The 113,779-nt window shown below is 62.5% G+C and carries 105 protein-coding genes and 1 other RNA gene (1 of these 106 cut by a window edge); 50 read left to right on the forward strand and 56 right to left on the reverse strand.

Going from position 1 to position 113,779, the window contains the following annotated elements; genetic code table 11:
* Nucleotides 1-87: 87 nt before the first annotated feature.
* From OQE62_RS01025 to OQE62_RS01045, 5 genes are all read right to left on the reverse strand, one after another.
* Nucleotides 88-405 carry a Nif3-like dinuclear metal center hexameric protein gene (locus OQE62_RS01025; protein WP_265720123.1) on the reverse strand — a complete coding sequence of 106 codons (318 nt, stop codon included), beginning with the start codon at nucleotides 403-405 and terminating at the stop codon, nucleotides 88-90.
* 88 nt (nucleotides 406-493) lie between these two features.
* Nucleotides 494-1,348, reverse strand: a complete 855-nt coding sequence (trxA, locus tag OQE62_RS01030) for a thioredoxin (protein WP_265720124.1) — start codon at nucleotides 1,346-1,348, stop codon at nucleotides 494-496.
* Between the two features lie 25 nt (nucleotides 1,349-1,373).
* The gene (locus tag OQE62_RS01035) at nucleotides 1,374-1,754 is read right to left on the reverse strand and encodes an MmcQ/YjbR family DNA-binding protein (RefSeq protein ID WP_265720125.1); all 381 of its coding nucleotides are present in this window, start codon (nucleotides 1,752-1,754) and stop codon (nucleotides 1,374-1,376) included.
* A 6-nt stretch (nucleotides 1,755-1,760) separates the two neighbouring features.
* A complete protein-coding gene (locus OQE62_RS01040) occupies nucleotides 1,761-3,122 on the reverse strand; it encodes a hypothetical protein (protein WP_265720126.1) in 1,362 nt (453 codons plus the stop codon).
* A gap of 116 nt (nucleotides 3,123-3,238) precedes the next feature.
* Nucleotides 3,239-3,445 (reverse strand): hypothetical protein, encoded by a 207-nt coding sequence (locus tag OQE62_RS01045; protein ID WP_265720127.1) that lies wholly within the window; start codon nucleotides 3,443-3,445, stop codon nucleotides 3,239-3,241.
* A 119-nt stretch (nucleotides 3,446-3,564) separates the two neighbouring features.
* Here OQE62_RS01045 and OQE62_RS01050 point away from each other — a divergent pair, with 119 nt between their 5' ends.
* The gene (locus OQE62_RS01050) at nucleotides 3,565-4,461 is read left to right on the forward strand and encodes a LysR substrate-binding domain-containing protein (RefSeq protein WP_265720128.1); all 897 of its coding nucleotides are present in this window, start codon (nucleotides 3,565-3,567) and stop codon (nucleotides 4,459-4,461) included.
* Nucleotides 4,462-4,466: 5 nt separating this feature from the next.
* Here the strand turns inward: OQE62_RS01050 and OQE62_RS01055 are convergent, their stop codons facing one another.
* On the reverse strand, nucleotides 4,467-5,357 hold the full coding sequence (locus OQE62_RS01055; protein ID WP_265720129.1) for a LysR family transcriptional regulator: 891 nt from the start codon (nucleotides 5,355-5,357) through the stop codon (nucleotides 4,467-4,469).
* A 45-nt stretch (nucleotides 5,358-5,402) separates the two neighbouring features.
* Between OQE62_RS01055 and OQE62_RS01060 the strand changes: the two genes are divergently transcribed.
* The 3 genes from OQE62_RS01060 (at nucleotide 5,403) to OQE62_RS01070 (ending at nucleotide 7,604) form a co-directional block, all read left to right on the forward strand.
* Nucleotides 5,403-6,143, forward strand: coding sequence for a Mut7-C RNAse domain-containing protein (locus OQE62_RS01060; protein WP_265720130.1), 741 nt, complete (start codon nucleotides 5,403-5,405; stop codon nucleotides 6,141-6,143).
* A 326-nt stretch (nucleotides 6,144-6,469) separates the two neighbouring features.
* Nucleotides 6,470-6,832 carry an MbcA/ParS/Xre antitoxin family protein gene (locus tag OQE62_RS01065; protein ID WP_265720131.1) on the forward strand — a complete coding sequence of 121 codons (363 nt, stop codon included), beginning with the start codon at nucleotides 6,470-6,472 and terminating at the stop codon, nucleotides 6,830-6,832.
* Between the two features lie 28 nt (nucleotides 6,833-6,860).
* On the forward strand, nucleotides 6,861-7,604 hold the full coding sequence (locus OQE62_RS01070; protein ID WP_265720132.1) for an RES family NAD+ phosphorylase: 744 nt from the start codon (nucleotides 6,861-6,863) through the stop codon (nucleotides 7,602-7,604).
* Nucleotides 7,605-7,642: 38 nt separating this feature from the next.
* Here OQE62_RS01070 and nhaA read toward each other — a convergent pair whose 3' ends face one another.
* A complete protein-coding gene (gene nhaA / locus OQE62_RS01075) occupies nucleotides 7,643-9,088 on the reverse strand; it encodes a Na+/H+ antiporter NhaA (RefSeq protein ID WP_265720133.1) in 1,446 nt (481 codons plus the stop codon).
* Between the two features lie 94 nt (nucleotides 9,089-9,182).
* Here nhaA and OQE62_RS01080 point away from each other — a divergent pair, with 94 nt between their 5' ends.
* Nucleotides 9,183-9,938, forward strand: coding sequence for a TlyA family RNA methyltransferase (locus tag OQE62_RS01080; RefSeq protein ID WP_265720134.1), 756 nt, complete (start codon nucleotides 9,183-9,185; stop codon nucleotides 9,936-9,938).
* A 153-nt stretch (nucleotides 9,939-10,091) separates the two neighbouring features.
* On the opposite strand, the gene OQE62_RS01085 is transcribed toward OQE62_RS01080, so the two are convergent.
* The 3 genes from OQE62_RS01085 to OQE62_RS01095 all read right to left on the reverse strand — a co-directional run bounded on the left by OQE62_RS01085 (nucleotide 10,092) and on the right by OQE62_RS01095 (nucleotide 12,316).
* Entirely contained in the window at nucleotides 10,092-10,313 is a 222-nt protein-coding gene (locus OQE62_RS01085) for a DUF1272 domain-containing protein (protein WP_265720135.1), read from the reverse strand.
* A gap of 112 nt (nucleotides 10,314-10,425) precedes the next feature.
* The gene (locus OQE62_RS01090) at nucleotides 10,426-10,770 is read right to left on the reverse strand and encodes a 4a-hydroxytetrahydrobiopterin dehydratase (RefSeq protein WP_265720136.1); all 345 of its coding nucleotides are present in this window, start codon (nucleotides 10,768-10,770) and stop codon (nucleotides 10,426-10,428) included.
* Nucleotides 10,771-11,125: 355 nt separating this feature from the next.
* Entirely contained in the window at nucleotides 11,126-12,316 is a 1,191-nt protein-coding gene (locus OQE62_RS01095; protein ID WP_265720137.1) for an acetyl-CoA C-acyltransferase, read from the reverse strand.
* Between the two features lie 246 nt (nucleotides 12,317-12,562).
* On the opposite strand from OQE62_RS01095, the gene OQE62_RS01100 reads away from it, so the two are divergent.
* Both OQE62_RS01100 and OQE62_RS01105 read left to right on the forward strand, forming a co-directional pair.
* Nucleotides 12,563-13,159: a LemA family protein gene (locus tag OQE62_RS01100; RefSeq protein ID WP_265720138.1), complete on the forward strand. Its 597-nt coding sequence runs from the start codon at nucleotides 12,563-12,565 to the stop codon at nucleotides 13,157-13,159.
* 182 nt (nucleotides 13,160-13,341) lie between these two features.
* Complete coding sequence (locus OQE62_RS01105; RefSeq protein WP_265720139.1) at nucleotides 13,342-15,330, forward strand: M48 family metallopeptidase; 1,989 nt, start codon at nucleotides 13,342-13,344, stop codon at nucleotides 15,328-15,330.
* Nucleotides 15,331-15,344: 14 nt separating this feature from the next.
* Here OQE62_RS01105 and OQE62_RS01110 read toward each other — a convergent pair whose 3' ends face one another.
* The 9 genes from OQE62_RS01110 to zapE form a co-directional block, all read right to left on the reverse strand.
* A complete protein-coding gene (locus OQE62_RS01110; protein WP_265720140.1) occupies nucleotides 15,345-15,959 on the reverse strand; it encodes a Yip1 family protein in 615 nt (204 codons plus the stop codon).
* Between the two features lie 143 nt (nucleotides 15,960-16,102).
* Nucleotides 16,103-17,308, reverse strand: a complete 1,206-nt coding sequence (locus OQE62_RS01115) for a GGDEF domain-containing protein (RefSeq protein WP_265720141.1) — start codon at nucleotides 17,306-17,308, stop codon at nucleotides 16,103-16,105.
* 103 nt (nucleotides 17,309-17,411) lie between these two features.
* Nucleotides 17,412-17,807, reverse strand: coding sequence for a ClpXP protease specificity-enhancing factor (locus OQE62_RS01120; RefSeq protein ID WP_265720321.1), 396 nt, complete (start codon nucleotides 17,805-17,807; stop codon nucleotides 17,412-17,414).
* Nucleotides 17,808-17,926: 119 nt separating this feature from the next.
* Entirely contained in the window at nucleotides 17,927-18,553 is a 627-nt protein-coding gene (locus tag OQE62_RS01125; protein ID WP_265720142.1) for a glutathione S-transferase N-terminal domain-containing protein, read from the reverse strand.
* A gap of 184 nt (nucleotides 18,554-18,737) precedes the next feature.
* Nucleotides 18,738-21,008: a ubiquinol-cytochrome c reductase gene (locus OQE62_RS01130; RefSeq protein ID WP_265720143.1), complete on the reverse strand. Its 2,271-nt coding sequence runs from the start codon at nucleotides 21,006-21,008 to the stop codon at nucleotides 18,738-18,740.
* Complete coding sequence (gene petA / locus OQE62_RS01135; RefSeq protein ID WP_265720144.1) at nucleotides 21,005-21,604, reverse strand: ubiquinol-cytochrome c reductase iron-sulfur subunit; 600 nt, start codon at nucleotides 21,602-21,604, stop codon at nucleotides 21,005-21,007. The genes OQE62_RS01130 and petA overlap by 4 nt, the downstream gene beginning before the upstream one ends.
* Nucleotides 21,605-21,976: 372 nt before the next feature.
* Nucleotides 21,977-22,369, reverse strand: a complete 393-nt coding sequence (gene rpsI / locus OQE62_RS01140; RefSeq protein ID WP_265720145.1) for a 30S ribosomal protein S9 — start codon at nucleotides 22,367-22,369, stop codon at nucleotides 21,977-21,979.
* 14 nt (nucleotides 22,370-22,383) lie between these two features.
* On the reverse strand, nucleotides 22,384-22,812 hold the full coding sequence (gene rplM / locus OQE62_RS01145; protein ID WP_265720146.1) for a 50S ribosomal protein L13: 429 nt from the start codon (nucleotides 22,810-22,812) through the stop codon (nucleotides 22,384-22,386).
* 598 nt (nucleotides 22,813-23,410) lie between these two features.
* Nucleotides 23,411-24,535 carry a cell division protein ZapE gene (zapE, locus tag OQE62_RS01150; protein WP_265720147.1) on the reverse strand — a complete coding sequence of 375 codons (1,125 nt, stop codon included), beginning with the start codon at nucleotides 24,533-24,535 and terminating at the stop codon, nucleotides 23,411-23,413.
* A 164-nt stretch (nucleotides 24,536-24,699) separates the two neighbouring features.
* On the opposite strand from zapE, the gene OQE62_RS01155 reads away from it, so the two are divergent.
* Entirely contained in the window at nucleotides 24,700-25,143 is a 444-nt protein-coding gene (locus OQE62_RS01155) for a YhcB family protein (RefSeq protein WP_265720148.1), read from the forward strand.
* Between the two features lie 66 nt (nucleotides 25,144-25,209).
* Here the strand turns inward: OQE62_RS01155 and sat are convergent, their stop codons facing one another.
* Nucleotides 25,210-26,400 carry a sulfate adenylyltransferase gene (gene sat / locus OQE62_RS01160; protein ID WP_265720149.1) on the reverse strand — a complete coding sequence of 397 codons (1,191 nt, stop codon included), beginning with the start codon at nucleotides 26,398-26,400 and terminating at the stop codon, nucleotides 25,210-25,212.
* Nucleotides 26,401-26,673: 273 nt separating this feature from the next.
* Between sat and OQE62_RS01165 the strand changes: the two genes are divergently transcribed.
* On the forward strand, nucleotides 26,674-27,765 hold the full coding sequence (locus OQE62_RS01165) for a S1C family serine protease (protein WP_377535903.1): 1,092 nt from the start codon (nucleotides 26,674-26,676) through the stop codon (nucleotides 27,763-27,765).
* 152 nt (nucleotides 27,766-27,917) lie between these two features.
* On the opposite strand, the gene hisD is transcribed toward OQE62_RS01165, so the two are convergent.
* The 5 genes from hisD to OQE62_RS01190 all read right to left on the reverse strand — a co-directional run bounded on the left by hisD (nucleotide 27,918) and on the right by OQE62_RS01190 (nucleotide 32,351).
* The gene (gene hisD, locus OQE62_RS01170; RefSeq protein WP_265720151.1) at nucleotides 27,918-29,219 is read right to left on the reverse strand and encodes a histidinol dehydrogenase; all 1,302 of its coding nucleotides are present in this window, start codon (nucleotides 29,217-29,219) and stop codon (nucleotides 27,918-27,920) included.
* Between the two features lie 3 nt (nucleotides 29,220-29,222).
* Nucleotides 29,223-29,852, reverse strand: a complete 630-nt coding sequence (hisG, locus tag OQE62_RS01175) for an ATP phosphoribosyltransferase (protein WP_265720152.1) — start codon at nucleotides 29,850-29,852, stop codon at nucleotides 29,223-29,225.
* Nucleotides 29,853-30,106: 254 nt separating this feature from the next.
* Nucleotides 30,107-31,369: a UDP-N-acetylglucosamine 1-carboxyvinyltransferase gene (gene murA, locus OQE62_RS01180; protein WP_265720153.1), complete on the reverse strand. Its 1,263-nt coding sequence runs from the start codon at nucleotides 31,367-31,369 to the stop codon at nucleotides 30,107-30,109.
* A gap of 12 nt (nucleotides 31,370-31,381) precedes the next feature.
* Entirely contained in the window at nucleotides 31,382-31,612 is a 231-nt protein-coding gene (locus tag OQE62_RS01185) for a BolA family protein (RefSeq protein WP_265720154.1), read from the reverse strand.
* A gap of 124 nt (nucleotides 31,613-31,736) precedes the next feature.
* On the reverse strand, nucleotides 31,737-32,351 hold the full coding sequence (locus tag OQE62_RS01190; protein ID WP_265720155.1) for an MlaC/ttg2D family ABC transporter substrate-binding protein: 615 nt from the start codon (nucleotides 32,349-32,351) through the stop codon (nucleotides 31,737-31,739).
* 303 nt (nucleotides 32,352-32,654) lie between these two features.
* Here OQE62_RS01190 and OQE62_RS01195 point away from each other — a divergent pair, with 303 nt between their 5' ends.
* The 13 genes from OQE62_RS01195 to yjgA all read left to right on the forward strand — a co-directional run bounded on the left by OQE62_RS01195 (nucleotide 32,655) and on the right by yjgA (nucleotide 43,470).
* Nucleotides 32,655-33,620 (forward strand): calcium/sodium antiporter, encoded by a 966-nt coding sequence (locus OQE62_RS01195; protein WP_265720156.1) that lies wholly within the window; start codon nucleotides 32,655-32,657, stop codon nucleotides 33,618-33,620.
* A 54-nt stretch (nucleotides 33,621-33,674) separates the two neighbouring features.
* Nucleotides 33,675-34,646 carry a KpsF/GutQ family sugar-phosphate isomerase gene (locus tag OQE62_RS01200; RefSeq protein WP_265720157.1) on the forward strand — a complete coding sequence of 324 codons (972 nt, stop codon included), beginning with the start codon at nucleotides 33,675-33,677 and terminating at the stop codon, nucleotides 34,644-34,646.
* A gap of 110 nt (nucleotides 34,647-34,756) precedes the next feature.
* Complete coding sequence (locus OQE62_RS01205; protein WP_265720158.1) at nucleotides 34,757-35,311, forward strand: KdsC family phosphatase; 555 nt, start codon at nucleotides 34,757-34,759, stop codon at nucleotides 35,309-35,311.
* Nucleotides 35,311-35,877 (forward strand): LPS export ABC transporter periplasmic protein LptC, encoded by a 567-nt coding sequence (gene lptC, locus OQE62_RS01210; RefSeq protein WP_265720159.1) that lies wholly within the window; start codon nucleotides 35,311-35,313, stop codon nucleotides 35,875-35,877. Before OQE62_RS01205 ends, lptC begins: the two co-directional genes overlap by 1 nt.
* A complete protein-coding gene (lptA, locus tag OQE62_RS01215; RefSeq protein ID WP_265720160.1) occupies nucleotides 35,864-36,406 on the forward strand; it encodes a lipopolysaccharide transport periplasmic protein LptA in 543 nt (180 codons plus the stop codon). The genes lptC and lptA overlap by 14 nt, the downstream gene beginning before the upstream one ends.
* Before the next feature lie 194 nt (nucleotides 36,407-36,600).
* The gene (gene lptB, locus OQE62_RS01220) at nucleotides 36,601-37,326 is read left to right on the forward strand and encodes an LPS export ABC transporter ATP-binding protein (protein WP_265720161.1); all 726 of its coding nucleotides are present in this window, start codon (nucleotides 36,601-36,603) and stop codon (nucleotides 37,324-37,326) included.
* Nucleotides 37,327-37,648: 322 nt separating this feature from the next.
* Nucleotides 37,649-39,100: an RNA polymerase factor sigma-54 gene (locus OQE62_RS01225; protein ID WP_265720162.1), complete on the forward strand. Its 1,452-nt coding sequence runs from the start codon at nucleotides 37,649-37,651 to the stop codon at nucleotides 39,098-39,100.
* 252 nt (nucleotides 39,101-39,352) lie between these two features.
* Complete coding sequence (gene hpf / locus OQE62_RS01230) at nucleotides 39,353-39,643, forward strand: ribosome hibernation-promoting factor, HPF/YfiA family (protein ID WP_265720163.1); 291 nt, start codon at nucleotides 39,353-39,355, stop codon at nucleotides 39,641-39,643.
* 3 nt (nucleotides 39,644-39,646) lie between these two features.
* Nucleotides 39,647-40,108: a PTS IIA-like nitrogen regulatory protein PtsN gene (ptsN, locus tag OQE62_RS01235; RefSeq protein ID WP_265720164.1), complete on the forward strand. Its 462-nt coding sequence runs from the start codon at nucleotides 39,647-39,649 to the stop codon at nucleotides 40,106-40,108.
* Between the two features lie 114 nt (nucleotides 40,109-40,222).
* Nucleotides 40,223-41,107, forward strand: coding sequence for an RNase adapter RapZ (gene rapZ, locus OQE62_RS01240; RefSeq protein WP_265720165.1), 885 nt, complete (start codon nucleotides 40,223-40,225; stop codon nucleotides 41,105-41,107).
* Nucleotides 41,108-41,135: 28 nt separating this feature from the next.
* Nucleotides 41,136-41,405, forward strand: coding sequence for an HPr family phosphocarrier protein (locus tag OQE62_RS01245; protein WP_265720166.1), 270 nt, complete (start codon nucleotides 41,136-41,138; stop codon nucleotides 41,403-41,405).
* Nucleotides 41,406-41,573: 168 nt separating this feature from the next.
* On the forward strand, nucleotides 41,574-42,941 hold the full coding sequence (mgtE, locus tag OQE62_RS01250; RefSeq protein WP_377535448.1) for a magnesium transporter: 1,368 nt from the start codon (nucleotides 41,574-41,576) through the stop codon (nucleotides 42,939-42,941).
* A gap of 13 nt (nucleotides 42,942-42,954) precedes the next feature.
* Complete coding sequence (gene yjgA, locus OQE62_RS01255; protein ID WP_265720167.1) at nucleotides 42,955-43,470, forward strand: ribosome biogenesis factor YjgA; 516 nt, start codon at nucleotides 42,955-42,957, stop codon at nucleotides 43,468-43,470.
* A gap of 548 nt (nucleotides 43,471-44,018) precedes the next feature.
* Here the strand turns inward: yjgA and OQE62_RS01260 are convergent.
* From OQE62_RS01260 to OQE62_RS01290, 7 genes are all read right to left on the reverse strand, one after another.
* Nucleotides 44,019-44,849: a hypothetical protein gene (locus OQE62_RS01260; protein ID WP_265720168.1), complete on the reverse strand. Its 831-nt coding sequence runs from the start codon at nucleotides 44,847-44,849 to the stop codon at nucleotides 44,019-44,021.
* Between the two features lie 187 nt (nucleotides 44,850-45,036).
* On the reverse strand, nucleotides 45,037-49,224 hold the full coding sequence (locus OQE62_RS01265) for a YhdP family protein (protein WP_265720323.1): 4,188 nt from the start codon (nucleotides 49,222-49,224) through the stop codon (nucleotides 45,037-45,039).
* A gap of 75 nt (nucleotides 49,225-49,299) precedes the next feature.
* Entirely contained in the window at nucleotides 49,300-50,790 is a 1,491-nt protein-coding gene (gene rng, locus OQE62_RS01270; RefSeq protein ID WP_265720169.1) for a ribonuclease G, read from the reverse strand.
* Nucleotides 50,787-51,470 (reverse strand): Maf family protein, encoded by a 684-nt coding sequence (locus tag OQE62_RS01275; RefSeq protein WP_265720170.1) that lies wholly within the window; start codon nucleotides 51,468-51,470, stop codon nucleotides 50,787-50,789. The genes rng and OQE62_RS01275 overlap by 4 nt, the downstream gene beginning before the upstream one ends.
* Nucleotides 51,471-51,593: 123 nt before the next feature.
* Nucleotides 51,594-52,073: a rod shape-determining protein MreD gene (gene mreD, locus OQE62_RS01280; RefSeq protein ID WP_265720171.1), complete on the reverse strand. Its 480-nt coding sequence runs from the start codon at nucleotides 52,071-52,073 to the stop codon at nucleotides 51,594-51,596.
* Entirely contained in the window at nucleotides 52,060-52,944 is an 885-nt protein-coding gene (gene mreC / locus OQE62_RS01285) for a rod shape-determining protein MreC (RefSeq protein ID WP_322746555.1), read from the reverse strand. Before mreC ends, mreD begins: the two co-directional genes overlap by 14 nt.
* Before the next feature lie 441 nt (nucleotides 52,945-53,385).
* On the reverse strand, nucleotides 53,386-54,420 hold the full coding sequence (locus tag OQE62_RS01290; RefSeq protein ID WP_265720172.1) for a rod shape-determining protein: 1,035 nt from the start codon (nucleotides 54,418-54,420) through the stop codon (nucleotides 53,386-53,388).
* 351 nt (nucleotides 54,421-54,771) lie between these two features.
* Between OQE62_RS01290 and gatC the strand changes: the two genes are divergently transcribed.
* From gatC to cysZ, 5 genes are read left to right on the forward strand one after another with little or no spacing between them, the layout of a single operon-like run.
* Complete coding sequence (gatC, locus tag OQE62_RS01295; RefSeq protein WP_265720173.1) at nucleotides 54,772-55,059, forward strand: Asp-tRNA(Asn)/Glu-tRNA(Gln) amidotransferase subunit GatC; 288 nt, start codon at nucleotides 54,772-54,774, stop codon at nucleotides 55,057-55,059.
* Nucleotides 55,060-55,108: 49 nt separating this feature from the next.
* Nucleotides 55,109-56,554, forward strand: a complete 1,446-nt coding sequence (gene gatA, locus OQE62_RS01300; RefSeq protein ID WP_265720174.1) for an Asp-tRNA(Asn)/Glu-tRNA(Gln) amidotransferase subunit GatA — start codon at nucleotides 55,109-55,111, stop codon at nucleotides 56,552-56,554.
* Nucleotides 56,555-56,565: 11 nt separating this feature from the next.
* The gene (gatB, locus tag OQE62_RS01305) at nucleotides 56,566-58,029 is read left to right on the forward strand and encodes an Asp-tRNA(Asn)/Glu-tRNA(Gln) amidotransferase subunit GatB (RefSeq protein ID WP_265720175.1); all 1,464 of its coding nucleotides are present in this window, start codon (nucleotides 56,566-56,568) and stop codon (nucleotides 58,027-58,029) included.
* 45 nt (nucleotides 58,030-58,074) lie between these two features.
* On the forward strand, nucleotides 58,075-58,374 hold the full coding sequence (locus tag OQE62_RS01310; RefSeq protein WP_265720176.1) for a PA4642 family protein: 300 nt from the start codon (nucleotides 58,075-58,077) through the stop codon (nucleotides 58,372-58,374).
* A 13-nt stretch (nucleotides 58,375-58,387) separates the two neighbouring features.
* The gene (gene cysZ / locus OQE62_RS01315) at nucleotides 58,388-59,230 is read left to right on the forward strand and encodes a sulfate transporter CysZ (protein ID WP_265720177.1); all 843 of its coding nucleotides are present in this window, start codon (nucleotides 58,388-58,390) and stop codon (nucleotides 59,228-59,230) included.
* A gap of 511 nt (nucleotides 59,231-59,741) precedes the next feature.
* On the opposite strand, the gene OQE62_RS01320 is transcribed toward cysZ, so the two are convergent.
* Entirely contained in the window at nucleotides 59,742-61,250 is a 1,509-nt protein-coding gene (locus OQE62_RS01320; protein ID WP_265720178.1) for a fumarate hydratase, read from the reverse strand.
* Nucleotides 61,251-61,436: 186 nt separating this feature from the next.
* Nucleotides 61,437-62,195, reverse strand: coding sequence for a hypothetical protein (locus tag OQE62_RS01325; RefSeq protein ID WP_265720179.1), 759 nt, complete (start codon nucleotides 62,193-62,195; stop codon nucleotides 61,437-61,439).
* A gap of 319 nt (nucleotides 62,196-62,514) precedes the next feature.
* Between OQE62_RS01325 and sodB the strand changes: the two genes are divergently transcribed.
* Both sodB and OQE62_RS01335 read left to right on the forward strand, forming a co-directional pair.
* Nucleotides 62,515-63,096, forward strand: a complete 582-nt coding sequence (gene sodB / locus OQE62_RS01330) for a superoxide dismutase [Fe] (RefSeq protein WP_265720180.1) — start codon at nucleotides 62,515-62,517, stop codon at nucleotides 63,094-63,096.
* A 90-nt stretch (nucleotides 63,097-63,186) separates the two neighbouring features.
* On the forward strand, nucleotides 63,187-65,070 hold the full coding sequence (locus OQE62_RS01335) for a DUF885 domain-containing protein (RefSeq protein ID WP_265720181.1): 1,884 nt from the start codon (nucleotides 63,187-63,189) through the stop codon (nucleotides 65,068-65,070).
* Between the two features lie 218 nt (nucleotides 65,071-65,288).
* On the opposite strand, the gene OQE62_RS01340 is transcribed toward OQE62_RS01335, so the two are convergent.
* The 3 genes from OQE62_RS01340 to OQE62_RS01350 all read right to left on the reverse strand — a co-directional run bounded on the left by OQE62_RS01340 (nucleotide 65,289) and on the right by OQE62_RS01350 (nucleotide 68,218).
* Nucleotides 65,289-66,227: a universal stress protein gene (locus OQE62_RS01340; protein ID WP_265720182.1), complete on the reverse strand. Its 939-nt coding sequence runs from the start codon at nucleotides 66,225-66,227 to the stop codon at nucleotides 65,289-65,291.
* A 230-nt stretch (nucleotides 66,228-66,457) separates the two neighbouring features.
* A complete protein-coding gene (gene hda / locus OQE62_RS01345; RefSeq protein ID WP_265720183.1) occupies nucleotides 66,458-67,183 on the reverse strand; it encodes a DnaA regulatory inactivator Hda in 726 nt (241 codons plus the stop codon).
* Nucleotides 67,184-67,189: 6 nt separating this feature from the next.
* Complete coding sequence (locus tag OQE62_RS01350; RefSeq protein ID WP_377535900.1) at nucleotides 67,190-68,218, reverse strand: DUF2066 domain-containing protein; 1,029 nt, start codon at nucleotides 68,216-68,218, stop codon at nucleotides 67,190-67,192.
* A 244-nt stretch (nucleotides 68,219-68,462) separates the two neighbouring features.
* On the opposite strand from OQE62_RS01350, the gene purM reads away from it, so the two are divergent.
* The 5 genes from purM (at nucleotide 68,463) to OQE62_RS01375 (ending at nucleotide 74,363) form a co-directional block, all read left to right on the forward strand.
* Nucleotides 68,463-69,512 carry a phosphoribosylformylglycinamidine cyclo-ligase gene (gene purM, locus OQE62_RS01355; protein WP_265720185.1) on the forward strand — a complete coding sequence of 350 codons (1,050 nt, stop codon included), beginning with the start codon at nucleotides 68,463-68,465 and terminating at the stop codon, nucleotides 69,510-69,512.
* Nucleotides 69,512-70,177 (forward strand): phosphoribosylglycinamide formyltransferase, encoded by a 666-nt coding sequence (gene purN / locus OQE62_RS01360; RefSeq protein WP_265720186.1) that lies wholly within the window; start codon nucleotides 69,512-69,514, stop codon nucleotides 70,175-70,177. Before purM ends, purN begins: the two co-directional genes overlap by 1 nt.
* A gap of 270 nt (nucleotides 70,178-70,447) precedes the next feature.
* Nucleotides 70,448-71,161: a DUF3108 domain-containing protein gene (locus tag OQE62_RS01365; protein WP_265720187.1), complete on the forward strand. Its 714-nt coding sequence runs from the start codon at nucleotides 70,448-70,450 to the stop codon at nucleotides 71,159-71,161.
* A gap of 311 nt (nucleotides 71,162-71,472) precedes the next feature.
* Nucleotides 71,473-72,858 carry an outer membrane protein transport protein gene (locus OQE62_RS01370; RefSeq protein WP_265720188.1) on the forward strand — a complete coding sequence of 462 codons (1,386 nt, stop codon included), beginning with the start codon at nucleotides 71,473-71,475 and terminating at the stop codon, nucleotides 72,856-72,858.
* A 290-nt stretch (nucleotides 72,859-73,148) separates the two neighbouring features.
* Nucleotides 73,149-74,363, forward strand: a complete 1,215-nt coding sequence (locus OQE62_RS01375; protein WP_265720189.1) for an alginate export family protein — start codon at nucleotides 73,149-73,151, stop codon at nucleotides 74,361-74,363.
* A gap of 162 nt (nucleotides 74,364-74,525) precedes the next feature.
* Here OQE62_RS01375 and OQE62_RS01380 read toward each other — a convergent pair whose 3' ends face one another.
* Together OQE62_RS01380 and ffs are read right to left on the reverse strand one after the other, a co-directional pair.
* Complete coding sequence (locus OQE62_RS01380) at nucleotides 74,526-76,421, reverse strand: M2 family metallopeptidase (RefSeq protein ID WP_265720190.1); 1,896 nt, start codon at nucleotides 76,419-76,421, stop codon at nucleotides 74,526-74,528.
* 190 nt (nucleotides 76,422-76,611) lie between these two features.
* Nucleotides 76,612-76,709, reverse strand: an RNA gene (gene ffs, locus OQE62_RS01385) — signal recognition particle sRNA small type.
* A 140-nt stretch (nucleotides 76,710-76,849) separates the two neighbouring features.
* Here ffs and OQE62_RS01390 point away from each other — a divergent pair.
* Both OQE62_RS01390 and OQE62_RS01395 read left to right on the forward strand, forming a co-directional pair.
* A complete protein-coding gene (locus OQE62_RS01390; RefSeq protein ID WP_265720191.1) occupies nucleotides 76,850-77,686 on the forward strand; it encodes a 6-carboxytetrahydropterin synthase in 837 nt (278 codons plus the stop codon).
* A 13-nt stretch (nucleotides 77,687-77,699) separates the two neighbouring features.
* On the forward strand, nucleotides 77,700-78,455 hold the full coding sequence (locus OQE62_RS01395; RefSeq protein ID WP_322746553.1) for a 16S rRNA (uracil(1498)-N(3))-methyltransferase: 756 nt from the start codon (nucleotides 77,700-77,702) through the stop codon (nucleotides 78,453-78,455).
* Between the two features lie 502 nt (nucleotides 78,456-78,957).
* On the opposite strand, the gene ald is transcribed toward OQE62_RS01395, so the two are convergent.
* Nucleotides 78,958-80,103 (reverse strand): alanine dehydrogenase, encoded by a 1,146-nt coding sequence (gene ald, locus OQE62_RS01400; RefSeq protein ID WP_265720192.1) that lies wholly within the window; start codon nucleotides 80,101-80,103, stop codon nucleotides 78,958-78,960.
* 198 nt (nucleotides 80,104-80,301) lie between these two features.
* On the opposite strand from ald, the gene OQE62_RS01405 reads away from it, so the two are divergent.
* The gene (locus tag OQE62_RS01405) at nucleotides 80,302-80,787 is read left to right on the forward strand and encodes an Lrp/AsnC ligand binding domain-containing protein (protein WP_265720193.1); all 486 of its coding nucleotides are present in this window, start codon (nucleotides 80,302-80,304) and stop codon (nucleotides 80,785-80,787) included.
* Between the two features lie 42 nt (nucleotides 80,788-80,829).
* On the opposite strand, the gene OQE62_RS01410 is transcribed toward OQE62_RS01405, so the two are convergent.
* The 4 genes from OQE62_RS01410 to putP all read right to left on the reverse strand — a co-directional run bounded on the left by OQE62_RS01410 (nucleotide 80,830) and on the right by putP (nucleotide 88,381).
* On the reverse strand, nucleotides 80,830-81,294 hold the full coding sequence (locus OQE62_RS01410; protein ID WP_265720194.1) for an Mpo1 family 2-hydroxy fatty acid dioxygenase: 465 nt from the start codon (nucleotides 81,292-81,294) through the stop codon (nucleotides 80,830-80,832).
* A gap of 1,166 nt (nucleotides 81,295-82,460) precedes the next feature.
* Nucleotides 82,461-85,934: an Ig-like domain-containing protein gene (locus tag OQE62_RS01415; RefSeq protein ID WP_265720195.1), complete on the reverse strand. Its 3,474-nt coding sequence runs from the start codon at nucleotides 85,932-85,934 to the stop codon at nucleotides 82,461-82,463.
* 325 nt (nucleotides 85,935-86,259) lie between these two features.
* On the reverse strand, nucleotides 86,260-86,772 hold the full coding sequence (locus tag OQE62_RS01420; RefSeq protein ID WP_265720196.1) for an O-acetyl-ADP-ribose deacetylase: 513 nt from the start codon (nucleotides 86,770-86,772) through the stop codon (nucleotides 86,260-86,262).
* Between the two features lie 136 nt (nucleotides 86,773-86,908).
* Nucleotides 86,909-88,381 carry a sodium/proline symporter PutP gene (gene putP, locus OQE62_RS01425; RefSeq protein WP_265720197.1) on the reverse strand — a complete coding sequence of 491 codons (1,473 nt, stop codon included), beginning with the start codon at nucleotides 88,379-88,381 and terminating at the stop codon, nucleotides 86,909-86,911.
* 194 nt (nucleotides 88,382-88,575) lie between these two features.
* Between putP and OQE62_RS01430 the strand changes: the two genes are divergently transcribed.
* On the forward strand, nucleotides 88,576-89,172 hold the full coding sequence (locus OQE62_RS01430; RefSeq protein WP_265720198.1) for a hypothetical protein: 597 nt from the start codon (nucleotides 88,576-88,578) through the stop codon (nucleotides 89,170-89,172).
* Here the strand turns inward: OQE62_RS01430 and ttcA are convergent.
* Both ttcA and OQE62_RS01440 read right to left on the reverse strand, forming a co-directional pair.
* Complete coding sequence (gene ttcA / locus OQE62_RS01435; RefSeq protein WP_265720199.1) at nucleotides 89,057-89,974, reverse strand: tRNA 2-thiocytidine(32) synthetase TtcA; 918 nt, start codon at nucleotides 89,972-89,974, stop codon at nucleotides 89,057-89,059. The genes OQE62_RS01430 and ttcA overlap by 116 nt on opposite strands.
* 196 nt (nucleotides 89,975-90,170) lie before the next feature.
* A complete protein-coding gene (locus OQE62_RS01440) occupies nucleotides 90,171-90,839 on the reverse strand; it encodes an arylesterase (protein ID WP_265720200.1) in 669 nt (222 codons plus the stop codon).
* Between the two features lie 408 nt (nucleotides 90,840-91,247).
* On the opposite strand from OQE62_RS01440, the gene OQE62_RS01445 reads away from it, so the two are divergent.
* The 5 genes from OQE62_RS01445 to OQE62_RS01465 all read left to right on the forward strand — a co-directional run bounded on the left by OQE62_RS01445 (nucleotide 91,248) and on the right by OQE62_RS01465 (nucleotide 96,643).
* Nucleotides 91,248-91,979 (forward strand): ABC transporter ATP-binding protein, encoded by a 732-nt coding sequence (locus OQE62_RS01445; protein ID WP_265720201.1) that lies wholly within the window; start codon nucleotides 91,248-91,250, stop codon nucleotides 91,977-91,979.
* Nucleotides 91,979-94,438, forward strand: a complete 2,460-nt coding sequence (locus OQE62_RS01450) for an ABC transporter permease (protein WP_265720202.1) — start codon at nucleotides 91,979-91,981, stop codon at nucleotides 94,436-94,438. The genes OQE62_RS01445 and OQE62_RS01450 overlap by 1 nt, the downstream gene beginning before the upstream one ends.
* A gap of 111 nt (nucleotides 94,439-94,549) precedes the next feature.
* Nucleotides 94,550-95,818, forward strand: coding sequence for an adenosylmethionine--8-amino-7-oxononanoate transaminase (gene bioA / locus OQE62_RS01455; RefSeq protein WP_265720203.1), 1,269 nt, complete (start codon nucleotides 94,550-94,552; stop codon nucleotides 95,816-95,818).
* 104 nt (nucleotides 95,819-95,922) lie between these two features.
* Nucleotides 95,923-96,336 (forward strand): hypothetical protein, encoded by a 414-nt coding sequence (locus OQE62_RS01460; protein WP_265720204.1) that lies wholly within the window; start codon nucleotides 95,923-95,925, stop codon nucleotides 96,334-96,336.
* Nucleotides 96,337-96,376: 40 nt separating this feature from the next.
* The gene (locus OQE62_RS01465; RefSeq protein WP_265720205.1) at nucleotides 96,377-96,643 is read left to right on the forward strand and encodes a PepSY domain-containing protein; all 267 of its coding nucleotides are present in this window, start codon (nucleotides 96,377-96,379) and stop codon (nucleotides 96,641-96,643) included.
* A gap of 27 nt (nucleotides 96,644-96,670) precedes the next feature.
* Here the strand turns inward: OQE62_RS01465 and OQE62_RS01470 are convergent, their stop codons facing one another.
* On the reverse strand, nucleotides 96,671-97,171 hold the full coding sequence (locus tag OQE62_RS01470) for a MarR family winged helix-turn-helix transcriptional regulator (RefSeq protein ID WP_265720206.1): 501 nt from the start codon (nucleotides 97,169-97,171) through the stop codon (nucleotides 96,671-96,673).
* Between the two features lie 116 nt (nucleotides 97,172-97,287).
* On the opposite strand from OQE62_RS01470, the gene OQE62_RS01475 reads away from it, so the two are divergent.
* Nucleotides 97,288-98,484 (forward strand): cyanate transporter, encoded by a 1,197-nt coding sequence (locus OQE62_RS01475; RefSeq protein WP_265720207.1) that lies wholly within the window; start codon nucleotides 97,288-97,290, stop codon nucleotides 98,482-98,484.
* Between the two features lie 242 nt (nucleotides 98,485-98,726).
* Here the strand turns inward: OQE62_RS01475 and OQE62_RS01480 are convergent, their stop codons facing one another.
* Nucleotides 98,727-99,620 carry a LysR family transcriptional regulator gene (locus OQE62_RS01480; protein ID WP_265720208.1) on the reverse strand — a complete coding sequence of 298 codons (894 nt, stop codon included), beginning with the start codon at nucleotides 99,618-99,620 and terminating at the stop codon, nucleotides 98,727-98,729.
* A gap of 135 nt (nucleotides 99,621-99,755) precedes the next feature.
* Between OQE62_RS01480 and OQE62_RS01485 the strand changes: the two genes are divergently transcribed.
* Complete coding sequence (locus tag OQE62_RS01485) at nucleotides 99,756-100,700, forward strand: alpha/beta hydrolase (protein WP_265720209.1); 945 nt, start codon at nucleotides 99,756-99,758, stop codon at nucleotides 100,698-100,700.
* Between the two features lie 228 nt (nucleotides 100,701-100,928).
* Here the strand turns inward: OQE62_RS01485 and OQE62_RS01490 are convergent, their stop codons facing one another.
* Nucleotides 100,929-101,822, reverse strand: coding sequence for a S1 family peptidase (locus OQE62_RS01490; protein WP_265720210.1), 894 nt, complete (start codon nucleotides 101,820-101,822; stop codon nucleotides 100,929-100,931).
* A gap of 302 nt (nucleotides 101,823-102,124) precedes the next feature.
* On the reverse strand, nucleotides 102,125-102,532 hold the full coding sequence (locus OQE62_RS01495) for a nuclear transport factor 2 family protein (protein WP_265720211.1): 408 nt from the start codon (nucleotides 102,530-102,532) through the stop codon (nucleotides 102,125-102,127).
* A gap of 489 nt (nucleotides 102,533-103,021) precedes the next feature.
* On the opposite strand from OQE62_RS01495, the gene OQE62_RS01500 reads away from it, so the two are divergent.
* Together OQE62_RS01500 and OQE62_RS19455 are read left to right on the forward strand one after the other, a co-directional pair.
* Nucleotides 103,022-103,225 carry a phage integrase N-terminal SAM-like domain-containing protein gene (locus OQE62_RS01500; protein ID WP_377535442.1) on the forward strand — a complete coding sequence of 68 codons (204 nt, stop codon included), beginning with the start codon at nucleotides 103,022-103,024 and terminating at the stop codon, nucleotides 103,223-103,225.
* A gap of 23 nt (nucleotides 103,226-103,248) precedes the next feature.
* Nucleotides 103,249-103,332 carry a hypothetical protein gene (locus OQE62_RS19455; protein ID WP_377595649.1) on the forward strand — a complete coding sequence of 28 codons (84 nt, stop codon included), beginning with the start codon at nucleotides 103,249-103,251 and terminating at the stop codon, nucleotides 103,330-103,332.
* Nucleotides 103,333-103,401: 69 nt separating this feature from the next.
* Here the strand turns inward: OQE62_RS19455 and OQE62_RS01505 are convergent, their stop codons facing one another.
* From OQE62_RS01505 to OQE62_RS01520, 4 genes are all read right to left on the reverse strand, one after another.
* Nucleotides 103,402-103,833 (reverse strand): acyl-CoA thioesterase, encoded by a 432-nt coding sequence (locus OQE62_RS01505; RefSeq protein ID WP_265720213.1) that lies wholly within the window; start codon nucleotides 103,831-103,833, stop codon nucleotides 103,402-103,404.
* Nucleotides 103,833-104,723, reverse strand: a complete 891-nt coding sequence (locus OQE62_RS01510) for a dienelactone hydrolase family protein (protein ID WP_265720214.1) — start codon at nucleotides 104,721-104,723, stop codon at nucleotides 103,833-103,835. Before OQE62_RS01510 ends, OQE62_RS01505 begins: the two co-directional genes overlap by 1 nt.
* Before the next feature lies 1 nt (nucleotide 104,724).
* A complete protein-coding gene (locus OQE62_RS01515) occupies nucleotides 104,725-106,296 on the reverse strand; it encodes a BCCT family transporter (RefSeq protein ID WP_265720215.1) in 1,572 nt (523 codons plus the stop codon).
* A 71-nt stretch (nucleotides 106,297-106,367) separates the two neighbouring features.
* Nucleotides 106,368-108,563, reverse strand: coding sequence for a TonB-dependent receptor (locus OQE62_RS01520; protein WP_265720216.1), 2,196 nt, complete (start codon nucleotides 108,561-108,563; stop codon nucleotides 106,368-106,370).
* A 131-nt stretch (nucleotides 108,564-108,694) separates the two neighbouring features.
* On the opposite strand from OQE62_RS01520, the gene OQE62_RS01525 reads away from it, so the two are divergent.
* The 3 genes from OQE62_RS01525 to OQE62_RS01535 all read left to right on the forward strand — a co-directional run bounded on the left by OQE62_RS01525 (nucleotide 108,695) and on the right by OQE62_RS01535 (nucleotide 111,709).
* Entirely contained in the window at nucleotides 108,695-109,699 is a 1,005-nt protein-coding gene (locus tag OQE62_RS01525) for a GlxA family transcriptional regulator (protein ID WP_265720217.1), read from the forward strand.
* Between the two features lie 129 nt (nucleotides 109,700-109,828).
* Nucleotides 109,829-110,719, forward strand: coding sequence for a BKACE family enzyme (locus OQE62_RS01530; protein ID WP_265720218.1), 891 nt, complete (start codon nucleotides 109,829-109,831; stop codon nucleotides 110,717-110,719).
* Between the two features lie 9 nt (nucleotides 110,720-110,728).
* The gene (locus OQE62_RS01535) at nucleotides 110,729-111,709 is read left to right on the forward strand and encodes an L-carnitine dehydrogenase (RefSeq protein ID WP_265720219.1); all 981 of its coding nucleotides are present in this window, start codon (nucleotides 110,729-110,731) and stop codon (nucleotides 111,707-111,709) included.
* A gap of 294 nt (nucleotides 111,710-112,003) precedes the next feature.
* On the opposite strand, the gene groL is transcribed toward OQE62_RS01535, so the two are convergent.
* Together groL and OQE62_RS01545 are read right to left on the reverse strand one after the other, a co-directional pair.
* Nucleotides 112,004-113,644 (reverse strand): chaperonin GroEL, encoded by a 1,641-nt coding sequence (gene groL / locus OQE62_RS01540; protein WP_265720220.1) that lies wholly within the window; start codon nucleotides 113,642-113,644, stop codon nucleotides 112,004-112,006.
* 74 nt (nucleotides 113,645-113,718) lie between these two features.
* On the reverse strand, nucleotides 113,719-113,779 hold the end of the coding sequence (locus tag OQE62_RS01545) for a co-chaperone GroES (RefSeq protein ID WP_265720221.1). It continues 233 nt past the right edge of the window; 61 of the gene's 294 nt are visible here — the last part of the coding sequence; the start codon falls outside the window, past its right edge; it ends in the stop codon at nucleotides 113,719-113,721.

Consider the following 113,779-nt stretch of genomic DNA (forward strand, 5'->3'; position numbering starts at 1 on the left):
GGCCAGATAGCCCCTTGAGGGATGTAGGGACAGATGGTATCTACAGGCCGGGGGGGCAAAAGCATACCTGGCGCGGAGAGAGTGCAATCAATTGCAACGGTCGTCCAGCTTCCACAGATCGAACGCCGGCTCCTCGTAGGGATGCGCCTCGCGCAGCGCCGCCAGTGTGGCGTCTACCAGCTCGTCCGCGCAGACCATCTCCACCCGGTATTCATCCACCTTCTCCACTTCGCCGGTCCGGCCGATAAACGGCTGGCTACCGTCCAGTGGCCGAAACTGGCCGGTGCCCTTGAGTTGAAAACAGCAGGAATCGTAATCGCCGATACGGCCGGCACCGGCGGCGAACAGGGCCCGCTTGACCTCTTCGGTGTGGGTTTCCGGAATATAGACGCAGAGTTTGTACACAAATCCTCCGGTTCACTGTAGCGACAAGCCTGGCGTAGGTTGGGGTGGGCCCTGCAAACTCCAACAGGGCCCGCCCCGGTGAAGCGGATCAATAGAGCAGCGTCATCAACTTGCGCTGATACTGGACCGCCAGCGGATCGCCGGTACCGAGACTCTTGATGATATCCAGGTAGGCCTGCTTCGCGGCGCCGTCGGCGTAGTTGAGGTCGCTGCGCAGCACGTTCAGCAGCAGGTCCAGCGCCTCCTGCGGGCGGTGGGTCTGGCTGTACTGTACCGCCAGTTTGTAGGCGGATTCGAAATCTTCCGGGTTCTGTTCCAGCGCCTGCTGCAGGCCCTTGATCTCCGGCGATTCGGCCGCCTGCTGTTTGAGCTCCAGTTGCGACATCAACTGCTGGTAGTCGCTGTCCTGGTCCGCCAGCAGGATCTGTCCCAACACTGTCTCCGCCTCGGGCACGCGATTCTGCTCCAGCAGCACCGCCGCGAGCTGCTTGGCGATATCGGCGCGCTCGCCGGATTCATTGTAGGCCTGGCGCAACACCGGCAGGGCCTCGTCCAGTTTGCCCTCGCCCACCAGCTGTTTGCCCTGCTCGAACTTCAGGTCCCAGGGCTTGGGCAGGTACTTGTCCAGCATCTCGCGGATCTGCTTTTCCGACTGGGCGCCGGCAAAGCCATCTACCGGCTGGCCCTCTTTTAGCACCATCACCGTGGGCAGGCTGCGCACCCCCAGCTGGCCGGCCAGCATCTGTTCGGTATCCGCGTTGACCTTCGCCAGCAGGAACTGGCCGTCGTACTCCTTCGCCAGCTTTTCCAGCACCGGCATCAGTTGCTTGCACGGCTCGCACCAGTCCGCCCAAAAATCCACCACCACCGGGCGCTTCATCGACTCCTCGATCAGCACCTGCTGGGCGTTATCCTGGGTTACATCGACAATAAATTCGTTCACAACTGCTCCTGATTCCAAAATCCGCCTATCGGTAGATCGTATCCGGACCGTAGGCCAGCTCCAGCGCCTCGCGCTCCACTCTGCGCAGGCCCCTGACCACCAGCCCGTAGGATTGATCCACCATCCGCTCCACCTCGTAGTCCGGCACACTGCCATCCAGCAGGACGGTGTTCCAGTGTTTCTTGTTCATATGATAACCGGGAAGTACGCCGGTGAAGATATCCCGCAGCGCCTGGGCCTCGCCCGGGTCGCACTTTAGATTGGTGCGGGCCAGATCGTTTTCAATGCCAAGGGTCGCGAACATCCTGCCCTTGACCTTGAACACCGCCACGCCCGGTCCGAAGGGAAAGTCTTCGGCGGCCTCGGGGCGGGACAGCAGATAGTCGCGCGCTGAGTCGTAGTCCATTTTGCCTTACCAGTCGAGAGATGAGGGCAGCCGGGGCGAGGACAGCAGCTTGCCGAAACGCTGCCAGCGCTCGCCCGGCGAGGACGCGCCCCGCTCCACATAGTCCGCCACCAGCTGCTTGCCCCAGTTGTAGTTGATTACATAGGCACCGTAGGCATCCACGAAGCGCTTGCGCTGGGCGGCCTTTTCCGGGCTCTTGACGGTGTATTTCCGGAACAGCGCCACCACCTCGTCGCCGTCGATCTCACCATCGATATACTGGCGGGCAATCTCGTTGCCGGCGTAACCGAGTCTTTCAATCAACTCCAGTACCCGGTCGTATTTCTCCGCGCTCGCCGGATCCAGTCCGGCCAGCGGATAGAGCACTTCCTTTTCGAACGCGGTTTTCTCGTCGCCGGGAAAGGCGAGCTCGATACCGTAGTTGGCGCTGCCCTCGGCGATCAGGGACTGGGGGCTGAATAGCGGGTAGACGCTGTACTCCACCCAGCCGCGCTTGTCGACCAGCTCCTGTTCCAGCAGTGCGTTGTAAGTGTGGTGGCCGGGATAGCCCTCGTGGCAGCCGAGGTCGATGGCGCGGTCGATCATCACCGGCAGCCCGGTGTTGATCTGGATCAGGCTGCGGGCGCCACCCTGATACCAGTTGTAGCCGCTCCAGGGTTTGTCGGTAACGTATTCCAGCTCGAAGTGTTCACCGGCCGGCAGCCGGACATGCTGCTTCGTGCGCTCGCGGCAGGCGTCGATGGCGGCGTCGAAGACCGCCTGCATCTTGTCGTCGGGGATCACGAACTGCTTTTTGAAGGCCTGCACGCGCCGATGTAGCGGCCCGTCGCCGGGCAGCAGTTCGTCCAGTTCTGCCAGTACCGGCTCGAACTCGGTCAGTTTCTGTTGCGGCGGCCGGGTATCGTAAAGAAGCTGCACTTCGCGCTCGAAATCCGGCTCGGCGGTTCCGGCCAGTTGGCGGGCGTGGGCACGCACCGCGCGCAACTGTGTTTTCAGGTAGTGCCGGCGCAGGTTTTCGATATCGCCATGCGCGGGAATCTTCTCCGGCAGCTGTTGCATCAGCTCTTGTGCGCGCCGGGCGATATCGGCGGGGGCCGCCCCGCTCGCCGCTGCCTTCTCCTCCCACTCTGCGGGACCGTAGTAGGCATCGACATAGCTCTCGTCGTGATTGCCCAACTCCAGCACCAGTACCACATAGTCCCGCGCCAGGCGATCCATATCCACTGCCTCTTCCACCGGCGATCCGGCACCGGCCTGTGTATCGCTTTCCGGCTCCGAGGACGACTGCCGGTCGCCGCCACAAGCGCTCAAGGCGGAGATCATCGCCACTGCGGCCAGGAATTTGAGCGGCGGCTGCAAGTATTTCATACCGGTATCCCTGCTTTATGGTCATTATTGGTTCCGTCGGGACGGGCGCTTTGTGGGCCCGCAAACAGAGTGCCGGTAATCCTAGGCGAAATCGCTCCGCAGTGTAACTGTCCTGCTCAAGCCGCACCGCGGCGCGGTGGCTTATCGCCGCGCTCGACACGCCGGCGGCAGCGCAGGCGGTGGATCAGTATGCGGACCCCGTTGCCGATCGCGGTCAGCAGCCCGAGCGGGGGCATGGCCGGCATATACAGCGGCGGCTCGGGGGGACGGGGACGCAGTTTCAGATCACAGTTGCAGGCCGGGGAACGCTTGCCATCGGACATCAGTTTCTCCTCTCTCGTCGGTGCGGCCGCTTTCGTGAAAGGAAGAGTGCCCCGGCTCGATTGTTAAATACAGCGAAAATATCTACAGTGAGCTTTCAGAAAAATTGAAAGGTACAGTCATGGCCACCCTCACTCCGACAATGCCGGCCACTCCCGCCCCGCTATTGGATACCGAGCTGCTGCGCACCTTTGTCACCATCGCCGAGTGCGGGAGTTTCACCCGGGCCGCCCGCCAGGTATTCCGCACCCCCTCGGCCCTGAGCATGCAGATCAAAAGGCTGGAGGAAACCCTGGGGCGCGCCCTGTTCGTGCGCGAGGCGCGCCGGGTGAGACTGACACCGGACGGCGAAATACTGTTGGGCTACGGGCGCCGTTTGCTGAAGTTGAACGAAGAGGCAGTGGGCCGGTTCCTCTCTCCGGCGCTCGAGGGTCGGCTGCGGCTCGGAACCCCTGACGATGTGGGCACGCGTATCCTGCCCCGGGCACTCACCCAGTTCGCCCGCTCGCATCCGGCGGTGCAGGTGGATGTAGCCGTGGGCCGCAGTTCGGAGCTGACGCGACAGCTGGATGCCAACGAACTCGATGTGGCGCTGATCACTGCCGGCAACACCGACTCGACAGGGGAAGGCGGGCAATTGATCCACACAGAGCCGCTGGTCTGGGCCGCGCGCGACGGTGGTGTCGCCGCACAGCGCGAACCACTGCCCCTGGCGCTCGCCGGCCCGAATTGCGTATGGCGGGGTATGGCGCTGGCGGCCCTGGACGAGGCCGGCATCGGCTATCGGATCGCCTATACCAGCGAGCACTGCGCGGCCCAGGAGGCGGCCATATTGGCCGACCTGGCGGTAGCGCCCTTCCCCCTCAGCCTGGTGCGGGCCCCCCTGCGAAAACTGGGAGCCGACTCCGGCCTGCCGCCGCTGGGTGAATACCATATCGCACTGCGTCGGCGACGCGGTGCCGGGCAGGCGGCGGAGGCCCTGGCCGAGCATATGGCGGGAGCATTCCGGGGCGATTAGCGGGACTACCGGCCCCGCTGCAGGCGCTCGCCGATAAAACTGCAGAGGGCGCGCACCCTGCGGGTGTCGCACATATCGCGGTGGGTGAACAGCCACAGATCGGTAACCCAGTCGTTCGGCGGCAGCAGCAGCCGGCACAGTCGGTCATCGCCACCGGCCTGCCACAGACCGAGCGGCGCTATGCCGAAGCCGGCGCGGACGGCATCGGGAAACTGGTCGGCACTGCTGCAGCGCAGTGCTATCTGCCGCTCGGGCACCCAGCGGTCCACCCACTGCGCCGGCGGGTCCGCCGCCGCACCGCGGCTGAGACCGATAAAACGGTGATGATCGATGCGCTCCAGGCTGTCGAAGCTGCCCTTTTCGCGCAGGTATTCCGGGGAGGCGTAAAGACTGTAGCGCAGCGGTGTCACGCTCTGCACGACGCAGTCGGGCATATCCGGCTTGGCTCTCAAACGGATGCCGACATGGGCCTCGCCACGCCGCCGAAAAGGAAAACCGGCATCGGTATCCAGCTCCAGCTTCACGCCGGGATGGCGGCGCTGGAAACACTGCAGCAGTGGTACCACGGGACCGAGCAGGCCGGGGCCCACACCGACCACCAGGGTGCCGCTCAATTGCTCGTCGGCGCCGTGTACACTCCCTACCAATGTATTCAGCTGCGCCTGCATGGATTCCGCCGCGCGCATCAGCTTGCGCCCCGCCTCGGTGGGCACATAGCCGCGGGCATGGCGGTAGAAGAGCCGGGTGCACAGGGATTTCTCCAGCGTATCCACCCGCCGCAGCACCGTGGAGTGGGAGACGCCCAGCTGCTCCGCGGCGCCGGACAGGGTGCCGGCGCGGGCCACCGCCAGCGCATAGTGCACGTGATTCCAGTCGTTGACCTGCAAGTTGCTCATCCTCCGGTTCATTACACTATTGCTACACCGCGAGCGCACCGAAATATGCTCACCGTCTGTTTCCGTTTCTACCGCGAGCTGAACGATTTCCTGCCGCACCGATGGCGGCAGCGAACCTTCGCGCGGGACCTGCCGTTGCCCGGTTCAGTCAAGGATGCGATCGAGAGCCTCGGGGTCCCGCACACCGAGGTCGACCTGATTCTCGTTGACGGTGTCTCCGTTGATTTCGGCTACCGGCTCCGCGATGGCGATCGCGTCAGTGTCTACCCGGTGTTCGAGTCTCTCGATATCGAACCGCTGGTCCGGCTGCGGCCGGAACCGCTGCGCAATCCCCGTTTCGTATTCGACTGCCACCTGGGAAGACTGGCCCGCTACCTGCGCATGCTCGGTTTCGACACACTCTTTTACCGCCAGTGCGATGACGATACGCTGCTGGAGATATCCGTGTCGGACGGGCGCATACTGCTGTCCCGCGACCGCGGCCTGCTGAAACGGCGGCGACTGCGGCGCGGCTACTTTGTCCGCGCAACCCGGCCGCGCCGGCAAATCGCGGAAGTGGTCGAGCGGCTGCAGCTACAGGGAAAGTTCAGGCCCTTCAGCCGCTGCATCGCCTGCAACGGCCCCCTGCACCCGGTTGCCAGTCAGGGCGTGCAGCACCTGCTGCGGGAAAACACCCGGCGCTACTTCCGCCATTTCTTCCAGTGCCGGGACTGCGCGCGGGTCTACTGGAAAGGCAGCCACTACCAGCACATGGAACAGCTGGTCCGGACACTGGCCGCAGAGTGATTGCTCCCGACCGCCGGCGCGGCGCATATTGGCCTTACCAAATAAACAACAACAAAATATTAACATACCAATTAAACAATTTTACAAATTTTGGATAGGCCAATTTGCATTGCACTAGCAATCTCGCTAACCGGTGTCCGATGATCCGGGAGGACACCAATGGATTACCGGCGGCATCAATCTCTCTACTGCTGGATTGCATATCGGGAATAAATTCATTAAATTACCCATATCGATCATTGCAGTATCCCCGCTTTGGAGATATTCGAGCAGTGAATCCCGCACTGGATTACAACAGAATACCGAGGCAGCAACAGGAGCCAGCCGTGCACAAGATACAGGTCGCCCCGGAACAGGCCCTCGCCGAAGGCTTTTTCGGCGCCGCCACAGCCCTCGGGCTGGGCAACAGCGAACTGATGGCCATTCTCGGCCTGAGCCGCTCCTCCCTCGGGCGCCTGAAACAGTCGGGCGCCATCGATCCCCACTCCAAAACCGGCGAGATCGCCATGCTGGTGATCCGCATCTACCGCTCCCTGGTACCGCTGAACGGCGGCGATGCCGACAATATCCGCCACTTTATGCAGACCTATAACCGCCACCTGGGCGGCCGCCCACTGGAGCTGATCCAGCGTATCGACGGTCTGGCGCTCACCTGCAACTATCTGGACGCCCTGCGGGGCGCGGCCTGATCCGCCGGCCACAGGGAAGTTCGATTTCATGAGTATCTGGAAAGAAGCCGGCGGCGCCGACTATGTACAGCCACTGGACGGACAGTGCTGGCGCGTGGTGGAGAGCCAGCGCCAGGTGGCCACGGTGGCAATCACCAGCAGCCTGGAGAGCCAGGCGGTACTGGAGGAACTGCTGGAAACCCACAGCAAACCGCCGCTGCCACCGGCGGCGGCCGATCTCCACTACCTGCTCGGCTCACCCTTCCGCTACCCGCCGCTACTGTGGGGCTCGCGCTTCGGACGCCGGTTCGAGCCGGGCATCTTCTACGGCGCGGTCAAGCTGGACACGGCCCTGGCGGAGTGCGCCTTCTACCGTTTTGTCTACCTCTCGGGGATGGAGGCGCCGCCCCCCAATCGCATCAACGCCCAGCACACAGCTTTCACACTGCGCTACCGCTGCGAGCGGGCGGTGCTACTGCAGCAGCCACCGTTTGACGGCTATCCGTCGCTGAGCTCCCCCAGCAGCTATCGCGACAGCCAGGAGCTCGGCAGTGAACTGCGGGAAAACGCCGTGCAATTGGCCCAGTTCCGCTCGGCGCGGGACGGCAACGGCGGCATCAACGTGGCGGTGTTCGACCCGGCGGCACTGGTGAGCCGTCGCCCCGGGCGAGAGACGGGGTTTTACTCCCAGGCGACACCGGAACGGGTGGAGTTCAAGGTGGGCAGCCGCCTGTACCAGTTCAGGCGCGGCGAATTCGAGGTAGACGGGCAGCTTCCGGTGCCGCCCGGTTAGCGGCGGATTGCGGAGCGGGCCCGTAAGCGAGGGCCCGCTTACGGGGACGGCCCGTTTGAGTCTCGCGGTTCCTCCTCGAAGCTATCGTCGGCCGCGGGCACGAGCTCCTCTTCGGACATCGGCGCCCGGCTCAGCACGGTGAAGCCGGCGATGCCCGCAATGATCGATGCCAGCAGCACCCCCGCCTTGGCCTGCACCAGCAGCTCCGGCCGGCCGGCAAACGCCAGCTCCGAAATGAAGATCGACATGGTGAAACCGATCCCGCCGAGCAGCGCCACACCAATGATGTGGTGAAAACTGGCCCCCCGCGGCAGGTTGCCGAATCCCAGCTTCCAGCCGAGCCAGGTCGCCCCGACAATCCCCACCAGCTTGCCGCACACCAGCCCGCCGATTACCCCCATGGTGACCGAATTGAACACCGCATCGCGGCTGGTGAAGCTGTCGATCGGGATGCCGGCGTTCGCCAGCGCAAAAATCGGGATCACCAGAAACGCCACCGGTGTATGCAGGCGGGTCTCCATCCGTTGCAACGGCGACTGCGCCAGGTTTATGCCGTTATCCAGCGCCATGACCCGGGCGCGCAGAGCGTCGTTGGCAATGATCTTGTCGCCGGGCCGGAAGCAGCGGTCGAAGCTGCGGATGATGTCCTTGACGAAGGTGCTGAAAGCCACCGGATCGTACTTGGGCCGCGCCGGCATCGCCATGGCGGTGATCACCCCGGCCAGGGTCGCGTGCACGCCGGTGACATAGAGCCCGTACCAGAGCAGCACGCCCACAAAGATAAAGGCCGGGGAGCGGCGTACCCCCGCGGCTTTCAACAGCCACATGATGACCACAAGCGCCCCCGAAGCCATCAGCGCGATCATATTCACACTTTCGGTGTACCAGATGGCAATCACCAGGATCGCCCCCAGGTCGTCGACAATCGCCAGTGCCACCAGGAAAGTAACCACTGCCCGCGGCACGCGGTTTCCCAGCAGCGCGATACAGCCCACGGCAAAGGCGATATCCGTGGCCATCGGAATACCCCAGCCGCGCTCGCCGTCACCGCCGGCATTGAAAGCGACGTAGATCAGCGCCGGCACCACCATACCGCCAACCGCCGCCATCACCGGCAGCATCGCCTGCTTCAGGTCGGAAAGTTCCCCCACCAGGAACTCGCGCTTGAGCTCCAGGCCGACAAGGAAAAAGAAGACGGTCATCAGGCCGTCGTTGATCCAGTGGTGCAGGCTGAGGGAAAACTCCCAGTCACCGGCATTGAGGCTGATTGGCATATGCAGCAGGTGCTTGTAGCCCTCCTGCAGGGGGGAATTCGCGATAATCAGCGCCGCCACCGCACACAGCATCAGCAGAATGCCACTGCTGCTCTGGCGGTGGATAAACTCCTCGAACGGAGTGACCAACCGGCCAAAAGCGCTCTCCAGTGGCGCTTCGAATACCTTGCCCTTGCGAATCCTGAATTTGTCCAGACCGCTCTTCGCCATACCGCCTCTAAACCAGCGAACTTCTCCTGAAAGGATAGAGGTTCTGCCAGCCAGGCGTTAGCATGTCGCCGGTTTCCCTAACGAACGCCCCCGTATGACACGCCTGGATCGACTGTTGGTAGAGCGCAATCTCGCCAATTCCCGCACTCACGCCAAAAAACTGGTGGACGCGGGCCGTGTACGGCTGGGTTCCGGCGGTGACTGGGAGGTCGCCAGGAAGGCGGGCCAGTCGGTGGGCGAAGACCGGGAGTTACGCGTGACGCCCCTGCCGGAAGATTGCTATGTGTCCCGCGCGGGGCTGAAGCTGGCGGCAATCCTCGACCACACGGGCCTGGACCCGAGCGGCTGGCGCGCACTGGATGTGGGTTGCTCCACCGGCGGTTTCAGCGACTGCCTGTTACAGCGCGGCGCAGCGCTGGTGGTGGGTGTGGATGTGGGGCGCGACCAACTGGCCCCGAAATTGCGCGACCATCCCCGCATGCAACTGTTCGAGGGCATCAACGCCCGCCACCTGCGGGCGGCGCAACTTTCACCCTACGGAGATACCGGCTTCGACGCCGTGGTGATGGATGTCTCTTTCATTTCCCAGACACTGATTCTGCCGCAGCTGCCCCCCTTGCTGAAACGCGGCGGCCGGTTACTGAGCCTGGTCAAGCCGCAATTCGAAGTGGGGCCCGAGCATATCGGTAAGGGCGGCCTGGTGCGCGATGAAGCCCTCCACGCACAAGTGCGCGAAAAAATCACCGGCCTCTGCCGCGATCTGGGGCTGGCAGTGCGGGGCTATATCGACAGCCCGATCCGAGGCGGCGACGGCAACCGCGAGTTTCTGCTCTGGGCCGTGCGCGTGTAGGAGATGTCCATCCCGGAGCAGACTCCGCAATCCAATACGCTCGCCCAGCTACAACGGCCCACTAGGGCAGACTGGTATTCGCACTGTTTCAGCAGCAGCCGGCACGACGGTCGAATTTTTTCAGTTTAAACTGGCTCTCGGACGGAAACAGTTTCAGACCAGCAGCTTCTCCAGCTTGGCCTTGAAACCCTGGTCGGGTACTTCGGTAGGAGAGCGGGTGCGGGCGGGCCGCTGTACCAGTTCAGCCTGGCAGCTGGGGCAACGGTGCTCCAGCTGTTCCGCACACTGGGGACAGAAAGTATTTTCAAAAGAGCAGATGAAGGCCCGATCGGTCAGCCCCAGCGAGGCACTGCAGCGCTCGCACGTAGACTTCATTCGCAACATGGCAGCCCCGTCATTATCCGGATTCCAGACGCACTGTGCGCCGTGTACGGCGGCCCCGGTTTCCGGGACCGCCACTCGGGTCAAAGGCGGCTGCCTGGTCGGCTTATTCCGCCTCTACCCGTTGGTCGGTGCGCGCGGCCATGATGAAGTCGTTCTTGTGCAACCCACCGGCCTCGTGGCTCCACCAGGTTACGGTCACCTTGCCCCACTCGGTCAACAGCGCCGGATGGTGGCCGACTTCCTCCGCAATCGCACCCACGCGATTCGTGAACGCCAGCGCCTGCTTGAAATTGCGAAACTTGAATACGCGTTCAAGTTGCATGACACCGTCGCGGGTAACCGGCGTCCAGTCGGGAATTTCCCGCAGCAGTTCAGTCAGTTCTTCATCGCTGACCAGCGGCGCATCGGCGCGGCATGCTTCACACGCTTGTTGGGCAAGTTCAGTCATGAAAAGGTCCTCAAAAAATTTAAATTATTATCGAATTTGAGCGGGACCTCACTCTAACCGCGGCCTATGCACGAAACAAGCACGCCGCAAAGAAACGCATTTTATGTGGTTTCCGGTCCCCGTTATGGGACAGAGTGCTAAAAATGGACAGACCGTGCGCCAGGGGGGACACAAACACCGGAAAGGGCAAAAACTTCAGGCAAGAAAATTCCCCGCGCCCAATCAGGTGTATTCCCGGCAACGCCGCCGTGATCGGCGGCCTATAAAAAAACCGGCCAGTAACAAAAAAGGAGTCCAGAGGACTCCTTCTTCATTTGGCCGTGGAAGAGGCATAAGCCCCGTTTCAAAGCGCCGGTCAGACGCGCTCAATCGCCACGGCTGTCGCCTCGCCGCCACCGATGCAGAGGCTGGCAACCCCTTTTTTCAGGTCGCGCTTTTCCAGTGCCGCCAGCAGCGTCACCAGAATGCGCGCGCCGCTGGCGCCCAGCGGGTGACCCAGCGCACAGGCGCCGCCGTTGACGTTCACCTTGTCGTGGGGCAGATCCAGCTCGCGCATCGCGGACAGGGTGACCACGGCGAAGGCCTCGTTGATCTCGTACAGATCCACTTCATCGGCGGACCAGCCGGTTTTTTCCAGCAGTTTCTGCATCGCCCCCACCGGCGCGGTGGTAAACCACTCCGGCTCCTGGGCAAACTGGGTCTGGCCGCGCAGTACCGCCAGCACCTTCAGGCCGCGAGCCTTCGCTTCGCTCTCGCGCATCAGCACCACCGCGGCGGCACCGTCGGATATGGAGCTGGCGTTGGCCGCGGTGACCGTGCCATCTTTGCGGAAAGCCGGTTTGAGCTGCGGGATCTTGTCCGGGCGCGCGCTGCCCGGTCCCTCGTCAATACTGATTTCCACATCGCCCCGGCGGCTGGACACGGTCACCGGCGCAACTTCACGCTCGAAGTCACCGCTCTCGATCGCCCTGTTGGCGCGGGCCAGGGATTCGATCGCAAAGTTGTCCTGCTGCTCACGGGTAAAGCTGTACTTGTCTGCGGTGCATTCGGCAAAGGCGCCCATCAGTTTGCCGTCGTAGGCATTTTCCAGGCCGTCCAGAAACATATGGTCGAGCACCTCGCCGTGTCCCAGGCGCATGCCGCCGCGGGCCTTGGGCAGCAGATAGGGGGCATTGCTCATGCTCTCCATGCCGCCGGCGACCACCACTTTGGCATCTCCCGACAGCAGCGCATCGCGGCCCATCATCACGGTCTTCATGCCGGAGCCGCACACCTTGTTGACGGTGCTGGTGGGCGTACCGGCGGGGATATCGGCGCCCAGGGCCGCCTGGCGCGCCGGGGCCTGGCCGACACCGGCCGGCAGGACGCAGCCCATCAACACTTCGCTGACATCGGCGGGGGCCACGCCCGCATCGCCGAGTGCCGCGCCAATCGCCGCGGCGCCCAGCTCCGGGGCGCTGACGGCGGAAAGCCCCCCCTGCATGGCGCCCATGGGCGTGCGCGCCATACCGACTATCACCACCGGATCTGAAGTTACATCGCTCATACTGGCTGCTCCCAAATCTGTGCCGCGGCCTCATATCCCGGACAACGGCGAAATATTTATTGCGCCGGCATTATAACCGAAGCGATCCCTTCCGCGGCCATCCGCCTTTGGTAGGTCCACCGTGATAACTCAGGTTCCGGAGTCGAAGGTGCTTGTCGATGGCACCCCGTTGCGGTTCCGGCACTGAATCCCGCAACCCGAGGTGATAAGATCGACGCCAACAATCACAATACGGGCGAATACAATATGGAGATTTCAACCATCGTCTGGCTGATCGCCATCGCCGCACTGCTGTTCTACGTAGTGGGCATTTACAACAAACTGGTTTCCCTGAAAAATCGATATGAAAACGCCTTTGCACAGATCGAAGTGCAACTGAAACGCCGCTACGACCTGATCCCCAACCTGGTGGACACCGCCAAAGGCTACCTGAAGCACGAACGCGAGACACTGGAAGCGGTGACCAACGCCCGCAACACCGCCCTCACCGGCCTCAAACACGCCGCCGACAACCCGGGCAACCCGAACGCCATCGCCGATCTGGGGCACGCCGAGGGCGCACTGGCCAGTGCGCTGGGGCGCCTGAATGTGGTGATGGAGGCCTATCCGGACCTCAAGGCCAACCAGAACATGATGCAGCTCACCGAGGAGCTGACCAGCACCGAGAACAAGGTCGCTTTCGCCCGCCAGGCGTTCAACGACTCGGTGATGGCATACAACATCTACAAGCAGAGCTTCCCGCCGGTGTTCTTCGCCGGCTTCTTCGGCCACCGAGCCGATGGGCGACTGCTGGAGTTCGCCGACTCCGAGGCCATGCAGGCCGCACCGCGGGTCGAATTCTGAGCGGGAATCCTGCACGGGATCGGGCGGGATTGTTCCCCCACCTGCCCCCGAAACTTGAGTTCAAGGCTTCTTACAGCTGAGATTTCGGGGTTCGGCGTAGCTGGCAATGGCGCACCCCGCTCCGGCTCCCCGAAACTGCCCCCGAAACTTGAGAAACCAAGGACACACTCCGGGAATACCAAATGAACTTCTTCGAATACCAGGATCGGGCGCGCCGCAACAGCGGCCTGCTGGTGGGACTGTTCGCGCTGGCGGTGGTACTGCTGATCGGCATCACCACCCTGCTCTCCGCCGCGATGGTGGCCTGGTCCCGCGGCCAGGCGTTTTCCCCGACCAATATCGACGGGCTCCTGGGCTGGGATACCGTGGCCGCGATCGCGCTGGCCATCGCCGCAGTCATCGCCCTGGGCAGCCTCTACAAATTGCGCCAGATGGCCGCCGGCGGTCGCGCGGTGGCGGAATCCCTGGGCGGGCGCAAGATCAATGTCGCGCAGCACTCCGCCGCGGAAAAGCGCGCCCTCAATGTGGTGGAGGAAATGGCCATCGCCTCCGGCACGCCGGTGCCGGATGTGTACCTGCTCGAAGACGACGCCATCAACGCCTTCGCCGCCGGCTACCGGCCCACCGACGCGGTGATCGGCCTGACCCGCGGCTGTATCGAGACATTGAACCGCGAAGAGCTGCAGGGCGTGGTCGCACACGAATTCAGCCATATTTTCAACGGCGACATGCGCCTCAACATCCGCATTGTCGGCCTGCTGAACGGCATCCTGATCATCGGCCTGCTGGGCCACTGGCTGCTGCGCGGCAGCTACTTCGGATCCCGCGGCAACCGCAGCCGCATGGCATTCCTCGGTATTGGCGCAGGCCTGATCGCAATCGGCTATACCGGCACATTTTTCGGCAACCTGATCAAGTCCGCGGTGAGCCGCCAGCGGGAGTATCTCGCCGACGCCTCGGCCGTGCAGTTCACCCGCACCAACACCGGTATCGCCGGCGCACTGAAGAAAATCGGCGGCTACAGCGGCGGTTCGCAGCTCGCCTCCAACCGCGCGGCGGAATTCAGCCATATGTATTTCGCCAGCGGCCTGAAAAGATCCTTCGCCAACATCTTTTCCACCCATCCGCCGCTGGAGGACCGTATCGGGCGGCTGGACCCGCACTGGAACGGGCAATTTTCCCGGGTCGACCAGGGCGCCGGCATCGCCGCGAGCCCGGAACAGGATGCGCAGGTGGCGGGGATGGCCCCGACCGCGGGCGGTCCCGCAAGCTACGAAACCATCGCCGACGCGGTGGACAATCGTATCGGCCACCCCGACGAACGACAGGCGGACTACGGCCGGCAACTGCTGGCGGCCGTCCCCCCGGCACTGCAACAGGCGGCCCACGACCCCTTCGCCGCGCGGGCGCTGGTCTACCGCCTGCTGTTTTGCGAGGACCCGGACCAGCGGCAACAGCAGCGACAACTACTGCAGCGGAACGCGCACCCCGCGGTTTTCCGCGAGATGCAACGGCTGGAGCCGCAACTGGCCTCCCTGCCCGCCAATGCGCGCCTGCCGCTGATCGACCTCTGCGTACCGGCGCTCAAATCGCTGGTGCCGCAGCAGTACCAGGTATTCAAACGCAACCTGATCAAACTGTTGCGCAGCGACAATCGCGTGGAGCTGTGGGAATGGGCCCTCTACCGGGTGCTGATGCACGCCCTCGAGGGTAGGCCGGACCGGCAGCGCCTGTCGGACAAGCGCGGCGCCCAGCGGGACGCCAACGCCTTCCTGCTGGCCGCCATAGCGCACACCGGCCACCACCAGTACCTGGATGCCAAACGCGCCTACGAGGTGGGCCTGAAGTCCCTTCGGCAGGCGTTCCCGAGACAACAACAGGCCGCCACCCCGCTGCCCGCGGCTTCGGACATCACCCTGCAGCGGCTCGACAAGGCCCTGGCGATAGCGGAAAGTGCCACGCCGCTGAGCAAGCCGGCACTGCTGAAAGCCATGGCGGCCACCATGGCTCACGACGGGAAAATCGAGGCGAGGGAGATCGAGCTGTTGCGCGCCATCGCCGACAGCCTGGACTGCCCGATGCCGCCGGTTCCCGGTAATGATCGAAGATCAGAGATCGAAAGCCAGTGGACGGACCAGCCACATGGCCAGAGCGCACACTCCAGCCTTTGATACCTGTTACCCGCTCAATGCTGGTAGACGGGCCCGATCCCCACACTCCACAGGATCACCGAACCGATCATCACCGTCACCATCATCACCAGTGCCACGGTGATGACGGCGCCGGCGTACAGGAAGGCCCGCTCCCTGCTCATGTTCATCAGGATCGGAATGCCCTCGTAGATCAGGTAGACGGAGTAAATGCCGGCCAGGCCGATGACCGCCACCGCCAGCCACAGGTGCGGGTAAATCAGGACGATACTGGCGAGAAAGATGGGCGTGGTAACGAATACCGCCAGCGCCGTACCCTCGTAGTGGCGCCTGGGCTCATCGTCCTCGACGCCGTAGGATCTCGCCATCCATTTGATGAACTCGCCCAGCAGGTAGACACCGGCCACTATCGCGAAATACATCACCACCGCCAGAACAGCGGCGCTGCCCGGTGTCAGCCTTGCCAGGTGTCCGCCCAGCTCGAACCCGACCCGGGTCACGCCGATATAGCCCGCGATACAGGGAATCAGCGCCAGAATCGGCACATGGCTGAGAAACACCTGCATGGAGGAGTCCCGGTCGGCGCGGATCGCCTCCCATTCCCGGTCCGGGTGGGTAAAAATTCCGATGGTATGGCTGAGCAGGCGCACGCGGTCTCTCCTTTTACTTGCCCTGCCTAGCAGTATTGGGGCCCCGCCGGCGATTCACCAATACCGATCGGGAATAAGGCGCCATTTTGTCGTGTCGCCGGAGCGGCGCACAGGGAGTCGGACTTCCCTGTGCCCGGCCCGGCCTACACGGCGCAGACCCGGTTGCGACCGCCGCGCTTGGCCCGGTACAGCGCCCTGTCGGCGGCCCGCATGACATCGTCGGGCGACCTCGCCTTCTCGCCACTGGTAGCGACACCGACGCTCACGGTGGTCTTGATCACCTTGCCGCCGCCGTTGCCGCGCCGGCTGCGGGCCTTTGTGTCGTTCCTGCGTGAGCGGCCGGCCGAGCGCAGGCGCATCGGATAGCCGGCGATCTTCTCGCGCATCCGCTCCAGGGACCGCTGCGCGCGCTCCCGGTCGCGGCCGGGTAACACCACGACAAACTCCTCGCCACCGTAGCGGAAGGCGGGCCCGCCGCCGTAGCGCGCAATCTGCGCCGCCACCATCCGCAGCGCCTGATCGCCCACCTGGTGACCGTGGCGGTCATTGAGCTTCTTGAAATGGTCGATATCGACCACGGCAATGCTGAAATGGCGCCCGAGTGTCAGCAGGTAGCGGCTGTAGGCGCGCCGCGATGGAATTCCCGTCAGCTCGTCGCGGAACGCCAGCTCATGGGCGGTGCGCACTGCCAGCAGCAGTAACAACCCGCCGATCACCAACGCGAACAGGGGCAAGGCCTCCGACAGTGCGCCGAAGGCGGCCCCCGCAGAGAGCAACAGGACACAGGTCAACAGGGCCGCGCCCGTCTGGTCGCGGCGCCGTACCCAGGCGGGCAGCGCCAGCAACACGGCGCCGATCGACAGCAGATCGGCGGCGCTGTATTCGCGGGGTATCAATGCCGTGACAGGATTGTCGGCCAGAGTCAGCAACTCCCCGGTGAGCAGCCGGGCGCAGCATTCGCGCAGTGAAAACAGAGCCACCACCTGGGCGACCGGGATACCGACGAGCAGGATACCGAATCCGCTCAGGGGGCTCCGGTCGCGGGTCCACGACAGCGCCGCCAGGTTGAAACCGAGCAGGGCCAGCAGCAGTTCCGTCTCGGCGACGGAGCGGGTCCACTGAAGTGTATCGATGATCAGGTAGGCGGCCACTACCAGCAAGGCGGCAACGCCCGCCCGGCTGGCCTTGAAAAACACGCCCAGCGCCGCTGCACTTCCCAGCAGTGCCAGCGGCAGTTCGGGCATCGGCAGGGCGCTGAAATCGAACCACTGAAAATGCTGCGCAATCAGCACCGACAGCGGCAAAACCGGCAGCCAGGCATGGCGCAGCCACTGCATCGTAGAGTACATGGAGGAATTATTGTTCTATTGTTCCGCGCATTGAGAATGGTCAGCGCCCGGTGGCCGGTGGCGATCGGGGTCTCCCGACCAGCTCACCACCGACCGCCAGTCACTACTTCACGACTCGCAACGACGGCTTCTTGGAGGATTTCTTGCCCAGGCTGGTGGGCGGCGTCGGCTCCGGTGGCTCGGGGGTTTCCTCTGCCTCGAACACCATGCCCTGGCCGTTCTCCCGCGCGTAGATCCCAACCACTGCGCCCACCGGTACCTGGATATCCGTGGGCACACCGCCAAATCGGGCGTTGAAGCGGATGGCGTAGTTGTCCATGGTCAGCCCGGCGACGGCGGTTTCGGAGACATTGAGCACTATCTGGCCGTCTTCGTTGACATGCTGCTGGGGCACCAGCACACCGGGCAGATGGCTATCCACGAGGATATAGGGAGTGCACCGGTTGTCGGTTATCCACTCGTAAAACGCCCGCAGGATATACGGGCGGTTGGAGGTCATTTCCGGTTTACTCAAGTCACTCTCCAGTAAAGTTGCCTACGGGGGCAGGCGCGGGCCTGCCGGGTTCAATCCCCTGCCCCGACAGTCCGGCCGCACCATACATTCGCGCCGCCCTCGCCTCAGCGCATTTCCCGCTCAAGTTCGGTCAGGCTCTGCAGGAAGGCGTCGCGCGTGAAAAGGCGGTCCATATAGTCCAGCAATGGCTTGGCCTGCTTGCTCTTCGGCAGGCTGATTTCAAAATGTTCCAGGCGCCACAACAGCGGCGCCATGCAGCAGTCCACCAGCGTGAATTCCTCGTTGAAGAAATACGGCAGATCGGTGAACAGCGGTGCAATACCCACGAAACTGTCGCGCAGGTCCTTGCGGGCCGCAGCGGCGTCTTTGCCCCCGGCCTCGATCCTGTCCACCAGCGGGCACCAGTCGCGCTCGATGCGGTGCATGATCTGGCGGCTCTGCGCCCGCGCCACCGGGTAGACCGGCAGCAGCGGTGGGTGCGGGAAGCGCTCATCCAGGTACTCCATCATCACCTTGGTCTCGAACAGGACCAGGTCCCGATCCACCAGCGTCGGCAGGGAGTTGTACGGATTGAGCTCGGCCAGCTCAGCCGGCTTGTCGTCAGAATCTACGTCGATGACATCGACCGAAACCCCTTTCTCGGCGAGCACAATGCGCACACGGTGACTGTAATGATCGCGACCATCGGAAAAGAAGGTCATGGAGGAGCGCTTGTTGGTCGGCACACCCATCGTCTAACTACCTCGAACTAATCGGCCGGCAAGAGTGCCGGCCTGTGTCAATAAACGCACAAAAGCGCCGGAAGCGCTTTTGGCCAGTTTTAGCTGACCCGAAGGGTGAAGCACGTGGAAGTGCTTCACAAAAGGGCGGTGGAACAGCGCCACCCCCGGAGATTCAGCGAAATCCGCGACCGCTTCAGTGGTCCACGTCTTTCCAGTATTCGCGGTTCAGCAACCAGGCGAAGACAAAGAACACCAGGATAAACGCCAGCACGTAAAAACCGACGCGTTTGCGATCCTCCGCCATCGGCTCGGCGATGTACTCCATGAAATTCACCAGGTCGTACATCGCCTGGTCGAACTCTTCCGGCGTCATGGAACCCTTGATGTCTTTCACTTCCAGGCTGCCGCAGTCGGCGTCCATGATCGGGTTGCCCAGTTCGTCGCGCACAACGTGGCCGTGTTCGCGTTTCGGGCCGGGCGCGCACTCCGGCAGGCCCTGCAGTTCCATCAGCACATGCGGCATGGCCACGCTGGGAAACACCTTGTTGTTCACGCCGGTCGGCCGGCTGTCATCCTTGTAGAAACTGCGCAGGTAAGTGTAGAGCCATTCCGGCGAGCGCGAACGGGCCACCAGGGTCAGGTCCGGCGGCGCGGCGCCGAACCAGTCCTGGGAATCATCCGGGCGCATGGAGATTTTCATCAGGCTGCCGATCTTGTCATCGCCCAACACCAGATTCTGCATCATCAATTCGTTCGGGACCTCCAGATCCCGGGCCACCCGCTCCCAGCGGGAAAAACTGGCCCCGTGACAACCCATGCAATAGTTGACGAAGTACTTGGCGCCACGCTGCAGGGATGGTTTGTCCTGCAGGTCGATATTGATGTGGTCCAGTTGTACCCCGGTCTCGGCCCCCACCGCCTTGATCGGCAGGAAAGCCAGCAGGCCGACGATGATGATACCACCGAACAGCACCCCGAAGGTCTTGCCACCGGACGGGCTGGTGACGCGCTCCGGTTCCGGGTGCACGGCGTCGCGGCCGGTCAGCCACGGCAATGCCGCGAAGAAGGCCGTCAGCAGCAGGGCGACGATGCCGACAAAAGCACTGCCCTTATCACTAACGACAATGCGGAAAAAGGCACTGCCCTTTCCAGTAGCGTCGCCGAAGACAAGATCTATCGCCCAGTTGCTGACCGCCATCCACAGGAACATGAACGCGAACAGGCCGCTGACGATCCAGGAGGCGATCCCCTTGCGCTCCGTCGGGTTGCTCCAGATGGGCATGGTCACGAAGAAGGCGAAGTAGAACAGGGTCGCGATCTGCGCCAGGAAGTTTCGGCCCGGCGTCGGCGCCTGTACGCCCAGGTAGCCCAGGATGATGAACACCGCCGCAAACACCAGCAGTAGCGCTTTCGGCAGCACGCCCTTGTAGCGGATGGAGCGCACCGGGCTCTTGTCCAGCCACGGCAGCACGAACAGGATCGCGATCGCCGCGCCCATGGCCATCAGACCCAGGAATTTCGCCGTCAGCGGGCCGATATCGATGGTCACCGCGCGCAGGATGGCGTAGAAGGGCGTGAAGTACCAGACCGGTGCGATGTGCTCCGGGGTCTTCAGCGGGTTGGCCTCCTCGAAGTTGGCGTGTTCGAGGAAGAAACCACCCATCTCCGGGAAGAAAAACACCACCACACAGAAAATGAACAGGAACACGGCCACACCCACCAGGTCGTGCACGGTGTAATAGGGGTGGAAGGGCACGCCGTCTTTGGGGATGCCATTCTCGTCCTTGTTCTTCTTGATCTCGATGCCGTCCGGGTTGTTGGAGCCCACTTCGTGCAGCGCCAGGATATGCAGCACCACCAGCAGCACCAGTACCAGCGGCAACGCGATCACGTGCAGGGAGAAGAAACGCGTCAGGGTGATGCCGGAGATCAGGTAGTCACCGCGAATCCACTGCACCAGGTCCTCGCCGATACCGGGAATGGCCCCGAACAGCGACACGATCACCTGCGCGCCCCAGTAGGACATCTGCCCCCAGGGCAGTACATAGCCCATGAAGGCCTCGGCCATCAGCACCAGGTAGATGCACATGCCGAAGATCCACACCAATTCGCGCGGCGGCTTGTAGGAACCGTACATCAGGCCGCGGAACATGTGCAGATAGACCACCACAAAGAAGGCGGAAGCCCCGGTGGAATGCAGGTAGCGGATCAGCCAGCCCCACTCCACATCGCGCATGATGTACTCGACGGAGGCGAAAGCGCCCTCCGCAGACGGGTTGAAACTCATCACCAGCCAGATGCCAGTGAGCAGTTGGTTGACCAGTACCAGCATCGACAACACGCCGAAGAAGTACCAGACATTGAAATTCTTGGGCGCGTAATACTTGCCCATGTGCTTGTCCCAGGCCTGGTAAATCGGCAGGCGCTGATCGACCCAATCACCAAAAGCGGTTAACCAGTTCATGCGCTGCCCTCCTGATCCACGCCAATCACGATTACGTCGTTGCCGTCATAGGAATACGGCGGGACATCCATATTGGTGGGGGCCGGTACGCCCTTGTAGACGCGGCCGGCCAGGTCGTATTTGGAGCCGTGGCAGGGACAGAAGAAGCCGCCCATCCAGTCCGCACCGCCGAGATCCTCGGCGCCCACTTCCGGGCGGTACATGGGTGCGCAACCCAGGTGTGTACAGAGCCCCACCATCACGAACAGTTGCGGTTTGATGGAGCGGGTTTCGGGATCCACATAAGCGGGCTGGTTGGATTCCTCGGACATGGGATCGCGCAGCTCCGGCTCCACCTTGACCAGGTTTTCCAGCGCTTCTTCGCTCCGGCGCACCACATAGACCGGCTTGCCCCGCCACTCGACGGTGACCATCTGGCCGGGCTCGAGTTTGCTGATATTGTATTTGACCGGCGCGCCGGCGGCCTTGGCCTTGGCGCTCGGATTCCAGGATTTCACAAAAGGTACGGCGACACCGACCGCGCCGGCACCACCGACCACCGAGGTTGCGGCGGTCAGGAAGCGGCGCCGTCCTACGTTTACACCGTCATCACTCATGACGTATTTCTCCCATCACAGCGGCTCTTCATTGAAACGCGCTGACCCAAACCCAAAAACTGTACCTGCGAGACGTCCCGCCCGGCGCATTGCCGGCGAAATAAACCCCATAAATCAAGCGGATACAAATTCGCGCAATGTTAAAGAAAATGCCAAGTTGATACAAGGCAGCGACGGTGGGAACGTCGGGAATCGCGCGGCGAACTGACCACAAATTGCGCACTTCGTACGCAATTTGGCGCGCTGCTCACGAGTGGCGAGCGATCGGTGGTTAGCGGCCGGTAACTGCGGGCCAGAGCGGCGCACCGACAACCAACCACACAAAAAACCCGGCGCAGTTGGCCGGGTTTTTCGCAAGCAGCGAAGCTGCCGTTAACGCTTGGAGAACTGCGGTCTCTTGCGCGCTTTGCGCAGACCGATTTTCTTCCGCTCCACTGCACGGGCATCGCGGGTTACATAGCCCGCAGCGCGCAGCGGCTGGCGCAGCTCTTCGTCGTACTGCATCAGGGCGCGGGTCAGGCCGTGGCGGATAGCACCCGCCTGACCGAAGGAACCGCCACCTTTTACAGTGGCGTTGATGTCGAACTTGTCGACCAGCTCGGCGGATTCCAGCGGCTGACGCACGATCATGCGCGCCACGTCGCGACCGAAGTACTGGTCCAGGGGGCGACCGTTCACAGTGATCTTGCCTTCACCCTGCTCGATGAATACGCGCGCGGTGGAGGTCTTGCGGCGGCCGGTACCGTAGTATTGAGTAGTTGCCATAAGAGTTTTCCCGTTTAGATCGCCAGGTCAATCGGCTGTTGCGCCGCGTGAGGATGTTCGCTGCCTTTGTACACCTTCAACTTCCTGAACATGGCGCGACCCAGGGGACCCTTCGGCAGCATGCCTTTGACAGCGCTCTGGATGGTACGCTCGGGAGCCTTGTCGATCAGTTTTTCAAAGCTGATGGACTTGAGACCACCGGGATAGCCGGAGTGGCTGTGGTAGATCTTGTCCGTGGCTTTATTACCGGTTACACGAACCTTTTCCGCGTTGATCACAACGATGTAATCACCAGTGTCAACGTGGGGCGTGTACTCAGGTTTGTGCTTGCCGCGCAGACGGCGGGCGATCTCGACCGAGATGCGACCCAGGGTCTTGTCTGCAGCGTCAATAATATACCAGTCGCGTTTGACCGCTTCCGGCTTGGCACTGTATGTCTTCATGTTATAAAACCTGCAATGTGGCCCGCCAATCGGGCCGTCCCACAAAAGAGCGCGGATGGTACATAAGGAGTGTATGCTTTTCAAGCGGTTTTTGGGGAGCGGCAGGTGCCTGTAAGCGAGGCCAGGGGCGGCTCCGCTACCGGGGGCGCCTTGCGGGACACGCCGTGAATCCATCCCTGGAGGCTTGTCCGCGAGGTCCCTCTCGCAGACAGTCCCGCAAGGCGCCCCCGGCATCGGAGCCTTCGCATTTAACCTCGGAGTTTTGTTCCAACTGCCGATAAAAACACCACTAGTTCCAGGTAGGGTGCGCCGTGCGCACCGGTACGCCAATGGTGCGAGGCCGCCATGGATGGCGGCCATGCAGACTACGCATGGAGCAGTTGTCTGCCACGGCGCACCCTACAGGCCGAGCTCGGAAGAATACTGAAACTCGCTGCAAAGGCCCTGCTGCCGGGAGCTGTTTGCGGGACCTTATGAGACAGGGATGTCGATTAGAGCCTACAGGGACGTATTTACGGCGTGTCTCGCAAACAGCTCCCGGTAGCAGGGCCGCCCCGGAGCCAGCTCACAAGCATCCGGGAAGCGCCAAAGGGCCAACTCACTCGGACCGATGCGGCCGCGCCAGGTAGTCGTGGGACTGCATCTCCAGCAGCCGACTGACCGTCCGCTCAAATTCAAACTTCAGGTGCCTGCCGGCGTAGAGCCGGTCCACCGATACTTCCGCGGAGATCACCAGCTTGACGCAGCGGTCGTAGAACTCGTCCACCAGGTTGATAAAGCGGCGCGCCTGGGCCTCCATGCGCTCGTCGAACTGCGGCACCTCCGCCAGCAGCACCGTGTGATACTCCCGTGCCAGCTCGATATAGTCGTTCTGCGAGCGGGGGCCGTCGCACAGGTCGCTGAAGTCGAACCAGGCCACATCGTCCGCCACTTTCAGGGCGCGGAGGCGTCGCCCCTCGATATCCAGGTCGACCTTCTCCTCCACCTCGCAACCCTCCACCATCAGCCGCCGGAAGCTGCGCGCCAGGCTGGCATCGGCGTCGGCATCCAGCGGGTAGTGGTAGAGCTCCGCCATCTCCAGGGCCCGCAGCCGGTAGTCGGTGCCGCCGTCCACATTCACCACCTTCGTGTGCCGGTTCAGCAGCGCGATGGCCGGCAGGAAGCGGGCCCGCTGCAGCCCGTCCCGATAGAGCCCTTCCGGCTCGATATTGGATGTCGCCACCAGCGTCACACCGCGGCGGAAGAGCGCGTCCAGCAGGTTGGCCAGGATCATCGCATCGGTGATGTCCGACACGAAAAACTCGTCGAAACACAACACCTGCGCGCGCGCCGCAATCCGGTCCGCCACCTGCTCCAGCGGGTTTTTCTCCCCCGCCAGGCTTTTCAGCGCGCGGTGCACTTCGCGCATGAAGCGGTGGAAATGCGTGCGCTGCTTGCGCGGAAACGGCAGGGATTCGTAGAAGGCGTCCATCAGGTAGGTCTTGCCGCGTCCCACCCCGCCCCAGAAGTAGAGACCGCGCTCCGGTGCCGACGCCCTCCGCCACAACCTGGCGATCCTTTCCAGCAGCCCGCCACCCGGCTGGCGAGCCAGCAACCGCCGATACAGATCCTGCAATTCCTCCACAGCCGCGGCCTGCGCCGGATCGGCGACAAAGTCCGGGCGCTGTAGGTCGCGCTGATAACGTTCTGCGGGCGATAGTGACGGCGGGCTGACTGGCGACATGGCTGGCTGGAAAACCGACTGACTGCTGCGGAGGGCGCCACTTTACCAAAATCGCACGCCATTTTCGTCAGCACTAAACAGTGCCGACACCGGCGGCGTTGAGTATACTGTTCTCACCGTCACGGATGGCGGTGCAATATTCACTGTCCGAGGAGGAAGTATTCGTGCACTCAACATCGGTATTGATCCTGGTAGGTATTCTCGGTCTGGCGCTGGGCGCCCTGCTGGCATTCCTGGCCGTGCGCGGCCGCAACAATGTCGACCGCACCCAGGAGCTGGAATTGCGCCTGCGCGAAGCCAACAACAAGCTGGAAGATTTCCAGCTGCAGGTGAACGAACACTTCGACCAGACTTCACAGCTGGTCCACAACCTGACCGAGAGCTACCGCGAAGTTCACGAGTACCTGGCCAACAGCGCCATGCGCCTCTCCAGCCAGGATATCGGCCGCCAGATGCTGGAAGCCGGCAGCGGCAAACTGAGTGACAATGACGAAAGCCAGCAGAAAGTCACACCTCCGCGGGACTGGGCCCCCAAAGAGCCAGGCGCCAAGGGCACCCTGGACGAGGATTTCGGCCTGGATGAGGAGCCGGCAACCGCCAACAGATAACAGAGGCTGAACGAACAAAGGCCGGTGCATGCACCGGCCTTTGTTATTTGCTTCTTCAATCCTTGATCACTGGCTCTGGAAGTAGTCCATCAGGATCTGAGCCACTTCGGGGCGGGAGAACTCCGGGGGCGGTGCAATGCCGTCGCCCAGCATCTGGCGTACCTTGGTGCCGGACAGCAGGATGAAATCCTCCTTGGAGTGATCCGGCACATCGCGCATCATCACCACCTTATTCAGCTTTTTTGAGTAGGCCGTGTGATCCGCGCGGAAGATTTCGATCTCCAGCGCCCCCTCCGGCACCTTCTCGTCGAAAATGCCCTGTGCATCGAAAGCCCCGTAGTAGTCGCCCACGCCGGCGTGGTCGCGCCCCACGATCAGGTGGCTGCAGCCGCAGTTCTGGCGGAAGACCGCGTGCAGTACCGCCTCGCGCGGACCCGCGTAGAGCATGTCGAAACCGTAGCCGGTGACCATCACGGTATTGGCCGGGAAGTAGAGTTCCACCATCTTGCGGATCGACGCATCGCGCACCGGCGCGGGGATATCGCCCGGCTTCAGCTTGCCCAGCAGCATGTGGATCAGCACCCCGTCGGCGTCCACGGCATCCAGCGCCATCTTGCACAACTCCTCGTGGGCGCGGTGCATGGGGTTGCGGGTCTGGAAGGCCACCACCTTGTTCCAGCCGCGCTCGGCGAACTCGTGGCGGATTTCCACCGCGGTGCGGAAGGTGTCCGGGAAGTCGTTCTGGAAATAGCTGAAGTTCAGCACTTCTATGGGACCGGAGATCAGCTTGCGGCCAGTGGACTTGAAGGTCGATACGCCCGGGTGCTTGTCGTCCAGGGTGCCGAACACCTGCTCGGCCATGGTGTCCATCTGCTCGTCGGAGACCGTCTCGATCACCTCCACGTCCATTACCGCCAGCACCGGCTTGCCCTCGACATTCGGGTCGCGCAGGGCGATGCGGGAGGCACCCTCGATGGCGCTGGTATCCTCGACCATATTCACCACCGGCACCGGCCAGAAGAGGCCGTCTTTGGTGCGCAGGCTCTCGGCGACGCTCAGCGCATCCGCCAGGTTCATGTAGCCGTGCAGCGGGTTGAAGTAGCCCGCGCCCAGCATCACGGCATTGGCCGCCGCAGCGGAGCTGACCACGATGGACGGCAGGGACTCCGCCTCGTGCATCAACTGGTGATGTCGTTCACTGTCGTAAACAAACCGGGGCTGCAGCTCCACGCTGCCGTGCGGGCGAACCAGGGACATAGAGGTCTCCAAATACTAGTTACTGGTGGATCTCGGAATTTTGGACCCGCCATTATACGGATATGGCGCCGATGACCAACGGCAGGGGGCGTTCAGTGGCCGGCGGCGAGCGGCGGCGAGCGGCGGCCTGCTCCCGGAGCTCCGGGAGCGGCGCCCGCCACTGACCACCAACTGCCGGCCACACATGTATAATGCGCGCAAATTGAGGAGTTGCGAGTGTCACCGAAACAGATTCTGCAAGACTGGGCCGCGCCCGCGATCATTGGCCTGGCCATGGCCGGCGCCCTGCTGCTGTTCTTCCCCCAACTGCGCGGCGGATCCGACGCGCCGGGCGCGGGCGACTGGCAGGGACCGGTATCCTATGCGCGGGCAGTCAGCGTCGCGGGCCCGGCCGTGGTCAATATCTATACACGCAAGGCGGTTCCCCAGCGGCGCCACCCGCTGTTCAACGACCCGTTGTTCCGCCACCTGTTCGACAACATGAACGTGCCGCAGCGGGAGCGCATGCAGTCCAACCTGGGCTCCGGCGTTATTGTCGGCGACGATGGCTATATCCTCACCAACCACCACGTGGTGGACCAGGCGGAGGCGATCGTCGTATTGCTGGCGGACGGCCGCGAGGCCCAGGCACAACTGGTGGGCTCGGACGCCGACTTCGACCTGGCGGTACTCAAGGTCGACCTGCCCAACCTGACCGCCATCGAAGTGGGCGAACCGGAAAGGGCCCAGGTGGGCGATGTGGTCCTCGCTATCGGCAACCCCTTCGGCGTCGGCCAGACGGTAACCCAGGGCATCATCAGTGCCACCGGCCGCTACCTGGAAAACACCGACACCGGAAGCTACCTGCAGAACTTCCTGCAGACAGACGCGGCGGTAAACCCGGGCAACTCCGGCGGAGCCCTGGTGGACGCGCGCGGGCGGCTGCTCGGCGTCAACACATCGATACTGAACCAGAGCGGCTATTCCGGCGGTATCAGCTTTGCGATACCGGCCAACATCGCTTTCAAGGTGATGCAGGACATCATCGAATTCGGTCGCGTGGTACCCGGCTGGCTGGGCATCGAAGCCAGTGCCGTGACACCGCGGCTGGCACGCGCTTTCGACCTCGGCAGTAGTAACGGCGTCATCATTACCGCTATCTACGACCAGGGCCCGGCTTTCGACGCCGGCCTGAAACCCGGCGATGTCATCACCCATATCGATGGCCTGCCGATCAACGATGGCAAGCGCGGCGTCGCCGCCATGGCCACGCTGCGCCCCGGCGATACGGTCCACATTACCTTCATGCGCAAAGGCGAAACCCAGACGGTCCAGGCGACCGTATCGGAAAAGCCGCGGGCGCAAGAACGCGGCGGAACAGGGTGAGGCGCGGACGATGATGGAAAGCCGGAAAGCCTTGGTGGATACTGCACTCGCCCACTACCCGGATCTCCAGGCGATCTACCTGTTCGGCTCCCACGGTACGGAGCAACAGCGAGCCGACAGCGATGCGAATATCGCACGCTGTTTTTAAACCGCTACCCCTTTACCCGATACCGGGCCGAGCGGGCGTGCGCTTCGAGCCCCTCGCCGCGAGCCAGGTTGCCGGCGATACGGCCAAGCTTGTCGGCGCCCTGTGGCGAGCAGTAAATGATCGAACTGCGTTTCAGGAAGTCGTAGACCCCCAGCGGTGAAGAGAAACGGGCCGTGCCGCTCGTTGGCAGAACGTGGTTGGGGCCGGCGCAGTAATCGCCCAGCGCCTCGGCGGTGTAGCGCCCCAGGAAGATGGCGCCGGCGTGGCGGATCTGCGGCAGGTATTGTTCCGGCTCCTCCACCGAAACCTCCAGGTGCTCCGGCGCGATGCGGTTGCTCACCGCAATCGCCTCTTCGATCGAATCCACCCGGATCAATGCGCCCCGCTCCGCCAGCGACTGGGCGGCAATATCCCGGCGCGGCAGGTCCGCCAGCAATTTTTCCAGCGAGACGGCCACCGAATCGATAAAATCCGCATCCGGGCTCAACAGGATGGACTGGGCCTGCTGGTCGTGTTCCGCCTGGGACAGCAGGTCCATCGCAATCCAGTCCGGATCCGTCTCGCCGTCGCAGATCACCAGGATTTCCGACGGACCGGCAATCATGTCGATCGCCACGCGACCGAACACGGCGCGCTTGGCGGCGGCGACGAAGATATTGCCGGGGCCGACGATCTTGTCCACGCCCTCGATACTCTCGGTACCGTAGGCCAGCGCCGCCACCGCCTGGGCGCCGCCGATGGTATACAGCCGGTCGACGCCGGCGATGGCCGCCGCCGCCAGCACCAGGTCGTTGAGCTGGTCGTCCGGCGCCGGCACCACCATGGCGACCGAATCCACTCCCGCCACCCTGGCCGGAATCGCATTCATCAACACGGAGGACGGATAGCTGGCCTTGCCGCCGGGCACATAGATACCGACCCGCTCCATGGGCGCAATCTGCTGGCCCAGCACGGTGCCATCGGCCTCCCGGTACTGCCAGGATTCCTGCAACTGGTGGCGGTGGTAATCGCGGATGCGGGCGGCGGCGGCCTCCAGCGACTCGCGCTCCGCTGCCGGAATACGCTCCAGCGCTGCCTCCAGGTCCGCCTGCGACAGGCTGAATTCCGCCGCGCTCTGCAGATTGCGGCGATCAAAATGGTTGGTGTACTCGATCACCGCGGCGTCGCCGCGATCGCGCACCTGCCGCAGGATTTCCGCGACGGTGTCCTCCACCTGTGTATCGGCAACGGACTCCCAGGCCAACAGCTCGTCCAACTGACGGCCAAAATCCGCATCACTACTTTTCAACCGGCGCATATCGATCATTGCTTATTGCTCATTGACAACAGCGGCGAGTTTTTCGATCAGCGTGTCGATCGGCTGATACTTCATTTTCATCGACGCCTTGTTCACGATCAGTCGGCTGCTGATCTGGGAGATGGTCTCCCGCGCTTCCAGGCCGTTGGCCTTCAGGGTATTGCCGGTATCGACGATATCGACGATCTCATCGGCCAGGTCCATCAGCGGCGCCAGCTCCATGGCGCCGTAGAGCTTGATGATATCCGCCTGGCGCCCTTGGGCGGCGTAGTAACTCCTGGCGCTCTGCACAAACTTGGTCGCCACCTTGATGCGCCCGCGCGGCAGCTCCGCGCCCTTGATGCCGGCGGTCATCAGGCGACAACGGGCGATACCCAGGTCCAGCGGCTCGTAGATGCCGTCGGCGCTGTGTTCCAGCAGTGTATCCTTGCCGGCCACCCCCATATCGGCGGCGCCGTGCTGGACATAGGTGGGCACGTCCACACCTCGCAGGATCAGCAGGCGCACATCCTCGCGGTTGGTGGGGAAAATCAGTTTGCGGCTTTTGGAAATATCCTCCAGCGGCTCCAGGCCGGCAGCGGCGAGCAGCGGCAGGGTTTCCTTGAGGATTCTTCCCTTGGTCAGAGCGATGGTGATTTGCATGGTGTTTATCGTTTTACAAATTTGACGGCAAGTGCGAGGCCCCCTTTGTAAGCAGGCTACTGGGCGGCCCTGCTACCGGGGAAAGTTTGCGGGACACGCCGTGAATACATCCCTGTAGGCTTGTCGGCGAGGGTCCGGCCGCTCCACGTATTCACGGCGCCTTCGGCCCCTCTCGCCAACAGTCCCGCAAACTTTCCCCGGCATCAGGGCCTTTGCTTCTGGCTCCGATATTCTTTTCCGAGTCCCGACAAATATTATCCCGGCACCCGGCGAATATTCGCTCCAAGCTGTTGCAGCTTCTCCTCGATACACTCGTAACCGCGGTCGATATGATAGATGCGATCCACCTCGGTAGTGCCCTCGGCCACCATACCGGCGATCACCAGGCTGGCCGAGGCGCGCAGGTCCGAGGCCATCACCGGGGCGCCTTTCAGCTTCTCCACACCGGTGACAAACGCGGTGTTGCCCTCCAGCTGGATATTGGCCCCCATACGATTGAGTTCGTGTACCTGGATCAAGCGGTTCTCGAAGATGGTTTCCACCACCACACCTTTACCTTCAGCGACCGCGTTCATGGCGGTAAACTGGGACTGCATATCGGTGGGAAAGGCCGGGTAGGGATCGGTGCGAAAGCTGACCGCTTTGGGGCGATTGCCCTTCATATCCAGCTCTATCCAGTTGTCCCCGGTGGAAATATGGGCACCGGCCTCCTCGAACTTCACCATTACCGCGTCGAGAATGTCCGCGCGGGTATGGGTCAGCCGCACCTTGCCGCGCGCGGCGGCGGCGGCGGCGAGGAAGGTGCCGGTTTCGATACGGTCCGGCATCACGGAAAAGGTGCAGGGTGTCAGCCGCGACACGCCGTGCACGCGCATCGTGTCGGTACCCACACCCTCGATCTGTGCGCCCATGGCGATCAGGAACTCCGCCAGGTCGACGATCTCCGGCTCGCGCGCGGCGTTGTGCAGCACCGTGGTGCCCTCGGCCAGCACCGCGGCCATCAGCAGGTTCTCGGTGCCACCCACGGTGACCTTTTCCATCACGATATTGGCGCCTTTCAGGCGGCCGTTGGAGCGCGCGCGAATAAAGCCCTCGTCGATGGTGATCTCCGCCCCCATGGCCTCCAGGCCCTTGAGGTGAATATCCACCGGCCGGCTGCCGATGGCGCAGCCTCCGGGGAAAGAGACGTTGGCCACGCCGTGGCGGGCCAGCAGCGGGCCCAGCACCAGGATGGAGGCGCGCATCGTCTTCACCAGCTCGTAGGGCGCGGTGAGATCGTTGACCGAGCGCGGGTCTATCTCCACCCCCAGCTTCTCGTCGACCGTCACTTCACAGCCCATACACCGCAGCAGGGTGATCATGGTGGTAATGTCGTTGAGGTGCGGCAGGTTGTGGATATGCACGGGGCCATCGGCCAACAGCGCGGCGGCCAGGATCGGCAGTGCGGCGTTTTTCGCCCCGGAAATTTTCAGGGTGCCGGAGATAGGGCTCCCGCCCTCGATAATCAGTTTGTCCATTCAGTCGGGACCTTATCCGGCTTCTTCCGGGGTGAGTGTCTGCATCTGAACCGCGTGCAGTGTGCCGTCGGCAATCTTGTCACCGAGCGCCGCGTAAACCAGCTGCTGTTTTTTCAGGCGAGTCAGGCCGTTGAAGGCACTGCTCACCACAGTGACCACCAGATGACTGCCCTCGAAGGCGACATCGGCGTGGCTCTCGGGAATATGCCCCTCGATCAGGGCCTTGATTTCTTCTGGTTGCATAATAAACAGGCGGGGAGTGCGTTGACGTTAAACCCGGGTCCGTGACTCCGGGTTGACCAGCGCGCAAGTGTACTGGAAACCGGCGGGCCGCGCAGCCTCGGCGACCCGCCCCGTGTGCCGGAGATCAGCCCACCTGGTCGGCGACGTGATCCGCGGACCAGTTGGCGATCACCTTGTCGATATCGCCGTGGGTTTGCATGGACTGGGCGAACTGGCTGCGGAAGGTCTTGCCCAGGTTGACACCGTTGAGGATCACGTTGATCAGTTTCCACTGACCGGAACGGTTGCGCACCAGGGTATAGGAAACCTTGGTAATTCCCTCTTTACTGCGCACTTCCTGCAGAACATTGACCCGCTTGCCGCTCGGCGCGGAGCCCGGGTTGACCACGCGCACGTCCATATCGCCAAAGGTGGCGACGCCGCGGGCGAAAGTCGAAATCAGGTCCTGGCGGAAAGTCTCGGAAAAGCGCGCGCGCTGCGCCGCCGTGGCCTGCTTGGCGTAGCGCCCCATGACGCCACGGGCGATAAAATCGAAATCCACCACCGGCGTCAGAACCTGTTCCACCGCGCCGTAGTAGCGCTGCGGATCGGAATTCATGTGCTGGGCATTTGCGCGAATCACACCCAGAAGATCCTCGGAAACCCCTTCGATCATCGCATAGGGGTTCTCCGCGGCGCTGGCAAAAGGCGCCCAGGACGAAACCATCAGCGCACAGACAGCAACTTTGACCCACTGCATGAGGCCCTGCCGGCCCCGACTCATCAATGTGTTCACAAATCTTCTCCCATTGGCAAATCGCTCCTTGGACGCCCTTGGCGCATAAAAGTGCCACGGCGCCGCCGCTTTTCGGCTTTACACCGCGCTGGTTTCCCCCGACCTTCCGTTCAATCGATGGAGCTGACAGCGGCGGCGGCAAACTATACCATGGCCGCGCCCGGCGGTGTGGCGGTGCATCGCAAACATGCAGTGATCCGTCGCACCCGAGAGTATCGAGCGGCCCGGCGCAGTATCCGGGCTGGATTCCCTACTGAAGAGGTTAGCATGTCGGAAGTCTGGCTGGCGGCACTGGCCGCGATGGCGGGATTTGCCGGACTGGTGTGGAGCGCCGACCGCTTTGTCGCCGGCAGCGCGGCACTCGCCCGCCAGTTGGGGCTCTCCAGGCTGGTGATCGGCCTCACCATTGTCTCACTGGGCACCTCCGCACCCGAGATCATGGTCGCCATCAGCGCCGGCATGAGAGGGGCCGGCGAACTGGCGGTGGGCAATGCGCTCGGCTCCAACCTGGCCAATATCGGCCTGGTCCTCGGCGCCACCGCACTGATCGCCCCGCTGCCCGCCCAGCGCCACCTGCTCGGCCAGGAAATCCCGCTGCTGCTGGTGGTGACAGCCCTGGCCGGTTTCATGTTGCGCGATGCGCGCCTCACCCTGGTCGAGAGCCTGGTCCTGCTGGGCCTGCTGGTACCGCTGCTGTGGCTTACGGTGCACTACAAGAAGCGACACCACAGCGGGAAAGAAGACGATGTCGAAATCCGCGACTACACCCGCATCCGCGCCGCCGGCTGGTTCCTGCTGGGCCTCGCCGCCCTGCTGGCCAGCTCCGAGATCCTGGTCTGGGGCGCGCAGCGCCTGGCCGTGGCCGCTGGCGTCAGCCCGCTGGTCATCGGGCTCACGGTCGTGGCCATCGGCACCAGCCTGCCGGAGCTGGCGGCGTCGATCGCCAGCGCCCTGCGCGGCCACTACGACCTGGCCCTGGGCAATATCATCGGCTCCAATGTGTTCAATATCCTCGCGGTCATGTCCGTGCCGGGTATCATTCACACCGTGGAGATGGAAGACGCTGTCTTCTCCCGCGACTACCTCGCCATGCTCGCCCTGACGCTTCTGCTGGTGGCGGCGATTTCCGCCAGCCTCTGGCGGCGCCCCGTCGGCGCACGCCTGGGCCGGCGACTGGGAGCCCTGCTGCTGGCCTGTTACGGCGGCTACTACTGGCTGTTGTTTCACCACTGACGGCGAACTCGCGGGAATTTCTACACTCCATAAGTACCTGACAAGAGAAACTCCATGACCCAGGACCCAACTCTGCAAGCGGGCCGACGCACCGTATTGATGGAAACCGAAGCCGTCGCCGCGCTGGAAAGCCGCATCGACGATGAATTCAAGCGCGCCTGCGAACTGATCCTGCAGTGTCGCGGCCGCGCCATCGTTACCGGCATGGGGAAATCCGGCCATATCGGCCGCAAGATCGCCGCCACCCTGGCGAGCACTGGCACTCCCAGCTTCTTTGTGCACCCGGGCGAGGCCAGCCATGGCGATCTGGGCATGATCACCCGCGACGACCTGGTGATCGCCATCTCCAACTCCGGCTCCTCGGCCGAGGTACTGACCCTGCTGCCGCTACTGAAGCGCCTCGCCATCCCCATGGTCAGCATGGCCGGCAAGGCGGACTCGCCGCTGGCCCAGGCCGCCGACGCGCACCTGGACATCTCCGTGGAGACCGAGGCCTGCCCGCTGGGCCTGGCCCCCACCTCCTCCACCACCGTGACCCTGGTCATGGGCGACGCGCTGGCGGTGGCCCTGCTCGAGGCGCGCGGCTTTACCGCCGAGGACTTCGCCTTCTCGCATCCCGGCGGCGCCCTGGGCCGGCGCCTGCTGCTGAAAGTGGAAGATGTGATGCACGCCGGCAACGAACTGCCGCAGGTCCAGCCCCACACCCTGCTGTCCAAGGCGCTGCTGGAAATGACCAGCAAGGGCTTCGGCATGACCACGGTGGTCGACAGCCAGGGCACCCTGCTGGGGGTATTCACCGACGGCGACCTGCGCCGGGTAATCGACCACAAGGTGGAACTGGACAGGGCGACCATGGAAGAAGTCATGAGCCGCCGCCCCAAAACCGTCTCCGCCGATACCCTGGCCGCGGAGGCGCTGCGCATCATGGAAGACAACAAGATCACCGCGCTGGTGGTCGAGGACGAGACGCGCCACCCCATCGGCCTGCTGCATATGCACGATATACTGCGCGCCGGGGTGATTTGACGGCCGGGACTCCAGCAGGAGTGCGCCGTGCACACCATGAATCCATCGGTGCGCACGGCGCACCCTTGTATCTGTCCTTGGGCTCGAAAGGAATATCTTAAGGAAAAACTGTGACGACAAGAGAAGAACAACTGAACCGGGCCCTGCAAAAGGTCCGCTGGCTGGTACTGGACGTCGACGGCGTACTCACCGACGGCCGCCTCTTTTTCGACAACAACGGCAACGAACTGAAAACGTTCAACACCCTCGACGGACACGGCATCAAGATGCTGCAGAAATCCGGCGTGCAGGTAGCCATCGTCACCGGGCGCCGCAGCAATGTGGTGGAGCGCCGCGCCCACGACCTGGGTATCCGCCGGCTGATCCAGGGCCGCGAAGACAAATTCGCCGCGCTCGAGGAACTGCTCGGCGACGAAAGCTGCCGCCTCGGGGATATCGCCTACGTCGGCGACGACTATCCCGACCTGCTGGTAATGACCCGCATCGGCTGCCCCATCTCCGTCCCCAACGCCGTAGCGCCAGTGCGCGAACGCGCCCTGTGGATCACCGACACCCGCGGTGGCGAGGGCGCCGTGCGCGAGGTCTGCGACCGCATCATGCAGGCTCAGGGCAGCTTCGACGCCGCCCTCGCCCCCTACCTTGCCCCCGGTGAGGGAGAGCACTGATGCGCAGCTGGCTGCCAATGGTGATCGTCGTCGCGCTGATCAGCGCCGGGCTCTGGTTTGCCGAAAGCGAACCGCAACAACTGATGGGCAAGCGCCCCACACCGCAACAACAGAACCGGGCCGCCGACCTGGTGATCCGCGACGCCCGCACGCGCCATTTCAACACCGGCGGTACCCTCGCCTACCGCGTGGACGCCGAGCGCATCACCTTCTTCCAGTTTGCCCGCCGCGACCGCGCCGATCTCACCGAACCGCGTATACTCTTCTACCTGGAAGACGAACCCAGGTGGCGCACCGAATCCCGCACCGGCGTCGCACACAACAACGGCCAGCGCGTGGTACTGAAGGGCGATGTCGAGATCAACGAACTCCCGGAACCGGGCGGCATCCGCCTGGACACTCAAAGCATCACCATCAAGCCGCACCAGGAATACGCCGAGACAGACAAACTTGTTACCATTACTGCCGGCCCAAATCGCACCCAGGGCAAGGGCCTGCGCGCTCACCTGAAGGAAGACCGGGTAGAAATCCTCTCCGAGGTACAAAGTAGCTATGAAACCGACTGAATTTCTGCGGCCCCTAGCCGCAGTCATCGCCCTGGCGCTGAGCGCCCAGGCCGCCCCCCTGCCCGACGACCGCAACCAGCCGATCAAGGTGCAGGCAAAAAAACTCGAGGCCAGCCGCGGCGAAAACCTCTCCGTCTACAGTGGCAACGTCGTCATCAGCCAGGGCTCGCTGCAGATACGCGCGGACCGCGTGGAAGTGCACGGCAGCGAAGAGGGCGAAATCGACCGCGTCATCGCCACCGGCAAACCGGCGCACTTCCAGCAGCAGGTGCAACAGAGCCAGAACCCCGTCAAGGCCCGCGCCCGGCGGATCGAATTCACCGTCGCCTCGGACGAACTCCACCTCACCGGCGAGGCCCATGTCGACCGCGACGGCAACACCCTGACCGCCGAAAAGATCGACTACGACCTCGGCAGCGAACAGATGCAGGCCCAGGGGCAGTCCGGTGACGGCCGCGTGGAGATGATCTGGAAGCCGGAGAAGGGGAACGGCGAACAGCAGGCCGACGAGACAGGACAGAACCAGTAGCCCGGGACTCGAAAAGAACACCAGATCCGGATGTAAAGACCCTGCTGCCGGGAGCCGTTCGGGAAACGATTGCCGACAGGCTGTTGAGTGAACGGCTCCCGGCAGCAGGGCCGCCCGGCACCAGCTTGCCAATGGTGCGGGGCCGCCACAAAGCCAACCTCGAGTCAGGGCTCGAAACCAATTCGGAACACACTATGCCCACGCTGAAAGCGTTACATCTCGCCAAGCAGTACAAGAAGCGCAAGGTCGTACAGGACGTATCCGTCAGCGTGACCAGCGGCCAGATCGTCGGCCTGCTGGGTCCCAACGGCGCCGGCAAGACCACCTGTTTCTACATGATCGCCGGTCTGGTCCAGGCGGACGCCGGCCAGGTGATGATCGACGACGAGGACATCACCTGCCTGCCGATGCACGGCCGCGCCCGCAAGGGCATCGGCTACCTGCCGCAGGAGGCATCGGTGTTCCGCCGCCTGTCCGTGCGCGACAACATCCTCGCCATCCTCGAGACCCGCAAAGACCTGTCCCGCGCCCAGCGCAAGGCCCAGTGCCAGGAATTGCTCAACGAATTCAACATCACCCACATCGAGAACAGCCCCGGCATGGCCCTGTCCGGCGGCGAGCGGCGCCGTGTGGAGATCGCCCGCGCCCTGGCCACCGACCCGGCATTCGTACTGCTGGACGAACCCTTTGCCGGCGTCGACCCCATCTCCGTCAACGACATCAAACAGATAGTCCGCCACCTGCGCGAGCGCGGCATCGGCGTACTGATCACCGACCACAATGTGCGCGAGACCCTGGATATCTGCGAAACCGCCTATATCGTCAGCGAGGGCCATATCATCGCCTCCGGCACCCCGGCCGAGGTGCTGGACAACCAGCAGGTGCGAGAAGTCTACCTGGGGCACGAGTTTACGATCTGACGTGGACACATCTGCCAGGAGCAGATTTGAACAGCCGAAGGCTGCCCGCCAAGCGAGTGAAGTACAGGGAAGCACTTCATCAATTCGGACAGAAAATGTCCACCCCGCTCATGACCGCCAAGTCATCACCCTGAAAGCCCAGGCGCGACCCACCATTTCGGCCCTGTACGGCGCCAAGTCACGTATTCCGCATTCATCACTTCGCATTCCGCACTGACAGTCGGCACACTTATTGCTTGTAATCAGCCCGACAGAGGGTTAGCCTGCAACGTCTTTGATATGCAGACGAATCATCCGCCGAATTGGCTTTGCACCCTCTGACATGAAGCAGTCTCTCCAGTTAAAACTCGGCACACAGCTGACCATGACGCCGCAGCTGCAACAGGCCATCCGCCTGCTGCAGCTCTCCACACTGGATCTGCAACAGGAAGTACAATCGGCCCTGGACAGCAATCCCCTGCTGGAAGTGGACGGAGAAGAACAGCCGGAGCCCCCCCGGGATCGGGACACGCAAGCTGCGCAGCCGCAAGAGCAGCACACGGCCAACGGCAGCGAGCAGCCCGGCGATGGCGACTGGAGCGGGGATATCCCCAACGACCTGCCGGTGGACACACGCTGGGACGACATCTACGGCAGCGGCGGCAGCTACAGCGGCGGCGAAGCCGACGAATACACCCTCGACCAACACAACTCCAACCCGGACAGCCTGCGCGACCACCTGCGCTGGCAGCTCAACCTCAGTCCCCTGTCGCCACAAGACAGACTGATCGCCGAAAACCTGATCGACGGTATCGCCCCCAGCGGCCTGCTGGAATCCTGCCCGCTGCACCTGGCTCCGGCACTGGAGGTGGATGAGGAAGAGATCCTCGCGGTACTCAAGGTCATCCAGCAGTTCGAGCCCGCCGGCTGCGGCGCCCGCGACCTGCGCGAGTGCCTGCTGCTGCAGCTACAGCAGTTGCCGCCCGGAACACCCTGGCTGGAACAGGCACAGGTCATTGTGCAACACCACCTGGACCTGCTCGGCAAGCGCGACTTTCGCCAGTTGAGCCGCCGTACACGCCTGAACGAAGCCCAACTGGGCGAAGCCATCCGGCTGATCCGAACCCTGAATCCCCACCCCGGCGACGCTTTCGGCGGCGAGGAACCCCAGTATGTGGTGCCGGATATCATCGTCAGCCGCCGCCAGCAACGCTGGCTGGTGGAACTGAACCCGGAGACGACCCCCAAACTGCGCATCAACGGCGACTACGCATCGCTGATCAAACGCGCCGACAATTCCAGCGACAACAACTTCCTGCGCGACAACCTGCAGGAGGCGCGCTGGTTCCTGAAGAGCCTGCAGAGCCGCAACGAGACCCTGCTCAAGGTGGCCTCCTGTATCGTCGAAAAACAGCAGGGATTCTTCGAACTGGGGCCGGAGGCGATGCGCCCCATGGTACTGGCGGATATTGCCGAGACCATCGGCATGCACGAATCCACCATCTCCCGGGTCACCACCCAGAAGTACATGCTCACCCCGCGCGGCGTCTTCGAACTCAAGTACTTCTTCTCCAGCCACGTCAGTACCGACTCCGGCGAAGACGCCTCCTCCACCGCAATCCGCGCGCTGATCCGCAAGCTGGTGGACGGCGAGGAGCCGCGCAAGCCGCTGTCCGACAACAAGATCACCCGGGAGCTCGACAACCAGGGTATCAAGGTGGCGCGGCGCACCGTGGCCAAATACCGGGAATCCATGGGCATTCCCTCTTCCAGCGAGCGCAAGCGGTTGGTGTGACCGGGGACTGTGCGCGCCGGCTGGCCAATGGTGCGAGACAGCCATGAAAGCAACCCAGCCTGCCCCCAAACTCCAGTTTTTAGACCCGACATCGTCACCCGGTCATAAACCCTCAGGGCACCGGTTTCCACCAAACCGGCGACCAAACTCCAGACTTTGAGTGTATCCTTCCATTCTGGCGAACTTCCTAGTAGGGTTGCCGCCCTGACGGGGGTGCCGCCGAGACCGCATGCACCCGAAGAGGAGAAATCCATGCAGATCAATATCAGTGGCCATCACCTCGATCTGACTCCACCGATCCGCGATTATTGCGAAAGCAAGCTGGAAAAACTCTCCCGTCATTACGACAACATTACCACTGCCCAGGTAATTCTCTCCGTCGAAAAACTGGTACAGAAAGCCGAAGCCAGAGTACATATCAATGGCCACGACCTGGTCGCTGGCTCCGAAGACGAAGATATGTACGCGGCAATCGACGCTGTGTCCGACAAGCTGGATCGTCAGCTCAAGAAGCACAAAGAGAAGTTGCAGAAGCACCGATAAGTTATGACATTGGAAGCATTACTTTCTCCCCGCCTGAGCCTCTGCCATCTGGCGGGGAGCAGCAAAAAGAAGTTGCTGCTCAATATTGCCCAGGCCATTGACGAACAGTATCCACAGCTCGACGCCGATACCATTTTCAATCAGCTGATCGCCCGCGAACGGCTCGGTTCCACCGGTATCGGCGAAGGTGTGGCCATTCCCCACTGTCGCCTGCCCGGCTGCGAGGCGCCCATCGGCGTGCTCTGCACCACCGAGCCCGCAGTAGACTTCGATGCCTCCGACCGCCAGCCGGTCGACCTTCTGTTCGCCCTGCTGGTACCGGAGGATTCGGAACAGGAACACCTGGACACCCTGGCGGAAATCGCCGCCCTCTTCTCCGACAGCCGCGTACGGGAAAAACTGCGCCGTGCCGAAAGCGGCGACGAACTCTATGCACTGGCCATCGACAGTGCGGCGGCGGCCTGATCATCGGCCGGAGGTTAGTGACCGGTGGTCAGTGAATGCTGAGAGTGCAGGTTTAACACCAGTCCCTTATCATTGGCCACCAAACATTGAACACCAACTACCGATCACTCACCTATGCGCCTAGTGATTATCAGCGGCCGCTCCGGTTCCGGTAAGAGTTCCGCCCTGCAACTGCTGGAGGATGTCGGTTTCAACTGTATCGACAACCTCCCCGCCAGCCTGTTGCCGGAACTGGTCAAGCGGGTGCGCGAACAACCACCGATGGACGATACCCGGAGCGCACTGGACAGCTCACCCCAATTGGCCCTGGGCATAGACGCGCGCAACCTCTGGCAGGATGTCCAGCAGGCGCCGCGGGTGATCGAGGAACTGCGCGGCAGCGGCGTACAGTGCGATGTGATCTACCTGGACGCGCGCTCACCGGTGTTGGTACAGCGCTTTAGCGAAACCCGCCGCAAACATCCCCTCTCCGACAATCGCACCCACCTGCTGGAAGCCCTGAACCGGGAAAAGGAACTGCTTGCCCCGCTGGCCGCCATGGCCGACCTGGTGATCGATACCAGCAGCCTCAGCCTGCACCAGTTGCGCGACCTGGTGAAAACCCGGGTAGTGGGCCAGGAATCGCCGGGCATGGCGATACTCTTCCAGTCCTTCGGCTTCAAGCACGGCGTGCCGGTTGACGCCGACCTGGTGTTCGACCTGCGCTGCCTGCCCAACCCCTACTGGGTGGCGGAGCTGCGCGGCAAAACCGGCCTGGATCCGGAAGTGATCGAATACCTGCGCAGCCATCCGCAGACCGACGAGATGGAACGGGATATCGCCGGCTTCCTCGACCGCTGGCTGCCCGCCTACCAGCAGAGCAACCGCAGCTATACCTGTATTTCTATCGGCTGCACCGGCGGGCGCCACCGCTCGGTGTACATGGTCGAACAGCTCGCCGGAATCTTTGCCGACCAGTTCGACAATGTGCAGGTGCGCCACCGCGAACAACAGAAGTAGCCCCACCCAACCCGGCCGGAATGGACCCATGCAGAAGAGCCACCTCCTGATCGTCAACAAACTGGGCCTGCACGCCCGCGCCGCCAGCAAGCTCGCCCAGACCTGCGCACGCTTCTCGGCCGACATCAGGGTAAACTGCCGGGGCAAGTCCGTGGACGGCAAGAGCGTCATGGCCCTGATGTTGCTGGCCGCCGGCAAGGGCACCGAACTGGAACTGGAAGTGGACGGCAGCGACGAAGAGGCCGCGCTGGATGCCGTCAGCAAGCTGGTGGCGGATCGCTTTGGCGAATCGGAGTGACGGCGAATGATGAATGATGAATATCCGGCTAAAGGAACGGACGTTAGCCACAATCGATTTCCGACGATGCACAGAGTATGATCGCGGCCAACGGCCGCGCCTACACTGAAAATTTGGATCGCGTGTTCATCATTCAGCATTCATCACTCCGCATTTAGAGATCCCTCCGTGCCCAAGCAAGCCCCTGCCGAAATCGAGCTCCGCACCCAGAACCAGCTCAGTGAGCTGTTCGCGGCGCTGGACAGCGGTACCGGGCGCGAAGTGCGGCGCATGCTGCAGACCCTCACTCCGCAGAGTATCGCGCAACTGCTGGAGAGCTCGCCGCCGCGCATCCGCCAGGTACTGTGGAAGCTGATCGACAAAGAGGTCGAGGGCGAGGTACTGCAGGAACTCACCGACAAGGTGCGCAGCCAGATCCTCGCCACCATGGACACCGAGGAAATGGTGGCGGTGATGGAGGGGCTGGACGCCGACGACGTCGCCGACATACTCCAGGACCTGCCCGAGCGGGTCATGGGCGAAGTCCTCTCGGCGATGAAAGAGACCGACCGCTCGCGGGTAGAGAGCGTACTCGCCTACGACGAGGAGACCGCCGGCGGCCTGATGGACACGAACACCGTGTCCGTGCGACCCAACCTGACCCTGGATGTAGTGCTGCGCTACCTGCGTCGCCACGCGCAATTGCCGGAATCCACCGACAGCCTGTTCGTAGTCAACCGACGCGGGCAGTATATCGGCCTGCTGCCGCTGTCGAAGCTGCTCACCACCGATCCCGGCGTCACTGTGCGCGAGGTGGTCAACACCGACGTGGAACCGATCCCCGCGGATATGGCGGACACCGATGTGGCCAGGCTGTTCCAGAAGTACGACTGGATCACCGCGCCGGTAGTGGACGACAACAACCGCCTGCTGGGCCGCATCACCATCGACGACGTGGTGGACGTGATCCGCGAGGATGCCGACCACTCGCTGATGAGCCTCGCCGGCCTCGACGAGGAAGAGGACACCTTTGCACCGATCCCCCGCACCGCCCGACGCCGCGCCCTCTGGCTGGGCATCAACCTGCTGACCGCACTGCTCGCCTCCTGGGTGATCAGCCTCTTCCAGGGCACCCTGGACAAGGTGGTGGCGCTGGCGGTGCTGATGCCGATTGTCGCCAGCATGGGCGGCGTCGCCGGCAGCCAGACACTGACCGTGGTGATCCGCGGCATGGCCTTGGGACAGATCGGCCGCAGCAACCTGAGCTGGCTGCTGTCCCGCGAACTGGGCTCGGGGGCACTCAACGCACTGCTGTGGTCCGCGGTCATCGGCGGCGTCGCCGCCTTCTGGTTCGGCGACAGCCATATCGCCTGGATCATTGTCGCGGCGATGATGATCAATCTGGTCACGGCCGCCATCGCCGGGGCCATACTGCCGGTCCTGCTGCGGGCCCTGCGTATCGATCCGGCACTGGCCGGCGGCGTGGCCCTGACCACGGTCACCGACGTGGTAGGCTTTATGTCCTTCCTCGGCCTGGCCACCTTGTATTTTGCTTAATGTGGAATGATGAATGGACGAGTTTGACGGTTTCGACGAAGATCTGCCGAAAAGCAAGACGCAGGCAAAAAGGGAAATGCACGAGCTGCAGGAGCTGGGCAAACAGCTCACCGAATTGAGCCGCGCCCAATTCGCCGAAGTGCCACTGGACGATGACCTGCGCGAGGCGATTGAAACCCTGCACCGGATAAAATCCCACGAGGCGCGCCGCCGCCAGATGCAGTATATCGGCAAGCTGATGCGCGGCGCCGACGCCGAGGCCATCGAAAGTGCGCTGGAAAAATTCAGGGAGCGCGACCAGCAGCACCTGCGCTTCGACAGAATGGCCGAGGAGTGGCGCAAGCGGCTGCTGGAAGAGGGAAAGGCGGCCCAGAGCGACTTTTTCGACCGTTACCCGCAGGCAGACCACCAGCAACTGCGACAGTTGATCCGCAATTCGCAAAAAGAAATCAAAACTGAGAAGCCGCCCACCAATCAGCGCAAGCTGTTCCGCTTTCTGAGAGATTTTTTTATACAGGAAGCATCCTGAACCTGGCGCGAGCCCTGTACTCGGCCTTTGTGTTTGTGGCTCCCAGACGTCGATCTGGTGCTATTAAGCTGGTTCAGAGGCGGCCCTGCTGCCGGGGAAGGGTTTCGGGACACGCCGTGAATCCATCCCTGGAGGCTTGTCTGCGAGGTCCCTCTCGCAGACAGTCCCGAAACCCTTCCCCGGCAGCAGGACCTTCGCATCGACTTTAGATTTCTATCTGGCTCAGGTAGATAGCTCGATAAGACCACTGAGGTTGATGTAAAGGCCCGGCTACCGGGAGCACACAAGAGGCCNTTATCGGGCCTTGAACCAGAGCGTGAAAAGAATAGTGGAGTCGATGCGAAGGCCCTGATACCGGGAGCTACTTGTGGGACTGTCCGCGAGAGGGACCTCGCGGACAAGCCTACAGGGACGTATACACGGCGTGTCCCACAAGTAGCTCCCGGTAGCAGGGCCGCCACGGGGTTGGCTTAAAGGCACCAGATCGAGGTCTGAGTGCCACAAATAAACAGGGCGACCCCAAAGGTTCCGCCCTGCCGCTCCCCAACTTATTCAGCAGCCGTCTCAGCCTGCCACTCGAACAGGTTCATTTCGATGAAGAAGAAGGCCACCAGCCACAGGAAGGCGTCCCAGAAATCCAGGAAGCTGCCATTGACGCCCCAGTAGATGGCACATAGCAGCAGGGTGGAATACAGCAGTACCTTGACGATCTGGCCGTAGCGCATGATCTTGTCGGACAGCTCGTGACGGAGCTGCAGCCACACCTCGAACGCCAGCAGGAACACCACCACCAGCCAGGTGCCGGCGTTGATCACATCGGTCCAGGCCAGCCACCTGATCTCGCCCCAGGTCGCCGCGTCGCCGACGATCTTGGCGTCCGCCGGCCGCAGCATCTGCGCATCCCCCAGGGCCGCGCAACTCTGCGCCGTCAGTGGCACATAGTCGTCCTGCTCGAGCACCAGCTTCCAGTCACCGCTGGCCGCCAGCTCACAGGCGCTCTGCGCCATCGGCGCCAGATCGGTGAGATACACCATCTCCGCCACATAGCCGTAGAAAGAGTAAATGATGAAGACATAACAGAAAGCGGAAACGGCATTCAGCGACCACTTGACCCAGCCGCGGATCTTTTCGTCCGCGAGGACAAAGGTCTCCAGCTCGAATACCAGCAGCAACAGCACCCAGGCCAGGGTGTCGATGGAATCGTTGTAAGCCTCGATCACCTTGCCGAGCTGTACGCCGTCGGCAAAGACTGCACCGGCGGCGGCGTGATTTTCTACGAAGAAGGCGTAAACATTGTACGCCAGCAACAGGTAGACAGCGTATTTGAATACCCGGAAGAGCAAATAACGGTTGACAGGGAACCCTGCCAAAGTGGCCACCTCGGACATCTGCACGGACCTCTGTTTGATTATTGTTTTACATCTCGTACACGGTCGGGCCGACCGCAGACAGGTCTAATATCGAATAATCATTCGGTTTTTGCAATACCCGACACGGGATCGGTCGACGAAAAAACCGGAACTGGCGATCGGTTCGCAGCCGCGCCCGTCTGCCCCGGATTCGCGATCACTGCCCGCCGGCCGCCGGCGCAGCACTCGATTCCCGCTCCGGCCGACTGCCAGAGACTTCAGTCGGCGCCCGTGACTCTTCGTCTGGCGGCGGCTGCCGACGGGCCTCCGCCTCGGAACCCTGTCGCTGGGCGCCATCGCCGTCGAACAGCTTGTCGAAGCGTACCTGCGGCTCCTCCCAGTTGCCGCTGATGCGGTAACTGACACTGGCCATATTGTCCACCTGCTTCTTGAACGCCTTACTGATCAGGTAGACCCCGGCCGCCGCCGGCAGGCCACCGGCCAGCGCCGCCACCAGTGCCAGGTTGTTGCCCACCGGCAGCGTTGCCACCAGCGTCAGGTTCAGGTCCTCGCGTTTCAGATTGACCCGCCCGGCCATCTGCAGCTCACTGGTGGGCCCCTCCACCTGGATCGGCACCGCAATCAACAACCGGCCATCGCCCTCGAAATAGACTTCGCCGCTCACCCGATCGAAGGCCATGCCGTTCTGGTAAAGATCGGAGAAATCCAGCCGCAGGCGGCGTGCCCAGGTGTCGAAATTGAACAGCGACAGCAGGCGCAGCAGCGCGGAACCGGCACTGTCGGTGGCGCGCAGGAAGCGGCCGTCGCGAATGTCGATCTTCAGTTCCCCGGACAACTGGTCCGCCGCTACCTGCGCCGGCGAGCCATCCCAATGCAGCGCCGTATCGAAAATGGCCGACTCGCTCTCGATCGCCGGCTCCTGTCCCCAGGCCCGCTGTACAGCGGCCAGGTCGTCCGCCAGCAGGCGACCGATGAACTGCGAGGACTCGGTGCCCTGCTCATCGCGACGCCAGACCAGCTGCGCGCCCAAGTCATTGTCGCGACCGCGGCCCTTCACTCGCACGCCTCGCGCGGCGCCGCGAATATCGCTGATCACCAGCCGCGACGCCGACGGCTGCAGGCGGAAGGACCAGCGGCCCAAATCCTCTTCGCCGACACGCAGGCTGTCGGTACTGAAATCCACCTGCGGCAACTGGGTGAAGTCGAAACCCGCCCAGGGATCGGCGTCTGCTTCGGTCTCCCCCTCTGCCGGGGACTCGCCGGGCGGCTCGCGCGCCGGCAATTGCAGGTGGCTGAGATCCATCTGCAGCGGTTCGGCCCCGTCCATAACGCCGCTCACGGTGCCCGCTGCCATCTCGCTGTCGAACTGCAAGCGCCAGTCCGGCCCCAGGCCGCGGCCGCGAATGTGGATATGCTCGATATCCGTCGCCCCCAGCCGCAGCCGGTCGGTACTCAGGTCCAGCCTGATCGGCAACGACTTGCCGAGATCCGCGGCGGCGACACCGCCGTTGTCGTCGCTCCCATTCTTCTGCTCCCCGAAAACCTGCAGCAGCTCGCGCCAGCGCGGCAGATCGATCTGGGACAGATCGCCGGTGATCGCCAGACCCCGCTCTTGCGGCAACCCGGCCTCGGCATTGAGCGCGATAGCGGCCCGGTCCACGACACCGTCCACCTGCCAGAACTGGCCCTGCAGGTGCTCGCCGTAACTGAGATTGAACAGGCTGCCCTGCTCGCCGATCGGCACCCGCAGCACATAGCGGCTTTTTTCGTCCGCCACCTTGCCCAGCGGCGCCGGCAGGTCGACTTCGACACCCTCCAGGTCGGATGTCATTTCGAAGACGGCCGAATAGGGTTTTTCCCTGCCGGGCGCGGGAATCGTCACCAGTGCCCGATAGTCGAAGACACCGTCCAGCCAGGCCAGCTCGGGGCGGCCACTCCAGTCCTGTACCGCGTCGATGCTGTTGCTGCCGTCAATGATGACCTGGGTGTCGCGCTCTTCACCCTCGCCGATATGCTCGATACGCGCCTGCAGGCGACGCTCCCAGAGCTCGCCGTTCAATCGGGTACCAGCCAGGCCATTGTCGCTGTCGTAGTGCACGCGCCCGTTCAGGCCGTCGATATCCAGGCGCAGATTGTCGAGGCGCAGGTGGCCACCCCGCAGGTCCAGCTCGACGCTCTGGCGCTTCGGCAGCTCGGCGCCGCCCAGTGGCTGGGACAGTGTCAGGTCGCCATTGATGTGGCCGTCCAACTGCCAGTCGTCGAAGGCGCCGCCCAGCCGCTCGCGCAGCGGCGACTCGCGCAGCAGCTTCAGGCCATCCGCTGCCGGCCCCTCCAGGCGAGCGCGCACGCCCAACAGGGAGCCGTCGCCCGCGGGGCTGGGAGTCACGCCTACCTCGATATCCCGGGCATCGATATTCCACAGTTTCGCCGCCTCGGCGTTGACCAGCACATTGCGATCGTTGACCAGCAGGCGCGCGTCGACATCCCGCGCTGCCGGCCAGCCGGGGGCATAGTCCAGCGCGCCGTCGGTCACATCCGCCGTCAGCTGCACCGTCTGCCGCTCGGGATGGTCCCCCAGGGCCAGGAATTCGGGATCCTCACCCTCGCGGTAGTGGCTGCCGCGGTAGACGAAACCGGCGCGCGATACCCGGCCCGGGTTGTCGCTGCCCAGGCCGTCCGACAGCCAGCGGCGCAGATCGTCGCCGACGGTGAAAGGCACCAATTGCCCCTGGGCGGAGACGGGCGCATCGCGCAGCCCCAGCGCCAGGGTGAACTCGGCCGGGCGGGTACGGGGTATGAAGGGCAGCTGCAACAGGAACTGGCCGCTGATATCGCCCAGTTCGCCAGTCAACCTCAGCGGGCCGGAGTGGACCTCCACGGCGTTGTTTTCGCGATCCACCTGCCAGGCGACGGTACCGCCGGCGCGGGCAAATTCAAACGCATCTTCATACAGTTTGGGGAAACGGACACGGAGGCCATCGCCGCCGTCCAATTGCAGGAAACCGTCGCGACCACGCATTTCCAGGTAACCATTCAACCCCTGCACCGCGGGGGCACCGCGGTGGGCGGCGGCCGTCAGGTCGCGCAGGTTGGCGCTCAGCGCGATGTCGCCATCGGCGTCCCGGACAAACTGCACCCGCTCGAGGCGACCGGACGGCTTCAGGGCGCGCAGCCACTCGTCCGCTGGGCCTTCCAGCAGTGCCACCCGCTCCAGGATCCGGCTCCAGGCGCCCAGCTCGATACTGTCCACTGCGAGCTGCAGGCCACTCTGCGCACTGCTGCGCGCCTGCAGGTTAAGTGGCGGCACCGGCAGGTCGCGCCAGTCCAGTTGGATATTCTGCAGCGCCAGCCGCCAACTGCCGCCGGGCTGCCAGCGACCGGAGAGATCCCCGGACAGGTCCCGCAGGGGCCCGAGCAACGATGGCTCGGCTTTTTCCTCCCCGCCTTCCCCTTCGTCCGGCTTCTCCGGTCCGGCCTCTGCCGCCACCTGGGCGAGGTTGAGGCGGCCGCGCAGCCGGTAGCCGCTGTCGCTATCGCTGTGCAGCCAGAGGCTGCCGCGGGCCATCTTGCGGCCGCGCCAGTGGTATTTATCCGGCAGCGGTGTCAGTTGGTGCAGCAGCGCGATGGTGTCCGCGTCCACCAGCAGGTCGTTGAGCTGCACATAGCCGTCCAGGGAAAAGTCGTCGCGGTCGCGCGGGTTGCCGCGCCCCTCCAGCACCAGGCGCAGCGTCTCGCCCTGCCCTGGCGTCACCTGGCCGACGGCAACGCCGGGGGCGATGAAGGCGCGGGCGGTGAGGCGGTGGAAGCCGCCGGCGTTTTCCAGTTGGATCTGCGGCAGGTTCATCTCCGCGCTCTCGCCGTCGGCGAGACGCAGCCGGATACTGGCGTTGCGCACCTGGACCCTGGGGCCCAGCTGGAAGATGCGCGCCGGGTCGCCGAGACGCCCACTGGCGGCGCCTTTTTCTTCCGGCGCGGTTTCCGCCCCGGGGGGAAAGCCCTCGATATGCCAGCCGCCGTTTTCGGTGCGGCTCAGTTCGGCGGAAAAATCCCGCACCTGCAGGTTTTTCCACACCAGTTCGCGGTTCCACAGGCTGGCGAGCAGATCCAGGTGAAACAGGCCGTAGCCCATATGCACTTCGCCGCCCTCTCCCAGGCGCAGCTCGTCCAGCCGCAGCGCCACTTCCAGCGCCTGCCAGCGCAGCGACAGCCGCTCCATCTGCACCGGCACGCCCAGGCGCTCCGAGAGCCAACCGCTGATCTGCGGCCGGTAGTCCTCCACCAGCGGCGACAGCATGCGGCCGGTCTGCACCAGGATGGCGAGGCAGATGACCAGGATCACGGCCAGCAGCCAGAATTTGCGCGCGAGCCAGCGCAGTGCCCCCATCACCAGGGCCCCCCGCAGGCGCGCAGCGACGCCGTCCGCGATACCCGCGGCCGGCGATCGGCAAATTTGCAGACGTCAGACCAGAACAATGTCGTACTGCTCCTGGTTGTAGATGGGCTCCACCTGGAACTGGATCGGCCGCCCGATAAACTCCTCCAGATCGGCCACGTTGGCCGATTCCTCGTCCAGCAGCAGGTCGATCACCACCTGGCTGGCGAGCACCATGATCTTTTCGCTGTCGTAGGCCCGCGCCTCGCGAATGGTCTCGCGGAATATCTCGTAGCAGGCGGTCTCCGGGCTCTTCAGGGTGCCGCGCCCGCCGCACACCGGGCAGGGTTCGCACAGGAACTGGCCCAGGGATTCCCGTGTGCGCTTGCGGGTCATTTCCACCAGCCCCAGCTCGGACACGCCGGTAATGCTGGTCTTGGCGTGGTCCCGATCCAGCGTCTTCTCCAGGGTGCGCAGCACCTGGCGCTGGTGCTCGGTATCCTTCATATCGATGAAGTCGATGATGATGATGCCACCCAGGTTGCGCAGGCGCAGCTGGCGGGCGATGGAGGTGGCCGCCTCGAGGTTGGTCTTGAATATGGTTTCTTCGAGGTTGCGGTGGCCGACGAAGGCGCCGGTATTCACGTCGATGGTGCTCATGGCCTCGGTCTGCTCGACGATCAGGTAGCCGCCGGATTTCAGCGTGACCTTGTTGTGCAGCGCCTTGTGGATCTCCTCCTCGACACCGTAGAGATCGAACAGCGGCCGCTCGCCGGGATAGTGTTCCAGGCGCCCGGCAATCTCCGGCGCATACTTGCCGGCAAACTCCGCCGCATGGCCGTGGGCCTCGCGGGAATCGATGCGGATCTTCTCCGTGTGCGGCCGCGCCAGGTCGCGCAACGCGCGCATGAACAGCGGCAGGTCCTCGTAGATCACCGACGGTAGCGGACGCGACTTGATACGGTTTTCGAGTTCGCTCCAGAGTTTGTACAGGAAGGGGATATCGCGCAGGAGCTCGTCCTCGCTGACACCCTCAGCCACGGTGCGCAGGATGAAACCGCCGTCGCCGCTCTGTCCCTCGCCCTCCAGGGTGGCCGCGGCCTGTTCCACCAGTTCACGCAGGCGTTCGCGCTCGCCGCCGTCCTCAATGCGGTTGGAAATGCCAATATGGCGCGTCTGCGGCATATAGACCAGATAGCGGGCAGAGACCGACAGGTGCGTGGTCAGGCGGGCGCCCTTGCTGCTGATCGGGTCCTTGACCACCTGCACCACCAGCGACTGCCCCTCGCGCACCAGCGCGCGGATATCCGCCACTTCCGCCGGCTCGCGGGACTCCATGCCCTCCTCGTCCAGCGGCGCGATATCCGAGGCGTGGATAAAACCGGCCCGCTCCAGACCGATATCGACAAACGCCGCCTGCATGCCCGGCAGCACGCGCACCACCTTGCCCTTGTAGATATTGCCGACGATACCGCGGCGGGCGCTGCGTTCCAGGTAGACTTCCTGCAGCACGCCGTTCTCCACCAGCGCGACGCGGGTTTCCATGGGCGCGACGTTGATCAGCAGTTCTTCGCTCACGCTTGGTCCCTCCCGCCCGGGGCCGTTTCATCCCCGTTCAGGGCTGTTTTATCCCCGCTCAGGGCTGTCGCCTGCGTCGTCCAGTAGGGAATCGCCGCTTTCTCCAGCATCGACACCAGCGCTTCCAGCGGCAGGCCCACCACATTGCTGTAGCTACCGCTGATGGATTCCACCAGCGCCGCTCCAAAGCCCTGGATGCCGTAACCACCGGCCTTGTCGGCAGGTTCGCCGGTGCGCCAGTAGGCCTCGATCAACTGCCTGTTGAGATGACGGAAACGCACCCGGGTTTCCACCAGCTGCTCGAACTGGCGCCCGTCGCCGCGCAGGCAGACGGCAGTCAGTACCGCGTGCTCGCCGCCGGACAGGGAGTGCATCATGGATTCAAAATCGGCGAAGTCCCGCGGCTTTTCCAGCACGCGAGTACCAGCCAGTACCAGTGTGTCGGCGCCCAGGGCCCAGAGGCCATCGGCGGGCCCAGCGGCCAATTCCAGCCCGGCCGCGGCCTTGCTCCGCGCCAGGCGCGAGACATAGTCGCGAGCCCTCTCGTCCGCGCCCTGCGATTCCGGCACCGAGGGAGCACGGCTGGTAAAAGGCACACCGAGCTGCGCCAGCAGTTCCGCGCGGCGCGGCGAGCCGGAGGCCAGGAGAAGTCGACTGTGGGGGGCTGGGGTATTTGACACTGTACTGCTTATTGTTGGTTCGGGTCGGCCACCGATTATAGCGCTATCGATCGAAAAATGATCGGTCTTTACCTGCCTTTACGCTCGAATCGGGCGCCGGATTGCGACCGGCTGGTCTCCACTTTACCTGACCTGCAGTCGGCCGGCCATCAGGCCTAGCCAGGGCGCCACCCAGGGCCAGAGTAGCGCGCTGGTGATGGCGGGCCACAGGAACGTCAGGCCCGGCACCGGCTTGCCCGCCAGGCCGTGCACCCAGTTGCCCACCACCTGGTTGATGCCCACGAGGATGAATACCCACATCAGTTGCTGGGCGGGGTTGAAGGCCCGGGTGCGCTGGTAGGTGAGCAGGCTGAAATAGGCCAGCACCCCCAACGCCAGGGCGTGAGTGCCGATCGTCGCACCGGTGACCAGGTCCTCGAGTAGGCCCACCAGCCAGGCGAAACCGACACCGAGGTTCTGCGGCATCCGCGTAATCCAGAAGATTACCAGCAGCGCAGTGAAAGAGGGGCGGAACCACAACCAGTTGTGCGGCAGCGGCATCACCGCCAACAGCAGCGCCAGCAGTACCGTGACGGCGATAAACCAGCGGTTATTCGCTTCCACGGTCCCGCTCTCTCTCGATGCTGTCGGCGGCGCCGTTTTCGCTGTCGCGCTCTTCAATCACCGCCAGCACGAAGCGGCTGCGATTCATGCGACCGCGCGGCTGTACCTCGGCCTCGACGAAGGCCCGGCCCGGGTCGCGCTGCACGGAGATGACCTCACCTACCGGATAGCCGTCCGGGAAACGCCCGCCGAGGCCGGAGCTGAGCAGCAGGTCGCCCTCGCGGATATCGCTGGTATTGGCCAGGTGTCGCAGTTTGAGACGGTACAGGTCACCGGTGCCCTCAGCCACGGCACGCACACTGTTGCGCAGTACCTGTACCGGGATGGCGTGGCTGGCGTCGGTGATCAGCAGCACGCGGCTGGCGGAGTCGCCGGCCTCGATCACCTGCCCCAGCAGGCCGCTGGCATCCATGATCGGCGTACCCAGCCCGACACCGTCGTCGCGGCCCTTGTCGATCACCAGCACGTGTTCGAGCGGGTCCGGCGATACGCCGATGATCTGCGCCACCAGTACCCGTTCGTCGACGGCGTCCGCCGAGTTCATCAGTTCCTTGAGCTGGGTATTCTCGGCCTTCAAGGCGGCCAGCAGCTGGCTGCGTTGCTCCAGCAGCAGTACCTGGCGCTTGAGGCGGCCGTTTTCCTCCAGCAGCTCTTCGCGCGTGCGCAACTGCTCCCCGGCCCAGTCGCCGACGCGCTCGGGGGTGTCGGTAATCCAGTAAAAGGGAGCCACCAGCCCGGTGACGCGCTCGCGCAACGGCTGCAGCCAGTCGGTATAGATGCCGATTACAATCAGTGCCGCCGCCACCAGGCCCAGCACAAGGATGCGGGATTCCGGCGAGGGGCCGCGGGTAAATAGCGGTTTGATGGGCAGACCCCCGTCTACAGGTCAGTTCAGTGTGTTGTTGTTATCGGATTTGTGGCCCGGTGTCGACTTTGGCATCCCTCTCAGGTGCCTGTAAGCGGAGATCCGGGCGGCACTGCTGCCGGTGGCCCTTTGCGGGACACGCCGTAAATACATCCCTGTAGGCTTGTCGGCGAGGTCCCTCTCGCCAACAGTCCCGCAAAGGGCCACCGGCAGCAGTGCCTTAGCTTTGTACTTTCGCAGTTCTTTTCACACTCTTCATCCACGATCAGGGTGGGTAGAACACGAAAGTCCAATGCAAAAGCCCTGGTACCGGGATTCATTTGCGGGACTGTCTGCGAGAGGGACCTCGCGGACAAGCCCCCATGGATGGGTTCACGGCGTGTCCCGCAAATGAATCCCGGTGCCAGGGCCGTCTCGGGACCTGCTAACCAGGTACGAACCCGAGCGTCAGTTGGAAACCAGATACAACCGGCTCTTGTCCATCAAGTCCAGCGCCTGGCCGCCGCCGCGGGCGACGCAGGTGAGCGGGTCGTCGGCGACGATCACCGGCAGGCCGGATTCCTCCATCAGCAGCCGGTCCAGGTCGCGCAGCAGCGCGCCGCCGCCGGTCAGCACCATGCCGCGCTCGGCGATATCCGACGCCAGTTCGGGCGGCGACTGCTCCAGGGCGCTCTTCACGGCCTGCACGATGCCGGTCAGCGGCTCCTGCAATGCCTCGAGAATCTCGTCCGAGTTCAGGGTAAAGCTGCGCGGCACCCCTTCCGCCAGGTTGCGGCCGCGCACATCGATCTCGCGCACTTCACTGCCTGCGTAGGCGCAGCCGATCTCCTCCTTGATGCGTTCGGCAGTGGCGTCGCCGATCACACTGCCGTAGTTGCGGCGCACATAGTTGACGATGGCCTCGTCGAAGCGGTCACCGCCGATCCGCACGGAATCGGAGTAGACCACGCCGTTCAGGGAGATGATCGCGATTTCGGTGGTACCGCCGCCGATATCCACCACCATGGAACCGCTGGCATCCTCCACCTTCAGGCCGGCGCCGATGGCCGCGGCCATGGGTTCCTCGATCAGCCATACCTCGCGCGCGCCGGCACCCAGGGCGGACTCGCGGATGGCGCGGCGCTCCACCTCCGTGGACTGGCAGGGAACGCACACCAGTACCCGCGGGCTGGGGCGCATCCAGCTGTTCTCGTGCACCTTCTTTATAAAGTGCTGCAGCATCTTCTCGGTCACCTGGAAGTCGGCAATGACACCGTCCTTCAGCGGGCGTATGGCGGTGATGTTGCCGGGCGTGCGGCCGAGCATGCGCTTGGCCTCGACACCGACTGCCTCGACAATCTTCTGGCCATTGTAGTGGCGGATGGCGACGACGGAGGGTTCATCCAGGACCACGCCGCGGTCGCGGACGTAGATCAGCGTGTTGGCAGTCCCCAGGTCGATAGACAGATCACTGGAGAACATGCCCCGCAAACGTTTAAACATGGAATTCGGTTACCTTGTACTGATTTTTACAGTGCCCCGGGGCGGGCACAGTTGGCAGACTTGAGCATCGCTAAAGCTTAGTTAGTCCACACAAAATATTCTGAGTTCCGGGCCGCATTTCCGGACCCGCGGCCGGGGGCATGCATACTCCGGCCAGAATCGGCAAACTCTAACAACGGCGGGGGTTCAGGGCAAGGCGCAATAAAGGGCAGTTGCGGACCGTCCCGGCGGCCAGCATACGACAATTCTGCGGCCGCCGGTGAGAATTGCAGTCGACTGTGCTAAATTTGCGCCCCTTCCGCCTGCACGGGGCGATATTCAAATTGCCATTCAAGCTGGAGCACCTGTCCCATGGCCGTAGATGCGCAAACTGTAGAAAAACTGGCGGAGCTGGCCCGCATCGCCATCTCCGAGGAAACCGTCGAGGAAGTCAGCAGCCGGCTGGGCGATGTACTGCAGCTGGTAGACAGGCTGCAGGCCGTCAATACCGAAGGCGTGCCGCCGATGGCACACCCGCTGGACGCCGTTCAGGTGCTGCGCCCGGACGAGGTAACCGAGCCCAACCGGCGCGAGGAATTCCTCGCCCTGGCGCCCCAGTCCGAGGAAGGCCTCTACCTGGTCCCCAAAGTCATCGACTGACCGAAACATCCCTATTCAAGGAACCCACACAGAATAACGCGGGAATCCCATGCATCAGCTCACCATCGCCGAAATCATTCGCGGATTGCGGAACAGAGAGTTCTCCAGCGTCGAGATCACCCGACAACTGCTGGATCGCATCGAGCAGCGGGACGGCAACTACAACAGCTTCATCACCGTGACCGCCGAACAGGCCCTGCAGCAGGCCGGGGCCGCCGACCGGCGCCTGGCAGAAGGCGACGCACCGGCCCTGTGCGGCGTACCCATCGCCCACAAGGACATCTTCTGCACCAGCGGCGTGCGTACCAGCTGCGGCTCGAAAATGCTCGACAACTTCGTGCCCCCCTACGACGCCGCGGTAGTGGAAAACCTGCAGAAGGCCGGCGCCGTTTCCCTGGGCAAGACCAATATGGACGAGTTCGCCATGGGCTCCTCCAACGAAACCAGCTACTACGGCCCGGTGAAGAACCCCTGGGACACCGATCGCGTGTCCGGCGGCTCCTCCGGCGGTTCCGCCGCCGCTGTGGCCGCGCAACTGGTTCCCGGCGCCACTGCCACCGACACCGGCGGCTCCATCCGCCAGCCGGCGGCGCTGACCAACACCACCGGGCTCAAGCCCACCTACGGCCGCGTGTCCCGCTGGGGCATGGTGGCCTTCGCCTCCAGCCTGGACCAGGCCGGCCCCATCGCCCGCAATGCCGGGGACTGCGCCCACCTGCTGTCGGCCATGGCCGGCCCGGACCGGCGCGATTCCACCAACCTGCAGCGGGATGCCGGGGACTTTACCGCCGACCTGAACCGCTCCATCGAGGGCCTGAAGATCGGTGTGCCGAAGGAATACTTTGGCGAGGGCCTGAACGCGGACACCGCCGCGCGGGTCCAGGACGCGCTGAAAGAGTATGAAAAGCTCGGCGCCGAGCTGGTGGAGATCAGCCTGCCGCATACGGACCTGGCCGTACCCGCCTACTACGTCATCGCCCCGGCCGAGGCTTCCGCCAACCTGTCGCGCTTCGACGGCGTGCGCTACGGCCACCGCTGCGAAAACCCCGCCGACCTGCGCGATCTCTACATGCGCTCGCGCGGCGAGGGTTTCGGCGAGGAAGTCAAACGCCGCATCCTCGTCGGCACCTACGCCCTCTCCGCCGGCTACTACGACGCCTACTACAACAAGGCCCAGCAGGTTCGCCGCCTGATCAAGCGGGACTTCGTACAGGCCTTCGAGAAAGTGGATGTGATCATGGGCCCGACAGCGCCCTCCCCCGCGTTCGGGATCGGCGCCAAGGTCGCGGATCCGGTAGCCATGTATCTCGAGGACATCTACACCATCGCCACCAACCTGGCGGGCCTGCCCGGTATGTCCCTGCCCTGCGGCACGGTGAACAATCTGCCGGTGGGACTGCAGATTATCGGCAACTACCTGGATGAGGCGCGCATTTTGAACGTCGCCCACCAGTACCAGCAGGCAACCGACTGGCACAAGGCCTCCGCCGCATAAGGAGAATTCAAGTGGAATGGGAAATCGTCATCGGGCTGGAAGTGCACGTACAGCTCGCCACCAAGTCGAAACTTTTCTCCGGCGCCGGCACCCGCTTCGGCGCCCCCCCCAACACCCAGGCCTGCGCCGTGGACCTGGCCATGCCCGGCACCCTGCCGGTGCCCAATGCCGAGGCCTTCCGCTACGCCGCCATGTTCGGCCTGGCCATGAACGCAGAGATAGGCCGCCGCTCGGTATTCGAGCGTAAGAACTATTTCTACCCGGACCTGCCCAAGGGTTACCAGACCACCCAGTTGGCGGAACCGATCGTCGGTCCCGGTGAAATCGAGATTCACCTGGAAGACAACAGCAGCAGAAAGGTGCGCCTGCACCACGCGCACCTGGAAGAGGACGCCGGCAAATCACTGCATGAAGCGGTTTTCGAAAGTGGTCAGGGCATGTCCGGCATCGACCTGAACCGCGCCGGCACACCGCTGATCGAAATCGTGTCCGAACCGGATATGCGCAGCGCCGCCGAGGCGGTCGCCTACCTGAAAAAGATCCACAGCATCGTCACCTACCTGGGCATTTCCGACGGCGATATGTCCCAGGGCTCCATGCGTTGCGACGCCAACGTCTCCGTGCGTCTGAAGGGCGAGAAGGAGCTGGGCACCCGCACCGAGCTGAAGAATATCAACTCCTTCCGCTTTGTGGACAAAGCCATCAAGGTGGAGGCGGAGCGCCAGATCGATATCCTCGAGGACGGCGGCAGTATCGTGCAGGAAACCCGCCTGTACGATTCCGACAAGAACGAAACCCGCTCCATGCGTAGCAAGGAAGTGGCCAACGACTACCGCTACTTCCCCTGCCCGGACTTGCTGCCGGTGGAACTGGACGAGAATTATATCGAAACGCTGCGCAGCGACATGCCGGAACTGCCCGACGCCAAGGCCGCGCGCTTCCGCGAGCAGTATCGGCTATCCGCCTACGACGCCGACCAGTTAACCCAGGAGCTCGCCACCGCCGAGTTTTTCGAAACCGTGGCAAAACAGTCCGGCGAACCCAAGCTGGCCGCCAACTGGATGACCGGCGAACTGGCCGCACTGCTGAACCGCGAGGAAATCTCCATCGAGCAGTCCCCGGTCTCCGCAGAACATCTGGCCGGCCTGATCGCGCGGCTGAAAGACGGCACCATCTCCAGCAAGATCGCCAAGCAGGTGTTCGAGGCCATCGCCGATGGCGAGGGCGACGCCGACACGGTGATCGAAAAACGCGGCCTCAAGCAGGTCTCCGACACCGGCGCCATCGAGAAAATGGTGGACGAGGTGATCGCCAACAGCGCCAAGCAGGTTGAAAACTACCGCAACGCCGACGAATCAAAACGCCCGAAGATGATGGGCTACTTCGTCGGCCAGATCATGAAGGCATCCAAGGGCCAGGCCAATCCGCAGGTGATCAACAGAATCCTGAAGGAAAAGCTGGACGCATTGCTTTAGCGGGACCGCGGGTCCCGCTTGCCAAAAAATTACCGGATACGAATTATGACGCTCAAAAAAGACAAACAGAAAGTCCTCGGCGAAGTCTTCGACGACGACCGTATCGCCGGCTTCCTGATCGGCGAGCCACCGGAGGGCATCGAGCGCGACTACCACCTGCTGGAGCGCGCCTACCGCAGCATGAAGGCAGAAAACTTCGGGACCTTCGTGCGCATGTTTCAGGAGCAGGGCCTGGATATCGACTGCCCCGGTCCGGACGGCAAGACACTGCTCGCACGTATCCAGGGGCACCGCCAGGGTACTGAGTACGCGGCTATTCTGAAGGCCGCAGGCGCAAAAGCCTGAGCGGAGTAATCCCATGACCTCCAACCCGGTACACGGTGTCGATGCGCTGATGCGAGGCGCCCGGCTGCTGACAAGGCGGGAGCTGCGCCCGTTTATCATCATCCCGCTGCTGATCAACCTGGTGCTGTTCGTCGCGCTGACGGCGATCATGCTGACCCAGATCGACGGACTGGCGGAATACCTCGGCAGCCTGTTGGCCCACGAGCCGGTCAACACGGAAAACATGTCCTGGTGGGAATCCCTGATGGCCAGGGGCGCCGCCTGGGCCGCCAACGTTATCCAGTGGCTGGCTTGGCTGATCGCCATTTTAGTAGTGCTGTTTTTCCTGTTCGTCTACGGCTACCTGTTCGGCATCATCACCAATATCATCGCCGCGCCCTTCAACGGTTTCCTGGCGGAGAAAGTCGAGGAACTGCTCACCGGCAAGGCGCCACCGGCGGAAACCATCGGCAGCATGGTCTGGCGCACACTGGGGCGGGAGCTGCGCAAGCTGCGCTACTTTATCGGCTGGGGCCTGGTGGTGCTGGTGATTTCCCTGTTCACCAGTTGGACGGTGTTTATTCCGGCGATACTGACGGCACTCTGGGGCGCCTGGTGCATGGCGATTCAGTATGTCGACTATCCACTGGATAACCACCAGCGGCCCTTCGACGAACTGAAGAATGTGTTATTGCGGCGCAAATTCACCACGCTCGGTTTCGGCGGTGCGGTGATGCTGGCAAAGATGGTGCCGATACTGAACATTTTTGTGATGCCGGCGGCGGTGGCCGGCGGTACGGCGCTGTGGATTGAGCGGCTACGGCAGGAGGGGGATCCGGGGACGGATTCGCAATCCACTGAATTGCAAAACCGATAACCGGCGGATCCACTCCGTTCATGTAGGGGCGAACCTTGTGTTCGCCCTGTTTGTTTGTGGCACTTTGGGCGGGGGCTGTAAGAGAACTCAGAGGCGGCCCTGCTACCGGGAGCTACTTGTGGGACACGCCGTAAATCCATCCCTGGAGGCTTGTCCGCGAGGTCCCTCTCGCAGACAGTCCCACAAGTAGCTCCCGGTAGCAGGACCTTCGCATCGACTCCACTATTCTTTTCACGCCCCCCCCCGGTTCGGAGCCCAATAAAAACTCCAAAGCCGATGCGAAGGCGCTGATACCGATAGCGGTTTGCCAGACCTTATGAGACAGGGATGTCGATTAGAGCGTACAGGGACGTATTCACAGGGGGGCGCCTAGCCCGTGTCTGGCAAACCGCTATCGGTAGCAGTGCCGCCACCGAATCTGCTTAGTCGCACCAATGGAGGCCGGGTGCCACAAACAAACAGGGCGAACACAAGGTTCGCCCCTACGATAGATTGAGCAGTTCGGGGAGGGTTAAACCGCCCCCTCCTCAATCTTCGCCTTCCAGATCAACGGCCCGGTCTGGTGCACCGATTCGCCCTGGCTATCCACAGCCACGGTCACCGGCATATCCTCCACCTCGAACTCGTAGATGGCCTCCATGCCCAGTTCCGGGAAGGCCACCACTTTCGAGTCCTTGATCGCCTGGGCCACCAGGTAGGCAGAACCACCGACGGCCATCAGGTAGACAGCCTTGTTGTCGCGGATCGCCTCGATCGCCGCCGGGCCGCGCTCGGCCTTGCCAATCATGCCCAGCAGGCCGGTCTCTTCCAGCATGGTGCGGGTGAACTTGTCCATGCGGGTGGCGGTGGTGGGGCCGGCCGGGCCCACCACTTCCTCGCGCACCGGCTCCACCGGGCCCACGTAGTAGATAAAGCGGCCGGCCAGATCCACCGGCAACGTCTGGCCCTTAGCGAGAAGGTCGACCATCTTCTTGTGCGCTGCGTCGCGGCCGGTGAGCATCTTGCCGTTCAGTAGCAGGGTGTCGCCCGGCTGCCAGCTCTGCACATCCTCGCGGGTCACCTCGTCCAGGTTAACGCGGCGGGTATTGCCGCCGGCCTCGCGGGTGATCTCCGGCCAGTCTTCCAGCTTCGGTGGCGTCTGGCGCGCCGGGCCGGAGCCGTCCAGGGTGAAATGCGCGTGGCGGGTGGCGGCGCAGTTGGGGATGATGGCGACGGCCTTGTTGGCGGCGTGGCTCGGGTAATCTTTTACCTTCACATCCAGCACGGTGGTCAGACCGCCCAGGCCCTGGGCGCCGATACCCAGCTTGTTGACCCTGTCGTACAGCTCCAGGCGCAGCTCCTCGGCGCGATTGGCGGCGCCGCGCTCCTGCAGATCCTGGATATCGATCGGATCCAGCAGGGATTCCTTCGCCAGCAGCATCGCCTTCTCGGCGGTGCCGCCGATACCGATGCCCAGCATGCCCGGCGGGCACCAGCCGGCACCCATCTTCGGCACCATGTCCAACACCCAGTCGACCACCGAGTCGGACGGGTTCAGCATCGCGAACTTGCTCTTGGCCTCGCTGCCGCCGCCCTTGGCCGCCACATGCACCTCGACGGTGTTGCCCGGCACGATTTCGTAGTGGATTACCGCCGGGGTGTTGTCGCCGGTATTCTTGCGGGCGCCGTCCGGGTCCTCGAGGATGGAGGCGCGCAGCACATTGTCCGGATGCTGGTAGGCCCGGCGCACGCCCTCGTTGACCATGTCGGTCACGCCCATGTCCGCGTCCCACTGCACATTCATGCCCACTTTCAGCTTCACGGTCACGATACCGGTGTCCTGGCAGATGGGGCGGTGGCCCTGGGCGCACATGCGTGAGTTGATCAGGATCTGGGCCATGGCGTCCTTGGCCGCCGGGTTGGCCTCTTTTTCATAGGCCTTGTCCAGGGCCTGAATGAAATCCTGCGGGTGGTAATAGGAGATGAATTGCAGTGCGTCGGCGACGCTGTCGATCACGTCATCCTGGCGAATAGTGGTCATTTCCGGCTCCGATTGGCATCTCGAGGCGGGCGATTTTACACGATTTGTGGGGTTATTGGCGGGGATTGCATTTGCCGGTGCCCGATACAAAAACCGGACCCCGATTGGAACCTGCGCCAGTGACCGGGGCCACAAACAGAAAGGGCGAGCACAAGGCTCGCCCCGCTTCCTAATGACCAGCCGGTTTTACATGGACGAAGCTGTGGAGTCGCCGGACTGCAGGTTGCGGATGGCGTCGCGCAGCTGCACCAGGTCCTGGTTTACCGAACGACGGTAGGCATCGACAGACTCTATCGCCTCCTCGTTGGCGCCGACGCGGGCGGTCAGGTCCGAGCGCACGGAGGCCAGCTGGCGCTCCAGTTTCGCCAGTTTATCGGCGGTTTCGCGGCGGTTCTCGGTGCTGGATTCGCGCAGCTGCGCCAGCTGCATCTCCACCGCGCCGATCTTCTTCACGCTGTCGGACAGACCGTTGACCTTGCCGGACAGGGCCGCCACCTCCTTCTTGACCGCGGCGGCGTCCTTGGCCGCGGAAGCCGCCGCACTCTTGTTGGCGGCGATACTCTTGCGGTTGGTGTCGTAGGATACCCCCCACAGCTTGCGGATCTCGGAGGCATTCTCCTTGGCTTTGGCATTCAGCACCTCGACCGACGCGGAGGACTCCTCGTCCGACATCTCGAAACGCTTCTCCAGCTCGGCGATGCGCTGGTCCGCCTCGATCAGCTCGCCCCGCGTAGCCTGCCACTGGTTGTACAGGAAGGCCGCCGCGCCGATACCGGCCAGGGCCAGGATCAGCGCCGCCAGGGCCAGGAAGGACGAACCGCCACCGCTGCGCTCCTCCACCGGCTCCGGCGCCGCCGTGCGGGCGCTGCGGCCGATCGGCCCGGTGTCCAGTTGCGGATCGATGGGGGCGCTGCTGCCATCCAATGTGGGCTCTCTGCGTTGCATGTTTGACAATACCCGATATTTTTAACTGGTCTGCGCGCGGATTCTGCCCGCCCGCAGTGCTGTGATTGGTCGATTTCAGCGGCAGTTATACCAAAAATTGACGAAAAAGTAATCGGTTGCAGTATCAAGACTAGCAGTAGCGTCGAGCTGTCCGGACCGGATTGTCGACCGCTGGCCAGGGAAAAATGGCCCCCGCACACTTGCCATCGCGAAAATCGTCCCAACCTCAGCCAATTGAGAGGCCGCTGCGGCTTAATTCAACCCGGCGGCGCGTGTAGAATGCCCCTACCGATAACCGAGACAAAGGAAGGAAAACACCATGGCTTTCGAACTGCCCGACCTCCCCTACGCGAAGAATGCCCTGGAACCGCACATCTCCGAGGAAACCCTGGAGTATCACTACGGCAAGCACCACCAGACCTACGTAACCAAACTGAACGGTCTACTGGAAGGCACTCCCGATGCCGACAAACCCCTGGAAGAGGTGATCAAGAGCGCCTCCGGCGGTGTATTCAACAACGCCGCGCAGATCTGGAACCACACCTTCTACTGGAACTGCCTGAGCCCCAACGGCGGCGGCGAAGCCACCGGTGCCGTGGCCGAGGCCATCAACGAGGCCTTCGGTTCCTTCGACAAGTTCAAGGAAGAGTTCACCAACAGCGCAGTGAACAACTTCGGTTCCGGCTGGACCTGGCTGGTCAAGAAAGGCGACGGCTCCGTGGCCATCGTCAACACCTCCAACGCCGGCACCCCGCTGACCGAAGCGGACCAGACTCCGCTGCTGACCTGCGACGTCTGGGAGCACGCCTACTACATCGACTACCGCAACGCGCGGCCGAAGTACATGGAAGCCTTCTGGGCCCTGGTGAACTGGGACTTCGTGAACCAGAACTTCGCATAAGCGAAGTTATCCGGAAAAGCGGGCCAAGAGCCCGCTTTTTAGTTAGTACCTTACAAAAACCACAATAGAATCTTCCGGGAACACACAACCATGAAACTGAAGATGACCCTGCTGGCCGCCGCCATAAGCGCGCTGGCCGCTACCGGTTGCGAACGGAGCGAGCAATCCCAGGCTCCGGAACAGGCCGCCCAAAACAAAGCCCAACAGGCAACTGCCGCCGCCGACAGCAAACCGGCGGAGCAAACCGACCCCGAAGCCATCGCCCGCGCCAAGCAGATGTTCGAGGACTTTTTCCAGGAACACCTGGACCGCAGCCCGGAATTCAAGACCTTCCTCGGTATCAAGGAAGACTACGGCAAGTGGGGCGATATCTCCCCCGAATTCGAGAAAGAGACCCTCGAGATCAACAAACGCCAGTTGGCCGAACTAGACAAACTGGACCCGGCCAAGCTGGACGACGCCACCCGCCTGAGCCTGAAACTCTACAAACGCAACCTGGAACAGGATATCGAAGGCTACAAGTGGCGCCTGCATAGCTACCCCGTCAACCAGATGTACGCCGCCCATACCAGCGTGGCATCACTGCTGATCAACCAGCACCGTATCGACAGCACCGGGGACGCGGAAGCCTATATCGCGCGACTCAGCGCCCTGCCCGCTCACTTCGCGCAGCTGCAGGAAAACCTGGAAGCGCGCGCCGAAGCCGGCACCATCGTGCCCAAGTTCGTATTCCCCTATGTGATCAGCGACGGTGAAAACCTGATCAGCGGTGCGCCCTTTGACGACGGCGACGACAGCACCCTGCTCGCTGACTTCAAGGGCAAGGTGGAAAAGCTGGAAATCCCCGACGAACAGAAAGCCGAGCTGATCGAGCGGGCCAAAACCGCCATGCTCGAAAAGATGCAGCCGGCTTACCGGGACCTGATCGCCTACCTGAAGGAACTGGAGAAACGAGCCACCACCGACGACGGCGCCTGGAAACTGGCCGACGGCGACGACTTCTACAATTTCCGCCTGGGCGTCTACACCACCACGGACATGACAGCCGATGAGATCCACGAGACGGGTCTCAAGGAAGTGGCCCGCATTCACGACGAGATGCGCGCGATCATGGAAGAGGTGGGCTTCGAGGGCAGCCTGCAGGAATTCTTCGAATTCATGCGCACCGACGAGCAGTTCTACTATCCGAATACCGAGGAAGGCAAAAAGCAGTACCTGGCAGAAGCCACCGACATCATCAATACCATGAAGGGGCACCTGGACGAGCTGTTCATCACCAAGCCCGAGGCGGAACTGACTGTCAAGGCGGTGGAGCCCTTCCGCGAAAAATCCGCCGGCAAGGCATTTTACCAGCGCCCTGCCCCCGACGGTACACGCCCGGGCATCTACTACGCCAACCTCTACAACATGGCGGATATGCCCAAATACCAGATGGAGGCGCTGGCCTACCACGAGGGTATCCCGGGCCACCACATGCAGCTATCCATCGCCCAGGAACTGGAGGGGCTGCCCAAATTCCGCAAATACGGCGGCTACACCGCCTACACCGAGGGCTGGGGCCTTTACTCGGAACTGGTGCCGAAGGAGATCGGTTTCTACAAGGATCCCTACTCCGACTTCGGCCGCCTGGCGATGGAACTCTGGCGCGCCTGCCGCCTGGTGGTCGACACCGGCATGCACAGCAAGAAATGGACCCGCGAGGAAGCCATCGACTACCTGGTGGAAAACACCCCCAACCCGAAAGGCGACGTGGTCAAGGCGATCGAACGCTATATCGTGATGCCGGGCCAGGCTACCGCTTACAAGGTCGGCATGCTGAAGATCGTCGAGCTACGGGAAAAGGCCAGAAAAGAACTGGGCGACCAGTTCGACATCCGCGCCTTCCACGACACGGTGCTGGCCAACGGCGCCGTGCCGCTGGATGTGCTGGAGGAACTGGTGGACGAGTGGATTGCGGAGACCAAACGCAGGTAGCCGCAGTCAGTGCAACGGACTGCCACCACATTGCCGTAGGGGCACCTCCGTAGGATGGGCAAAGCGGAGCGTGCCCATCAGCGGTGGTTGATGGGCACGTCGCTGCGCTCCTTTGCCCATCCTACAAATCTATCCGACGCTCCTCCAGGCAGGAACAGTAGGATGGGCAAAGCGCAGCGTGCCCATCACAGCGCCCACTGCGACCATCCTCCCCCCCTTCAGCCGGGCTTGACCGGCGAAGTGAAGTCACTCGGCTTCAGCGCCAGCAGTGAACAGCTCACTTTCTGCAGCAGGTTTTCCGCCGTATTGCCCATAATGAAGCCGGGAATACCGGTGCGGGCCACGGTGCCCATCACCAGTATATCGAACTTTTTCTCCTCTACCAGCAGCGGGATAAACCGCTCCGGCTGGGCAATGGTGTGGTGCACTTCGATTTCACCGCCGATGCCCGCCGCGTGGATCAACGTATCCAGCTTGCCGCGGTGCTTGGAGCCCGCCTGCTCGATAATCCGGTCCAGTTCCTCGTCGGAAACATGTAAGGGCACATGATGGCGTAGATACTCGTCCACATCGTATTCCCAGCAGGAAACGACATGCAGCGTGCCGCTGCAGATATCGGCCAGGGAGCGGGACAGGCGCAGCAACCGGATGGCCAGATCGTACGCCGTGGCCTCTTCGCACTCCGGGTCCACCGCCACCAGCACGCGCATGTCCGCGCGCGAGTTCCGGATGGGCCGGCACAACCACACCGGGCAGGGACACTTGCGCAGCAACTCCATATCCATGGCCCGGAAGCCCTTGCGCTGGGTGTGCCCCTCGACATTCTTGATCACCAGGTCAACCCCCTCCCCCTGCACCCGCCGGATCACCCGCTCCGCCGGTGTGCTGCCGCAATCCACCTCAATGGTCACGGCCAGCTCGTCCTCGCCCAGGTTCAGGTTGGCCCGCGCTGCCTCCAGTTCATCGTTGACATCCTTTTTCAGTCCATCGAAATAGGCCTCGCTGTAATCGCCGAACTCCTCCGGCAGCGCCGGGCAGACCACCAGTACCCGCAGCGCAGCGCCACTGTAGCGAGCGACACTGAGCGCCTGCATGAATCCATCGCTCTCGTCGCCGACGGCGTGGCTGACAAAGAGAATGTTATGAAAATTCCGCATAAGCGATCCCCGGGAGCTATAGGCACAATCTGAAACAGCAGCCCGACAAAAGCTGCCCGGCTGCCCACTATTGATATTGTGGCAGCTGCGCGATGCAAACCGGCGCCGGGAAGGGTCGATGGGTAAATCGTCTGGAGCGGGTAGCTGGCTGGGGGCGCGAGCGCGGCTGAAGGCAAGGACTGGAATACCCGCCGGCGGGAGCCCGCCCGCAGGCGGGCCACCGGGGCCCCTCAGATATCCAGCACCTGCTTCACAAACGGAATGGTGATCTTGCGCTTGGCCATCAGTGAGGCGCGATCCAGCTCTTCCAGGCAGGCGAAGAGCGCGCCCGTGTGTCGCGGCGCGCGGTGGAGTATGTAGAGGGCCACATCCTCCGGCAAGTCAAAGCCCCGCAGGCGGCTGCGGTTCTGCAGCGCGGCCAGCTTGTCGCTGTCGCTGAGCGGCTGCAACTGGAACACCAGGCCCCACTGCAGGCGCGAGCGCAGGTCGGCCAGCTCGATATCCAGCCCGCGAGGGGACCTGCGTGCGCCCAGCAACAACTGGCCGCCGCCGTCCTTGACCCGGTTGTAGAGGTGGAACATGGCTGTCTGCCAGCGGGGATGCCCCTCGAGCAGGTGCAGGTCGTCGATGCAGACCAGTTCCAGTTCTTCCAGACCGTCGAGGATCACCGATGGCTCCATCGGCAGCAGCTCCGCCAGCGGCAGGTACTGGAAACTTCGACCGGCGGCCTCGGCGTTCTGGCAGACGGACTGCAACAGGTGGCTGACGCCGCTGCCGGCCTCGCCCCAGAGATAGACGGCCGGATCCGCGCTGTCGCCGGCGGCAAACGCCCTGAGCGCCATCACCACCTGGCGGTTGGGATCCGCCTCCGGCAGGAAGAAGTTGTCGAAGGTGGCGTCATCCCGCAGGGATACTCCCAGAGACAACTGCTGCGGCGCGCCTTTATCGGGGGTCATTATCAATCAGTGCCAGCGGTAGCGCAGCGGGTGCTGTGCGCTGCCCAGGGGCGCGCGGTAACCGCTCAGGTCAATGGGGTCCGCATCGGCCTGCGCCTTCAGCTGGCGATTCAGCGCCAGCGCATCGCGCAGGTTCTGCATACGGGCGGCGGTAGTCAGGGCGAAGCGCATACGGTCGCCGTCCACCGACAGCAGCTCGGCACTGCTCACCTGTGCCAGCCCCTGCAGGTAGTCGGATGCCCGGGAGTAGTCGGCGAAGCTGTCGACACCGGAGATCTCCAGGATCACCGCGTTCTGTTTGCCGCTGCTATCCGGGCGCACGGCGTAGCGCTCGGCGAGCAGATCGGCGGCGCCGTCGATACCGCGTATGGCCACCTCCTCGAGGGAATCGCCGCTGGCATCAAAAGCGTAGCTGCGGCCACCGTGAATCAGCAGCCAGTCCGCCTGCCAGCGATCGCCGGACAGCTCCAGCAACCGCCCCATCAGGGTGGCATCGGGACCGTAGCGCACCGCGGCGCGCTCGGCGGCCCGCTCGTCCTGGGCCCAGAGGTTGCCCAGGGGCATATTGCGCAAGTCGTTCAGGTCCATCACCGGGAATTCCACCGGCAGGCCGCGCTCCATGGCCATGGCATCCAGCGCGGCGAACAGCTCGGGGGAATCCTGCTCGCTCAGCCCGCTGCGCCCGTTCCGCAGTGTGTCCACGGCCATCCACACCAGGGTGCCGGGGCGGTTGTTGGGCCACACGGGCAACTGCAGCTCGCGGACCCGATCGGAAATGGCGCGGGGATCGTAGGAAAGGTGTAGAAACAGCTCGTTGTCTTCGCGCCCGTAGCGGTAGCTCTGCAGGTACTGCTGGGCCTCCTGCAGCACCGGCTGCACGCGGGGATCGCTGCCGATGTCGGTGTCGCCGGTCACCCGCACGAAAATGCGCTCCAGGCCGCGGCTGCCGGCGGCGGCGCGGTCCGAGGCACCGCGGCTGGGCACCGCCTCGATCACCTCGTACAGATCCGGAATCACGCGGGCCTGGGCGGGCATTACCAGTGCGCAGAGCAGCAGCACCGCCAGTAGCGATGCGGCTCCGGATCTGGGCAACTGAGCCATGGAAGTCTCCCCAATACTGCTTATCTGTGGAAGCGGCCGGCTCCGCGGCTGACAACGGAAGGGGCCGATTTGCGGCTATTGTATCAGTGTCGGCTATTTCTCCCAGTCCCGAGTTCGCACAATTGGCTGAATTTCCACTAGAATACGCGCCTTTTCAACGCCCACCGCAGGATGAATCATGAGCGATTCCAAGCCGCAACCCCTTTCCTATAAAGATGCCGGCGTCGATATCGATGCGGGCAACGCCCTGGTCGAGCGCATCAAGCATGTGGCCAAACGAACCTCGCGCCCGGAAGTCATGGGCGGGCTGGGCGGTTTCGGTGCCCTGTGTGAACTGCCCGCCGGCTACCGACAGCCGGTGCTGGTATCCGGCACCGACGGCGTGGGCACCAAGCTGCGCCTGGCGATGGACCTGGGGATTCACGACTCCATCGGCATCGACCTGGTCGCCATGTGCGTCAACGACCTGGTGGTGGCCGGCGCCGAACCGCTGCTCTTCCTCGACTACTACGCCACCGGCAAGCTGAACGTGGATATCGCCGCGGATGTGGTCACCGGCATCGGCCGCGGCTGTGAGCTGGCCGGCTGCGCCCTGGTGGGTGGCGAGACCGCGGAAATGCCGGGCATGTACGAGGGAGACGACTACGACCTGGCCGGCTTCTGCGTGGGCGTGGTGGAAAAATCCGAAATCATCGACGGCAGCAGGGTCAGGGCCGGTGACAAGCTGATCGGCCTGGGCGCCAGCGGTCCCCACTCCAACGGCTACTCGCTGATCCGCAAGGTGCTGGAAGTCAGCGGCGCCGACCTGCAACAGGAGATGGGCGATAAGACCCTGGCCGAGGCGCTGATGGCGCCCACCCGTATCTACGTCAAGAGCCTGCTCGAACTGATGAAGAGCCGCCAGGTCAACGCGCTGAGCCATATCACCGGCGGCGGCCTGCTGGAAAACCTGCCGCGGGTACTGCCGGAGGGTTGCAGTGCGCGCATCGACGTGAACAGCTGGGAGCTGCCACCGGTGTTCCGCTGGCTGCGCGGCGCCGGCAATATCGCCCCCCTCGAGATGTACCGCACCTTCAACTGCGGTGTCGGCATGGTCATCTGTGTGCCAGCAGACGAAGCCGACAGCACCGTCGAGACACTGGAAAAGCTGGGTGAAGACGCCTTCGTGATCGGCGGGATCGAATCCGCCGCCGAAGGTACCGAAGCCGTCGAACTGGCGGGTCTCTGATGGTTCGGGCACAAAATGGCGGCAAGTGCCGCGTGGCGGTGCTGATCTCCGGCAGCGGCACCAACCTGCAGGCGCTGATCGACGCGGCCGCCGGGGAAGACGCCGTCTTCTCCATCTGCGCAGTGATCAGCAACAAACCCGGCGCTTACGGCCTCACCCGCGCCGGCGACGCCGGTATCGCCGCGGTCACCATCAACCACCGCGATTACAGCGACCGCGAGACCTTCGATCGCGCCCTGATCGAGGAAATCGACTGCCACACCCCGGACCTGGTGGTGCTGGCCGGCTTCATGCGCATCCTCACCCCGGAATTCGTGCGTCACTTCAGCGGCCGCCTGCTGAATATCCACCCTTCCCTGCTGCCAAAATACCAGGGCCTTCACACCCACGCCCGTGCGCTGGAAGCGGGAGACCGGGAGCACGGTGCCACTGTGCACTTCGTCACCGAAGAGCTCGATGGCGGCCCGGCCATCATACAGGCGGTAGTGCTGGTGGAAGCCGGCGATACCCCCGATTCCCTTGCCGGGCGCGTACAGCGACAGGAGCATGTGATCTATCCGCTGGCGGTCCGCTGGTTTGCCGAGGGCAGGCTGCGCATGGTGGAGGACCGCTCGGAGCTGGACGGGGAATTGCTCCCGCGCAGCGGCCACCGGATACAGGGGTAAACAATGGCACTTCTGGCAGTCGGCCGGGTCTACATGACTCGGGGCTCGGTTTCTGAAGCCGGGGCGGGGGCTATCGGCGCATCCTGTGAGTAAAAAAAGAATATTTCCAATTAATCGAGGCGCCTTTTTACACTCAACACCGCAGGATTCAGTCCCGGTATAGGTTCCGTGGCCCACAATACGCTATTGGAGCCCGCTTGCAGGCTCCTACAAGTTGACTTCATCTCACGCCCGCCGTCCGAAGCGGGACACAGACAACCGGAGGTCGCAGTGTCGTTTCGTTTGATCACCCTCTCTGCCTTCCTGCTCGCCATCACATCCATTCCCGCTCATGCGCAGGAGCTCAAGCCTTTCGAGGCCACCTACGAAGCCAGCTATAGCGGCATCGGTGTCACCGCCGTGCGCAAGCTCTCCGGCGAGGCCGACAACTGGCGGCTGCAATTCAACGCGGATTCTTTCTTCGCCGATATCCGCGAGTTCTCCCGTTTCGACAAACGGGGCGGGCAGCTCACCCCGCAACACTACGAATACCACAAGACCGGCCTCGGCAGCGACAGGCACAAGGTACTGCGTTTCGAGCCCGAAGAGCACCGTGTGATCAATGTCCGCAAAGAGGACCGCACCCTGGAGAATGTGCCAGCGCGGATACAGGACAAACTCAGCTATCAGCTGCAGCTGGCGCTCGACATCGCTGCGGGAAAGGAGGAGTTGCAATACACCGTGGCCGACGGCAAGAAAATCCGCCATTACAAATTTGCGGTAATCGGCAGCGAAACCGTGAAGACGTCCCTCGGCCCGGTGAAGGCCACAAAAGTGGAGCGCGTCCGGGAAGAGGATGCAGACCGTGAAACCACAATCTGGTTTGCGCCACAATGGGAATACGCACTGGTAAAACTGGAGCAACAGGAGGAGGATGGCAAAAACTACCAGATCTCTTTGACCAAATTGCTCATCGACGGAAAAACCATCAACGCCAGAAAATAACCATCGCTCCCAAGAACGGGGTTCGGCGCGAAGGAATAACCGTCAACACAAGGGAATAAACGTCAGCGCCAACCAAAAAAGTTCTCACTCCACCGCAAAAGCCGAAAAAAAATGGCATCATTCCATGGATTTTTCGGCTTTTAATCTTTATAAAGTCGTCCGCTTCCACTGTTGCTTTTGTTTGGCGCTGCTAGACTTCCGCAACATGGAATTCATTGCAATAACTGAAAGCCCGCCAGGGTTTTCCCGCCGCGCGCAGTTGTGGTTTCTGTCTGCGGCGAATCGAAATCAGCAATCTAGAGTGGGATCTCATGAATAAAAGACTTCTGCGCCGCACTGTTCTGGCCGCGGCAATCAGTACCGCATCCAGCGGCTCCATGGCCGCCGGCTTCTACCTGCAGGAAACCAGTGCTTCCGGTCTAGGCCGTGCCTTCGCCGCCGAAAACACCATCGGCGACAACGCCGCAATCCTGGCCCGCAACCCGGCGGGCTCCGCTCTGTTTGATTCCTATACCATTTCCGGCGGCGTCACCTACGTGAATCCGGAGATCGACGCGGAAGGCGATGTCACCTATATTACTCCACTGGGTAACACCACCTTCAGTAGCAGCGATGACGACTACGCCACCAGCGCCTGGGTACCCAACGCCTATCTGGCCGCGCCCATCAATGACAGCTGGTCCTACGGCCTGGCAATGTACACCGACTACGGTCTGGAAACCGACTTCAGTAACAATTTCCTCGTCAGCTCCATCGCCAACAAGACCGAACTGCTGACGGTCAATGTCGCTCCTTCTATCGCCTACGATTTCAATGACCAGTTCAGCATCGGCCTGGCCGCAAACTTCCTCTACGCGGACGCCACCCTGAAAACCACCATCCCCAACGACTTCCCGCTGGATTCGGCACTGGGTACCGACCTGGCTGGGTCTACCATCCTGAATCTCGAGGGCGATGACTGGGATGTGAGCTGGACCCTCGGTGCCCTGTGGAATATTAGCGAACGCACCCGTTTCGGTATTTCCTACCATGCCGAGCTGGATCCGGAGCTGGAGGGCGACGTGAACTCGGACCTGCTGCCCTCCGCAGTGGTGCCGACACTACCGCCATTCGACGACGCCAAGGGCAAACTGACTCTGGACCTGCCAGACACCCTTGAACTGGGCTTCCACCACCGCTTTAACGAGAACTGGGGCCTGGCACTGGGCGCTATGTGGACCGACTGGGACGACTTCGAGCGCCTGGAAGCCAATATTCCCAGCGCCAGGCTGGGCGTGAACCCGGAGCCGTTCAACCCGCTGCATATCAAGGAAGAAAACTTCGAGAGCGGCTGGCGCTACAGCATCGGCGGTGAATACTACCCCTGCGAGGAAGTCACCTGGCGCATCGGCTATGCCTACGACGAAGGCGCCGCCCGCGACGGCCTCAACCCGACCGATGAGACCGCCAATGCTCTCGGACTGCCGATCACCTGGCGCACCCTTTCCATTCCGGACACCGATCGCCAGTGGATCACCTTCGGCGGCACCTACGAGTTCAACAACCAGTTGAGCGTCGACGGCGGCTTCGCCTACCTGTGGGGCGACGACGAAACCATCCAGGAGTTCACCGATATTCCGGTACCCACCTACTTTGACGGCGGCACCACCAATATCGAAGCCTGGCTGGCCAGCGTTTCCCTGAACTACGAGTTCTGATCGCCAGTCCCGATCGGCAACTGCCAGGAGGGCCGGACAGAGATGTCCGGCCCTTTTTTATGGATGGATACTGCTCCAGTATCGCGTCCGCACGCCGAAGCAACCCCAGCCCCACATCACAAACCTCCCCACAACAGCACTGCGCCCCTTGTGGATTATTGGCACACTCTGTGCAAAGCATAATGACAAGGATCGAACGGGACCGCTTTTCAGGCTTTGCCAACGCAGGGCCCGGCGATTTGGTAAAGCGAACTGCTCTTTACGGACCACAAGCTTTCAGGGGAGACCATATGAAGCGATGTAACCTTTCACCGCGCCAGCTATTACTGGCGATGGCGATTTGCGCGGCTGCAAACGCCTCCGGTCAGGCCGCCGATACCGTCGAGGTAGAGGAGCTCACGGCCGCATCCTTCGGCGAAGCCCTCGACCTTGGCGAAGCCACGCTGGGCTTTCGCGCACGCACCGAACGGGTGGACACCGACGGCACCGGCGCCCTGGACCTGACCAGCCTCAAGACCCGCCTGACCTATCAATCCGACAACTACCGGGGATTCAGTGCCCTGATCGAAATGGACGATGTCACCCACCTGAGCGATTTCGAGGGTGGGGTAGGAGATCCCGAGGGCACCGAGGTCAACCAGGTACTGCTCGCCTATGCACTGGGGGAAACGGCGATCAAATATGGGCGCCAGCGCATTCTGCTGGACAACCAGCGCTTCGTCGGCGGTGTCGGCTTTCGCCAGAACGAACAGACCTACGACGGCCTTTCAGTAACCGACCAGAGCTTCACCGATACCACCCTGTTTCTTGCCCATATCGACAATGTGAACCGCATTTTCGGCGAGGACAGCCCGGCGGGCGACCACGGGAATGACAGCTACCTGCTGAACGCAAAGTACAGCGGTTTCGCCGCCGGCGACCTGTCCGCCTACGCCTACCTGCTCGAAAACGACGATGCCGCCGCCTTTTCCACCGATACCTACGGCCTGCGCTTTGCCGGCAAAACCGGGGCAACCGACTACGCCCTGGAATACGCCATCCAGTCCGATGCAGCCGACAACCCGGCCGGTTACAGTGCGGACTACCTGTTGGCGGAGGGCGGCTACAGGCTGGGTGACCTCACGCTGAAAGCCGGCTACGAACTGCTGGGCGCGGACGGTGTCGACGGCCAGTTCATCACGCCGCTGGCGACACTGCACAAGTTTCAGGGCTGGAACGACATGTTTCTCGGCGGCGGCACCGGCAATATTCCCGGCGGTATCGAGGATGTGTACGCGTCGCTGGGGAACTCGCTGGGTGGGGTCGAGCTGGCCGTCAATTATCACCAGTTGAGCAGTGACGACTCCGGTGTTTCCGGCATGGACGAACTGGGCAGTGAATACGGTTTCGCTGTCGGAGGCAAATTGGGCTTTGGCAAGCTCAGCCTGAAATACAGCCGCTACACCGCCGACGATTTCAGTGTGGATACCGACAAACTCTGGCTGACGGCCCAGGCGAAGTTCTGACCCGGACGAACCTTTTCGCAGGGTGCGCCGTACGCACCGGAGAGGTCCCGCCCCGGGTGGATCGACGGTGCGCACGGCGCACCCTACACCCTTCGGGGAGTTCGATCGGCCCCGGCCCGGCCATCCCTGGCCGGTCGAGTAATCACGCAGCGAGCATGCTCGCTAAGAGCGCGGTTCTGCCCAACCGCACTGCCTGCCCTGATTCTGCTCCTGCAGATAAGCCATCAGCGGCTGGAAGTAATCGATGATCGCCGAGGCGTCCAGTTCGCGCTGGCCGGTCAGGGCTTCCATGGCATCCGGCCAGGGCTTGCTCGCACCCATGGCCAGCATATCGCGCAACTTTTTGCCGGCTGCATCGTTCTTGAAAATGGAGCAGCGGTGCAACGGACCTGTTTCACCGGCCGCCTCGCACAGTGCGCGGTGGAACTGGTATTGCTGGATATGCGCGAGGAAATAGCGCGAATAAGGGGTATTGCCCGGAATGTGATACTTGGCCCCCGGATCGAAATTGGCCTCGGTGCGCGCCACCGGGGCCCGGATTCCCTGGTATTCCTCACGCAGCTTCCACCAGGCCTTGTTGTAATCGCCCGGCTTCACGTCGCCGTTGAACACCTGCCAGCGCCACTTGTCCACCAGCAAACCGAACGGCAGGAAGGCGATCTTGTCCAGCGCCTGCTGCATCAGGAAACCGATATCCTTGCTGTCGTCCGGCACTTCGTCCAGCAGGCCGATCTGCTTCAGGTACTTGGGCGTGATCGACAGCGCGATGGTATCCCCCACGGCCTCGTGAAAGCCGTCGTTGGCACCGGTTTTATAGAGGTATGGCTGGTCCTTGTAGATACGCTGGTAGAAGTTGTGCCCCAGTTCGTGGTGAATGGTCACCAGGTCCTCGCCGGTCCTGTTGATGCACATCTTGATACGCACGTCGTCCTGGCCATCCAGATTCCAGGCACTCGCGTGGCAGACCACATCGCGATCCTGCGGCTGGGTGAACTGGGAGCGCTCCCAGAAGGTTTCCGGCAGCGGCTTGAAGCCCAGGGAGGTGAAGAAGCGCTCACCGACCTTCACCATCTCCTTTTCATCCATGTCGGCATCGACCACCAGCTCGGTGAGGTCGTAGGGCGCTTCCATGTTGTCATCTTTGACCAGCTCGTAGACGTTGCCCCACTGCTGGGCCCACATATTGCCGAGCAGGTGCGCGGGAATCCTGCCCCCGGGCGGCACCACGTCGTCGCCATAGTGCTCGTTCAGCCTGGCGCGCACATGACAGTGCAGGGCCTCGTAGAGTGGCTTCACCTTGCCCCACTGGGCATCCATGTCGGCGGCGAAGGTGTCCGGCTCCATATCGTACTTGGAGCGCCAGAAGGTGCTGAGGTTGTCGTAGCCCAGCTCCTGTGCGCCGGCGTTGCCGATCTCAACCTGGCGCTCATAGAGCGGCTTCATCGGCGGCGATACCTTGCGCCAGCCGACCCACAGCTCCTGCAGCAATTCCGGGTCGCGGCTGTTGGCCATCATCTGGCCCATTTCGGTCAGCGTGTAGCACTGCTCCTCGCCGTCCTTGTCTTGGCAGTATTTGCCGGCGCCGTACATGCCCTGCAACTTGGAGCCGATCTGTGCCAGTTCGGCAGTCAGTTCCGGATCCTTGGGCGCCGGGAAAACCAGGCCCTGTTTCAGCATGGTGAGCTGGCGTCGGGTCTCCTCGTCCAGATCCACATCGTCGAACCTGGCCGCCTCGGAGGCCAGCTCCACCGACAGCGACGTATAGCGCTCGGAAGCCAGTGCTTCCACATACTGGGAATCCACATTGATATAGGTGGCGGCCAGCCAGCTCGCGTGGCTCGACTCCTCGGCCATTTCTTCCAGGCGCTTCTGGGCGTCGTCCAGGAACGCCTCGGCATCGGCCGCCGTCGGCTCTTCGGAACCGCTTTGCGCAGGCTTCTCCGCACCGGTTGGCGCGGGCTTGTCCGCCACGGCTTCGGGGGACTGAACGGGTTTCTGCTCGGAATCGCAGCCGGCGAGTAGCGCCGCGGCGACAACAGCCAAGAGAATCTTCTTCATTGGCTCCCTCTTTATTAAGCGTTATTGGAATAGCTGTCGCAATTTATAGCATAGCTGCCGCGAAAATCGGTCCGGCGGCGCTCGCATCCGCGCAACAACGGCACAAAATTCGCCAGAAAGGGGAGTTTTTGGGGAGATATTCCAATCGACCGCGGGGCCGGATGGACAGGGAGGGAAATCAAGGAGGCAGCCCAACCAGCAACACCCCCGGCACATGATACCACTGCTACCGTTGCTCCCTTCCGGGCCTGGCGGAGTTCACAGCTGTTCATTGCGGGGGGACCGGAAGGGCCGCCACAACATCCTCCGGCCCGGTACACGAAGCACCTCACAACCGAAGAGGGCGCGATTATAGAGACTCAAGGGCGCGAGTTCCAGCCCTGTAACCGTTATAATGTGCCCCGCAATTTCGTTAGCCAGAGAGACCCATGCATCTGTTCGTCGACAACCTCACCAATGTAGATTTCAGCTACCTGGACCACCGGCGCGGCCTGGTCGGGGAGACCTGGCTGGCCAACGCGGTGCTGGACGGCGCCCTGGACGAACAGGGCATGGTGTGCGATTTCGGTATCGTCAAGAAAACCCTGCGCAGCTGGCTCGACGGGCAACTGGACCACCGCCTGCTGGTGCCGACCCATTCCCCCCAGCTGGCGCTCGAACGGGACGGACAGCAGATCGAACTCGACTGGCAGATGGCCGGCGGCGAACAGATCCGGGTCAGCGGCCCGGAACAGGCGTTCGCGCTGGTGGAAGCGGAAAGCATCGACAGCCACAGCGTGGCCCGCTGGAGCGTAGGGCAACTGGCGCCGGCCTTCCCCACCAGTGTGGAAAAGCTGCAACTGTCCTTCGACAGCGAGGACATCGGCGACGCCTACTACCACTACAGCCACGGCCTGAAAAAACACGCCGGCAACTGCCAGCGCATCGCCCACGGCCACCGCTCGCGCATCCGGGTTTTTGTGGACGGCAAGCGCAGCGCCGAGTGGGAAGCGAAATGGGCCGAGCGCTGGCGGGATATCTACCTGGGCACCCGCGAGGACCTGGTATCGCGGGACGACGCCGAACTGCGCTTCGCCTACCGCGCACAACAGGGGGACTTCGCCCTGGCGATTCCCGCACGCCGCTGCGAGCTGCTGGACTGCGATACCACCGTCGAGCAACTGGCCCAGTATATCGCCGGCCAGATCGCCGCCGGGGAGCCGGACGCACGGGTTGAGGTTCGCGCCTACGAGGGCCTGGGCAAAGGGGCAATCGCCCGCGCCTGAGCGATCCACTCATTTGCGGCGGGCCCCGCCGATTGTCGACGAGCGTATCGAATTGAACCTGATCATTCTGGAAACGGACGATTTTGTCGAACCCGGCCGCGCGCGGCTGCGCGGCCGGCGGCTGCAGCATATCCTCGAAGTCCAGCGCGCCGCGCCCGGCGACTCGCTGCGGGTGGGGCTGCTGGACGGCCGGATCGGCAACGGCCGCGTGATCGCCCAGAGTGGAGATTGCATGGAACTGTCGGTGGCGCTGGATCGCCCGGCCCCCGCCCCCCTGCCGCTCACGCTGGTGCTGGCATTGCCGCGACCGAAGATGCTGAAGCGCGCCATCCAGCATGTCACTGCCCTAGGCGTGAAAAGGCTCTACCTGATCAACGCCTGGCGCGTGGAGAAATCCTACTGGCAGACACCCTGGCTGGAAGCGGACAGGCTGCGAGAGCAGTGCCTGTTGGGGCTGGAACAGGCGGTGGATACCGCCATGCCGCAAATCGAACTGCGCAAACGATTCAAACCCTTTGTCGAGGACGAACTGCCGGAAATTGCCGCCGGTTCGCGAAAGCTGGTTGCACACCCGGTAACCGAGACATCCTGCCCGGTGGATGTGGATGAAAGCACGACACTGGCGGTGGGGCCCGAGGGTGGCTTTATTCCCTACGAGGTGGAAAAGCTTCGGGAACAGGGATTTGCGGTCGTGCACCTGGGGCCGCGAATCCTGCGGGTGGAGACGGCAATTCCGGTGCTGTTGGGCCGGCTTTTTCCCGGGCGCTGATTCCCCGGTCTCGGCCGTCGGTTGTAAAAACTAACTATCCTTTTTGCTCAGGGCGCCTCCACCTATTTCTGTTAGATAACTGAGTGGCGGTCCTGCTGCCGGGGAAGGGTTTCGGGACACGCCGTGAATCCATCCTTGGAGGCTTGTCCGCGAGGTCCCTCTCGCAGACAGTCCCGAAACCCTTCCCCGGCAGCAGGACCTTCGCATCGACTTTAGATTTCTATCTGGCTCAGGTAGATAGCTCGATAAGACCACTGAGGTTGATGTAAAGGCCCGGCTACCGGGAGCACACAAGAGGCCATCCCGTGAATCGGGGCAGCCATAAAAAAGCCGCGCAATCGCGCGGCTGGAAAATGGTGGCTCCCGCCACCGGGTCTCACAGAGCGGGGCGCGGGGGGGCGCGCCCGTTGGGGAGAAAAACTGCAACAGACGACAAGCGCGTTACTGTTTGTATTCTGTTTCAGCTATTCCTCTGCGACCGCCGGAGCGGCCACTCGTTCAATCAGGCCGCAGCGCCCTCATCAGCGGAGGATTTCTGCAACGCCAGTTTCGGATCCACGAACTCGTAGCCGAGCACGTCGGCCACCGCCTCGTAGGTCACCATGCCGGCGTGGACGTTCAGGCCTTCCAGCAGGTTGGCGTCGTCCAGCAGCGCCTGCTTGGCGCCCTTGTTGGCCAGCGCCACGGCGAACGGCAGGGTGGCGTTGTTCAGGGCCATGGTGGAAGTGCGGGCGACACCGCCGGGCATGTTGGCCACGCAGTAGTGCACCACGCCGTCCACCACATAGGTCGGCTCCTGGTGGGTGGTGGGCTTGGAGGTCTCGAAGCAGCCGCCCTGGTCGATGGCCACGTCCGCGATTACCGCGCCCTTCTTCATGCGGCCAATCATCTCGCGGGTCAGCAGCTTCGGCGCCGCGGCACCCGGAATCAGTACCGCACCGACCACCAGGTCGGCTTCCAGCGCATGGGTCTCGATCGCATCGTTGGTGGAATACTCGGTGCGCACGGCGCCGCCGAAGATATCGTCCAGCTGGCGCAGGCGCGGCAGGGACTTATCCAGAATGGTTACGTCGGCTCCCATACCCAGGGCCATCTTGGCCGCGTTGGTACCCACTACCCCGCCGCCGATAATCAGTACCCTGGCCGGGGCCACACCGGGCACACCGCCCAGCAGTACGCCCAGACCGCCCTGGGCTTTCTCCAGGTGGTGCGCGCCGCACTGTACGGACATGCGGCCGGCAACCTCGGACATCGGCGCCAGCAGCGGCAGGCCGCCGCTGCGGTCGGTAACGGTTTCATAGGCAATGCAGGTGGCGCCGGACTTCACCAGCAGTTCGGTCTGCTTGGGATCGGGCGCCAGGTGCAGGTAGGTGTACAGCAGTTGGCCCGGGCGCAGCATTTCGCACTCGTGGGGCTGCGGCTCCTTCACCTTGACGATCATATCGGCGCTGGCAAAGATCTCTTCCGGCGTGTCGATGATTTTGGCACCCGCCTGTTCGTACATCTCATCGGTAAAACCGACGGCGGAACCACCGTCCTTCTGCACGATCACTTCGTGACCGTGACCGATCAGTTCGCGCACGCTCGCCGGCGTCAGGCCGATGCGGTATTCGTGGTTCTTGATCTCTTTCGGGACACCAATCAACATTTTTTGTACTCCTCTTCCGAGCCGATACCCGCGGGTTCAATCGACGGGGCCACCGGCCCTGTCTCTGTGATTTCACCCAGTATAGAAGCACTTCCCAAGTGGATTTATAATAGATTTCACCAGCAACCAGTTGAATCCACTATTCCGGGCATCAGGACGCCCACTTTTTAAACGGAACGGCCAGCCGGAGAACAGGCAATGCAAAGACGCGCCAACGAACTGAGTACCATCGACCGCAACATACTGCGGGTCCTGCAGAAAAACGGCCGCACCAGCTACGCGGAGCTGGCCCGCCAGGTGGGCCTCACCGCCACCCCCTGCGTGGAGCGGGTCAAACGCCTGGAGAGCGACGGCGTCATCCAGGGCTACACCACCCTGATCGACCCCGAGTATCTCGACGCCGCGCTGGTGGTATTCGTACAGATACGCCTGAACCGCTCGGCCCAGGATGCCTTCGAGGAGTTTCGCAGCGCCGTGGCGGCGCTGCCGGAAGTGCAGGAGTGCTATCTGGTATCGGGCAACTTCGACTACCTGATCAAGGCCCGGGTCGCCGACATGAGCGCCTACCGCCGGTTCTACGGCGAGACGCTACTGACGCTGCCGGAAGTGCAGGAATGCACCAGCTATGTGGTGATGGAACAGGTGAAGGAGACGTTGGAAGTGCCGGTGCACTATAACCGCTAGCGCGATGCGGTTGGTGGCCAGTATTCACTGACCACCGACCACTCAATACTTAATCCCGAGCTGGCGATAGACAAACCCGATCACCCAGGCCGGGCCGATCAGCAGGAACTGCAGGTCCTTGAAAAACGAAGGTTTCTTACCCTCGATATGGTGGCCGACGAACTGCAGTATCCACATGACCACAAACAGAGCGATCGACGTCAGCCAGACGGAGATCCCCAACCGCTCGACCACCGACCAGCCCCACAGGCAGACCACACTCATGGCCGCCATCCCCAATGCCAGCGGAAAAGACATCAGCAGGTAGAAGAGCAATGTTGGAATCAACGCCACCACGGCCCAGTTCAGCCACGGGATCTGTGCCATCAACGCCGGCTGCGGAATGGCCCACAGCAGCCCCACCACCGTGGCGTAGATCACCGGCACGGCGACCCAGTGAATGGCCTTGTTGACGGGGTTCCGGTGACTCTCGCCGTATTCGTCAAACCACTGTTGGGCGCTGCGCATGGTCTCGTCCTCTTCCGTTTTTATTTTTTGACGGCATCCATGATCAAATACCAACAATCAAATATCAATGACCCGCTATGAACCATCAGTCACAGACTATCAATCACCAATTCTTTTATATTTAATTTCCGGCCCCACCGGCGCACCATACCAGCCCGTTCACTGCATCCCAGGCGATACCGCACAAGCTGGAGCCCCTGCCGGTATCAATCAGTCTGGCTTGCCTGGCATCCATATAGCCCGGTACAAGCCAATAGACATACCCGCGGCGGCATCGCTGACCCAGACGGCCTCGACCGTATTATCCGCTTTTGTCTGCAGAGCAATATGGGATGGCTCGGGGACACGATTATTGCCCGCCGCGGGAGGCAAAGCATATGCAACGGGGTGGCTGTCCTCACCCGGCGCAATAGAAAAGACGTGCCCAGGAAGCCCACTGAAGGGTTCATCCACGCAATAGCCCCCGGCCCATACGGTCCCATCTGGCGCAACGGCGACGCAGGTGCTCTTTGTATGGGCTGGCAGCAAAGCGGCCGTTGGCCGCGAATAGTTGTGGGGCGCCGCCGGGCATCAATCGCGGCCAACGGCCGCTCCTACGGGCGCCATGGATGGCCTCGTCAGTGGGTTTAGGGAGAGGGGAGAGTCGTTACGATTAATTTTGGGGAGTTGAAAACGTGAAGCGGATATTGCCAGTTGTATATTCAGTAAGCCAGACGCCGCTACCGTTCCCTGCAACGGCTATATCAGAAATCCTGCTCCACGGACAAGGCGCTTTGTAGTGGATTTTATGATTATCGGCATCAATTTGAATCAGCTGCTCTCCCTGCTTGTTGGCACACCATACCCAGCCTGTTCACCGCATCCCAGGCGATGCCGTGCGGGCCGGAATCCTTACCGGTATAATCGCCTTCGCCTGACAGTTCCCTCCGTATATTATTGGGGCCTTGGGCAACCAACATTGTCACCAACTGACAAATTGTTCAGCCGGCGTTTTTGGCAAATTTGAAACGCGTCACGGAAACAGGCACTGCAAGCATTGAAAGAATACTTCCGGCGCCATTTACAGGTGGGCGGGTGTGATGACTAGGTTTTTGATCAGCGCCCCCTCTCCCGGAGAGGGGAGAGGGGGCTTTGGGGGAATGGTTATTGGGAAAGTACGGTCTTTCCTACGGGGTCGTCACTTCCAGGTTCGCGTCGGTACTGACGACCGAGGTGCCATCTTGGAACGTTACATCTGCATTGATGGTCACAGTACCGTCGGCTACCCCCGTTGCCACACCTTTCGAATCATCCTCGTTGCTGATGTCGGCGATGTCTTTGTCGGTAGTGTGCCAAAGCACTTGATCCGTTAAATCCAGCGTGGTTCCGTTGCTGAAGGTGCCGATTGCGGTGAACTCCTGCTCTTCGCGCACTTCCACCGAGGGATTGACCGGCGTCACCTCGATCGACTGGAGTTCCGTGTTCGTCACCGTCAGTGTCGTGCTCTTGCTGACCACCGAGCCGTTTTGGCGCATGAAATCCGCGGCGATGGTCGTCGAGCCACTGTCTATCGTCGTTGCTAAGCCTTCCGAACCCGCCGGCGCGTTGCTGATCGTGGCGACGTCCGGAGTGTCTGAGGTCCAGCTCACCTGGCCGGTTATATCCTGCGTGGTTCCGTCGCTGAGTTGACCGGTGGCCGTGAATTGCTGATCGAAGAGCGCCGACACCGAGGGATTTTCGGGCGTCACTGTGATACTTTGGACTGTTGCCGGCGTCACTGTCAGCGTCGTATTGCCGCTCACTCCACTATTTTTCTCGCGGGCCGCAATGGTCGTGGTACCGGCGGCACGAGGTATCGCCTTGCCCTGAAGATCCAGCACGTTGTCGGTGCCGATGACGGCGACACCCGTGTCAGACGAGGACCAGTCCACCTGCGTGGTTAAATCCTGCGTGCTGCCGTCGCTGAAGGAGCCGGTGGCCGTAAATGTCAGCTGCAAGCCCAGTGCCACCGAGGGGTCGGACGGCTCCACGAGGATTGCCTCGAGCTCCGCGTCCGTTACCGTCAGCAGTGCCTCGCCGCTGACTTGGTTGCCGCTGGCCGAGTCCATGGTCGCGGAGATGGCCGCCGTGCCTGTGGCTTGCGCCGTTGCCTGGCCCTCGAAACCCGGCGCATGGTTCACCGTGGCAACACCTTCGTCAGACGAGGCCCAGCTCACTTGGCCGGTTATATCGTGCGTGCTGCCATTGCTGAAGATGCCGGTTGCGGTGAACGGCTGCTGCAAACCCACCGCCACCGACGGATTGGGCGGCGTTACCTCGATCGTCTCGAGTTCCGCTGCCGTCACCGTCAGTGTCGTGTCGTTGCTCACCTCACTCTCGGGCTCGAGGGCCACGATGGTCGTTGTGCCTTCGCTATCGGTCGTCGCCCAGCCATGCGAACCGTCGTCGTTGCGAATGGTGGCGACGCCCGTGTTGGACGAGGACCAGGTCACCTGGTCGGTTATTCTGTGCGAGCTGCCGTCGCTGTAAAAGCCGGTGGCGTAGTACTGCTGCTCGAGGCCCTGCGGCAGCGAGGAGTTTTCCGCATCTATCTCGATCGACTGGAGTTCCGCCGCCGTTACCGTCAGCGTTGCCTGGCCTTCGATCTCGGTGCCGACATCCGTATAAAGGGCCCGGATGATGGCGGTGCCTTCGGCAAGAGTCGTGGCCAGGCCGTCCGATCCCTGGGCGTTGCTGATGGTGGCGACGCCCGTCTTGGACGAGGACCAGATTACCTGCTTCGCCTCCGTCAAATCCTGCGTGCTTCCGTCGCTGAAAACGCCGGTGGCGACAAACCTATATTGCAGGCCCAGCGGCACCGAGGGATTGAATCGCGATACCTCGATCGACTGGAGCTCCGCGTCTGTCACGGTCAGTGTTGTATCGCCGAACTTCGTGTTGTCCTCGGTCACGATAAGCGCGGAGATGGTCGCGGTGCCCTTGACCAGGGTCGTTGCCAGACCCTGCGAAGGCGAGGTGCTGCTGATCCTGGCGATATCGTCGTCGGACGAGGTCCAGGTTGCCTGTTCGGTTACATCCAGCTGGGTGCCGTCGCTGAAGGTGCCGGTGGCCGTGAACTGCTGTTCGAAACCTGCCGCTACCGAGGGATTGGCGGGCGTTACCTCGACCCTTGACAGTTCCGCTGTCGTCACCGTCAGCGTTGTCTGGCCGACGACCTCCTGGGTGCCCACATCCTGATACCGGGCCCGGATGATCGTGTTGCCTTTGCGATCAGCCTTGGCCAGGCCGTCCGATCCCTGGGCGTTGCTGATGGTGGCAACTCCGGTGTCGGACGAGGACCAGATCACCTGCTCCGTCAAGTCCTGCGCGGTTCCGTCGCTGAAGAGGCCCATGGCCGTAAACCGCAGCTCGAAGTCCATCGGCAGGGAGGGATTGGGCGGCGTCACTTCGATCGACTCGAGCACCGCCTGGGTCACCGTCAGCGTGGTCTCGCCGCTGACGGAATCGACGCTCGCGGAGATGGTGGTCTCGCCGCTGGCCACCGAGGTTGCCAGGCCTTTGGAACCGGAATCGTTGCTGATGGTGGCAACGCTCGTGCTGGACGAGGACCAGCTCACTTGCGTGGTCAGATCCAGCGAGGTGCCGTCGTCGAAGAGACCGGTGGCGGTGAACTGCTGATCGAAGCCCTTGGCCACCGAGGGGTTGGTCGGCGTTACCTGGAGCGATTCCAGTTCTGCCTCGGTGACCGTCATCTCTGCCTCGCCGCTGATCGAGTCGATGCTCGCGGAGATGGCGGTGGTGCCCTCGGCTTCGGCCGTTGCCAGGCCTTCGGAGTCGTCATCGTTGCTGATGGTGGCGACGCCTTCGTCGGAGGAGGCCCAGGTCACCTGGGTGGTCAGGTCCTGCGAGGTGCCGTCGTCGAAGATGCCGGTGGCGGTGAATTGCTGGTCGAAGCCGGCCGCTACCGTGGGGTTGTGGGGGGTCACGCCGATGGATTCGAGCACCGCGTTCGTCACCGTCAGGGTGGTGTCGCCGCTGATCGAGCCCAGGCTCGCGGCGATGGTGGTGGTGCCCACGGCCAGCCCCGATGCCAGGCCCTTGGAGCCGGCCTCATTGCCGATGGTGGCGATCTCCGTGTCGGAGGAGCTCCAGGTCACCAGCTCGGTCAGGTCCTGCTCGCTGCCGTCGCCGAAGATACCGGTGGCGGTGAACTGCCGCTGGAAGCCCATCGCCAGCGATGGGTTGCTGGGGGTCACCTCGATGGTTTCGAGGTCCTCGGCGATTACGGTAAACGAGGCCTGCGCGGTCAGGGGCTGACCGCCCTGCCGATTGAGCCTCGCGGAGATGGTGGTGGTGCCGCGGGACCGGGTTTGCACCAGCCCGCTGTCCACCGTGGCAATGTCAGGATCGGAAGAAGACCAGACTACGAAGTTGGTGACGTCCCGCTGCAGGCCGTTGTTGAATGTGGCGGTGGCCCTGAGTTGCCGACTGTCGCCCAGCCTTGCCGCGGCCGGATCGGGGGTGACCGACAGCCCGGTCAGCCTGGTGCGCTCGCCACCGTCGTGGTGGCTACTGCCGTCACAGGCGGACAGCGCGAATACGCTGAGCAATGCGGCCGCGCGGATAATCCAGCGCCAACCGAAATCCCTTTCTCTCTTCACGATCTGACTCCTCTTCCATGGATACCTTGGCTTTGAGCGTGTACTGCTTCCCTACAGTACAGTGCTTTGGAGCATAGACACGGATTGGGAACCGGTCAAAGAAGGGCAGTATCCTCCGGAGAGTGCTACGTATAGAACTATGATTCTTTTTCTTTTTGTGTAATGGCCAAATATTTTTGGCCATTAGCTTTACAGTTCTACACAACTAAGGAGCCAGCACATGCAGGGGCGCACCTTGTGTTCGCCCGGCCCGGAGGTGGCAACTGCAACCAGGGCGAACACGAAGCTCGCCCCTACGGCAACGTCCGCATAGCGGTGTTGTCGCTCACCGCCGCACGCAGGCCTCCAACTGCAGTCGGTACAGCTCCGCCATCGCCTCGTCGAAACAGCAGAAAATCACCTGCCGGGGCTGGCTGTCTCGGTCCAGGTGTTCCTGCACCTGCTCCACGGCGATTTCCACCGCCTGTTCCGGCGGGTAGTCGTAGATACCGCAGCTGATGGCCGGGAAGGCGATGGAACGCATGTGCTCGCGCCGGGCCAGGGTCAGGCAGTGGCGGTAGCAGCTCGCCAGCAGTTCCGGTTCACCCAGGCTGCCGCCGCGCCACACCGGCCCCACCGTGTGGTAGATGCGTTTTACCGGAATATCAAAGGCGGGTGTCGCGCGCACCTCGCCGGCCGGGCAGCCGCCGATCCCGCGACAGGCTTCCAGCAACCGGGGCCCCGCAGCGCGGTGGATGGCCCCGTCTACCCCACCGCCACCCTGCAGGTGCTGGTTGGCGGCATTGACGATTACATCGACTTGTAATCGAGTGATATCACCGACATGGACTTCGATCACTCAGTATCTCCAACCGCTTTGTTACATAATGGCTGCGGATGGAATTCCATTTCGCCTCACAACAGGAGCGTCTGATCTTCCCCGAAGGGGCCGGACAGCGCTCTGGCGCACTGTCGCGCAACCGTCTGTCGCCGACTCAGCCCACCAGTTTGCGGTGGCGCTCGACGACAGCGGCGGGACATTTCGTCACTGCGCTAACTATCACGATAGCAGCTGCGGAGAGAACGAAGCCCGGCAGCAGTTCGTAGAGCTCGAAGATACCGCCCGAGAGCTGCTTCCAGATCACCACCGTGAGGCCGCCGACGACCACACCGGCGATGGCGCCGGCGCCGGTCATGCGCGACCAGTAGACGCTGATCAGTGTCGCCGGGCCGAAGGCCGCGCCCAGGCCGGCCCAGGCGTAAGCCACCACCTCCAGCACCTTGGACTCCGGGTCCATGGCCACCGCCACCGCGATCAGCGACAGACCGACCACCGCCCAGCGGCCCACTTTCACCATCGCCTCCGGGCTTGTCTCGCGGCCGAACCAGACGTGATAGATATCCTCCGACAGCGCCGCGGAGGACACCAGCAGCTGGGAATCCGCGGTACTCATGATCGCCGACAGAATCGCGGCCAGCAGAATCCCCGCCACTACCGGATGGAAAAGCGCCTCCACCAGCGCCATAAAGACCTGCTCGCTCTCCTTGTCCGACAATACCGGCTGTATCTCCAGGTGGCCGAACAGACCCACGGACAGGGCCCCGATAAAGCCGAACAGCGACCAGACCGCCGCCACGCCCGCGGCCGTCGGCACATCCTCCGGCCGGCGCACCGCCATGAAGCGCGCCACGATATGGGGCTGGCCGAAGTATCCCAGCCCCCAGGCCAGCGAACTCAGCACCGCCACTATCCCCAGCGCCTGGCCGGTATTGTCGCTCATCCAGTGCATCAGTTCCGGCACCTTTTCGTGCAGCCTGTCCCAACTGGCGGTAAAGCCGCCCTCGCTGTTGATCACTACCAGCGGCACCGCCACCAGTGCCAGGCTCATCAGCAGCCCCTGGAACACATCGGTCCAGGACACCGCCAGGAAGCCACCGAACAGGGTGTAGGAGATCACCGCCGCGGCACCGATAACCACCGCCCAGCGGTAATTCCACTCGAATACCGCCTCAAACAGAATGCCGCCCGCCTTCAGCCCCGAAGCCACGTAAAAGAGGAAAAACAGCAGGATGAAAAGCGCACAGACGGAGCGCAGATAGGGATGCTTCAGATTGAACCGGCGGTGCAGGTAAGCGGGTACCGTGAGCGCATCCTCCAGCCCATAGGTATAGATCCGCAAACGCCGCGCCATAGTGGTCCAGCTCAGTACGATACCGGCAAACAGGCCGATGGCCATCCAGCCCGAAGACAGACCCGAGATGTAGGCAGCGCCGGGCAGCCCCATCAGCAGCCAGCCGCTCATATCGGAAGCGCCGGCAGACAGCGCCGCCACCGCCGGCGGCAGCGAGCGACCGCCGAGAAAATAGTCACTGGCATTGCGGGTGCGCAGATAGGCGTAGAGGCCGATTGCCAGGATAAACACCAGGTAGGCGACGAAGGTCAGTGCGACCAGCCATTGAGAGGTCATGGAAATTCCCTGTTGTGAGAGAGCGCCCGGAGCCAGAGCAGCCCTGCACGGATGGTTTTTGGTGCAGGAAAGGCTGCCACATTGGGCGCCGCGGCCAATATTTATGTTTGTTGCGCGTAAATCTACTAATTTGCTGGCAGCAGCTCAATCCGCAAACTACATATTGGGGAACACATGGAAAAGCAGACAAGACTATGGGTATCTGTCTGGACGAGCTGCGACAGCTGGTTATTCGTCCGACCCTCAAGCATCTGCGCAACTGGTCACAGGGAATGGAAAACCTGCTGCTGGGCACCGCCGCCCAGGAATCACAGTTGGGCTTCCACCTGAAACAGGGGCGCCGCCACGGACTCGGAATCTACCAGATTCAGCCGCACACGCACCGCGAGATCTGGGACGACTACCTGATCCACCACCCCGCGCTGGCATCCAAGGTACGCGGCCTCGCCAGCCAGCGGGACTTCCTCGACCACCCCCACAACGAGCTGGCCACCAACCTGCGCTACGCCACCGCCATCGCCTGGCTGATCTACCGCTCGGCGCATATCTACAAAGTGGACGAAAATGACGTGGACACCATGGCGCGGCTCTGGCACCAGCACTTCCACCACGGGCCGGCCGCCTCAGCGAGGGATTTCCAGCATAGCTACGCGAAGCTGGTCAGCGGCGCCGACCCTACAGATTCCGCGCCTCGATATACCGGGGTGGCTCGTCCACCGCGTCATCGGGCACCCAGGAGTGGACCTGACGCTCGATTGAATGGTCAGGCTTCCCGGCAGCCTCTGGCGTAGAGCGATCCAGTTCCAGGTTCCCGAAATCGTACAGATCCCGATCCGCCAACTGCGACGGCGACACCCGCGTCAGTGAGGCAAAGATATTCTCGCTGCGGCCGGGAAACTTCTCGTCCCAGTCCCGCAGCATCTGCTTGATCGCCTGGCGCTGAAGGTTCTCCTGGCTGCCGCACAGGTTGCAGGGAATGATCGGGAACTGCTTGATCTGCGCGAACCGCTCGATATCCGTCTCGCGGCAGTAGGCCAGCGGGCGGATCACGATATTGCGGCCATCGTCCGCGCGCAGCTTCGGCGGCATCGCCTTCAGGCGCCCGCCATAGAACATATTCAGGAACAACGTCTCGACGATATCGTCCTTGTGGTGCCCCAGCGCCACCTTGGTCGCGCCTATCTCCTCGGCAAAGCCGTACAGGGTGCCCCGGCGCAGGCGCGAGCAGAGCCCGCAGGTGGTCTTGCCCTCCGGCACCACCTCCTTCACCACCGAATAGGTATCCTTCTCCACGATGTGGTACGGCACCCCCAGGGACTGCAGGTACTCCGGCAGCACATGCTCCGGAAAGCCCGGCTGCTTCTGGTCCATATTCACTGCCACCAGCTCGAACTGCACCGGTGCGGTCCGCTGCAGGTTGAGCAGGACATCCAGCATCGCGTAGGAATCCTTGCCGCCGGACAGGCACACCATAATTTTGTCGCCCTCTTCGATCATCCTGAAATCGACGATGGCGCGGCCCACATTGCGGCGTAAGCGCTTCTGCAGCTTGTTGAATTCCAGCCGCTCGCGGCGGTTTTCCAGTTCGGACATGGTGTTTCTCTTACAAACGGGACTGGAGCGCGGAGCTCCAGCTCCGCACGCGGGCCGCAGGCCCGCCATTGTCAATGTCCAGAGGTTCTATCTCAGGAGACTCCCTTGCGGAAGCCGCCACAATTCTCGGCACCAGGGCCGCCACGGAGCTCGAACGCGGCCCCGACAAATTTGGCGGCGATTGTACGCATTTCGATCACGGAGTACACGACTGCGCGTTCACCTCCTCGACCAGCATCGCCTGCACACAGGGCCATACATGGTCCAGCAGCGCCGGCTGGGCCTCTGCCGTGGGATGGATACCGTCGGTCTGCATGGCGCCCTCCTGCAGCGCCACCGGCTCCAGGAAGAACGGCAGGAACGGGATCTCCTCCGACTCCGCCACCCGCGGATAGACCGCCGCAAACGCCTCGGTATAGGCGCGCCCGTAGTTCGGCGGCATACGCATGCCCAGCAGCAACACCTCGACGCCGGCCTCCTCGGCCAGCTTCACCATCCGCTGCAGATTGTGCTGCAGCGCCTGCGGCGGGTAACCGCGCAGGCCGTCGTTGCCGCCCAGCTCCACAATCAGCCAGCGCGGATTGTGCTCCGACAGCAACCGCGGCAGCCGCGCCAGGCCGCCGGAGGTGGTCTCGCCGCTGACACTGGCATTCACCACCTCCACCGGGCTCTCCTGCGCCTCCAGCCGATCCCGCAGCAACTGCACCCAGCCCCGGGCCTCGTCGATACCGTAGGCCGCGCTGATACTGTCCCCCAGCACCAGCAGCTTGTCCGCCGCCGACGCCTGCGTCCCGCCCAATGGGATCAACAGCAGCAGACACAAGCCGAATCGCGCGGGCAGCTGCCGGAAAAAATCTGTTGTCATGTCATACTCTCCGTTCCAGACAACTCAGTAACCTTGTGGCCGTAGGGTGCGCCGTGCGCACCGGCCCAGTCGATGGTGCGAGACCGCCAAGGACGGCGGTCATGCAGAGAACGCATGGAGCAGTTGTCTGCCACAGCGCACCCTACCCGCTCCTTTGAGCGTATCAATTTGCACAACTCAGGTTTTCGAATCCGGGGGACCTGAGATTGGCACAAGCCGGAGCGGGGTATGCCTTTCTGGGACTGTCTGCGAGAGGGGCCGAAGGCGCCGTGAATACCTGGAGCGGCCGGGACACCTCGCAGACAAGCCTCCAAGGATGGATTTACGGCGTGTCCCAGAAAGGCATACCCCGCTCCGGCTCCCAGAACAGAACCCCAGAATCTGGAACTGCAAAATAAGGAATCCAGCATGTCCGTAGTGCTCAGGGCCGAAAATTTACACCACTGCGTGGCCACCGGCGAGGGCCCGCTGACGCTATTGAACGATATTTCCCTGCAACTCGCCCGCGGCGAGAGCCTCGCCATCACCGGCGCCTCCGGCTCCGGCAAGTCTACCCTGTTGGGTCTGCTGGCCGGCCTCGACGTTCCCACCGGGGGCAGAATCTGGCTCGCCGGCGAAGAGATTACCGCCATGAGCGAAGAGCAGCGCGCCGCCGTGCGCGCCCGCTGCGTCGGCTTCGTGTTCCAGACCTTCCAGCTGCTGCCGGGCCTCACCGCGCGCGAGAACGTGATGCTGCCCAGCGAACTGCGCGGCGAGCGCGGCGCCGCAAAGCGCGCGGAGGAATTCCTCGCCCGCGTGGGCCTCGAGCACCGGCTGCACCACTACCCGCGCCAGCTCTCCGGCGGCGAGCAGCAGCGCGTCGCCCTCGCCCGCGCCTTTTGCAGTATCGCCGGCGACGGCAGTGAGAACCACGGCATCCTGTTCGCCGACGAACCCACCGGCAGCCTCGACGCAGGCAACGGCGACAAAGTGATCGACCTGTTGTTCCAGCTCAACGCAGAGTCCGCCACCACCCTGGTGCTGGTCACCCACGAGCAGCGCCTGGCCGAGCGCTGCCAGTCCCACCTGCGCATGGCCGCCGGCGAAATCGAGATTGCCGGTTCCGCCCCCGGGGACAGCCTCTCGGAGGTGTCCGCCTGATGCTGCCGCTCAAGCTACTCTTCCGCGACTGGCGCGGCGGCGAACTGGCCCTGATTGCCACCGCCCTGGTACTGGCCGTGAGCTGTGTCACCGCCATCGCCCACTTCGGCGACCGCCTGACCCGCGCCATGCATATCCAGTCGCAGACCTTCCTCGCCGCAGAGCGCGTGGTGCGCAGCAGCCGCCCGGTGGAAGAGGCCTGGCTCGACGCCGCCCGCAAGCGCGGCCTGCAACAGGCCGAGACCGTCAGCTTCGCCTCCATGCTGTCCGCCGGCGAGCAGTTCCAGCTCGCCGCCATCAAGGCCGTCAGCGGGGCTTACCCACTGGTCGGCCAGCTGGAAATGCGCCCCGAGCCGAGCGCCGCCAGCCGCGCCGTCGAGGGCGGTCCGGCCCCCGGCCAGGTGTGGCTGGAACCGCGCCTGCTGCCGCTGCTGAACCTCGACATCGGCGACCCACTGCAGGTGGGCGACGCCGAACTCACCGTCAGCGGCCTGCTCGACCACGAGCCGGACCGCAGCGACAACCTCTTCTCCATGGGCGCCCGGGTACTGATCAACCTGGGCGACCTGGCCGCCACCAACACCGTGCAGCCCGGCAGCCGCGTGCGCTACCGCTACCTGTTCGCCGGCGACGACACCGCCCTGGAAGACTACTTCAACTGGCTCGAACCGCAGCTGACCGAACACCAGCGCGTGATCGACCTGCAGGAGGGCCAACCGCGGGTGGCATCGGCGCTGGAGCGCGCCGAGAGCTTCCTGTATCTCGCCGGCAGCCTCGCCGTACTGCTCGCCAGCGTCGCCGTGGGCCTGGCCGCGCGCCGCTACAGCCTGCGCCACACCAGCTACGTGGCGGTGATGAAAAGCCTCGGCGCCGGCCGCGGCCAGGTGCTGCGCATCTATCTCGGCCAACTGGCCGGCCTGGCCCTGCTGGCCACCGCCGCCGGGCTACTGATCGGCAGCGTCATCCAGGCCCAGGCCGTGTCGCTGATGGCCGACTTTTTCCCGGCGGAACCGCCGCCCAGCCGCGCCCAGCCGCTGCTGGTGGGGCTGGTGACCGGCCTCGCCTGCGCGCTGGGCTTCGCCCTGCCGCCGCTGACCCGCCTGGCGCGCACCGACCCGATGCAGACCCTGCGCCGCGACTGGAGCAACCCGGACCGGCGCGAATGGCTGGGGCTGGTGCTCGGCCCCACCTCGATGCTGCTGCTGATCTGGTGGCTGTCCGGCGATATCGCCATCACCCTGGCGCTGTTCGCCGGCATGGCGCTGCTGGTGGGCGGCGCCGCGCTGATGAACCAACTGCTGGTGCGCGGCCGCCTGGCCAATCTCGGCGGCGCCTGGCGCATCGCCCTGGGCAGCCTGCAGCGCCGCGCCGCCTTCAACACCCTGCTGATCGCCGCCTTCGGCACCGGCCTGCTGGCGATGCTGGCGCTGGTATTCGCGCGCACCACCCTGATCGAAGAGTGGCGCATGCAGTTGCCGGAAAACGCCCCCAACCACTTCCTGTTCAATATCGCCCCGCACGATGCCGAAGGCATGGAAGCCATGCTCGCCGAGCACAATGTCACCAGCACCGAGTTCTACCCGATGGTGCGCGGCCGCTTGGTGGCCATCAACGACATACCGGCGAAGGAATACAACGAGGGCAGCGAGCGCGTCGGCGCCCTGCGCCGCGAACTGAACCTGAGCTGGACCGAAAACCTGGCCCCGGACAACCGCATCCTCGAAGGCCAGTGGTGGGATGAGACCGACGAGGGTGTCAGCGTGGAAGTGGAACTGGCCGCGCGCCTGAATCTGGCGCTGGGTGATCAGTTGCGCTTCTCCATCGGCGGTCTGGAAGTGGAGGCGCCGGTCGCCAGCTTCCGCTCACTGGACTGGAACAGCATGCGGCCGAACTTCTTCATGATCTTCGCCCCCGGCACACTGGAGGACTTCCCGGCCACCTATATCACCAGCTTCTACCTGCCGCCGGAGAAGAAACTGTTCGTCAACGAACTGGTGCGGCAATACCCCAGCGTCAGCCTGATCGAACTGGACAAGATCATCGAGCGCATCCGCGACACCATCGGCCAGGTCTCCCTGGCGATCGAATCGGTGATGGCGCTGATGCTGGTGGCCGGCGTGCTGGTACTGATCGCCGGCGTGCGCGCCAGTATCGCCGAGCGATTGCAGGAAGCGGCGATTATCCGCACACTTGGCGGCCGCCGGCGCCTGCTGGTCCAGAGCCTGCTGGTGGAATTCGGCCTGCTCGGCACCGCCGCCGGCCTGCTCGCCGCCGCCGGCGCCGAACTGACACTGGCGGTACTGTCGCAGCGTGTCTTCGAACTGCCGTTCGCCTGGCACCCGCTGCTGTGGCTGCTGGGCCCGGTCGCCGGCGCCCTGCTGGTAGGCACAGCCGGCACACTCGCCTGTCGCAGCTCCGTCAGCCAACCGCCGCTGAAGGTACTACGCGAACTGGCTTAAGTAATCTGCTGCATCGTCATTCCGGCGAAGGCCGGAATCCAGTGCCCATCGAGGTCATCTGGGCTCCCGCATCCGCCGTAGTGACGACAGACTGACAAGAATTTCTCTGTTATGGATCTGGATTTCGACCGCAACCACCTCTGGCATCCCTACTCCTCCCTGATCGACCCGCCGCCGGTCTATCCCGTCGAGCGTGCCGAGGGCGTGCGGATTTACCTGGAAGACGACCGCGGCCTGATTGACGGTATGTCGTCCTGGTGGTGCGCCCTGCACGGCTACAATGTGCCGGAACTGAACGCCGCCGCGCAGCGGCAGCTGGAGAAGATGTCGCACGTGATGTTCGGCGGCCTCACCCACGAGCCGGCCATCGAACTGGGCAAGCGGCTGGTGGACATCACCCCGGAACCGCTGCAGCGGGTTTTCCTGGCCGACTCCGGCTCGGTGGCGATGGAAGTGGCCATCAAGATGGCGCTGCAGTACTGGCAGTCCCGAGGCCGCAGCGAAAAAAACAGGCTGCTGGCGCTGCGCAACGGCTACCACGGCGATACCTTCGGCACCATGGCCACCTGCGATCCGGTCAACGGCATGCACCACCTGTTCGCCGGCCAACTGACGCAGCATTTCTTTGCCCCCGCACCGAAGCCGAAATTCAACGAACCCTGCGGCGAAGAAGATATCGCCGAGCTGCGCCAACTGATCGAACAGAATCACGCGCAACTGGCGGCGGTGACGCTGGAGCCCATCGTGCAGGGCGCCGGTGGCATGCGTTTCTATTCGCCGGAATACCTGAAGCGCGTGCGTGAACTCTGCGACGAGTACGAGCTGCTGCTGATCGCCGACGAGATCGCCACCGGCTTCGGCCGCAGCGGCAAAATGTTCGCCTGCGAACACGCCGGTATCAGCCCGGATATCCTCGCCCTGGGCAAGGCGCTCACCGGCGGCACCATGACCCTGGCGGCCACCCTCTGCACCGACAGGGTCGCCGACGGTATCTGCCGCGGCGAGGCCGGCGTCTTCATGCACGGCCCCACGTTTATGGGCAACCCGCTCGCCTGCGCCGTGTCCAACGCCAGTATCGACCTGCTACTCAACAGCCCCTGGCAGAAGCGCGTCGCCAATATCGAAAAGCAATTGAAAACGGAACTGGCACCGCTGAAGGAATCGGAGGCGGTGGCCGACGTGCGCACACTCGGCGCCATCGGCGTGGTAGAGATGCACGAGCCGGTGGATATGATGCAGGTGCAGGAAGCGCTGATCGACCGCGGCGTCTGGTTGCGCCCCTTCGGCAGACTGGTCTACGCCATGCCGCCCTATGTGATTTCCGAACAGGACCTGGGCCAGCTCACCGGCGCCATGATGGAAGTGCTCGGCAACCCCTGAATCGGGGTGAGGCGACCGGGATATCCCACGGATCGGGGCGTCGGACTCCCCCTCCCGGCCCATCCTGCCTATACTGAGTCCAGCGCGGATGTTTGGGAGGCATCATGTACCGTTTTCTACCCTTGGCGGCCCTGCTACTGTCCCTGGGCCTTTCCGGCTGCGGACGCCAGAGCGACACCCACGACCCGGCCGAAACCGAGCGCACCCCACCCGGTGAAACCGCCACCGAGGCAATGGACACGCCGGTCGCGCCACCCGACAAAAACGAAAGCGACACCGAAACCGAGGCCCCGATCTGCACCGAAGAATGGTTCCAGTGGGTGAACGATCAGGTTGTCGCCATGCACGACGGCGATATGGCGCAACTCTATCCGAGTGGCCTGCCGGATGTGGGCACCGCCGAGTGGTTCCTGGCCGTAGACAAACTCACCGGCGGCGACGGCGCCCACGGCCCCGACGGCGGCAGTGCCGAATGGTGCAGCATGGTGCAATATCGCCTGGAGCAATCCTCCCCCTGAGCCTCCACTATCCTCCATTGCAGCAACCGAGGAGATATCGATGCGTACCATCAGACACCTGCTCCTTGCGAGCCTCGCGGCCGCGGCCATGCAACCCGCACTGGCCGATGACAAGCCCCCGGCCGGCGCCATGGCACTGTCCATAGTACTGACCAAACTGGAACAGCAGGGCTTTACCCCGATCATCGATGTCTCGCTGGACAACGGCCGCTGGGAAGTGGAAGCCTACAAGGAATCGGAGAAACGCGATCTGGAAGTGGATCCCAACAGCGGCAAGATCCTGTCGGACCAGCCCGACAACGACTGATCCCGGCGGTGCGGCCGTACCGGCTGCCTACTCGGTCACCCGCCCCAACCAGAGCTTGAGCAACTGTTCCAGTTGATCGCGCTCGCGTCCGCCGACACCCTCGAGCAGTTCCCGCATGGTGCGCAGATGCGCCGGCAGCGCCCGGTCGACCAACTGCAGCCCCGCTCCGGTCAGGCGCACCTCGACGCTGCGCCTGTCTTCCTCGCTGTGGCGGCGTTCGATCAATCCCTTCCGCTCCAGCCGGTCCAGCCGGTTGGTCATGGCCCCCGAACTCAACAGCATCGACTGGAACAACTGCGACGGCGTCAGGCAGTGGGGCGCCCCGGCGCGCCGCAGTGTCGCCAGCACATCAAACTCCCCCTGCCCCAGGCCGAAGTCACCATGGCAGCGGAGCTGTGCCGCTTCCACCACTTTTACCAGGCGCAACAGGCGGCCGATCAGCTTCATCGGTGTCAGGTCATCGTCGATACCCTGCTCGATCCACTGCCGGGCAATCCGGTCCAGATCGTCGTCTTCTGTTCTTGTCATCGTGTCGACCATTTATCTTGACGCAAAGATACTTTACCCCGACGCCGCTGAACCCGTAAACTGAAAGTATCTTGATGTAAAGATATAACCGGAAACTGAAAAAGGAAACCACCGGCATGCGAACGCCGTCCCCCGCCCATCCGCTGTTGCTCGGCGCAGTGATCGTACTGGTCGCTCTCAATCTGCGGCCGGTACTCGCGTCGGTAGGCCCCCTGTTGCCGGCCATTCAGCAGGATATGCCCATCAGCTTCAGCGCCGCCTCATTGCTGACCACCTTGCCGGTGCTGGCCATGGGCCTGGCCTGCTTCGTGGGCTTCCGGATAGCGCGGTACCTGGGCACGGCACAGACCATCGGCTACTCCCTCCTGTGCCTGGCACTGGCCACCGGCGTGCGCTTCTGGGTCGGCTCCACCACCGGCCTGTTGGCCACTGCCCTGCTCGCCGGCCTGGGCATCGCCATCGTGCAGACACTGATACCGGCCATCATCAAAGCCAACTTCGGCAGCCGGGTGCCGGCGGTGATGGGGTTCTATGTCACGGCCATCATGGCCGGCGCCACCTTTGCCGCCGCGGGAGCACCGGTGATCGCCGATTTCAGCGAGTGGCGCGGCGGCCTGGCCCACTGGGCCTGGCTGACCCTGGCGGCCTGCCTAGCCTGGGCCTGGCTCACCCGCAAACGCGCACTGGCGATACCGGCCAGCGGCACCGAACCGGGCCCGCGCTTCTGGAAAAACCGCCGCTCGTGGAAACTGGCCAGCCTGTTCGGGCTGGGTACCGGCGCCTATGTCTGCGTACTGGCCTGGCTGGCCCCCTACGCCATTGAACAGGGCTACAGCGACAAACAGGCGGGCCTGCTGCTGGGGTTCCTGACACTGATGGAGGTGGTCGCCGGGCTGGTATTCCCCGCCTGGGCCAACCGCGGGCGCGACCGCAGGCCGGTCCTGTTTACCCTCTGCGCACTGCAACTGCTGGGTTTTGGCGGCCTGGCCCTGGCGCCGGAGGCCGGCCTGCCGCTCTGGGCCGGCATTATCGGCCTGGGTATCGGCGGCTTCTTCCCGATGTCCATGATCGTCACCATGGATCACCAGGACGATCCGCTGCAGTCCGGCAGGCTGACAGCCTTCGTCCAGGGGATCGGCTATATCATCGCCGCTGTCACGCCGTGGATCAGCGGCATCATGCGCGACCAGTTGCACAGCTTCGAGTTCGCCTGGCTACTGCTGGTTGTCGGGGCCATCGTTATTTTTATCCTTTCCCTGAACCTCGGCCCGGCGAGCTATCGCCGCGCCTTCCCTTCCACCCACCGCGGCTAAGCACTCTCGCCTACGGCCACCCGCAATGCCGGCGGCCCGGTACTCCGGGCCACTACAGCCGATCGAGCCGGCAATCCAGGCCACCCGGGCACCTTCGCTGGATCCCGGATCAAGTCCGGAATGACGGCTCCGGAGGGCGGGCTTTGGTCATAACAACTTTGAGACGACTAATATGTGGCATTCCGGCTTCAGTAGCCACTGATTGCCCACTTCTGACTCGCGACGGCTCGTGAAGATAATCGTTATTCCCTGCAGCGCAACGCATTGAGCAATAGCGAAAACGCGGGCGACGCGTGGCGGCGGCTCGGATAATAGAGGTGGTATGGTTCAAAGGTTTTTCGCCAGTCGCCCAGCACTTCGGCCAACTCCCCGGACTCGAGCTCTTTGTGCAGGTATGCCTGCGGCAGGTAGGCCAAACCGAGTCCGGCCAGAGTGGCGTCGCGTACGGATGCGATGCTGTTGGTAATCAACGGACCTTCCACCTTCACGCGCATCTCCTTCCCTGATTCAACAAACAACCATTCAAATTGCTCGCCGTGCGTAGGCAGACGCAGATTGATGCAGGCATGCTCTGTGAGCTCGCGCGGGTGTGCCGGCTGCGACCTACCTTCAAAATAGGACGGCGACCCGACCACCGCCATCGGGTGCGGGTCGCTGATCCGTACCGCAATCATGTCCTTCTCCACCAGGCCACCACGACGGACGCCCGCATCGAAGCGGCCGCTGACGATATCAGTGAGGCCGTAATCGACGGCCAGCTCTACCCGGATGTTCGGGTATTCAAGGAGGAAACGCTCCAGCACCGGCTGAAGCACGCTATGCACTGCGTACTCGTCAGCGGTGAGGCGGACCGTCCCGGCGGGCTTGTCCCGCAACGCGGTCACCTGCTCGATGCCCGACTCAATCTGGCGCATCGACGGGGCGATTAGCGCGAGCAGCCGTTCGCCGGCCGAAGTCATCGAGACGCTGCGCGTCGTGCGCGAGAACAGCCTCAGGTCAAGCCGTTCCTCCAATCCTCGGATGATCTGGCTCAACGCCGATTGCGAAACCCCGAGACGCGCGGCCGCGCGAGTGAAGCTGAGTTCCTCAGCCACTGCGAGGAAAGCGACCAAGTCCTGCAGCTGACGTCCATCCATTAATGAGCTCCACTAATAAAGGTATTCGAATATTGCCGTATTATCAAATAATTTGCCAGTGCCTACCATGTCTTCACGCTGGCATCTGCCAGTAGAAAAACGTGCAACCACCAACACTTTCACGAGGAGTCAGTTATGGATAACCCCATCGAAACCATCCGCATCCGCAATCCGGGCATGGCTTGGGACATTGCGGCCAACATTCATTTTCCGCCGGACTTTGATAAAAGCAAGAAGTACCCGACAGTCATCAGTGCGCATCCTATTGGCAGTTGCAAGGAGCAGACTTCCGGCAATGTCTACGGGGCCGCGCTAGCGAGGGAAGGCTTTGTGGTGATCGCCTTCGACGCCAGCTACCAGGGTGCCAGTGGCGGAGAGCCGCGCCTCACAGAAGACCCCGGTCAGCGCGTGGAGGATTTCCGGCAGGTTTCCGACTACCTCGTGACCCTCCCCTACGTGGACGCTGATCGTATCGGCGTGCTTGGTGTCTGCGGCGGTGGTGGCTATTCCATCAGTGCTGCAAAGTCCGAGCGCCGAATCAGGGCGGTAGTCACGATCACAGGAGCCAACTTCGGGCGTCTCAGCCGCGAAGGCTTCGGCGGCTATGATCCAGTCGGCACGCTGGAAGCCATCGCTCAGCAGCGAACCACTGAGGCACGTGGCGGCAAGGCGCGGGTGGACGACGTTCTGCCAGCATCGGTGGAGGCTGCCAAGGAGGCCGGCGTCACCGATATAGATGTTCTCGAAGCTACCGACTATTACAAGACGCCACGCGGTCAAACCGCTCATGGGTTGACCAGCTTTCTGTTCTCGCGCCGGGCCGCCGCCATGGACTGGGACGCGTTCCACCTCGCCGAAGTGCTACTGACTCAGCCGTTACTGGTAGTGGTAGGTGACAAGCCCGGTGGATTCGGGGCCTACCGCGACGGCCTGGAGATCTATGGCCGCGCGGCATCGAAAGACAAGGAGCTGCTGGTGCTTCCGAATACCTCGCACTATGAGCTGTACGACCAGCCGGAGGCCACCACCAAGGCACTGGAAAAAGTCGTGCCGTTCTTCAAAAAGCACCTGGCTGCATGATTGACACTATCGCGCCCGTCGCCGTGGCGGCGACGGGCGCATGGAGTAGAGAGCAGAAATTTTACACACGCTGGATCTTAGCTGCTTTTTCAGGCCAAAAACGGCCACTACGGGGCCAATCCTGCATGGTGATGCAATGACGCATCTCGCCGCGCTCACCGGCGGACAATGAGAGCGAAGCGACTGGCACAAAGGTGCATAGTATTGTCCCTTCAGTGTAGCGCCCGATTAGCCTCCCGCCGGCTCCAGACCCTGCTTCTGTTCCTCGCCAGATAGGGTGCTTTCGATCCACGCTATGTAATGAGAAATACGAACGTTATTTCCGCCATCACCGTAAAGTGGACCGCGATACGTGCGTAAATCTCTTTCGCTGGAATCCCAGGAAACAAGCCCGGCAAGCTGCCATTGCTGTTCCTCCCTGATAAGGACGGGGCCTCCACTATCACCATTACCCGACACGCCCTCGAGTGGAACGGCAGATTCCGGTGAGTCAAACGTGTAGGAAATCCAACGTTCATCAACACTAGAAATGATGTTGAAGGCTCTGCGCAAAGTGGTGCGATGTGGGCTGTGAGGTTCCACCCCCTCACTGCCATTGCCAGTGGCCCCCTTGCCGATCAGCTGGACAGTCCTGCCAATTTCGTTGCTGCCACGATAAAGAGAGACTGGTTTGGCATCAGTAACAGGCGCTTTCAACTTAATAAGCGCAATGTCGTCGGACGACGCGAGAAAAGCTCTTAACTCAGAACCGTCACCAGAGGCTAACGCCTCTTTGACAAGCATCTCAGGAGGCATCCTGTATCCAGAATGAACGACTACAGATTCAACTTTACGTGACAGGCCGTTAACAAGGATCTTTTGGACGTGTTGCATATGAACCACGTGCGCGGCTGTAACAACCCATTGAGGAGAAATCAGGACACCGTGCCCTTCGCCTGGGAAATCGGCCAATGCTGGTAGCGTAGAGGCGGGAACCTGATACTGCTCATCTTCAACGTCGTCACGAATGACAATGGCGCTGGTCGTGAATGATACGGCAAACAAGGCCAAGAAAAAGCATTTCTTCATATTGTTAATATCTTTTATCTGTTCGAAAAAATCGTATGAGGGTTGACGTCGCAATCACCCGCTTGTCGGGGGCATTGCTTTGTTAACCCCTGTGAATGGACGCTCTTCATGTTGCGGGATTTTATCATTAATCTCGTGCCATGGGGTTTTTGAGCCAATGTATATATGCGCTCCAGGACCTTCAGAAGTTTTGATATCCAGCGCTCCCATAAAAACACGTATATCCGGTAGACCGGGTCCGGCAACTGCGTACTTAATTCGGTGAAACTTTGGTCCGTATTAACCACCCCACCTGCAGCTGGTCTGGCAGGCCTGCTCCCAATGGCTCTTGGACTGCATACGTTTTTTGGACGGCCTCAGGTCGCCCCCTGGTCTTCAATACCGGCCCACTCTAGAGCATCCGAACGTTTCCCAAATGAAATATACTGGGTGATCTTGCCATTGCGAAACACAAAGCCATCGGCAAATTGCCCACCAACCCAATCAGACGAATCTTTTAAGCGGACCCTGGCATGGAGATATACGACGACTTTATCTCCATTCACTAAGAATTTTTCGGGTTCGCAGGTTCCTTCGGCCCAAGTCTCGCGTCCTTTCGCGACATGATCTTGCACTTCCGTGATACCACGGTAGGTGCCGGCTGCTGGAAAGCCTTCGGGCTCAATGCGCACAATGTGCGGATCAAAATTTTTAGCTATGGCCTGCATGTCATTGCGATTGATTGCAGCGAAGAAGTGCTCGAGTGCATCAGTTTCGGTGCTCATAGTTCTTACTCCAGCCTCCAGCGTATTTGTACTCGCCATTCAACTATCTACTTATTAATACGTGCATAAGTAGCCCGACATGAAATTTCAGACACGCTGTGAATACATCCGTGTACGCTCGTAATCGGCATCCATGCCTCATACGGTCCGAAATTCCATGTCGGGCTACTTATGCACTCCTTAGTAAGGTCACCGTGGCAAATTCTGGCTATGCGAGGCGGCTAACAAGCATACGCGGTTTGATACAACCGCCCAGCATTTATATCGTGGTCGTGACGACCAATATCCCCTGCCTCATATCTCAATTGAGACAAGTTGACTAAGAATGCGCTGCAACACCCGCACCGTCAATCCTCCAGATCAATTGGTACTTTTGTACATCTCTGTAAAAACGATCATTGCGCCTCATATCCCCTTTTTCAGGTACTTCCAGTAAGCTATTTATTCTAATGACTTTTTACATGATCGGGCGTCTGTGGCCAGGAACATATGAGACACCCGGAATCCATGGGAGCAATCGAAGTCAGCGGCTGGTTGATCCATCTGGCGGGTAGGTGTTCGGTGGCGATCAATACACAGAAGACCGCGCTGAACGCTGTTGCCTTCCTGTACAAGCAGTTTATCCGCCTCGATATCGGCGACCCGGAATTCAATAGAACCAATAGAGCGCGCACTGGTTGGCAGCGTCACTGATGTACGGCTCGGGCCTTCGCGTGATGGAAGCAGTGCGTTTGCGGGTACAGGATGTGGACTTTGGCCACCAGTGCCGGTTTGTACAGGGGACCAAGGGGGAGAAGTGACGGCGCACCCTGTTGCCAAGATTCGCTCTGGAGCCCCTGCGTGCGCAGATCGATTATGCCCTGGCCCGGCTAGTCGTTATCGGTCACCTCAACCATATACCGATCTGCCGCCTGCCGTATCACATCGGGAATCGGTGTAGCAGTGCGCTTCTTCAGATCAAACAGGACCGAGGTGGCCCTGTTGACTGCGGCCACTTCGGCGGTCTCGCTCAGGATCAGCGTCTGTCGGTAGGTAATGGAGCTGTTGCCTACCCGCAGAGCTTCGCACTCGACATGCACCAGGGCGCCTTCGGGCACCTCGGCTATATAGTCGATCTCGTGGCGCACGTCGGCCCAGCCGAGGCGGCGTTCGCCATCGACCGTGGCCTTGTGGCCGAGAATCAGCATGAAGTGCTGCATGGCGTCGTCGAACATACCTACATAGTTGCGGGTATTCAGGTGTCCCATCTCGTCGCACAGCCAGGTATGTGCGACGCCGGAGTGGGTTCTGACACTCGCCATCAGCGGTTGCCCTCAATCATTTTCAGCATGGTTTTCCAGGCGTCTTCGGTGGCGTCCGGATCGTACTTGGAGCCGGCCTCGATATTGGCCCGATTGGGGTTGGCGTGGTCGAAGGTGTGGGTGGCGCCCGGGTAGATTTTCACTGTCAGCGCACCGGCCTGCTGCGGATGTTTGGGTTCATACGCCTGGCAGGTTTCCTCTTCGATATAGCGGTCGTCGGTCCCCAGGAACATGGCCGCGTCCACGTCGGTGGTCCAGGGCTGCATACAGGTGCCGTAGAACATGAAGGCGCCCTGTACATGCTGTTCGAAACCCACCTCGGGCCATTCGGGCAGGCCGATCGGCGGGGTCCGGGTGGAAGCCTGGGCCAACGCGGCCCAGATTGTGACGGCACCGTGGGAGAAGCCGGCCAGGTACAGCTGGTCCGCGTCGACGCGCGGGTCGGCTTTGATATCCTCGATGGTGGCGAGGATATCGGCAGAGCGCTGCCAGGGGGTCATCACCTTGAAGTCACACGCCTGGCGCCATTCGATACCGCGACCCTTGTAGCTGTCGACGGCAACCAGGCCGATGCCGGCGTCGTTGAAACGCTTCGCCCAGTCCTGTTCGTGGCTGGCGGTGGGACCGCTGCAACCGTGGAAGAACAACACCGTGGGCAGCGGCTGTTCCGAGGCCGGGAAGTAGGCTTTGTCATAAGGTCGCAGCGCATCGCTGATGGCTTCGAGCGAGGTGTCCTTGACGGTGGCTTTTGCATGGGTAATCGCTTTGGCTACAAAGGCTTCCACCGAGCCTTCTTCCACCACATCTTCCAGCTCGCCACGGTTATCGTCGGTTGTCGCCAGCACCTGGGCGCTGAGCAGTACCGTCAGCAGCAGAAACACTCTATACATTTTATGATTCCTCATCAGTCGCCCGGACCACCAGTGCGCTTTTGCGCACCCGCGATCCGAAGTCATTGTTGAGCACCCGTAGCAGGGCACGGAAAATCAGGAACAGCACTGCGGTCAGGGGCAGCGCCAGGATAATGGTCAGGGACTTGACCGTTTCCAGGGCGCTGGCAAACAGCAGCCCCACGGCGATCAGCGCCAGTGCGAATGCCCAGGCCAGGCGATTCGCTTTGGCCGGCTCCTGTTCGCCGGACAGGTTTCTGGTGCTGATGCTGGCCAGTACATAGGCGGAGGAGTCCAGCGTAGTCGCCAGGAAGACAAAGCTCAGCAGAGTAAACGCGGCCAGTATCAACTGGCTGAAAGGCAGTGTCTGAACAATCGCCACCACTGTTGCCGGGATACCGCTTTCATCCAGCAGTTGCGTCACCGGCAGCGTTCCGGACAACTCCAGGTCCAGCGCGTAGGCGCCGCAGATGCTGAGAAAGGCAATGCAGCCGAGACTGCCCCAGGTCATGATGCCCAACACGGTCTGGCGGATGGTGCGCCCGCGCGAAATACGGCCGAAGAACAGCCCCATCAGCGGCGCGTAGGCGATCCACCAGCCCCAGTAGAACAGGGTCCAGGTATCCGGGAAACCACTCTGCTCGATCGGGTCCAGCCAGAAACTGATGCGGGTAAAGTTGTCCAGCATCAGGCCGAGGCTGTTGGCAGACATGGAAAGAATGAACACCGTGGGGCCGGCCAGCAGTACTACCAGTACCAGGGCGATCGCCAGGAAAATATTGATGTCGCTGAGAATGCGAATCCCCGCTTTCAGCCCCTTGTAGGCGCTGGCACCGAAAATCAGAGTCCAGAAGCCGATAACGCCGAGCCGGGTCAACAGGGTTTCCTCGATGCCCAGCAGGGAGGTGGTGAGTGCGGAAACCAGTGGCACTCCCAGCCCCAGTGAGGTACCGGCACCGCCGAGCAGACCGAGAATAATCAACGTATCGATCACCGACCCCATCCATCCGTCGGCGCGGCGGCCCAGCAACGGGCGACAGACTTCGGAAATACGCAGGAAGGGGCGGCGGTCCACGTGCAGCATATAGGCCACGGCCACCGACGGTACCGCGTAGAGCGCCCAGGGCACGAAGCTCCAGTGGAACTGCGCATACATATGTCCCCACTCCGCGGCAGAGGGCGAATGGGGGTCGAGATGCAGCGGCGGTGTGGACAGGTAATAGATGGGTTCGACAAACGACCAGCTGACCAGGCCTATGCCGATACCGGCAGAAAACATCATCGCCGCCCAGCTCAGTTCCGAAAATTCCGGCGGCTCGTCGGTACGGGAGAGCTTCACCTGGCCGTAGCGGCCGAAGGCCAGCCACAGGGCAAAGACAAAAGTGCCGAAACCGAAAATGACAAACAGCCAGCCGAAATGGCCGGTGACGAGGGACATCAGGTTACTGGCCCAGGTCTCCGCCTGTTCCGGTTTCAGGATCAATACACAAGCTACCAGCAAGGCGATCCCGAATGCCGGGATAAAGGCCGTGAGGTCGAGCCTGGGTTTTGTCTGGGAGGAGTTCAAGTACATCTTCTTAATACCGGTTAAAAAAACGGGGGCACCACAAAGCTGTGGTGCCCCGAAGCAGCACTATTATCCGGTCAGAAGAATTCCTTGGTGACACTCACACCCCAGGTTCTGGGTTCGCCCTGGATTGCAAAGCCCATTCCGGCCTGTTCGAACGCGTGAGCCACGTACTCTTCGTCCGTCAGGTTTTTGCCCCAGAAAGCCACCTTCAGGCCATCGAAGTTTCTCCAGGCGATGTTGGCATTGACCAGCGTACGCTCCTCGTCGGCAGCCGCTTCACTGTTATCAACGCTGTAGTATACCTCGCCCTGGTACATGGCGTTGGTGTTGAAGTTGATGGCGGATCCGCCATCCAGCATCCACTCGTAGTTGATATTCGCCGATGCCGTATGCTCCGGAGTGCGGGCCAGGCGGTTGCCCACGATTGCGGGGTCCGATTCAAAGCTCACATATTCGGAATCGGTGTAGCCGTAGTTGAGCCCCATACGCAGCGCTTCGGTGACATAGGCCGTGGCTTCCAGCTCGATACCCTTGATCTCCGCATCGCCAGTAGCGGTAACCACTTCGCCGGTTCCCAGGTCTACGGTAAAGCTCTGCAGGTCGGAGTAATCCATGAAGAAGGCGGCACCGTTCAGGCGTACGCGCTGGTCCAGCAGGTTGGATTTGAAGCCCAGCTCGTAGTTGGTGGCGTTTTCCGGGTCGAATGCCACGGTGGCGCCCTGCTCTGTCGCGGCGATACCGTTGAAGCCACCGGCCTTGTAACCCTGTGAGACGGTCGCATAGACGATATCCGAATCGTCGCTGGTATAGGTCAGGGTTGCCTTGGGCGTGAATTCATTCCAGCTCTCGTCGGCGGCCACATCGTAGTTTTCGGACAGGAAACCGAGCAGGTCCGGTCCGCCGGTGGCGGTACTGGTGAAGTCTTTGTGGTCATAGGTGTAGCGGCCGCCCAGTGACGCACTCCAGAAGGGGGAAAAGTGGTAGGTGGTCTCACCAAACACTGCGTAGCTGGTGGTTTCGTTGCTCGCGTCCCACACCGGGCGCGAGCTCAGGCCCTCGACACCCATCAGATCGTAAATCAGGGAGGAATCGAAGCTTTCAACGCGCTCCACTTCTTCATTGAAGAAATACAGGCCGGTGGTCCACTCCAGTTTATCCGCAGAGGTGGACTGCAGGCGCAATTCCTGCGTGATCTGGCTGGACTCCTCGGTGGCATCGTTGGTCATCGCAGTGTCGGCTGCCGCCAGGTACTTACCCATCAGGTCATCGTTGAAGGCGTAATCCTGGGTGCGGTAGGAGGTAATCGACACCAGGTCCACGTCGCCCATGCCGTGGGTCAGCTTGGCGGAGACACCACCCATCTCGCGATCGGTATAACCGTCCGTGAACAGGTCCACCTTGTCGTGCTGGTTTTCAGTCGGGTGCTCTACACCGAATGCCTCTTCGTAGCCCACAATGCTGCGCGCACCGGAACCGACCAGGTCGTCCTCGGCGTAGTCGGCGCTCAGCAGCAGATAGGTATTGGCGCCCAGCTCGAAGTCGAGCTTGCCGCGAACAGAGGTGTTGTCCTGGTCGGCCAGCTCGTTGCCGTTGGCCACGTTGTCGATCCAGCCATCGCGCTCGCGGCTGGACACGGCGAGGCGTCCGTTGACATTATCGGACAGCGGGCCACTGACCATGCCGCGCAGTTCGCGCAGGTTGTAGTTGCCGCCGGTCACCTTGATTTTGGATTCAAACGTATCGGTCGGGTTGTTGGTGATAACATTGATCGCGCCGCCGGCGACATTGCGACCGTAGAGGGAGCCCTGCGGCCCGCGCAGTACTTCCACGCGCCGCACATCGAACATATCGGCCCGGTAGCCACCCGCGCGGCCAGCGTAGACTTCATCGATGAAAACGCCCACGGAGGCGTCGTCGCCCACGGAACTGGAGTTGGTGCCCACACCGCGGATATACGGCTGCGGGGTCACCGGATTGTAGTTGGAAAGGGAGAAGCCCGGGGTCATCGCGGAGACGTCTTCGACGTCCAGCATATTGCCGCGCTCCATGGCTTCTTCGCCAAATGCGGAAACAGCGATGGGAACACTCTGCAGATTCTGTACCTTTCGCTGGGCGGTGACTGTAATCTCCTCCAGTGTCAGATCGACGGCTTTCTCACCGCCGGCTTCCTGCGCTGCAACCCCGTGGCTCAGCAGAACAGCCAGTGATGCGGAGATCACCCGGGCGAGAGGCTTTTGTTCAAAATCGGTGCCGATGTTATCAGTTTGCATTGATTCCCCAATTTGGTTTTTTGCTAAAGATGACTTCATATTTCCCCGTAGAGCCGTTGAGTGGGCGCTATCCTACCGCCTGCCCCGGTATATACTTTATTTAATGCGACTATTATTTAACCTATTGCGACATGACTGAAGATTCATCCGGCCCGAACATGCAGGACACTTTCCAGCCACCCAAATTCGGGAACAGCGACGTGGTGCATATCGGCTTCGTGCTGGTGCCGAAATTTTCCTTCTTTGCACTGGCCTGCTGTTCAGAGCCACTGCGGGTCGCCAACCGGGTGGCAGGCAGGAAATTATTCCAGTTCACCTTCATTTCTGAAGATGGTCGACCGGTCACGGCCTCCAACGAAATGCCGTTTGCGGTGGATTACAGCCTGGGCGACTGTCCGCACGAGTATCAGACCGTCGTGGTGGTCTCGGGATTCGATCCGTTGGAAGGCTGTGGAGATGCGCTGTTATCGGAGTTGAAAAGACTGTCCGTCAACGGTGTGAGCCTGGGCTGCGTGGATACCGGGGCCCATATCCTCGCCAGGGCCGGGCTGCTGCAGGGGCAGAAAGCGATTGTTCACTGGGAGGCGAGCAGCGGCTTCCAGGAAAACTACCCCTCCATCCAGGTAGTGCCCGAGCGCTTCATGATCGAGGAGACCCGGGTCTCGGCCGCGGGTGGCCTAAGTAGCCTGGACATGATGCTGAACATTATCGGGGCCAGCCACGGCAACGAACTGGCCATGGCAGTCGCGGAGCAGTTTACCTACAACTATGTCCAGAGCGCCAATGACGCCCAGCGGATGAGCCCCCGCAGCCGGTTGCGGACCACCAACAAGCGACTGATCCAAGCCGTGCAGATCATGGAACAGCATCTGGTGCCGCCACTGAGCGTCAAGCAGGTTGCCGAGAAGGCCCGGATCTCGGTCCGCGAGATGGAGAGACTGTTCAAGAAAGAGGTGGGCACCCCACCCAAGCGTTTCTATCGCCACCTGCGGCTGGAAAATGCCCGGCAGCTATTGCGCCAGACCGACATGACGGTACTGGATATCGCCATTGCCTGCGGTTTTCAATCCTCCGCCTATTTCAGTGCCGCCTATCGGCAGGATTTCGGTATCAGCCCGAGCAGGGATCGCGGTTGATCCGCACACCCGCGCTGTATTTCCGCACGCCCTGTCGCAAATTCAAAAGATCCCAGCGGATTATCGCCAGCGTTTATTAACCGCTTCTCTAGCATAGCCGACGACTTCCCTACTGCCGGAGACGATACAATGAACAACAAGGTGATTATTACCTGTGCCCTGACCGGCGCCGGGGCCACAACCGAAAAGAGCCCCCATGTGCCGGTCACCCCGAAACAGATTGCCGACGACGTCATCGCCGCCGCCAGGGCCGGCGCGGCCATCGCCCATATCCATGTGCGCGATCCGGAAACCGGCGCCCCCAGCCGCGATACCGGCCTCTACCGCGAAGTGGTGGAGCGTATCCGCGATTCCGACCAGGATGTGGTGATCAACCTGACCGCCGGCATGGGCGGTGACCTGCTGCTGGGCCCGGACGAAAAGCCGATGGATTTTGCCGAGGGCACCGACCTGGTGGGCGGCCGCGAGCGCATCGAGCATATCGAGGAGCTGCGCCCGGAGATCTGCACCCTGGACTGCGGGTCACTGAATTTTGGCGGCGACAACCTGGTCTACATCTCCTCCCCGGATATGCTGCGCACCGGCGCCAGGCGCGTGCAGGAGCTGGGTGTAAAACCCGAGCTGGAAATCTTCGACACCGGCAACCTCTGGTTTGCCAACCAGATGCTGGCCGAGGGGCTGCTGGACGAGCCTCCACTGTTCCAGCTGTGCATGGGCATCCCCTGGGGCGCACCGCCCGATGTGGGCACACTGAAAGCGATGGTAGACAACCTGCCGGAAGGTGCCCAGTGGGCCGGCTTCGGTATCGGTCGCCACCAGTTCCCGATGGCCGCGCAGGTGATGCTGATGGGCGGCAATATGCGCGTGGGCCTGGAAGACAACCTCTACCTGAAGAAAGGCGAGCTGGCCACCAACGCACAACTGGTGGAGAAGGCCGCGCATATCGTCGAGCTGCTGGGCGGCACCGTCGCCACCGCGGCCCAGGCGCGGGAACGTTTCAACCTGAAAGTACAGGGCTGAGGGGGCGGCATGTCACACGCAACAGTTATTGGAGCCGGCGTTATCGGCGCCGGCTGGGTGGCCCGCCTGCTGGCCCAGGGACACGACGTCATCGCCTGGGATCCGGGCGCCGATGCGGAGCGCAAGCTGCGCGAAAGCGTCGACACCGCCTGGCCGTCGCTGGAAAAAATCGGCCTGGTGGAAGGCGCCTCGAAAGAGCGGCTGCGCTTTGCCGGCTCGCTGGCGGAAGCCTGCGAGAGTGCTTATTTTATCCAGGAAAACGCGCCGGAACGGGAAGCGATGAAAGTGGACCTGCTGGCCGAGATCAGCCGCACTGCACCGCAAGACGCCCTGATCGGCTCCTCCACGTCCGGCTTCAAACCATCGGTCCTGCAGCAGAACATGACTGCGCCGGAACGCTTTGTGGTCAGCCACCCCTTCAACCCGGTGTACCTGTTGCCGCTGGTGGAAGTGGTCGGCGGCGAGCGGACCTCGCCCGAAACCGTCGAGCGCGCAATGGCCTTTTTCAAGGATATCGGCATGCACCCGCTGCATGTGCGCAACGAGATCGACGGTCACCTGTCGGACCGCCTGTTGGAGGCCGTGTGGAGGGAAATCCTGCACCTGGTCAACGACGGCGTCGCCACCACCGGTGAACTGGACCAGGCCATCACCCACGGCCCCGGGCTGCGCTGGGCCTTTATGGGCACCAACCTGACCTACCACCTGGCCGGCGGCGAGACCGGTATGCGCCATATGCTGGAACAGTTCGGCCCGGCCCTGAAACTGCCCTGGACCAAACTGGAAGCGCCGGAGCTGAACGACCAATTGATCGACCGCATGGTGGAAGGCACGCAGGAACAGGCCGGCGACAGTTCCATCCGCGAGCTGGAAACCCTGCGCGACAACTGCCTGGTGCGGATCATGGAAGCGCTCAGCGAGTTCGAAACCGGTGCCGGTCAGGTGCTGGCAGCGCATCGGAAGAAGCACGGCATTCCATCCGACGCCTGATTCCGCCGTCTGCCCCTACACGTCGTTCCGGCGAAGAGCCAGTACCGGGCTTGATCCGTCACCGGAACCCTGGTGCCCCGAACTGGATACCGGCCTTCGCCGGCATGACGATAACTTTGCCCATCCTACGAAGCTGTAGAAGCCTGCTTGCAGGCGAATGGATCGGAGCCTTTTCTATATTCGCTACAGGCGTTTATCGCCATGCCGCCGAAACCCCAGCGGGCAAAAGCGCCCGGCAGACAAAAAAAGCCCCGCAAATGCGGGGCTTTTTCCGGGTTGGCAGGAAAGGCCGGCTTACATCATGCCGCCCATTCCGCCCATGCCACCCATTCCGCCCATGTCGGGCGCGGCCGGCTTCTCTTCCGGGATTTCCGCGACCATGGCTTCGGTGGTGATCATCAGGCCGGCGATGGAGGCGGCCGCCTGCAGCGCAGCGCGGGTAACCTTGGCCGGGTCCAGGATGCCCATCTCCAGCATGTCGCCGTACTCACCGCTGGCGGCATTGTAGCCGTAGTTGCCTTCGCCCTGCTTGACCTTGTCCACCACAACGGAGGCTTCGTCACCAGCGTTGGTAACGATATGACGCAGCGGCATTTCCAGTGCGCGCAGCGCAGCGGCGATGCCGTGGTTCTGGTCTTCGTTGTCGCCGGAAACGGAAAGGCTCTGCACGGCGCGGACCAGCGCGGTGCCACCGCCAGGTACAACGCCCTCTTCCACTGCCGCACGGGTCGCGTGCAGGGCGTCTTCGACACGGGCCTTCTTCTCTTTCATTTCGACTTCGGTGGCGGCGCCAACCTTGATCACTGCAACACCGCCGGCCAGTTTGGCGACGCGCTCCTGCAGTTTCTCTTTGTCGTAATCGGAGGAAGACTCTTCGATCTGGGTGCGGATCTGGCCGACGCGCGCTTCGATGTCGTCGTTGGAGCCGGCACCGTCGACAATCACGGTGTTTTCCTTGGACAGGGTGGCACGCTTGGCGGTACCCAGGTGCTCCAGGGTGGTGGATTCCAGTTCCAGGCCGACTTCTTCCGAGATCACGGTACCGCCGGTGAGGATGGCGATATCCTGCAGCATGGCCTTGCGGCGGTCGCCGAAGCCCGGTGCCTTGACGGCGGCCACTTTCACGATGCCGCGCATGCTGTTGACCACCAGGGTGGCCAGCGCTTCGCCTTCGATGTCTTCGGCGATGATCAGCAGCGGCTTGGAGGCCTTGGCTACCTGCTCCAGCAGCGGCAGCAGGTCGCGGATGTTGGAGATCTTCTTGTCCACCAGCAGGATGAACGGATCGTCCAGCTCGGCGGTCATGTTGTCCTGGTTGGTCACGAAGTAGGGAGACAGGTAGCCGCGATCGAACTGCATGCCTTCAACCACGTCCAGTTCGTTCTCCAGGCCGGAACCTTCCTCGACGGTGATCACACCCTCTTTGCCCACTTTCTCCATGGCTTCGGCGATGATGGTGCCGACGCTGGAGTCGCTGTTGGCGGAGATGGTGCCTACCTGGGCGATGGCCTTGCTGTCTTCACAGGGAGTGGACAGGGTGGCGATGTGCTCGACGGCGGTGGTTACCGCCTTGTCGATACCGCGCTTCAGGTCCATCGGGTTGAAACCGGCGGCAACGGATTTGAGGCCTTCGGTGACGATGGCCTGGGCCAGTACGGTAGCGGTGGTGGTGCCGTCGCCGGCGACGTCGGAAGCCTTGGAAGCCACTTCCTTCACCATCTGCGCGCCCATGTTCTCGAACTTGTCGCTCAGCTCGATTTCCTTGGCGACGGAAACACCGTCTTTGGTGACGGTCGGGGCACCGAAGGATTTGTCCAGTACCACGTTGCGGCCTTTCGGGCCCAGGGTGGTTTTTACGGCGTCAGCCAGGATGTTTACACCAGCCAGCATCTTCTGGCGGGCGTCGTCTCCGAATTTAACGTCTTTTGCTGCCATGATTCTTTTCCTCGAATTCTGTATCTGCGTTTTTAGTCAGCTCGGGGCGCGCAGCTTGGGCGCAGCCTGTGTGTTCAGCCTTCCAGCACGCCGTAGATGTCGCTCTCGCTCATGATGATCAGCTCTTCGCCGTCC

The organism is Microbulbifer halophilus (assembly GCF_026183675.1).
Lineage (GTDB): Bacteria > Pseudomonadota > Gammaproteobacteria > Pseudomonadales > Cellvibrionaceae > Microbulbifer > Microbulbifer halophilus.

Excerpts from the sequence above, each read along its gene's own strand:
- OQE62_RS01350 (WP_377535900.1), bottom strand. The coding sequence starts at position 68,218 with ATGCCCGCCCAGGCCCGCGTGATTCCGGATCTGTACGAGGTGATCGAG.
- sat (WP_265720149.1), bottom strand. The coding sequence starts at position 26,400 with ATGTCCCTGGTTCGCCCGCACGGCAGCGTGGAGCTGCAGCCCCGGTTT.
- OQE62_RS01100 (WP_265720138.1), top strand. The coding sequence starts at position 12,563 with ATGGAGATTTCAACCATCGTCTGGCTGATCGCCATCGCCGCACTGCTG.
- OQE62_RS01500 (WP_377535442.1), top strand. The coding sequence starts at position 103,022 with ATGAGACACCCGGAATCCATGGGAGCAATCGAAGTCAGCGGCTGGTTG.
- OQE62_RS01165 (WP_377535903.1), top strand. The coding sequence starts at position 26,674 with ATGGCCGGCGCCCTGCTGCTGTTCTTCCCCCAACTGCGCGGCGGATCC.
- ttcA (WP_265720199.1), bottom strand. The coding sequence starts at position 89,974 with ATGTCCGAACTGGAAAACCGCCGCGAGCGGCTGGAATTCAACAAGCTG.
- OQE62_RS01090 (WP_265720136.1), bottom strand. The coding sequence starts at position 10,770 with ATGACTGAACTTGCCCAACAAGCGTGTGAAGCATGCCGCGCCGATGCG.
- OQE62_RS01430 (WP_265720198.1), top strand. The coding sequence starts at position 88,576 with ATGGGTATCTGTCTGGACGAGCTGCGACAGCTGGTTATTCGTCCGACC.
- rapZ (WP_265720165.1), top strand. The coding sequence starts at position 40,223 with ATGCGCCTAGTGATTATCAGCGGCCGCTCCGGTTCCGGTAAGAGTTCC.
- rplM (WP_265720146.1), bottom strand. The coding sequence starts at position 22,812 with ATGAAGACATACAGTGCCAAGCCGGAAGCGGTCAAACGCGACTGGTAT.
- OQE62_RS01195 (WP_265720156.1), top strand. The coding sequence starts at position 32,655 with ATGTCGGAAGTCTGGCTGGCGGCACTGGCCGCGATGGCGGGATTTGCC.
- OQE62_RS01325 (WP_265720179.1), bottom strand. The coding sequence starts at position 62,195 with ATGCAACGCAGAGAGCCCACATTGGATGGCAGCAGCGCCCCCATCGAT.
- OQE62_RS01480 (WP_265720208.1), bottom strand. The coding sequence starts at position 99,620 with ATGGATGGACGTCAGCTGCAGGACTTGGTCGCTTTCCTCGCAGTGGCT.
- OQE62_RS01460 (WP_265720204.1), top strand. The coding sequence starts at position 95,923 with ATGTACCGTTTTCTACCCTTGGCGGCCCTGCTACTGTCCCTGGGCCTT.
- OQE62_RS01190 (WP_265720155.1), bottom strand. The coding sequence starts at position 32,351 with ATGCAGTGGGTCAAAGTTGCTGTCTGTGCGCTGATGGTTTCGTCCTGG.
- OQE62_RS01475 (WP_265720207.1), top strand. The coding sequence starts at position 97,288 with ATGCGAACGCCGTCCCCCGCCCATCCGCTGTTGCTCGGCGCAGTGATC.
- OQE62_RS01445 (WP_265720201.1), top strand. The coding sequence starts at position 91,248 with ATGTCCGTAGTGCTCAGGGCCGAAAATTTACACCACTGCGTGGCCACC.
- OQE62_RS01040 (WP_265720126.1), bottom strand. The coding sequence starts at position 3,122 with ATGAAATACTTGCAGCCGCCGCTCAAATTCCTGGCCGCAGTGGCGATG.
- OQE62_RS01045 (WP_265720127.1), bottom strand. The coding sequence starts at position 3,445 with ATGTCCGATGGCAAGCGTTCCCCGGCCTGCAACTGTGATCTGAAACTG.
- yjgA (WP_265720167.1), top strand. The coding sequence starts at position 42,955 with ATGGACGAGTTTGACGGTTTCGACGAAGATCTGCCGAAAAGCAAGACG.
- OQE62_RS01120 (WP_265720321.1), bottom strand. The coding sequence starts at position 17,807 with ATGACCTCCAACCGCCCGTATATCCTGCGGGCGTTTTACGAGTGGATA.
- OQE62_RS01115 (WP_265720141.1), bottom strand. The coding sequence starts at position 17,308 with ATGTACTCTACGATGCAGTGGCTGCGCCATGCCTGGCTGCCGGTTTTG.
- OQE62_RS01525 (WP_265720217.1), top strand. The coding sequence starts at position 108,695 with ATGACTGAAGATTCATCCGGCCCGAACATGCAGGACACTTTCCAGCCA.
- OQE62_RS01245 (WP_265720166.1), top strand. The coding sequence starts at position 41,136 with ATGCAGAAGAGCCACCTCCTGATCGTCAACAAACTGGGCCTGCACGCC.
- OQE62_RS01520 (WP_265720216.1), bottom strand. The coding sequence starts at position 108,563 with ATGCAAACTGATAACATCGGCACCGATTTTGAACAAAAGCCTCTCGCC.
- OQE62_RS01380 (WP_265720190.1), bottom strand. The coding sequence starts at position 76,421 with ATGAAGAAGATTCTCTTGGCTGTTGTCGCCGCGGCGCTACTCGCCGGC.
- OQE62_RS01070 (WP_265720132.1), top strand. The coding sequence starts at position 6,861 with ATGAGTATCTGGAAAGAAGCCGGCGGCGCCGACTATGTACAGCCACTG.
- OQE62_RS01510 (WP_265720214.1), bottom strand. The coding sequence starts at position 104,723 with ATGTATAGAGTGTTTCTGCTGCTGACGGTACTGCTCAGCGCCCAGGTG.
- OQE62_RS01450 (WP_265720202.1), top strand. The coding sequence starts at position 91,979 with ATGCTGCCGCTCAAGCTACTCTTCCGCGACTGGCGCGGCGGCGAACTG.
- hisD (WP_265720151.1), bottom strand. The coding sequence starts at position 29,219 with ATGATCGATATGCGCCGGTTGAAAAGTAGTGATGCGGATTTTGGCCGT.
- purN (WP_265720186.1), top strand. The coding sequence starts at position 69,512 with ATGGTTCGGGCACAAAATGGCGGCAAGTGCCGCGTGGCGGTGCTGATC.
- hisG (WP_265720152.1), bottom strand. The coding sequence starts at position 29,852 with ATGCAAATCACCATCGCTCTGACCAAGGGAAGAATCCTCAAGGAAACC.
- OQE62_RS01465 (WP_265720205.1), top strand. The coding sequence starts at position 96,377 with ATGCGTACCATCAGACACCTGCTCCTTGCGAGCCTCGCGGCCGCGGCC.
- lptC (WP_265720159.1), top strand. The coding sequence starts at position 35,311 with ATGCGCAGCTGGCTGCCAATGGTGATCGTCGTCGCGCTGATCAGCGCC.
- OQE62_RS01060 (WP_265720130.1), top strand. The coding sequence starts at position 5,403 with ATGCTCACCGTCTGTTTCCGTTTCTACCGCGAGCTGAACGATTTCCTG.
- OQE62_RS01320 (WP_265720178.1), bottom strand. The coding sequence starts at position 61,250 with ATGACCACTATTCGCCAGGATGACGTGATCGACAGCGTCGCCGACGCA.
- purM (WP_265720185.1), top strand. The coding sequence starts at position 68,463 with ATGAGCGATTCCAAGCCGCAACCCCTTTCCTATAAAGATGCCGGCGTC.
- murA (WP_265720153.1), bottom strand. The coding sequence starts at position 31,369 with ATGGACAAACTGATTATCGAGGGCGGGAGCCCTATCTCCGGCACCCTG.
- bioA (WP_265720203.1), top strand. The coding sequence starts at position 94,550 with ATGGATCTGGATTTCGACCGCAACCACCTCTGGCATCCCTACTCCTCC.
- OQE62_RS01470 (WP_265720206.1), bottom strand. The coding sequence starts at position 97,171 with ATGACAAGAACAGAAGACGACGATCTGGACCGGATTGCCCGGCAGTGG.
- OQE62_RS01225 (WP_265720162.1), top strand. The coding sequence starts at position 37,649 with ATGAAGCAGTCTCTCCAGTTAAAACTCGGCACACAGCTGACCATGACG.
- nhaA (WP_265720133.1), bottom strand. The coding sequence starts at position 9,088 with ATGGCGAAGAGCGGTCTGGACAAATTCAGGATTCGCAAGGGCAAGGTA.
- OQE62_RS01375 (WP_265720189.1), top strand. The coding sequence starts at position 73,149 with ATGAAGCGATGTAACCTTTCACCGCGCCAGCTATTACTGGCGATGGCG.
- lptB (WP_265720161.1), top strand. The coding sequence starts at position 36,601 with ATGCCCACGCTGAAAGCGTTACATCTCGCCAAGCAGTACAAGAAGCGC.
- OQE62_RS01035 (WP_265720125.1), bottom strand. The coding sequence starts at position 1,754 with ATGGACTACGACTCAGCGCGCGACTATCTGCTGTCCCGCCCCGAGGCC.
- hpf (WP_265720163.1), top strand. The coding sequence starts at position 39,353 with ATGCAGATCAATATCAGTGGCCATCACCTCGATCTGACTCCACCGATC.
- OQE62_RS01390 (WP_265720191.1), top strand. The coding sequence starts at position 76,850 with ATGCATCTGTTCGTCGACAACCTCACCAATGTAGATTTCAGCTACCTG.
- OQE62_RS01335 (WP_265720181.1), top strand. The coding sequence starts at position 63,187 with ATGAAACTGAAGATGACCCTGCTGGCCGCCGCCATAAGCGCGCTGGCC.
- OQE62_RS01200 (WP_265720157.1), top strand. The coding sequence starts at position 33,675 with ATGACCCAGGACCCAACTCTGCAAGCGGGCCGACGCACCGTATTGATG.
- zapE (WP_265720147.1), bottom strand. The coding sequence starts at position 24,535 with ATGTCGCCAGTCAGCCCGCCGTCACTATCGCCCGCAGAACGTTATCAG.
- OQE62_RS01505 (WP_265720213.1), bottom strand. The coding sequence starts at position 103,833 with ATGGCGAGTGTCAGAACCCACTCCGGCGTCGCACATACCTGGCTGTGC.
- OQE62_RS01485 (WP_265720209.1), top strand. The coding sequence starts at position 99,756 with ATGGATAACCCCATCGAAACCATCCGCATCCGCAATCCGGGCATGGCT.
- gatC (WP_265720173.1), top strand. The coding sequence starts at position 54,772 with ATGGCCGTAGATGCGCAAACTGTAGAAAAACTGGCGGAGCTGGCCCGC.
- OQE62_RS01410 (WP_265720194.1), bottom strand. The coding sequence starts at position 81,294 with ATGCGCAGCGCCCAACAGTGGTTTGACGAATACGGCGAGAGTCACCGG.
- OQE62_RS01515 (WP_265720215.1), bottom strand. The coding sequence starts at position 106,296 with ATGTACTTGAACTCCTCCCAGACAAAACCCAGGCTCGACCTCACGGCC.
- OQE62_RS01440 (WP_265720200.1), bottom strand. The coding sequence starts at position 90,839 with ATGACAACAGATTTTTTCCGGCAGCTGCCCGCGCGATTCGGCTTGTGT.
- lptA (WP_265720160.1), top strand. The coding sequence starts at position 35,864 with ATGAAACCGACTGAATTTCTGCGGCCCCTAGCCGCAGTCATCGCCCTG.
- OQE62_RS01055 (WP_265720129.1), bottom strand. The coding sequence starts at position 5,357 with ATGAGCAACTTGCAGGTCAACGACTGGAATCACGTGCACTATGCGCTG.
- OQE62_RS01495 (WP_265720211.1), bottom strand. The coding sequence starts at position 102,532 with ATGAGCACCGAAACTGATGCACTCGAGCACTTCTTCGCTGCAATCAAT.
- cysZ (WP_265720177.1), top strand. The coding sequence starts at position 58,388 with ATGACCTCCAACCCGGTACACGGTGTCGATGCGCTGATGCGAGGCGCC.
- OQE62_RS01185 (WP_265720154.1), bottom strand. The coding sequence starts at position 31,612 with ATGCAACCAGAAGAAATCAAGGCCCTGATCGAGGGGCATATTCCCGAG.
- OQE62_RS19455 (WP_377595649.1), top strand. The coding sequence starts at position 103,249 with ATGGAAGCAGTGCGTTTGCGGGTACAGGATGTGGACTTTGGCCACCAG.
- OQE62_RS01265 (WP_265720323.1), bottom strand. The coding sequence starts at position 49,224 with ATGGGGGCACTGCGCTGGCTCGCGCGCAAATTCTGGCTGCTGGCCGTG.
- OQE62_RS01080 (WP_265720134.1), top strand. The coding sequence starts at position 9,183 with ATGACACGCCTGGATCGACTGTTGGTAGAGCGCAATCTCGCCAATTCC.
- hda (WP_265720183.1), bottom strand. The coding sequence starts at position 67,183 with ATGACCCCCGATAAAGGCGCGCCGCAGCAGTTGTCTCTGGGAGTATCC.
- OQE62_RS01535 (WP_265720219.1), top strand. The coding sequence starts at position 110,729 with ATGTCACACGCAACAGTTATTGGAGCCGGCGTTATCGGCGCCGGCTGG.
- OQE62_RS01340 (WP_265720182.1), bottom strand. The coding sequence starts at position 66,227 with ATGCGGAATTTTCATAACATTCTCTTTGTCAGCCACGCCGTCGGCGAC.
- OQE62_RS01050 (WP_265720128.1), top strand. The coding sequence starts at position 3,565 with ATGGCCACCCTCACTCCGACAATGCCGGCCACTCCCGCCCCGCTATTG.
- putP (WP_265720197.1), bottom strand. The coding sequence starts at position 88,381 with ATGACCTCTCAATGGCTGGTCGCACTGACCTTCGTCGCCTACCTGGTG.
- OQE62_RS01310 (WP_265720176.1), top strand. The coding sequence starts at position 58,075 with ATGACGCTCAAAAAAGACAAACAGAAAGTCCTCGGCGAAGTCTTCGAC.
- OQE62_RS01530 (WP_265720218.1), top strand. The coding sequence starts at position 109,829 with ATGAACAACAAGGTGATTATTACCTGTGCCCTGACCGGCGCCGGGGCC.
- OQE62_RS01290 (WP_265720172.1), bottom strand. The coding sequence starts at position 54,420 with ATGTTTAAACGTTTGCGGGGCATGTTCTCCAGTGATCTGTCTATCGAC.
- OQE62_RS01105 (WP_265720139.1), top strand. The coding sequence starts at position 13,342 with ATGAACTTCTTCGAATACCAGGATCGGGCGCGCCGCAACAGCGGCCTG.
- ald (WP_265720192.1), bottom strand. The coding sequence starts at position 80,103 with ATGTTGATTGGTGTCCCGAAAGAGATCAAGAACCACGAATACCGCATC.
- petA (WP_265720144.1), bottom strand. The coding sequence starts at position 21,604 with ATGAGTGATGACGGTGTAAACGTAGGACGGCGCCGCTTCCTGACCGCC.
- groL (WP_265720220.1), bottom strand. The coding sequence starts at position 113,644 with ATGGCAGCAAAAGACGTTAAATTCGGAGACGACGCCCGCCAGAAGATG.
- OQE62_RS01370 (WP_265720188.1), top strand. The coding sequence starts at position 71,473 with ATGAATAAAAGACTTCTGCGCCGCACTGTTCTGGCCGCGGCAATCAGT.
- rpsI (WP_265720145.1), bottom strand. The coding sequence starts at position 22,369 with ATGGCAACTACTCAATACTACGGTACCGGCCGCCGCAAGACCTCCACC.
- sodB (WP_265720180.1), top strand. The coding sequence starts at position 62,515 with ATGGCTTTCGAACTGCCCGACCTCCCCTACGCGAAGAATGCCCTGGAA.
- ptsN (WP_265720164.1), top strand. The coding sequence starts at position 39,647 with ATGACATTGGAAGCATTACTTTCTCCCCGCCTGAGCCTCTGCCATCTG.
- OQE62_RS01125 (WP_265720142.1), bottom strand. The coding sequence starts at position 18,553 with ATGGGTGTGCCGACCAACAAGCGCTCCTCCATGACCTTCTTTTCCGAT.
- OQE62_RS01405 (WP_265720193.1), top strand. The coding sequence starts at position 80,302 with ATGCAAAGACGCGCCAACGAACTGAGTACCATCGACCGCAACATACTG.
- gatA (WP_265720174.1), top strand. The coding sequence starts at position 55,109 with ATGCATCAGCTCACCATCGCCGAAATCATTCGCGGATTGCGGAACAGA.
- OQE62_RS01130 (WP_265720143.1), bottom strand. The coding sequence starts at position 21,008 with ATGAACTGGTTAACCGCTTTTGGTGATTGGGTCGATCAGCGCCTGCCG.
- OQE62_RS01095 (WP_265720137.1), bottom strand. The coding sequence starts at position 12,316 with ATGAGCGATGTAACTTCAGATCCGGTGGTGATAGTCGGTATGGCGCGC.
- OQE62_RS01085 (WP_265720135.1), bottom strand. The coding sequence starts at position 10,313 with ATGAAGTCTACGTGCGAGCGCTGCAGTGCCTCGCTGGGGCTGACCGAT.